This is a genomic window from Bacillus sp. EB106-07-01-XG149 (genome assembly GCF_058791555.1).
On the sequence record NZ_JBYTDP010000004.1, the window covers coordinates 374,681 to 488,146 of the forward strand.

Sequence of the window (113,466 nt, forward strand, 5' to 3'; positions counted from 1 at the left end):
CATAATTTAGTTCGAAAATTGTACGAATCAGATAAAGTGAATTCTGTTACAGGTTATACATTTGCTTTACTTGCATTTGATACGAAGAAATATGAAGTTCCAGTGAATGCAAAATGGAATCGAGTTGCTTTAGTAGATGCGCTTTTAAACGCGCAACATACAGATGGCGGCTGGACTTACGATAGTGCAAGCAGTAAAGACAGTGCTAGTAGCGTTGATGTAACAGGTATGGTTTTATCAGCATTAGCTCCTTATCAAGATCGACCAGATGTGAAGCCAGCTGTAGAAAAAGCTGTTGCTTACTTATATAACGAACAGCTAGAAAACGGTGGTTTTTCTGCTGATGGACAAGAAAATTCTAATAGTGTTGCGCAAGCAATTATTGGATTATCACTTGTGAAAGATGTAGATCAAAATCGTCTGCATAAGGCAATGCAAAATCTAATGTCATACCAACTTCCAAATGGTGAATTTAAATGGTTACCAAGTGATCAAAACGGTAGCGGAATGGCTACAGAGCAAGCATTCTTAGCTTTACTTCAGTTTAAAGACCTTGGAAAATCGATTTATGATTGGTCAAATGTATCTGTTCCTGAAATTGATAAAAAACCAAATGTGGATTCAGAGAATGTTGTAGTAGAAAAAGAAGTTAGTGAACAACCACAAGAACAAAAGCAAGTACAACAAGAAACGAGAGATGACACTCTAAAAGTTGTTGTCGATAATGAACCGGTTAAAAATAAAAAATCCGGAAACGGTAGCACGTTACCAAAAACAGGAGCATCTTCTCATAGTGCAGCTACAGAAGTAGGTATGGGTGTATTATGTATTGCTGCTGCATATGTATTATGGAGACGTAAAGCAGCTTAACAAAAATTAGGAGCAATCATTTGCTCCTAATTTTTAATATGAAAGGTGAGAGACAACATGAGTAAGATGAAGTGGTTTATTTCTTTAATGCTTTCACTTGGGCTACTTGCCGGATGTGAAGAGGCAGCTGTAAAGCCTGAGAAGAAAGTAGAACCAAAGCAAGAAGAGGTAGCAAAACAAGAAGGGAAAAAGGATGAAGCGAAACCGGAAGAAAAGCCGGTGGAAAAACAAGCTGAACAAGAGCAAAATAAGCAAGACGAACAGAAAGAGAAACAAGAACAAAAAGTAGAAGAGAAGCCGAAAGAAGAAAAGCCACAGGCACAACCAGAAGTAAAGAAAGAAGAAAAGCCACAGGAACAGCCTGCTACTAAGCAACCAGAACAGCAAAAAGCACAAGAAGAGAAACAACCGAAAGCGCAAGAAATAAAAGAAGAAGCGAAGGTTGTGAATCAGCCGAAAGAAACACCGAAGCAGGAGCAAAAAGTTGATCCGAATAAAGAGGAGAAAACGATACCGACTCCGCCAGTACCAACTCCTGAACCACCAAAACCAGATCCAGTACCAGTACCTAAACCACAAGCAAAACAAGTCACTATCTCAGTAAAAGGTGATAAAGGCTACTTATTAGGTGCGAAAAAAATGGATGTACAAGAAGGCGATACAGTGTATAAAGTATTGCAACGTACAGGTTTAGATGTGGATGCAATGGGTTCTAAAGGTGATATTTACGTAAAAGGTATTAATGATTTATATGAAAAAGATATTACAGATACTAGTGGATGGAAATATCGTGTGAACGGTGCGTTTCCAAACCATAGTGCAGGTGTAGTAACAGTTAAACCAGGAGATACAATCGAGTGGGTGTATGTATTAAAATAAGAAAGGCATTCGGTAAAGGACTATGAAAATAAGTTTTTCTTCTTTACATCCTTTTGTGAATTTTTTCTATTATATCGGGGTGATGATACTATGTATGATGTGTCTTCATCCTCTTTTTTTAATTGGAGCAATTCTATTAATCGTTATAATCAATGTGATGCAAGGGAATAGCGAAAAGATAAGAAAGATGTTACCGAGCACAATTGTTTTCTTTTTTATGGTCATTTTATTTAATTCATTATTAACGCATAGAGGCCGAACTACATTATTTTGGTTAGGGGATAGCCGTATTAAGCTTGAGGCAATTATGTTTGGAGTAGTAATGGGGTTATTATTAGTTGCGATTATGTTTACGTTTGCTTCGTATAATGATATTATTTCAAGTCATAAATTTTTATATTTGTTTTCTAGAATTTCACCGAAAGTAGCATTGTTAACGATGATTACAGTGAGGTTTGTTCCTTTGTTTATGAGGCGATTACAGAAAATAACACTCGTCCAAAAGACAAAAGGTGTACAAGTAGATGCAGGCTCAATTGTTGAACGGGTGAAAAACGGTATGCAATTGCTGCAAGTATTATTAATTTGTTCGTTAGAAGATGCGCTGCAAACAGCAGATTCTATGCAAGCCCGTGGATTTGGTGTAACGAAGCGTACGACATATATTGGGTATAGAATGGAAAGACGAGATTGGTATACGCTCAGTTATTTAAGTATTCTACTTATCATTGCTATTATATGTAGTACGTATGGCGGGGGAAAGCTAATCATTTATCCGAAAGTCGAATCTATTCTATTTCAGCAATACGATGGAGTGATGTTTGTCGTACTTACGATGTTTATTAGTTTACCAATTATAATGGAAGGAAGGGAATGGATATGGTGGCGCATGCAGAAATAAACAATTTATCATTTGTATATGCTGATGAAAACGAATATGCGTTACAGCATATTTCTCTTTCTATTCAAAAAGGAGAGTTTATTGCACTTGCCGGCGGATCAGGCTCTGGGAAGACGACTTTATTAAAACATTTTAAAAAGGAATTACTTCCAATTGGGACACGTTCAGGAGAAATTTTTTATGATGACGTTTTATTAGAGGAAGTACCTGATTTATTATCTGCACAAGAAATTGGTATGGTATTTCAAAATCCAGAAAATCAGCTCGTAATGGATACGGTAATTCAAGAATTAGCATTTTCTTTAGAAAATATCGGGTTACCATCACAGATTATTCAAAAACGAATAGCAGAGCTTATTAGCTTCTTAGGATTTCAAGATTTATTGCATCAATCTGTTCATACGTTATCTGGCGGGCAAAAGCAGCTCGTCAATTTAGCTGCGGTATTAGTTATGCAGCCGAAATTATTATTATTAGATGAACCGACGGCGCAGTTAGATCCAATTGCTGCGAAAGAGTTTTTAGGATTGTTAAAACGTATTAACGAAGAACTTGGAATTACGATCGTTTTAAGTGAACATCGTTTAGATGAAGTGATACCACTTGCAACACGCGTTATTTGTATGGATAACGGCCGCATCGTTTATGATGGCAGTCCTAAAACGGTTATAGCGAACATGTGGGAAGTTGAAAAGTTCCGTCCATTTATTCCGCAAATTCCAAGATTGTTTTTAGAATGGGACGTGGAAGATATTCCGTTTACAGTGCGAGAAGCACAAATGAAACTGAATAACTTTTCAGATATATCATATGTGAATGAGCCAATAGCACAAAGTGAAAAGCGAGAAGTCATTTTAAGCGCAGAGCATATTTCGTTCCAATATGAAAAAAATAGTCCGCTTATTTTACGATATTTAACCGTATCGATTGAAAAAGGAAAATGGGTAGCTCTCGTTGGGAAAAATGGTACAGGTAAATCTACACTGTTAACGATTTTAGCGGGAGTGCAAAAAGCGAGAAGAGGGAAAGTAAAGTGGAATGGGAAAGTGATACATAAAATTGATTCGAAAGAACGATTTAAAAGGATCGGGTATGTATCACAACATCCGTATTATCATTTTACATTTGATACAGTGTGGGAAGAAGTGTATGAACGTGCACGTGAGTTATATGGAGAACAAGGAAAAGAAATAGCAGAAGATATGCTAAAACAGTTTTGGTTACATTCGCTTAAAGAACGCCATCCGCATGATTGTAGCGGGGGAGAGCAACAACTACTTGCGTTATGTACAACGTTATTATCAAAGCCGACTTTATTGTTACTTGATGAACCGACAAAGGGATTAGATCCGTGGAAAAAAGAAAGAGTAGGAGAGCTATTTAGAAAGCTACAAAAAGAAGGTACAACAATTGTAATGGCAACGCATGATATTGAGTTTGCAGCGAAATACGTTGATCAATGCATGATGTTATTTGACGGAGCAGTTATTATGAATGATGCACCGAAGGAATTTTTTAGTGGAAACTTCTTTTATACAACATCTATCAATCGATTCATTCGAAAAGAATTGCCATATGCATTAACGTGGGAGGATGTGTACGAAGCGTGTCCAAACGATATGTTGCATTCATAATATGTATTTTTGCAGTAATAATAGGCACATTACTCTTTACTACACTTATCATGGACGGTTATTACATGTTAAGTAGTTTGTTTTTATTAGTTATTATTATGTTACCTTTCTATATCCGCTTTGAAAGAAAGGCTTTTGTTTCACGTGAAATTGTGCTCGTTGCTGTGTTAGCGGCAATTGCAGCAGTTAGCCGCGTGCCATTTTCGATATTGCCAAGTGTACAACCGACTTCATTTGTCATTATCGTTTCTGCAATTGTGTTTGGGAGTGAAACTGGTTTTATGATCGGTGCAACAGCGGCTATCGTATCTAACATCTTTTTAGGGCAAGGTCCGTGGACGCCGTGGCAAATGTTTTCCTGGGGTATGATTGGTTTTATAGCTGGATTATTACGTAATACATTTTTAATGAGAAAGCTATGGGGAAGACTTCTATACGGATTGTTTGTTGGATTTTTATTTGGTTGGATTATGAACTTCTGGGGGCTTCTCGGTTTCATACGTGAGGCAACGTGGGAAGCTGTCATTTCGTATTATATCGCAAGTTTTTATTTCGATTTGAGCCATGCGATTTCGAATGTTGTTTTCTTACTATTATTTAGTACGTCTTGGATTACGATTCTTACGAGATTCAAAAAGAAATATGGCATATTAGATAAGCATAACATGGCATAGAAAAGCATACTCATATAAGGTAGGGTCGCGACTTACATATTCGTTTGCCTCTTTCATGCTTCTTACATATTGTAAGGAGCATTTTTTATTGTCAAAAAATAGTCCAATATATATCCGTTACTATATAAAATTATTTGTATAATAGTAGGTGAGAACTATTTTCAAAAGGGAGGTGTATAGTTAATGAAGTTAGTTATTCCGAAGCAACATGGTGCATGGGCCATGCTCGTTATACCATTTCTATTAAGTGTCATACTTGGGAAACCTACTATTTATCATATTCCATTGTTTTTAGCTTGGTTCTTTATCTATTTAGCTACGTATCCATTTCTTACGTACATAAAGCAAAAACGAAAAAAAGAGTTTTTACATGCAGCAATTGTATATTTTATCATCGCTTTCGTATTTGGGATGATTTCTCTATTATATGAATGGCGCATTCTTTTATTCGTAGCAGTAATGATTCCATTATTTATAGTAAATATGTATTACGCCCGTCAAAAGAATGAAAGAGCGTTACTAAATGACATTAGTGCGATTATTGTTTTTTGTATTGGTGGTTTAGTTAGTTATTATTTTTCAATGAAACTTATAGATAAAACAGCACTATTTATTGCGCTTATTTCATTTTTATATTTTTTAGGAAGTACATTTTATGTAAAAACGATGATTCGCGAGAAAAATAACCCGAAGTATCGCCGTATATCATGGGGGTACCATATTGTATTAACAATCATTGTATTTTCAATGAATCCGTGGTGTTCTCTTATTTTTATACCGAGTGTCATTCGAGCAATTATGTTGTATGGCAAAAAAATTTCTATTATAAAAGTAGGGGTTTTAGAAATTGCTAATTCTGTATATTTTTTAATTATAACGGTAATAATTATGAAGTATGCCATTTGAAAAAACTTCCCATCTTATGATGGGAAGTTTTTTCAATCTTGTTCTAAAATATGAACGGTGTAATCACAGCGTTGAATAGCTTGTTCGATCGCATAAAGTGATTGTTCAATACGAGCGCGATTAAAATCTTTTTCAACAGTCTGTAGCGCTTCTTCTAAACAATGTTTTGCTTCTTGTAATGATTGAAAAGAATTTTGGACATATCCACGAGCATTTTCGTGCATTTCATAATCCTCCTTGCATATTCATATATGTATAGTATGAACAGTAAGGAACAAAATATAATTTGTTATATTTATTTGACAATTAAAACGAAATTACGTATAGTAGGAATTAAGTGAATATTTTCTTATCCAGAGAGGTGGAGGGACTGGCCCGATGAAACCCAGCAACCGCGATGCAGGTGCTAATTCCAGCAGAACATATTTGTTCTGGGAGATAAGACGAAGATATATACGTAACTTCTTCTTATCGGAGAGGTTTTTTTGTTGCAAAAAAACCGATTACGAAAATTTATATTAAGAAGAAAGGGGTTGCGAAGTACTGTGACACTCGAAAAATACGTAAAACTGCGTAGTACAGTTTATGAATATATGATAGAGCAAGATAAGCCAATATCATTGTTAGATATTCAAGAACATATCGTTTCGCATCATGAAGGAAAATTCACGAAAAAGATGTTACATCAATTTTATTTATCAAGACTATTAGATGAACTGAAACTGGATGGGAAAATTACATTAGCTGATGAATATCTCTATACTGAAAAAGGGGTATTTTATAAGGCAGGAAAAGGGAGCTAAGCTCTCTTTTTTTTGAAGTATGTAGAGTAAAAGACTGCTTAAGCAGCCTGATACAAGGGAATGGTGTTGAGTGTGTAGTGTCAAAGATTGAATGTGCCTGAAAGAGGCACTTCATATCGGCTGCAAATGAAAAGAGACACCTCCGCCGAATAGGTGTCAGTCGTTTTGTCATATAGACTTGCTATTTGACAGTTATTAGAATAACATGCAGGGTTTTGGAAGTCAAAAGGGAATTAAAGGAAGAGGTGTTGTTATGTACGCTTACTTACTAAATGATATAACGAAATGGATTCCTAAGTACATTATGGATAAAGGTTTTGAATATTATGAAGAAGGACATGTAGAAGATGTTGAAATACAAGAAAAGAAAATATTTGCTTTTGTTACTGGAAATGCAGGAAACTATGAAGTAATGATTGATCTTGAAAATTTTACAGAAAGTAGCTGCGAGTGTCCATATGAGAATTATTGTAAGCATATGGCGGCAGTTGTTTATGATATTCAAGGTGCTGGTGAAAGTACGCTTAAAGAGAAACTGAAAGATTTAGAAAAGGAAGAGTTACTTACATTATTAAATCGTTTATTACAAAGTTCGAAAAACGTGCAAATTGTAGAAAAGATGTTAAAGAAGGGGAAACTGTAACTTATAGAGGGAGTTGTTTTGTAGTGAACGTACTAATTGTATACGCTCATCCTAGTCCTTCCAGTTTTAACGCGGCGATATTAAAGCATGTACAAAAAGGATTACAAGAAACAGATCATTCGGTTAAGGTACTTGATTTATATAAAGAACAATTTGATCCAGTCCTTGTATTTAATGAGGAGAAGAAAAGACGTGATTTAGTAAATGAAGAAGAAACAGCCCGGTACAGAACGTTAGTGGAAGAAGCGGATACGCTTCTCTTTATATATCCGATATGGTGGTGGGGGATGCCTGCTATTTTAAAAGGGTTTATTGATCGCATTTTCGTTGCTGGTTTTGCTTATAAATATGAAGGAGCCCTGCCGAAAGGCTTATTGAAAGGGAAGAAGGCATGGGTAATTAATACGTTAGACTCGCCATTATGGTACGTCGCACTATTATATCGATCAGCCGATTGGATTATGATGAAGCGAGGTGTGTTACGTTTTTGCGGCATTCGCGATATAAAACGATCTGTTTTTCAATCTGTGAAAACGAGTAAAGTAGAGAAGCGGGAAAAGTGGTTATTACACATAGAAGAAAAGGCTCGTTCATTATGAATGAAATGGAACGTATTATAAAGTGTTGTCAGTATGATAATGAACTTTTTCGTACATATATTAATTGTTTAATCCAATTGAAGAAATGTAGTGAAATATTTCAACAAATACAGATTCAATTAAGGAATGATTATTTAATAAGAGGAATTTGTGAAAGAGAAGTGGATGAGGTAGTAAGAGGAAGTAAAGAATATGAAACGTATTTTCTTCCTAAAGCGTTACAGTGGAATTTCCTTAAGAAAAATCCACATGTAATTGAAAAAGTATGTGAAGACTTTTTTTCATTTGAGGCGTTACATCTTACGGAGATAGAGTGGGAGACCGTAATAAATTGCGTGGGAAATAAGTGATTTATTATGTAAAAAAGCTAGTATAAAACTAGCTTTTTGTTTTAAATAAATAAGAAACATAGACTAATGATAAATCCTGCATATAGTAAGTTAACGACGTAAAATCCCATAATATCACGAGCACCTAAACCAGCTATCGCTAATGCCGGTAATGCCCAGAACGGTTGAATCAAGTTCGTCCAAGCATCGCCCCACGCAATTGCCATTGCTGTTTTTGCAGCAGGTACACCAAGTTCAGCGCCAGCTGGAATCATAATTGGTGCTTGCACAGCCCATTGACCGCCACCAGATGGAACGAAAATATTAACAATGCCAGCATTTTGAGTTTTTATAAAGAAAAGGCGCTATCCTCAAAGTACCTCCTCCACTTAATCTATTCCTTCTATTAAAATTATAAATTGAAATACATTTTTTTATTAAGATAAGAAGCTGAATTAATACAATATCGTGATGAAATTTCTATATGTTGGTGAACTGGTTCCGTTAGCACTTGAATTTGAATTTTCTAGAAGGATTAGCGGTAGATTTGTATTGGCTGGTCCTGTTAGTGATTCGTTCCCTTGAGCAACTTGAACAGGGGGAGAAAACGGCTCTAAATGCGTATTGATTATCTGAAAGTTACGTCCGTTTGCGCTAACTTCGATAGACAACCATCCCTGAAGAATTGTAAATGGTTGTCCGCCAACTAGTATTGTTAATTTTGTTTTGAAATTGGTTATTCCTGTGGATTTAAAATAATAATTCCTGTAGTTAAAGAGTTAAAAAATGAAGCGAATTTAAGAAACTATTTCATTGTTGGATTAGATACAAATGGAGCCTTTACTACTGAGCAACTTGTTTCGTTTATAAAGTTAATTGGAAATGAACATAAAATGATATTTATTAATACGAGGGTACCACGTCCGTGGGAATCAATCGTTAATGAGAGGGTGAAAGTAACGGCATCTGAGTGTAACTCTAGTTGATTAGTATGCAGCAAGTGCAAAAGGATTTTATTTTCTTTTGTGGAATGTTATTTATATTTACCTTATTAAAGTTTAGAAAGGAGAATATTTATGAAACATTCTTTATTGGAGACAAATCCAGAACCAGGAAAGAAAGAATCATTGCTTACACGATGTGCAAATGTATTTTCGAGATGGTCTCAGAAATATGTCCCAGATGCCTTTGTTATTGCTGTGTTGCTAACTTTATTTACTTTCATTATAGCTTTATTGATGAATCCCTCAAATCCGTACAAAATCGTAAAATCTTGGGGGGATGGGTTTTGGACTTATTTAACGTTTACTATGCAAATGGTATTATTAATGGTTACAGGGATGACGCTAGCTTCTGTCCCTTTTATTAATAGAGGCTTGCAGTCCGTTGCAAAGTTAGCCGATACACCCCAAAAGGCTTATACGATGACATTTTTGATCAGTGCAATTGCATACTATATTAATTGGGGACTAGCCGTAGTTGTGGGAGCTATCATTGCAAAGGAAGTGGCGAAAAAGAATCCGAATGCACATTTTCCATTGCTTGTAGCAGCTGCTTATGCTCCGACAGCCTTATATAGCGCAGGTCTCTCCAGTTCTATTGGCCTGACAATTGCCACAAAGGATCATTTTCTTGTAGATATGATTGGAATTATTCCTACCTCACAAACAATCTTTAGTTATTCTACTCTAATTATTTTTTTCGCTCTATTCATCACGATGCCAATTATTATTGTCCTTATGGCTCCAAAAAGTGGGATTATTAGATATAAAGCACTCGAAACAGATACAAATTCTTTTGTAAAACCTCCGCAAAAAAACTTAACTCCTGCGGAAAAACTGGAATGGACACCGGTTTTAGGAATAGTATTAGGCGTAATCGGCACGTTGTATTGTGTTTATGAATTCATAAACGGTCATAGTTTAGATTTAAATATCATTAATTTATTTTTCTTGTCACTTGGTTTGCTCCTGCATGGTTCTCTTGGCAACTTTGCACAAGGATTCAAAGAAGCAGCGCAATCCATATCTCCAATTATCCTACAGTTTCCATTTTATGCGGGGATTATCGCTGTTTTAGGTAGTTCAGGCTTGGGAAGCTCAATCATTGAATGGATGGCATCTATTGCGTCAAAGGATACCTTTGATATATTTACATATTGGTCAGCGGGTTTGGTGAACTTATTGGCACCATCTGGCGGGGGGCAATGGGCTTTGCAAGGGCCACTGCAAGTCCCAGCAGGATTAAAGTTAGGTGTAGATCCGGCTACTATCGCTATGGCGGTAGGCTGGGGGGACGCATGGACAAATTTGATTCAGCCATTCTGGGCACTACCTCTTTTAGGAGTACTGGGATTGAAAATTAAAGATATTATGGGTTATTGTTTCATTCTTTGCATTTGGGTCGGGATTGTAACAAGTTTATTGATGTTATTTCTATATTAGTTTTCATAGGGATATACATTACTATCAAGTAATACCATTAAAATGAAAAAACACGCTATTCTTTCTGTAAAAACATGAGGAGGGATAGTGTTTTTTTATGTTTTTTAGAAAGGATGATCCATAATACATGGCTAATTCATGGTCAATATCAAATTCATTCGTAAGCTGTTCTTTATCAAGCTAACATGATAATCACCATCAACGCTATGGTTTTAAAACTATCCAAAATGGTATGGAAGAACCGGGAGTGTTGGAAGTACTACGAGAACAGTTGGGTATGATTAATAAGAGACAATAAAAAAATCCTCCTGGATGCAAGAGGATTTTTTTATAGGGAATAGTAAGGATGAGAGGAGGTGCATTACATATGGGAAAAGGTAGAAGTAATAATGCTGGTAAAAAGCAACCGAATTTCGATGATTCATCTAATTTCGCTAAACAAAGCCAACCGACAGAAAAGAAGAAGAAGTAAAAAAAGGATCTCTCTTTATCAAGAGAGATCCTTTTTTTATATATTGACGTTTCAGCACAACATATCGATTGCTCAACCAAATAGTCATTCATGCAAAGCTTAAACTCCTTCGAATGGAAGTCAATTTAATATTATTGTCCTGTTTTTTATAATGCTTCTTCACGTTTACCTTATTTAAAAAGCCAATACAAAAAAGACGCGTTTTCTAATTAAAAAGAGCTCTTAATGGAGTATTATCTTTATTTCGAGCCTTTAATAAAATTCTCCAATTTATATTTTACTCTATTAGGCTATGAAATTTAAGTGATTAAATGTAAAATTTATATAGATGATTATATAAAAAGTTAAAAACATCGGTTACGTTATTCTACAATCGGGTCAAATTATAGAGTAAAGGTTGTACTATGGCTAAAAATATTGATAAGCATGAGGAGAGGATTACATTGACTATTTATGAGCAATTTATAGAGGCTCTTAAAGAGAAAATAGGCGATACTGTAACATTTGCAGAGATAAAGGACAGATTAATAACAAAATTTAATACGAAACCGGGGAGTATTAATCCTGCTGATTATTGTTATAACCGTTATAATAAAGGGAGAGTATTTAATAAAAATCTGTTTATATATATAAATAAAAAAACTTATAGATATGTAGGTGAAAATTATCCTTATACAGGATTAGTTTTTCACAAACCTAAAGGGGCAGATTGTGAATCTATTGTAGGTGAGTGGGATAATGGTAAACTTCTTTTTTATAAGGATAAAATAGGAATCTCACAAATCAAAAAGTTATATGAGGCATACTTTGAAATGTTACGATTTGAAATGAATGTTCTTGGGTGTAAGGCGACTGAATTAAGGCATCTTATAGGTCGTCTAGGTGAATTTTTTTGTGTCCTTTACACGAATGGTGAGCTATCCAAAGTGACGAATCAGCATGGATATGATGTCATTAAAGATGGGAGAAGAATAAGTGTTAAAACAACTGCCCAAGAAAAAGGGTTTATCACGATCAATCAAAACACATTTGACCAATTTGATGACTTCTTTGTAGTTCAGTATAAAGATGATGATTTGAAAGTATTATTTTATGGGCCAAAGGAAGAACTTCCGGCGCTTAGACCATATGGGAATACTTATGAGGTTGATATAAATTCTTTAAAGAGAGTAGAAAAGACACTCTTATCATAGTGTCTTTTCTTATAGTTTTTTAGCAGAAGCAAGCAACTCCAACGATGATTAATAAAATAAACAATACAACTAATAAAGTAAAACCTTCAGTAAAATCGCAATTACCACCAAATCCCATAATAGTTCCTCCTTTAATAAGAGGGAACAACAGGGGTATGCTCATGTATTTACATTCTAAACAAAAACATATTTGGAGCCACTTTGCATTCTTATCATTAATTTTAACTTTTTGTTCAGGATTACAAGCTCTAGCATTTTGGACAATCCGTTTAGATTTCGATATTTCTTGGTGGATTCCTAATTTATATTTATTAGTTTACCCATGCTTCTTTTTTAAAAGTGTTTGGAGAGAGTGTGGATGGTATGAGAGTAACATGAAAAAAGAAAGAAAAGAGTTCATTTAATAAAAGAAAGACAAGGGCTTTAAGCACATTCGAATTCTAGATCAGTTTTTTCGCTAGCCTTACAGCAGAAGTTAAAACAGAAGCTAAACAATTTCTGAAATGAAGATAGCCGATGATTCCTATGGTAAGGAAGCATCGGCTTGTATTATGTATATTGAGTTAGTTCACGTTTCTGGAATAATTGTAATAGCGACGGTCCGAACAGGGGTCTCTTTTTCGTCGCCTTTATTTTGGGTATGGTAGTATTTATTCATTAATTCGTTAAGTTCGTTTTGAAAGCTCATAAAGTGTTCTTCATCGAGCTTTAAGTCCACAACAGAAAAAGTAGCACTATCTTCTTGATTGTTTTGTTCCTCTAATTTCTTAAGGTAACTTTGATATTGTGTCATAAGTGATAACTGATAATAAGAAATGTAGTTTAACTTTTCATCATCAGACAATCCTTTCCACTCACTTCCTTCAATTTTTGCATCTTCTTCATTGATTGCGTAATATTTTTCAGAAACAGATTTCACCTTTTTTTCTTTAATTACATGGACGATACCAGAATCAACCATAGTTTGTAGCTGTCTATATAGTGTTGCTTGTGGTACATTTTTAATGATTTTTACCATTTCTAATGGTGTTAGTCCATCTTCTTTATTTCTCATTAATACTTGGCAAATCTTCATTCTTACTGGATGCATTAAAATTTCAACTTTATTACTCACTATATATCACCTTATTCATTATTTATTCTCATTATAAATAATGAGAATAATGTTTGCAATGCATCTGCTCTTGATTTATCATTATTATTATCAATAATGATAATGAGTTTAGGAAGGAATGATAAAAATGCAACTACATTATGGATGGAATGATCTTAAAGACATGGATATTATGGCGTTTCTCCCAATCATATTGCCGGTTATTGTAGTCGGAGCACTTTTAGTTTCCATTGCGTTAATTGATTTATACCGACATAGAAATACAAGAAAAAATGTGCTTATATGGACGCTAATTATTATCTTTGTTAACGTATTGGGACCTATTCTGTACTTTGTTATAGGGAGAAAGGACGGTGAGAAATTATGAAATTAGAGATTAGAAATGTAACAAAATCATTTAAAGGAAAAATTGCTGTCAATACTTTCTCGATGGAACTGCAATCGGGGGAATGTGTAGGGTTAATCGGACCAAATGGAGCAGGGAAATCTACATTAATAAAAGTGATTTCAGATATTATTAATCCAGATGTTGGTGAAGTGTTATTGAATGGGATAAAAATATCAAAAATGAAAAGGGAAATTGGCTACTTACCGCAATACCCTAATTTTTTTCATTGGATGACAGCGCGAGAAACCCTTATGTTTATGGGGCAACTTTCAGGGATGAAAAAAGAAGCATTGTCAAAGTCGATACCAAAAATTTTGGAGAAAGTTGGATTAAGTGGAGAAGAAGGTTCAAAGGTGAGTACCTTTTCTGGGGGAATGAAACAAAGACTTGGTATTGCACAAGCATTATTACATAAGCCTTCGCTTATTGTCATGGATGAACCAGTATCTGCATTAGATCCAATAGGTAGAAGGGAAGTATTAAATCTGATTGAAGAAATAAAAAAAGATACGACCATTTTATTATCAACCCATATATTAAGTGATGCAGAAGAAATTTGTGAACGATTTGTCATGATTAAAGATGGAACAAAGATAGAAGATACAACAATTACTGAGCTTTTACACCGCAATAATGAAAATAAATTAATTATTGAAATTACAGCTAAAGATCGAGAGTGGATTGACGTTGTAAAAAATTTACCGTATGTGAAGGATGTAGAAGTGATAGGACTTAAAGTCAAAGTGAAGGTTGAGAGTATCGAAATAAATAAAATTATGTTACTGCAAAATGCACTCGAACATAAAGTGGACATTGTTAAATTTGAAATGAGCAACGATACTTTAGAAGAAATTTTCTTGAAATTGGTGGTGCAAAAATGAATAACTCAATGATATTGATAAAAAAAGAATGTGTTCAAATGTTACGTGATTTTAAGATCATTTGGCTACCAATTGTTTTTATATTTTTAGGGGCAACACAGCCAATAGTAACGCATTACTTACCATCCATTTTAGGAGCATTAGGTGGAGGGCAGGGAATTACCATCGATCCAAGTATGACATCACAAAAAGGAGGCGAAGTACTAGCGAGTACTTTGGGGTCTCAGTTTGATCAGCTCGGACTTATGATTCTAGTAATCTCTATGATGGGTGCCATTCAAACAGATAAAGCTAACGGTATGTTAGCCTTTATTTTAACAAGACCTGTTACGGTTACTTCGTATATAGCTGGGAAAATAGTATCAAATTATATAATAGTAGCGCTTAGTGTAATGATTGGATACTTTACCTCTTATCTATATACAAACTATCTTTTTACTGTTGTTCCGTTTTCGTACATGATTACTGGATTACTATTTTATTTAATTTGGGTTCTTTTTATCGTATCTTTCACAACTATGATAAGTGCTATTTTTCACAGTCAAGGTATTATTGCGCTAATTTCAATTGCTTTTCTTTTAGCTTGTAGAATAATCGTCGGTTTGATTCCAATAGTAGATCAGGTTAATCCAGCCAGTATGAGTAAACATGCAATGGAAACGTTGGTCACAGGGGAAGTGAATGCAACCGCAATGATCAATGTACTACTAACGATTATTTGGATTTTATTGACACTCTTCGTAACGTATTATTGGATTGCTAATAAAAAGTTTAATGATGAATAACTTTGATGAGGGTAGTGGCTTCAAATAAAACACCCCAACAAGAAAAAGCTTCCACTACTGTGGAAGCTTCTCTATATGATGTGCAATATCAATATACATATTTGAGTAGACTGAATGTATTTCATTACTTGGCGTAGCGTTAGAAGAGAAGTGGACAATGACCATATTTGCTTTCGGATCGATGTAAAGTGTTTGTCCGTAACTGCCTAACACTTCGAAAGCACCTTGTTCATTGTGCGGAATCCACCATTGATTATGATAAGAAATGGAAGCTCCAGGGCCAACTGCAAGTTCACCTTCTTGGACATTTTTTATATCTTCAGTAATAGAAGAAGGGAGAATTTGTTTTCCATTATATTCCCCGTTGTTTAATAGTAATTGCCCGAATCTAGCCATATCTCTAGCAGTTGCATTTAAACCAGCGCTTGCCTGTTCTATTTTTGTTTCATCTGTAACGTAATACGCGTTTTCTTCCATACCAATTTGAGACCAAATTCGTTCACTAACATTTTCCGCTAATGATTTACCTGTGATCTTTCGAATCACCCAAGCGAGCGTTTCAGCTGATCCGTTATCGTAAGAAAAATCGGAACCAGGCGGTGCAGTTTCTTCTGCTTCTCGTAACATATCATAAATTTTCATCGGACCTTCGTAGTTTTTACCTCTAGGTAAAATATTGCTCGCTAAATATAGTTGTGCATCTTGATTTTCTAACGCTGGATGTTCATATCCGTGAGTAGGGTATTCTACAGAAACTTGCATGTCCATTAATTGCTGAAGAGTGGCATTACCGAACGGTGTATTTTTTAATTCTTTTATATATGCGTCAGCTGTTTTTTCTAAGTCAATACGATTTTCTTCAGCGAGAGATTGTATAATTGCCCCGGTAAAGACCTTCGCTAATGACGCCATGCCATGAGGTTCACTCTCGTTATATCCATTGAAATATCGTTCATATACAAGTTTTCCATTGTGTACAACGACAAAAGCATCCGTTTTGTTATCGTCTAAAAGCTTTTTTAGAGGAGTCGTTCCAAATCTACGCTCTACAGCAAAATCGTCTAAGTTTTGCGATGCGGTAGAGAAGTGGGAAACGTGATCCGGGTTATGTTTTACCTCGTTAATTAAAGTGAATTCTTTCATATGTGTGTATGACCAACGCAAGTAAGGATCATCTAACCAATTTTTTTTCGTCACGTTATTTTTCGATGGGATTGTTTTATTATGTTTGAAGTATGTAAAACCGAGCCCTGTAATTACAAATATGAATGTGATTATGAGTAAGAGTAGGGGAGATTTTTTAAGTTTCATATCGGTCCCTCCTTTTTATTTCTATTATAAGTATACGCTTCTATTGAAATAAATACAAAATAAGGAAAGTAAACGGGGAAGTTTACTTTCCTTATTTATGTTAAGCGGAAACTTTTCCGTCTGTATGTTGTTTCTTGAATTTTTGTTTTCGTCCGTGTAATCCATAATAGAGAAGTAAAGTGAATGCAACGATAATAGCTGCGATGAAATACATATTATGGTAAGTTGATTTCGCTGCGACGATACCTAAAATGAAAGAACCAAAACCGAGACCACTATCAAAGAATGAGAAGTACGTAGCTGTCGCAGAACCACGTCGATGGTTTGCAGCGGCAGAGATCGCAATCGTTTGGAAACTTGGAATTAATGTTCCGTAACCTAAACCGATTAACATACCTGCGCCAAGGAACCAAAACGGAGTTTGTGCTTGACTTAAAATGAACATCCCAATTGTGAAAATAATAATAGCCGGGTAAACAAGTACATTTTCACCGAAGCGATCAAAAATCTTTCCTGTAAATGGACGAGAAATTACAACTACGAGTGCGTATACAATAAAGAAGTAACTAGCAACTTCTCCTAAACCGATTTCTTTCGCATAAATAGGAATAAAAGATAAAATACCACTATAAGAAAAGGCTAAAACAAATCCTGTCAGAGCAATCGGAATAGAGGATGGTTCAATTAAGTCCTTCCATTTCATTTTTTCTCGTTTTTGTTTCTTCACTGGTGCTTCATGCGGAATATTTACAAGTAGTCCTAATAAAAATGCAAGCAATGAAAATACGGAACAAACGATAAATAGTACAGTAAATGAAAAATGAGAAATAATTGTTAAACCTAAAAAAGGACCAATTACCATCGGCAAACTCATGAATACGCCGAAATATGCTAGTGCTTCGCCTCTTCTATGAGCTGGCGCAACATCTGTGACAATCGTACCAGTAGCAGTGGTTGCCATACCGAACCCAATACCATGTAAGAAGCGAAGGGCAAGTAATAAAAATAAACTTTGCGCACCGAAATACATAACAGTAGCAGCTAAAAATAATGAAAGTGAAATAAATAAAATTTTCTTTCTCCCTAATTCATCGAGCCATTTTCCTGTAAATGGTCTACATAAAACAGATGAAATAAGAAAAACAGTTGCAACTAAACCAATTTCCTCAGGTTTTCCTTTTAGGCCGTCTATTACATAGACAGGCAGAGTAGTCATAAGCATATAGAATGTCAAGAAGAGAAATAGACTACTAAAACAAGTTCCGAGGAAATCCTTCGTCCAAAGTTTCTCACTTTGCATCGTCATCCCTCCAATTTAATCTAAGTTTTTAATGATTTGTTGTAACACTTGAAATGCTTGATGTAAATCATCTTCGCTAATACCTTCTAGTGTCTTTTCTTCGAAAGTATCAACTTCGTCTTGCCATATCGGAATCATTTTTATCGCTGTTTCTGATAAAGAAATGAGCTTCTCACGGCGATCTTTTCCTTCAGTACGAATAATCCAGCCCATCGTTTCCATACGTGTTAACGTACGAGTCATCGTTGGTGATTCAACATTTAAATACTGACATAACTCTGTTTGCGTACAAGAACCGGTTTGATTAATGCGGAAAATAACAGCCCATTGCGCACTAAATAATCCTGTTGGAGATACGCGTTCATTAAATTTCTTCGTAAACTTGCGAGAAGTCTGGCTGACAATGTGAAAAAAATGTTGTTTTTCGTCCATGTATTTTGATCCTTTCAAATTAGTTACCTAGCTAACTATATACTTTTTTATAATAATTGTCTAGTAATAGACATGTTGAGTTATGTAATAATTTCGTATAGGTTTTATGTTGCGAACGTATATTCTACATGCTATTCTTTAAGTAAGTAAAGAATTTTCTTTCTATTAAAAAGAATGGGGGAACTTGTGATGATTAAGCCTGCAACAATGGAGTTTGTTTCACTATCGAACGGAGAAACGATTGCGTATCAGGAAGTTGGAAGGCAAAATACAGAAATTCTTGTACTCATTCACGGGAACATGACATCGTCACAACATTGGGATTTAGTTATTGAAAAGATGCAAGATCAATACCATATTTACGCTCTTGATTTAAGAGGATTTGGCCAATCAACATATAATCAATCGATAGATTCATTACAAGATTTTGCAATAGATGTAAAACTATTTGTCGATCAATTGAAGCTAGAGAAATTTTCATTAATGGGCTGGTCAATGGGTGGTGGTGTTGCGATGCAATTTACAGCGAATCATCCAACGTTTGTCGAAAAGTTAATTTTAGTAGAATCGGTGGGCATGAAGGGATATCCAATTTTTAAAAAAGATATAAACGGGCAGCCAATCGTATCAAGTTTAGTAAAGACGAAGGAAGAGGTTGCACAAGATCCTGTACAAATTGCTCCAGTGCTAGATGCGATAAAAAATATGAATAAATTATATTACCGAACAGTATGGAATCTATTAATATATACACATAATCAACCTGAACCAGATCGTTATGAAAAGTATTTAGATGATATGTTAACGCAGCATAATTTCGTAGATGTAAATTATGCGCTCATTACATTTAATATTTCGGATGAACATAACGGGGTTGTAGAGGGAAATAAGCAAATTCATCATATTAAAGCTCCGACACTCGTCATACAAGGTGACAGAGATTATGTCGTACCGCAAGTAGTTGGTGAGGAATTAGCAAAACATTTACCGAATGCAGAGTTGAAGATATTAGAAGATTGCGGACACTCGCCGTTTATAGATTGCTTAGATGTATTTATTAAGCATGTAGAGGATTGGTTAGAAGAGAAATAATCCCCGAAAGTAAAAGTCTTGCCTATACGATAACATTGTAGGTAAAAGGGGAGATTATCTCTGCATCATCCGCTCTTAATTGCGCATACACTATATAATCATCACTTATATACAAAAATAATGATAAATCCGATGTATATGCAAGTTTCAACAACAGTAGTTCCTTTACAAATTCAGCAGCCACCAATAGCTCATGTACACCACCACTTATATGGACAATCATTTTATGAAAATCCATATTTCAAGCACTTTCATTACAATGTGAAAGCGCAAGTATGGGAAGGATAAGAAGCGAAAAGATTCATTCTTTTCGCTTCTTTTTTATTGCGAATATTCGTACACGCATTTAAAGAAACAGTTTATAATGAAAAGTGGACAGCGTGAGAAGGAGAGGGAAAAGGATGTCGATGCGTTTTACGTTTTGGATTATGGTTGGAATTGTAGCAATCTCGGGTTTGTCACAAGGTATGCTCTTACCGGCCATTGCAATGATTTTTGAACAAGAAGGGGTTAGTTCAAGTATTAATGGTATTCATGCGACAGCATTATACATTGGGATATTAGTTATTTCACCGTTTCTTGAAAAACCGATGCAAAAGTTTGGAATGAAGCCAATTATCGTTATTGGTGGGTTTCTCGTTGTTATATCATTATTCTTTTTTACACAAACTTTTTCATTTTGGGTATGGTTCGTTCTTAGATTTTTAGTTGGAGTCGGAGATCATATGCTTCATGTCGGAACACAAACATGGATTACGACAACATCAGACCCGAGTAAAATAGGGAGACAAGTATCGATATACGGTGTATTCTTCGGAATTGGTTTTGCCGTTGGTCCGTATTTAGCAAGCACTGTTCAGTACGGTCTTGCAACACCATTTATTATATCCACTATACTGTGCTTAATAGGTTGGCTATTATTACTGCCAACGAAAAATGCATTCCCGGCGCAAGATGAAAGAGAAGTGAAGAGTGAATCATCATTTTCTCGTTATAAACAAGTTGTTGGATTAGGATGGATTGCGTTACTTGGTCCACTTGCATATGGCGTACTCGAAGCAATGTTAAACAGTAACTTACCAGTATACGCGCTTCGTAAAGGATGGTCTGTTTCAGAAGTATCCTTCTTATTACCAGCATTTGCAGTTGGGGGCATAATTACACAAATTCCACTCGGTATATTGAGTGACAAATACGGAAGGGATCGTATATTAACGTGGACGTTTAGCATAAGTACGGGTATTTTCCTACTGGCAGCCGTATTTGATCAATATTACTGGATCGTCTTTGCCTGTATGTTGTTAGCGGGTATGGTCATTGGATCGTGCTTCTCTTTAGGACTTGGATTTATGACAGATTTATTACCGAGACATTTACTACCAGCAGGTAATATATTATCTGGAATCGCCTTTAGTTTAGGAAGTATACTGGGACCTGTATTAGGAGGCGTATTTATAGAAAAAATACAGTATACAAGCTTTTTCATTGCGGTTATGATTATAATAGGAATTCTCGCAATGGTATATATGATCTACATGAAGAATCAATTCGCATCAAGAAAAATAGAAAGTAGGTTAGGGCATGACAAAACAACCTAATAAGAAAAAATTTGAAGTACTCGAAAACGAAACAATTACAGACTGCTTAGCACGTATGGAACAAGAAGGCTACGCACCATCACGTCGCATGGAAGAGCCAATCTTTCATGAAGTGAAGAAAAACGGCAAAACAGAAGTTGAACCGTGTGGTAGAAAGATTGTCTTTGAGGGGAAATTGAAGTAATACGTTATATAAAAAGAATTTACTTTTGGGTACAAGCAAGATAAAACATAGAGTCACATAAGAAAACGCTATTGATTCCAATATCAATAGCGTTTTTATTTTTAACAAATATATAGATCAAAATGAATTTCTGCTTGAATGGAACTAGCAAAATCAATTATATCTTTTTGTAAATACATTGCAGGTGATTCGTTATTCTCCACTTGAATCACTACCATAAAAAGAAACTGTAAACTATATTTCTTCTTGAGATGTTTTAATTGCTCTGTTTTTCCTTCAAGAGATTTTAGAATAACATGCAACTGATTATTTATATCGTATGATTCTTGATAGCCAGTGCTTAAAGTCCAATCCGTCTCTTTTCTATATAGGGTTTTGGTGGATACAAGATTCGGATTATCACGTCTTGCAACAACATCATCTTTTTTATAAGTTCTTGTAGGCTCGATACGTAGGGCATTGGTAATTGCTTCAACAGGGAATATATCACCCGATGCACTAAAATAAGCCATAACTTTGGTTTTATCCAGAATGGTTCCTCCTCTTATTAGTAAGATGTTAATCTTATTACATTATAAAAATTTATGAATGTAAATAGAATTTTTATCCCGCTATTTGTCGGCAATAAAACTTCTATCTCAAAATCGACAAATGGGAGAAAAGTAGGTGAGAGCTAACATTAAAGTTTCACCTTATTGAATTCCGGCGCCGGGACATGAATGAGAAAACTGGACGACGTATACCTATACCTTTGTAGGAAAGAACAATGATACAAAAGTAGGATGCTTAAAAATATAATTATTTGTATGATAAAAACAAAATATATTTTAAAAATCAGAATGTAGAGGAGGGAAAATATAATATGATACAAAGCATATATGAAACTCATTTACATGTAAGAAATTTAGAAAAGGCGATAGATTTCTATCAAAATAAGTTAGGTTTAGCATTAGCAAAAAGACTATCGAAAAGACGAGTTGCATTCTTTTGGGTAGGAGAAAGTAAAGAGCAAATGCTCGGGTTATGGGAAATGCATACGAATGAAGAGTTTGAGACGAAACACTTCGCCTTTCGTGTAGATTTAGAGTTTTTAAATGATTCAAAATTATGGTTAGAGAAACGTGGAATAGAGGTAGTAGGGAGTCAGGGGAAAGGAAACCAAGAGGCGATTGTCCAAAGGTGGATGCCAGCTGCAAGCGTATATTTTCTAGATTGTGATGGAAATAAATTAGAGTTTATTTCTATGTTATATGATGATCCAGATGAATTTGAATATGCAACGTATTTAAGTGAATGGAATGCGGAGCACTAAAAAAAATAAAGTTTAATCAGTAGGAGTTTTATAGCTTTGTATTATGTTAAATAGGTAGGAACAAAATAAAATCCCTCAAGAAAAGGCACGCTCTTGAAGGATTTTTTTATGCTTTATATATTTATATTGTTTGTAACTTATTAATTATATTCATGATTAGATATTTCAGCGCGTTGAATATAACCATCAGAGAAGCTGAAATAAAGATAATAGCTTCCTCGATTATATATAAAGCCTTCGCTAGTCATATCCCCTCCGATTTCATCTGGTTCACCAAACCACTCTTTTAATTCATTTGTAGTTATATCCATTTTTACCCATATATGTCTTGCGTCCGAAGGGTACATGTCAATATTATAATCGCCGTATACCGCTGTATTAGGTGCATCACATTCTGTACATGGTGCTTTTTTCAAAACATCAGGCACTCCATATTCTTTTTTTACGTCAGATAGATCTTTACCCAATGAATTTAATTTAAATGGACCAAACGTCCCATTCTCTAAAGCTGTTGTTAACATTTGTTTCATTTCTTCTTTTGTATTGATGTTGAAATTATAATCTCTGTTTTTTGCTATTGCATTATATAAAAATTGTGCATACTCCTCACGTTTCACAAGCATGTTGCCATTGTAATTACCTGCCTCATCACCGTAGGATATTCGGTTACTACGTAGCGTATTTACAAATTTATAAGCCCAATGATCTTGAGGTACATCTTTAAAGTTATTTTGTCCTTTTGATTGTAATTGAAATGCTTTTTGTAATACTACTGCCATTTCATACCGAGTTAATGCATCATCTGGACGAAAAGCACCTGTTCCATCACCTGTCATAATTCCAGCTTGTACAATAGCTTTAATATCCTTTTCAAACATATGATTTTTAATATCGTTAAACATATTGCTTTGTTCATTGTTTGCTGTTAAACCTAAATAACGAGCGATTAAAGAAGTTACCTGGCCTCTAGTAATATTATCCCCAAAACCAAATTTTCCATTTCCATATCCGTTAAAAAGTCCTGCTGCTGCTAAGTAATCAATAGCATCTTTTGACCAGTGGTCCTTTGGTACATCTGTAAATACAGTGTTCGCATTGCCAGCTACTTTATAGTTATTCGTAGTTGTTTGTGCGTTTGCTGTGCCTACCATCATTGTAGTTGTTAGTGCTGTGGTGATTAAGAATCCCACAATTTTTTTAGCTTTGCTTGTTTTCTTGCCCATTTGAGAAAGCCTCCCCAGTTTAATTTAACTTTATTAAATATACGTATTACACATATACATTTAATACAATTAAATGTATACATCGCAATTATAACATGTAAATGATGATTATTTGTCATTAATTCACTTAATGTGGATAAAATTCCAATGATCTATATAAAACTATAATTTTTCTTCAATTGAATATTCATTGCTATTTAATTGAAGAAAAATGCGAAAGCTTTTTATAAAATATGGAAATGTTAAAACCCCTTTGATAAAATAGCAATATGCAAAAATAATTATTTATAAATTCTCAATGTAATGAATATTAATGTTTAAATATACGAATTTAACTACGTAGTTATTGTGCTAAAGGGGGAGAAAGATGTTAGATGAATTGTACAATGCTTTTTTAAATGCATCGGGTTTTACAGAAAGCGCGAGGAAACGAGATCAGTATGATAAATTACATGATTATTTAAAAGATCAAGAAAGAGAATTAAAGCAATACATTCAAGAGGCTGAATCAGCGAAGAGAGATTATGAGAGTAAAAGTAATGGCTTAGAAGCAAATAAAATTCCAGCAGTGGAATTTGAACAAAAACGTCATGAAAAGGATGAAGACTTAAATACAGTACTATCCTATTTTAAAAGTGCATTAAGCGAGGTTGGATCTGCGATAAGTACAGCTTATGCAAAGTATTTGGAATATAAAGCGAAAGCAGAAGCGGAGAAAGCGTCAGCATACGCTGCAGCGACCAAGGCTTTTGAAGAAAAGAAAAAGGAATTTGAAAACTTTATTCATTAAGCATACGAAGAATGGAGGGAATCCACATGAGTGGCAAAGAGGTTGAAATTATAGGAAGTAACACAGCAAGTGCCATTTCTTACGCACAAAACATAGAGAACGGCATGAAAGATTCTTTAAATCAAGCGAAAAACTTAAAAGCATACGTTACATGTGCGAAATGGAATGGAAAAACGAGAGATGCCTTTTTAAGTTATCTTGATTTAATCATTCAATATAACTCAGAAATGGTAGAGGCATTTGAAGGACATACGAAAGCTTTGAAAGAGTTAGAGAAAAGTATTCAAACGTATGGCGATATATCGGAAGTAAGGGCGATAAAAAAATTGTGATGGAGAAATGAGGAATAAAAGAATGGGGAAAGAAATGATTTTTGCACCTGCTGAATTATATGTTCTCGCAGGTGCAGCTGGGGTTACCGATATATTTGGATTGCCAAACCGTGACGTAATTATTTTACTTGATGAAGAATGTGTGACAAAAGCAACTACGAGTTTAAAAGAAAAAGGCCTACTTACAAGTGAAAACGGAATTACCCCTGCAGCTTTTCAATTGATTGAGCTATTAAAAGAATATGAAAATTGTCATGAATACACGAGAATGAATAATGTATTAATTGGCTTTTTGAAAGAGGATAAAGACCGAGTGGCTGTATTAACGGAAATAGAGCCAAATAAAAAATACGAGATCGACTACATACCAAAGCCAGACGTATATTTTTCCTTATTAACACGCATCCCTTTCTTATTGAGAGAACCGAGGGAAATAGAAGATACATTTTTCTCAAAGAGAATGACAGAGGCAGAACAACAAACATTTGAGGAAAAAGATTTATCAAATAAAGATGTTATAGCGATAGAAACGTATACGAGGCCTCGAAGTAATAGAGGAGGAAAATGGGAATGTTTCTTATATTTCACTGAAGGAGAAGATTTCGTTCAAATTGATGTAGAACGTAATCGATATGACTGGGTGAGTCTCTATGCGGTAAATAAGAAATTGTATGACGTGTTAAAAATGCCGTATAAAAAATTAATTGACCCGAGACAATTTTCGTTAGGAGGTATTGAATAATGCAAGTATCAATGGGAGATGGTGGTTCTGGTGGTGGAGAAGAAGTATTAGTTAATTTTCAAGAACTACTTGATATAGTAATGAAATTAGAAGATATATATAAAATCCATTTAGACGTCATTGGAACGAATATTGAGAGTTTATTAAGCAGTGATTTTTATCAAAAAGGTGAAGCGATGAGAGTAATTGAAAAATATCCTGATATATTACACAAAACACTTGAATTGTCTGAACACTATTTGAGGTCGGCGAAAGTTGTAGGAAATGTATGCGTGGAAATGCTTGAAAAGGACGAACAATTACGTGAAAGATTAAGTAAGTTGTAGAAATCACCATACGGCTGGGGGATGAAAACGAAATGGATGTGAAATATAGACCTGAACCATGGCAAAACATGGGGGATGGTATGAATCGAATTACAAAAGATGCACTCATAAAATTAGGGGACGCAAATGAATCATTAAAAAAAATTGATGGAAGAATACGAGATTTAGACTCAGATGGTAGTATACATTTTAACCCAAAAGATCAATCGCGAAAAATAGGGGAATTACTTGATAGCTATTCGACATTACAAAAATATTGCGGAGAAGCAGGGCGATTGGTCTCTGAACATATAGATAAACCTTTTTTAGTAGAAATGGATAAATTCGCTCAAAAAATGAGAGATACATCTATTCTTAGTTTCGAAACAAATAACCGAATTGGCTCTACAACAACGACAGTATTACCAGATGCGCACGCGGGATACGGAAGTGTACCGCAAACAATAAAAACAAAAAAAGATAAAATAACTGTAGAAGATATTTTTAAAGATTCACCTGCATTTGATAACGTACTGAGAGGGGAATACAAAGAACTAAAAAAACAAAATCCAGATGCAAAACTAAATTATGAAGAATACAAGAAAGTAGTCCCATCCACACGAGGATTTGAATACAAATCGATAGAAGATGAACAGAAAAAACTAGAAATGGTGCGAGACATAGGAATAGGCGTAGGAATCATCATCACAACAATCCTTTGTCCACCACTCGGGGCCGCTGCCGCAGTAGTATACGGAGGTGTACAAATAAAAAGCGGTATCGACGGAGAAGACTGGGGAACACATAGGAAATTGAGCCAAGAAGAGCGGGTAGGAAACATCATTTTTGGCGGATTAGATGCAATCCCAGTTGTTGGAGCAGTAGGAAAAGGAGTAAAAGCATTCAAAGACACGAGTGAATTGGCTGATTTAGCGAAATTATTAAAATACAAAGAAGGAATGCCTGGTTTTAATCCAAATTTGGGTGGAAATGTGGTACAATCGCTTAAGGAAAATAATCTATTAAAAAATTTAAAAATACAAGGCTGGAAAACCGTAGATAAGATTAATGATGCGGACTACTTCATTAAAGGTCTAGTAGCAAAAGGTGTGGACTCCGTAACCCCATTCGCTAAAGGTGTAGAAATCATGCCAGATGGAAGTGTCGTTAGATCTGGAACGAACTATAGCGGGAAATTCCAAGAAGCCCATGATGCCTCAAAGGCGAGTATTCAGAGTAGGATCTCGAATTTGGAGAGTGGTGGGGTTAAGGGTACGGGTGAAGTTGGAAAAGGGAATTCTGATTTACTTGATAATACCGGTAGATTTAAAGATGCTGAGTTGCAATCTAAGTATGATGTATATTGTGAAAGGAAATATAAGAATAGTGAAGCGCCTAAAGAGCCACTGGAGTGGAAAGAAGCAAGTGAAAAATGGGCATCACTTAAAGAGCAGGGGCAAGAATTTTCTGATGAAAGTTTTAATCTATTTTCACAGCAGTATGAAAACGCTGAACGAGAAATAACCATTGTTACACATGAAGGGACTAAGGTAAGAGTTGACGCCATTGCATCTGATGAATATGGGAATGTTATTATACAAGAATATAAAAGTTCCGCTACTGCTCCCTATACTACAAATCAAGAAAAGGGATTCCCTGAATTGAAGAATTCTGGTGGAAAGGTCGTAGGTGAAGGAAAGGGAGATTTTTCAGGGGGATACGAAGTGCCTAGTGGAACAAGACCGCAAATTGTTCGTCCTGAAGGGACAACTTATTTTGATGAATAAATGAGGTGAGAGATAAGTGTCAATATTAGACAAAAATAAAATAGATGGAATTGGCAAGAGTATGGGTGAAAATAAGTTAGCATTAATGATTGCAGATCATTTAGAGTGGGAAAATGAACTTCAGCACTTAACATTGTTACAAGATAAAATTAATGCCTATGTATCTTTTATTGAAAGTGGGCAAATATATAGTGTTTATCCGGATGCTAAGTTAGTAGATGGCTTTATATTCGATTTAAGGTTTAAATATAAACCGACTGAAAATTGTAATAAATTATTGGAGGTTTTTAGGAAGAATACTCAAGATTTGAGGATTGAGTTTAAAATATATGAATCTTAGGTAGTTTGAATTGGAGATGTAATATGAAAGCAAATAAAGCATTTGAGCGCGTATGTAATCTAATATCTGAAAAGTATTTAGATAATGGCTGGAAATATTCTAAGTCTGGTCATTGGATGAGTAAAAAAGATAAAAATTTCATTTATAAGGTACTCTTTTATACAAGTTGGAATAATATATCTGATAAAAATGTAGTATTTTATGGTGAATGCGCAATTCTTCCTTTAAAATCTAAAGATAAAATATTTCATATTAATACACGTCAGTGCAATGTACCAAGCGGTCAGTTATATTGGAACATAGCAAATGAGGAAGAGTGGGAGCGGACAGTTAACGAATTCACTAATTGGTTAAATAGTGTATTTATGCCAATTGTAGAAAGGTGTACGAATGATTTGAACAACTTTGTAAAAGAGGTTGTTGAAAGAGGTTTTTATCCTCAAAAGGGTTATATGGTAGATATTAATTTTATATTAACGCACGGGTCGCGTGAATTGGCAGAGGAAGCTACCAAAAGATACTATGACAGTTTGGAAGAGTCAATAAAAAAAGAATTTAAAGATAACTATGAAAGTATGGTGTGTGGTAATGAAGCAGTTAGTGCATATGGTAATAATATGATGAGAAATTACACCAATTTTAGAACTATCATAGATAATAAAATAATTGTTACTTTATAGTACATCAAATGGTTTGACTTAGTAAGCGATAATTGGTAACCCAATTATCGCTTTTGGTTTTAAATAAGGGTACGGGTAATAGAGAGGCTGAAGTTCCACCTGCTTTTAGACAAACTGATTTTGCTAGTTCTTATGAGGCAAGGCTTAATCAGACACCTGCATTAGAGAATCCAAAGGTTGAATTTGAGGGAATACGGGGTGAATCTAAGTGCATACTTAAGCCACCACCAGACCGTCAATTAAAACAAATTTTAGATGAAGTTGGGATTGAGGGTATTCAATATAAAAATGCAGTTCCTGACTTTTCACCAACAGCAAAGGCACAAGTTGAAATCAACTATATGCTTGGAGGAAAAGGAACTTATGGAGGGAAAGCCAGACGAGCTAATTTTGTTCAATCAGACCAAAAATTAGCTGACCAGATTAATGGTTCACCTGAATTAGCAAGTCAATTTGGGATGGAATCTGGTAAAATCAGTGCAAGAGATATAAAAAAATATCGAGAAAAAAATAAATTAACATGGCATGAATTAAATGATGTTAAAACAATGCAACTCGTGCCAACAAAAATAAATAGTGAATTCGGACACCTTGGTGGTGTAGGGGAAATAAACGCAGGAGCTTTTAAACCTGGAGGGTTTGCTAATAAATAAAAAGAGGAGATTTTAAAATGACTATAAACGATCCAATTTTTGGTGAACTTGAGTATGAGTATGGTTGGACTAAGGATACCATTATTCGTTTTTTTGGAAAAGAATCTGAGATATCTTTGATGATAGATGGTGAAGAAGATGGAGAGTTTGATGAAGAGCAGTATATGGCATATCAAGCATTAATGCAGAATTGGGAGGATTTACAGCCAAGTTTATTGCAATCAATATTAGACTATTACAAACAAAAGCGACATGAACTAGGTTATGATATTGGATTAAATGAAAATTATCCATTAATTGAAACACCTGATCAAATACTAGAAATGATAACTTTAGATGGAATTGTTGTTCCATATGCGGATATTTTTGAAGGGCGAGATATTGGAATTACATTTAACTGTACATGGGATATAGAAAATGGATTAGGGCTTCGTCTATTAAATGAAAAAATAATTGAAGTAGGTTATCAGGATGTTGCAATTTAAAACAGGCTGTTAAAAAGTAAAGACTCATGATGGTTGTACCGTCATGGAGTACTGTGTGCAATGATAGAATAGAAAATAAAGTACGAGCTTAGGCGAGATAACATTTTAATGGGTGATGAATATAAACACATGGAATGTATATTAAACTAACGAACTCGTACAAACTCGTAAGTTTTAATATAGTATTTGTCATGATGTACAAAAGGTGTCATATTGTTACTACAAAACTTACAAATTTACGCAACTTAAAAACATATGAACTTAAAGCACTTGATTGTCAATTAAAGGCAACAAGTGCTTTTTTGCGTTTTAGCGTAGAAATTTAAAAGAGCATTATAATTTTATAAGTGGATTAAGTGTTAAATTTTTATTGTTGTTTTATAGATTGTAATGGCTATGTACAGTGTACGACGATAGTAGAGGGGAAAATAAAGGGTTGTGTTATTTTTTGAAGTCATCGTAAAGTACGTTTTAACGGATGGACGTTATGCATACGTTATCCGCAAAAAACGGGTAAACGTTACAGGGACTTTAATTGCTGTAACGGGAAGGGGCTCAATATGGGAGAGAAAGTAGTTGGTTATGTACGAGTTTCAACGGAAGGACAAGTGCGTGAAGGGTATAGCCTAACGTATCAAGTAGAAGAAATTGAACGGTACTGCATCGAAAATAAACTACAACTGCTTCACATATACGAAGATAAAGGAATCAGCGGAGCGAAAGTAGATGAAGATGGATTAACAGTTGAACGTGAAGGTCTACAAGAGCTATTGTCGGATATGGCATATCATCAAGTGAGCAAAGTTATTGTACTAAATACATCTCGGTTATGGCGCTCTGATATGGCAAAAGTGTTAATACAACGAGAGCTAAAGAAACACAAGGTAGATGTGAAAGCAATTGAACAACCAAATTATAGTATATACACGCATGACCCAAATGACTTTTTAGTAAATGGTATGTTAGAGCTATTAGATCAATATCAACGTCTTGAGATTGCATTAAAGCTAAGTAGAGGCAGAAAGAAAAAAGCAGAACAAGGTGGATATGCGGGGGGCGGTGTGATGTTTGGTTATAGAGTAAAGAAAGGACAAAAAGTGTTAGAGGTAGATGCGGAGAAAGCGATAGTTGTACGTAGACTATTTGAATTAAGACACTTTTTTAAACATTGGTCGCTAACTCAATTGGCAGAACGACTAAATAGGGAAGGGTATTGTACTGAGAAAGGAAAGCTGTTTACGAAAGTACAAGTGAAACGCATGTTAGATAGAGAGAACTTTTATCGAGGGGTGTATACATACGGGCAAATACAAACAAATGGGAAGCATCCAGCAATTATATAAAAGTCGTACTTAAAAAAATCGCTCATTTTACTATATGTACTTATGAAATTATGAAAATGGATAGGCTTGCGTACCTATGCGCATCGGAAGATGAACGCTCGAACTAAGGTTGCCGACATTTTTATATATGACTAAATCATTGGATAGAGGGATGAGTTATGCATAATAGACAAAACTATTTGTATGTAGGAGTAGATTTACATAAGGAGCATCATACGGCTGTTATTATTAATTGTTGGCAAGAGAAACTAGGAGAAATACAATTTGATAATAAACCATCTGCATTTTCGAAGTTCTTATTAGAAGTAGAGACATATGTGAGTGATGGTTTATCAGTTGTATTTGGTTTAGAAGATGTTGGTGGTTATGGAAGAGCGTTAGCGAAATATTTAGTAGATCACGAACAGGTAGTAAAAGAGGTAAACCCAGCTTTATCATTTTTAGAACGAAAAAGCCAAGTGATGATACACAAAAATGATAGTTGGGATGCGGAATGTGTGGCACGCATATTGATAAACAAATTTAATCAATTACCAGATGCAAAGCCAAACGATTTATTATGGTCAATACAACAACTGGTTTCAAGAAGGAATGCATTAGTAAAAGCACAAAGTTCATTAAAGAACCAATTACATATTCAATTAAACCACCATTATCCAAGTTATAAAAAGTTTTTCTCAGAGTTAGATGGAAAAACAGCATTAGCATTTTGGGAGCAATATCCGTCACCCTCTTGTTTAGAGGGAGCGAATATAAAGCAATTAACAGCTTTTTTATTAGATGTTAGCAACAATACATGTTCAGTAAAGAAAGCAAGCGAAATATTAAAACTTGTAAAAGAAGATGGACAAACAATGAAAGAGTATCAGGAAACGCGAGATTTTTTAGTAAGAAGTATTGTAAGGGACATTGAGTTTAAAAAGAAGGAAATGAAATACATCGAAAGAGAATTAAAACAGCTAGTAAAACTACTAGATTATCAATTAGAGACGATGCCGGGAATAGAACTTGTGACGGCATCAGCATTAATAGCTGAAATTGGGGATGTAAGACGATTTCCAAATGCCAATAAATTAGCACGATTTGCGGGGATTGCGCCGGTTTACTTTGGTTCTGGCGGAAAAGGTAAGACACATAAAAGCAAACAAGGAAACAGGGCGTTACACGCTTTATTTTATAATTTAGCAGTACAGCAAGTGCAAGTAGCAAAAGGAAGTAAGATGCCACGAAACCCAGTGTTTCATGCGTACTATCAAAAGAAGCTTAAAGAAGGTAAAACAAAAGGACAAGCACTTGTGTGTATTATGAGAAGGCTTGTAAACATTATATATGGAATGATGAAATATAAAACAGCATATGAATTGCCGATAGTGGAAGAAAAAGAAGTAGTTTAATAAGGTTTTACAGGGTTTGCTTTTTTATTGTTAGGGTTTAAGATTACAACATAGGGTACGGGTGATATTGGAACACCGCCTCGATACGGGGAAAGAAGAATCTCAAAGGAATTATATGATGAATTAAGAGATGGAACGCCTGACCCTGCTTTACCTGGTAAGTATATTACAGATAGACTTCAAGCTGATCATATCGTATCAATGAAAAATATAGCAAAGATGGAGAATTTTGATAAACTAACAAAAGAACAACAACTTAAGGTTTTAAATAATGAAGAGAATTTTCTAGGATTAAGTGAAGCAGCCAATAAATCTAAGGGGTCTAAATCTTATTCTGATTGGACAATTTATAAGAAATAAAAAATTGAAGTTGATCCTAAGTTTAGAGAAGAGATGATAAAGAAGAAAAAAGAATTAGAAATGAAATTACAAAAACAAATTGATGATTTTGTTGAAAGGAAATAAAAAAGGATATAGATAAATAAAGGAGATGACATAGCATTATGGAACAAAAACTTGGTTTTTTAAGAAAATATAAAAGAAATGCACAACTTATATCATGCCATAGGATTAATGAACTTAATTGTGAGAAAATACCAAATTCATGGTATGAATTGTTTCAAGAAGAAAACGTAGACAAGAGAGTTGAGAGTATTTTATCAATATGGAAAGAGCAAGTAGGAGTGGAATTAAGAAACACTATTTCTTATTTGTCTAGGCACCTTGAGGAAGTAGAGCTTATGGACATAAATGGTAGATATTCAATTTTATACACTATTAAAACAGATAATGGTGAAATTCTATATTATGAGGGGGGGAATCCCAAAGATGAGTTTAATAATGAAGCATTAGAAAAATCTTGGGATAAGATTCCTTCAACAATACGAAATTTTTATCGAACTGTTCATAATGGTTTCTATTTTTATGCGAGTCAATCTATGGGGTTAGTTCCTTTAGAAAATGTAACTTTTTTTGATGATGATGAATGGGGTATTATTGAGGAGTTAGAAGAGCCTTTACAAATTGATTTACAAACTACTTTTGGTTTCTTTAAAAGTGGTATGGGTGGTTATGTTGCAGTAGATTATAAGAATTCTAATAATGATAATGCGACTTTATGGTGGACGAATAAAGAGCCTAGATATAATATGAATTTTTGGGACATTGTTGATGAATGGATAGTAATTGGATTTGAAGTTTAGTTTAAAGGTTCTGTTGCAAAGTTTTTATATAAACAAAAAAATCCTAATTTAGTAGGTAGAGTTTATACAACTTTGAATAGATTCTCTAATTCATTGTACGTCGAAAAAACGAAGTACGAGCTAGGTGAGATGACATTTTACTGGGTGATGAATATAATCACATGGAAATTATATTAAACTAAGAACCCGTACAAACTCGTCAATTTTAACTTAGTAGTTGTCATGGCATGTAAAAGGTGTCGTACTGTTAATACAAAACTTACAGATCTTATAAATCTTACAAATTTATGCTACTTAAAAACATATGAACTTAAAGCACTTGATTGTCTACGAAAGGCAACAAGTGCTTTTTTATTAGATAGGCATGCTATAAATTTTTAGAAAATATTTTTTATGAATTCAGGCTAATGAAAATTACTATTATTATATAATTGAAAATATATTAGCCAAAGGTGTGGACTGACCACGAATAATAAAGTTGTTTAAAAAATCGTACAGAATTGAAATTTAATACCATCTTTTGAGTTTCTCGTATAATAAAAGGAATAATGTTTCGATATCTGTGGTTAGTTAATAAAAGGGAATGAGGTTTTGGGAGTGAAAATACCGCCACATATTACAGGTTTGAAAGCAATACATTTAAATTCCCATAATGAAAATGAAACAAAGAGAATATTTTATGATGTATTGAGGACATGTAAATTCAAAATAGTAGAATGGATACAACCACACTATCCAAAAAATTTTTTTGAAGTGATAGTGATAATAGACGATAAGGAATTTATTATTTTATTGCATGAGTTTTATCCTTTCTTAGCTTTTGCGGATAAAAATGTAGAAGGGAAACTTATTTTTAGTTTTATTGATATGCCCATATTAGAAAGTGAATTTGAAGCGTACTATCAAGTGTTGTTGAAATCTTATTTAGAAAAGCCTTTTATACCTAGGGAACACAACTTAACAGAAGAAGAATTAAAAGATGCTAAATATTGGCGACCAGAAAATATCGGTGAAGTAATTTTTAATGTTTGGGATTGAATATTAAAGGGGTGATTATTAATTATTAGCTATCCAGAAATTAAACACTTTTATTATTCACTTAAATGAAAAAGTGCAACAAATAAAACTTATTTTTAAACAACTTTAATAACCTCGTACCAAATTAACAGGCCGAAGGTTATTGCATTTCTAGACACAAAATTAAACAACTTGATTATCACTGCACATGGACTATGTATCCCTATTCGTTAAAGGTGTAGAAATACTGCCAGATGGAAGTGTCGCTAGAACTGGAACAAACTAAAGCGGGAAATTCCAAGAAGCCCATGATGCCTAAAAAACGAGTATTCAGAGTAGGATCTCGAATTTGGAGGGTGATGGGGTTAAGGGTACGGGTGATAGAGATGTTGATATTCCACCAGCCTTCAAGTAAGAGTGAATTTCCGATAAATGGAAAGGGAGGGTTTAAAATGAAAATAAATGATGCAGTTTTTGGGGAGCTTGAATATGATTATGTCTGGAGTAGAGAGACTACCATTGAGTTTTGCGGAAAAGAAGCCGATATTGCTTTGATAATAGACGGTGAAGAAGATGGTGAATTTAGTGAAAAACAGTATGCTTCGTATAATTCTTTAATACAAAATTTGGGGCATCTTCAACAAAGTATTTTGCAACCAATTTTAGATTATTACAAGCAAAAACGACATGAGCTTGGGTATGATGTTTCATATAATGAAAATTATCCTTTACTTGAAACGATTAATCAGCTTCTTGAAAGGATCAGGCTAGTGGGGATTTATGTCCCATCTGCTAGACGCTTTGAAGGCAGATATATTGGACTAACATTTGACTGTACATGGGACATGGAAAATGGGGTAGGTATTCGTCTAATAAATGAAGAAGTAGCTAGGGTAGGATACCAAGATGTTGCAATTTAAGCATTACTATTTGTTAGAAATACACATAACAGAGTATGAAAAATTAGTTTGTTTTGGAAGTGAATAGCAAAACAGTAGAGATAGGTACTAGAAATCTCTGCTGTTTTTTTATGCAAATGGAAAAATTAATTTTTAAGGTTATTCCTATCTTACATACCATTGAGGTCTTTTACTAAAGATATTGGATTTGTAAATCCATCTGGTAAGGGTACGGGTGAAAGTGGAATTCCTCCTAGGTGCGGTGAGAGAAAGATTACAGATGAAGAATATAAAGCATTAAGAAAAAAACACCGACAGCAAAAATAAGAAAACAAGTAAATAAAGGCCACAATAAAAAGATAGAAACGGAAGATCAAGCTCTTCCTGGAAAAACTTTTATAGGTTCACTAGAAGCAGATCATATTGTGTCTATAGACAGAATCACAAATATGGATGGTTTTGGTAATTTAACAGAAAAACAACAGTTAGAAGTATTAAATAACCCAGAAAACTTTACAGGATTAAGTAAATCTGCAAACACTTCAAAGCAATCTAAATCGTATGAAGAATGGACACATTATAAAAAGGGGACACCAGATGAAATAGAAGTTAGTCCTGACTTTAGGAGTAAGATGATTACAAGAGAAAAACAGCTTGAAAGAATATTGCAAAAACAAATTGATGATTTTAACAAAGAATAATATAAAATAATATTAAAAAGGATGGGGAAAAATGAGTTCTAAGTTAGATATATTAAGAGAGTATAATGAAGATATTCAATTGATTAATGCAAATGAATTTAAGAATATAAATGCATCTTTAATTCCTGATTTATGGGTGGAAGTATTTAGTGAATATAATAGAGAAAAGAGAATCAAGAAAATTTTAAGTATATGGAAAAAATATGTAGATAATAATTTATCTAATACTATTGCTTACTTATCAGAATACCTTGAGGATATTGAACTGATGATAAGTGAGGACACCTATTCAATCTTGTATACAATAAAAAATCAAGGTGGAGAAGATTTATATTATGAAGGAAGAAATCCTAAAGATAGTTTTAATAATGAGGAATTAGAATCTTCATGGAGAGAAATTCCTGAATCTATTAGGGACTTTTACGAAAATGTTCATAATGGATTTTATGATTACACAAGTGAATCGATGGGATTGATGCCATTAGAAGCTATAACTTACTTTGGGGATGAAGACTTAGAGTGGGGGATTATAGATGAATTGGAAGAACCTATAAAGATTAATTTAAAAACATCTTTTGGATTCTTTAGTAATGGTATGGGGAGCTACATAGCTATAGATTATGAAAATTGTAAGAATAACAATGCTATTTTTTGGTCAGCTAAAAGTCAGCCTAAATATAATGTTCACTTTTGGAATTTTGTAGATGAATGGATTGTTATCGGTTTTGAATAAAAGGGTTTTAAAATTTTGATACAAAGTCTATAAACTTAAAGAGATTTTTAGGTTTAGAAAACATTTCCCCCAATATGATTTAAAAGAATTATATAATGACACTTTATTACATCATCACATTGGTGGTGGAGGTCAAACTGTTGATGTACCCTCAAAGCTACATCCAGGTTTAGGGGGATTCATAATGCTGAGAAAAGCGCAGGAATTTGGGGAAATGACCAAAATATGCTGAACTATTAGAAAAGTAAGGGTGATTATTTTGGTAATGAAGGATGCTATGAGCAAATATTTTAATTTAAGAAAAGAATATTTTGATAAAGGGTTAGATTTTTTATTTAAAACGCCATATAACGAAGAAGTGGATTCATTTATATATATAGGTGAAATGGATGATGAAGAAGAAATTTCATGGAAACCTATTGAAAAAAATAATAAGAATGATTTAACGACGATTGAGGAAAAATTTGAAATTAAATTGCACACTTCAATTGATTATTATTTTAATTCTTATTGGTTTGCTGATTTAGATGGATTTGTTGATAATCATTATATTAGGTTAGAACCTGTATTACCAAATATTGAATTGGATTCCTTCGAAAGTAATTTAGAAGGGTATAAAAACAATCATAATAAGGTTGATAAGACTCCAATAGGTGTAGAAGGGAACGGTTTGATAGTTGTGTTAGATAATGTAAGTGGTAAGGTTGAATTGGAGGGTTTTGAACGAGGTTCGTTTGAAGCGCTTTCGGATAGTCTAGATGAGTTAATTTCTAATTTAAAGTTACAAAAATAATATACTAAGAACATTTATATGAAAAAATGTCTGATATGAAGTGTAGACCGAGTGTTAGATACAATTGGACTGCAGTATTTTATAGAAAGATATGATTAAGATCAAGCTAAGACCTACAAAATTTATGCTATTTAAAAAACATATGAAATTAATGCACTTGATTGTCTACGAAAGGCAACAAGTGCTTTTTTTATACATAGGCATGTTATAATTTTATTAGGAGATTATTTAGACTATATAAATAATTTAAATTCAATTAATAGAAACGATAGATAACATCATAGCAGGATTTGAAAATGTAGAAACTAACTAATCTCAACAGACAGATCTTTATGATCCTAATGAAGAAAAAATATATATGAGTACATTGTAGATTATTGCAATAGACATATATAGGATAGGAGAAAATATGGCAGTTATAGATTTGGACCAGATAGATGCAATTGGAGTAGAAGGTAAAAACCTAAAGTTGTTAATAATAGACTATCTAGACTGGGAATATGAAGACATGCATCTAGACGTACTACAAGAAAAAATTAATAATTACTTAATATATATTGAAGATAAGCAGTACTTTAAAGATTACGGAGACAACTTTGAGAAAAAAATAATTGATATACATTTCCAACATAGTGTTTCGGAAAATGGATTGAAATTTCTGGATGTAGTTTCCAGTCAGCTAAGTAATACTGACATTTTCATCGATATTCACTTACCAGAAGAATAATTCTTTATTGAGGAGTGATTTCTAATATGAAAGAGGTTATGAAAGACTATTTCGGAAGATTTATAGATAAATGGATGGAGTACAACAACTCATTACCGCAAATAGCATGGAATGAAGATGTAGATGAATTTATATATTTGGGTGAAGAAGATGAAAATGGATATATTTGTTGGAAACCAATGGAGAAGGGAGTGGAATTTTCCTTTGATGAAATTGAAAGTCAATACAACGTTCAGTTACATGATTCGGTGAAGCAGTATTTCACTTCGTATTGGTTTTTAGAATTAACAGGATGGATTTCTTCTTATAATATTAATTTGCATCCTGTTATTCCAGGGATTGAACCAGATTATTTTATTTCACTTGTCAAAGACTATGCGGAATCTAAAAATGATATTTTTAAGTATATCCCAATTGGTTATGAATCAAATGGGATGTTAATAGTGCTAGACAACAATACAGGTGAAATTTTAGTTGAGGATTTTGAATTAAATGAGTATAAACAAATTACAAACAGCTTAGAAAACCTCATTTCACAATTTAAATTTAGGTGTGAAAAATAGAAATGCATACCAATAGGCAGCAAGAAAAAGAGCATTAAGAGATAAAATTGATAAGCTATTTGAACAAGGGTTAACACTTAAAGAAGCGAATGAAAACTCAAACAGTCATACATAATTTAGATCAAGTTGCTGGGGAGATTTAGTATTTATGTTCTTAATCAAGGTATTGAATAAAGTGAAATTGGGGGTTTTGTTCATCCCCACTGATTATCATCCCTCACCAATTGGGCTTTTACGGGCAGTTGATCCCCCACTTAACTTCATTGCTTTCTTTGAAAAATATCTTCGAGCATGAATGAAGAACAACTAAAAAATACTTATTTGAATGTAAAGTTAATACATTAAAGGAGGAGTTTAAATGGAGCAATATTTAAAAGATTTTAAGTTACATAATAAAGTACCGAGTGAACTCATTGAAAAGTATAAACACGTAGTACCAAATGAAATAATAAATTTTTGGAGTAATTATGGATTTGGTACATTTATGCAAGGATATTTTAAAAGTGTAAATCCAGAGGAATTTAAAGAGATTTTGGAGGAGAGTAGTCAAAGATATAAGGATTCAATAGTATTGTTTGCTACAGGTATGGGAGACTTGGTTATTTGGTCAGATGGATATGTTAGATTACTTAATTACAGGTATGGTATAGTAAAGACCATTATGTTTACATTTAAATTTTTCTTTCAAAATATTGCTGATTTAGAATTCAGGGATGAAGATTTATCTTGGCAGCCTTATCCCAAAGCACTTAAACAATACAATGAGTTAGAGTATGATGAGTGTTTTGGTTATACACCTCTATTAGGGTTAGGTGGAGCAGAAAAAGTAGAGAACTTAAAAAAGGTCAAATTGAAGGAACATATTCTTATTATTACTGCTTTTATGGGGCCAGTAGAGGTATAAGGTTCGTTCTAATGAATTAGACTTACTATTTATTTTCTATTTTACAAGTACATATGAAATTAAAGCGCTTGGTTGTCTACTTAAGGCAACCAAGTGCTTTTTTTATTAGTGCATGCAATGCTATAAAATTATTTTATATGAATTCAAGTTAACAAAATTTGCTAATATTATATAATTGAAAATATATTAGCAAAAGAAATGGACAATACCCCATTCTTCATAAAAAATCAAGAAACATTACTTAATGGAAGTGCACGTAAATAGGGTGGAACGAACTTCGGTAGAAAGAGTAAACAATAAAGGAGATATGTAATGAAAATAAATGATGCCAATTTTGGCGAACTTGAGTTTAATAATTATGATTGGATTGGATATAAAAACATTGATTTTTTTGGGAACGAAGTTAAGGTGACGTTAATAGTTAGGGGAGAAGATGATGGTCATTTTGAGAAAGAACAATATACGGCATATAACTTTTTAATAGAAAGATGGCTACAATTACAACAAAGTATTTTAGAGTCTATATTAGATTATTATAAACAAAAAAGAGATGAACTTGGTTACGATGTTGAGCCTAACGAAAGTTATCCTTTAATAGAAACAGCTACTCAAGTTCTTGAAAAAATAACCTTAGTTGGAATTTTTATTCCGGATAATGATCTTATCGATTTTCTTGATATTGGACTTACATTTGACTGTACGTGGGATATGGAAAATGGATTAGGTCTTTGTCTTATGAAAGGTGAAGTAACAGAGGTAGGTTATCAGGATGTTGTACTTTAAATTTTGAAGCCTATTTTTATAGAGACAATAATATTGTTTAATTATTCATTCGTAATATATGAGCTGCAGCTTTAAAAGAAAAATCACCAAAAGAAGTAACAGTTAAGATTGATGTAATATACTTTGGGAATGATATGAGTCTATACAAATTTATAGTTACTTACAATATAGATGGTAAGCCAGGTAATGCAAAATTAAAAATTTTATAAAAGGAGGGAAATGTAGTATGAAAGAGTTTGAAGATAGATTTAGTGAATTGCAAGCTGATATGGTATCCATATGTATGGAATATGTTGAAGATAGAGCGGATAAAGTATATATTTACGCTTCATGTGAAGTTACCAACATAGGAGCTAGTAATATTAATACAAAATAACTAGGAGGATTCAAATGATAGAACTGAATTTTTAACTATAGGCAAAAAGTATGTATTAAATGACGATCCTATTACTAATAATGATGAGAAGAAAGTTTAATAAATAGTTTGTAGGTTTATGTATAAAAGAATGTGTGAATAGAAAGGTAGTAGAATTATGAAAGAGAAAGTATCCATATGGGTTGGAAATTTTGAGAGTAAGGATGAATTTTTGAATTATACAAATAATGAATATACAGAAGATGGAGATAGTATATCTTCTAATTTCGAAAAGGACTTTAATTTGATTTATTATGATCGTGATTTAGTTGAAAAGGAATGGGTTAGTCAATCAAAAAATAATATAAAGGATTTATTGAAAGGTTTTTCTTACGTTGATCAATTTATTCAAAGATTTAAGTATACAAACTGTGAAAAGAAATTTAACGCAGCCATTTTAATTTACAATATGGAATACAATGCTAAGCAAAGAAAGGTTAAATATAAAAGTAACGAATTAGAATTTGTTGGAATTTATCAATATAGTATACCTATTGATGATAGATGGTAAATTTAAAGTTGGCTATAATTATGAGTATCTTCCAGAGGTAAATTCGTATGAATGACAATATGGGAATATACAATTTAACCTCATACCTAAATCTAATTTCAAAAAGAAATATTTGGACATTCATGAAGGGAAGAAAGTTTGAGTACAGTGGATTGTACTAGTACTGGATTGAGCATATTAAAACTTATAGTAGATTAATACAAATTCATATTAGTTTAATAATCAATGTAAAAAGATGATGTAATACATATACTATTAGAATGAAAGCATTAGGAGAGGCAATTTATGATAATAATGAATAATTACTCCAAGGTAGGAACATATATCATGTTAGAAAGTAGCGGATATTCAATAGTCGAAAAGAACAAGGTAGAGTTGGTTAGACAAGGTGTTGGAGGATTTAGTGAAGATGGGCAGGTAGTTGGTATATATATTAAAAATAACAAATTATATTTTTCTATAATGGACTTTCATTTGAAACATCGATAGGCAATTTCATTTGTGTAAATAGGTATATTTCCAAATATGAAAGATGTTTTAGTGTAACAATAGCAGGCCGAAATATCTGCCATATAGTTTACGAGCCTTTTATTGATCCAGGAATGATCTATTATGATGCAGATCCTGAAGAGTTTGATGTGTTACTATACTTAAGTAAATTATTGAAGAACGAGGATTCTATTAAGAGATTTTTGTACGGAATGGAAATGCTAAAAGAGCAGCATAAAGAATAGTGTTTTGGGTGTGGATACAATGAACTTTAAAATGTAGTACCATTACGAGTTAATTTGAATAACGCTATAAGAAAATTATCGGCATCTTTACGGAGAAAAAAAGAAGTTGAGCTAAGGGGATTAATATGCAAAATATTCAACTAGCTAAAGAAATTCGTACAGCCATTAAGCAAAATAATGTTAAAGGTGTAGTTGAGTTAATTGGTTCAGATACTGAGCTCTTGAATATGTCGATGAGACCGTTTGGAACTTTTTTTCATGTTGCAGCCACACATGGAAAGCTTGAAATAGTCAAGCGACTTATAGAATTAGGTGCTGATATAAATAAGCGCGGTGATGTATATGGTGGTGGGGCACTTAACCAAGCGGCTTCAAAAGGACAGTTTGAAATTGTTAGGTATCTATTGACTTGTGGAGCTGAAATGGATACGAGTGAACCGGAAAGGAATCCTTTGTTTGGTGCTATTCAGGGTGGATATATAGATATTGTAAAACTTCTGATTGAAAATGGAATTGACATTCACGTTAAGTACACGGGAGAATATATGAAAAATATGAATGCGTTAGCATTTGCACATGAACAAGGGCAAATAGAAATAGCGAATTTATTGGATGCTACTAAAAGAGGGGCATATAAAGATACTGGGGAAAATGAAAAAACTGAGATTTTAGATTATATAACAGAACAATTCGGCCCCATTGAGGATACTATCAGTGAAATCATACCCGGTAGTAAGGTATCAATTGATATTCAAATTATATTGCCATCAAAAAAACATGATTTTATAACTCTTGTGACTACTGGGATGAGTGATTTTGCAATGGATGATTCGGAAGACAGTAAGGGATTTAAGTATGCTGAATTAGTATTAAAGTTGCCTGCAAATTGGCCAATAAACAAAACAGAATTGACGAACAAAGATAATTATTGGCCTTTGAAGTGGTTGAGAATGGCTGCTCACATACCTCATAAATATGATGGTTGGTTAGAGGAAGGGGTCATTCTTCCAAATGGAGAACCTCCAATGCCATTTGCTTCTAATACAGAATTATCATGTATTTTAATCGGTAGATCTAAAGAGGTAAGAAGTTTTGTAGATTCAGAAAATAGAATGATTAATTTTTATACTTTAATACCTATTTATACAGAAGAAAGAATCAAAGCTTTACAAAAAGGACATGAATATTTAATAGGAAAATTTGATGAATGTGGTGTTTCAGATGTACTTGATATTAAAAGAGAAAACATTGGATTAAAAGAACAAGACTAGAGGTATTACATTTACTTGTTATAATATGTTTGATACGTAAGAATATTATGCCAGTATCCATTGACCATGGATGCTGGTTTTTTAACAGATATAAAAAATTGTAAGATTGAGTATATGTTTTTGAATGAAATTGCTTTAAAACTGGGGTATGCTGTAAATATTACTGGTAAAATTATATCATTTAGATAACTAGATACGCGTGATAGTTGTAGCAAAGTAATAGCTGAATTTGCTAATACATATAAGAATATTGAATTGGAAGTTATTCGCAATAACGATGAAAGACTTAAACTATAAAAGAGGAGTGATATCATGGAAGACTGGGAATATAATGAAATATTTGAGGTGATTAACGAAGACTATAATGATTATTTAAAATTAAATAGGGGACATGATTATGCAATAGCAAGAACTGTTAATGAATATATAAATGTTGGAAAGGTAGAAGACTTTATTGTTGATACTGCTGTAGGTGAAATATTGTTATCCAAAAATAAGGTCTTTATTGGGTATGTCGAAGGGATAACAAAGAGATTAAGTATGTTTAAAGATTTAGATGTTACAAACGAACTGACACATGAAGAAATAGCAGACTTGACTAATAGGGTAGAGAAAGTACTAGATGGTCTTAGTAAGGTTGAGATAGATTATAACCTTTATTTCGAGTAGTTATTTGCGAAATTGAACAAGAATATTTTTAAATTATGAATTAATGATGTGCTTTTTATGGATATTTACTTTGGACAACATGAAAGATGATATGCTGAAATTCAGAGCCCATGAAGGTAGTACCATCATGGAGTACAATGTGCGATGATAGAATAGAAAACAAAGTACGAGCTTAGGCAAAATGAAATTTTACATAGTGGTGAATATAAACACATGGAATGGGCATGAAACCAATAAACCCATAAGTTTTTACGTAGTAGTTGTCAATACATATAAAAGGTGCCATAGTACTCTAAAACTTACAAAATTAATGCTATTTAAAAGAGATGAACTTTGAGTACTTGATTGTCAGCTAAAGACAACAAGTGCTTTTTATTTTAAGATTACAACATAGGGTACGGGTAATGTACCTAAAGGCTATTATCAATCAAGATGCAAATGGAAAATGGCATCGACCTGTTGGGGAATACGCCTGGGAAAGGCTCCAATACGGGGAGAGAAGTAAACGGAAAGAATGGGAAATTCAATTTCATCGAAAATCCGTACAAAACGTGATGGTGAAATAGAATTTATGGCAAGTGATAATAAATGGTATCCTCTAGATCAAGCAGATATGACTCATTTAACTGATGTAGTTTTATGGTGGAATAGTACATACAGGTAGACATTATGGAGCGAAGTCCCCAGCGGTTAGAGAATGGATGTTAGACTCCAATAATTATGTATTAGATCATGATAGTTTAAATCGATGCGCAGGTACAAAGTTAAATGAAAACTACTTGCCAACAAATAAATAATTATTGGGAGGATTTATATTGGAACTCAACGATCAAGTGTATGACCGAATTGTGAGATTATGTAACAAAGGAGATGCTTTTGTTGAAAAAGGAAAAGATGATAAAGCAATAGAGAGCTATATAGCTGCTCTGGATTTGGTTCCGTTACCGAAGACCGATTGGGAAACAAGTACATGGATTTATACAGCATTAGGAGATACTTATTTTTTAAATTGTGAGTATGAGAAAGCAAAAAGTAATTTATATAATGCACGAAACTGTCCGGATGGTATTTCAAATCCATTTATTTTACTGAGGCTTGGAGAGAGTTTATTCGAGTGTGGGGAGCTTGATAAAGCTAAGGAGTATCTGTTAAGAGCTTACATTTTAGAAGGCTATAAACTCTTTTTTAATGAGGATGATAAGTATTTTGAATTGATTAAGGATATGATTTGAGGAGGATAAATATGGCCATTTTACAATCACCTATAAAAGAAGAATTCGAAAGTCTTTTGGAAAAAAGCAATGAACAATTTAATAATGGTAACTATAATCATTCTATTGTGTTATTAGAAGAGGCATGGGATATAATACCTGACCCTAAAGGTATTTATTGTGAAGAGAGTTACCATTTAGTTAAGGATATTATCTCCACTTGTTTTATGCTAAATGATTTAAAAAAAGCAAAAGAGTGGGCAGATAAAATATTTTTAACTGGATTTGCACGTATAGATTCCGGTGATAAGGAATTTATTGCAGGAAAAGTTTCTTTTGAATTAGGTGATTTAGAAACCGCAAAAGAATTTTTTAGTATTGCCAATAAAAAATCAGAAGGTAGATGTTTTGGGAATCCGAAGAATACTAAGTATCTTAAATTATTAAAAAGTTAAATGTTTAGCTGCGTAAAAGGGCAAGATCATGCAGGACATTTGGCAGGTGATAGATTTGAAGGTTCACCTGAAATTGAAAGTTTAGTTTCGCAATTAACTGATGTGAATTTGAAGAAATATAAATAAGTTGAAAATAAATGAGCTGCAGCTTTAAAAGAAAAACCACCAAAAGAAGTAACAGTTAAGATGGATATTATATACTTTGGAAATGATAAGAATCCAGACAAATTTATAGTTACTTACACTATAAAAAAGGTAAGCCAGGTAATGCAAAATTTAAAATTTTATAAAAGGAGTGTAATGTAGTATGAAAGAGTTTGAAGATAGATTTAGTGAATTGCAAGCTGATATGATATCCATATGTATGGAATATGTTGAAGATAGAGCTGATAAAGTATATGTGTACGCTTCATGTGAAGAAGATATGATTTCTAGTAGTTTCTTTTATTTCATTAACAATAAGTATGTAGAGTGTCACAAGGTTAATGATGCATTGGAAAATGGAGAAAAAAGATATGATGTATCTCCAGAACAAATGTTTCGGGTTCTGCAAATTATAAGTGAAGATATCGAAGGAATTGAAATGTTATGCAAAGAATACGAAAAAGATATGCCAACTGAGATGAAATTAATATACGATGCTAAGAGTGGTAAGTTTAAAGCTGAATATGAGTATGATTTAATCCATACAAGTGATGATATAAAAACGGCGGATGATTTTGCTGATGAGTGGTTTGAGGAAGTGAAAAATAATAACCTTTAAAAAATCAAAATTAATAGATATATTTAAATTGAATTAATAACTCATGAAAGTTTGAGCATTCATTTGTAGAATAGCGATAATACCAAATTCCAGATAAAGTGCAATTGGTATCAACCACTTAGATGAAAATAAATTATGGGGAGATGGTATTAGATGAGTCATATAGAATGGGATAATCCAGATAAACTTGTTAGTCGGCATTATGTGCTAGAGGTAGCCCGAAAAATGGGCGTTCATTTTCCACAAGATTATATTGAATGTGTACTTGAAAATAATGGTGCAAGTGCAGAACCCGAAGCTTTTGATGTAAACGAAGTAGAGCGGGTATTTGGCTCGTTACTTTCTTATGATGAAAAACGCATAGAGAATATATTAAAGATTTATGAAAAATATAAAGGAACAATTCCTAATCAGGTTATTCTTTTTGCAATTGATCCTTCAGGAAATTTGATCTGTTTTGATTATAAAAATCATGAAGAAAATCCAATTGTCATCTATTGGGAGCATGAAGGCGCATGGGAGAAAAAAGTGTTAATAAAAAGTGAAGGGATTACAACAGAAGAAGCAGAGAAAGTTGCAAGGGAAAATGTATTTTTTGTTGCTAATACGTTCACAGAGCTCTTAAGTAAATTACATGATTAATAGAAAGTTAAAATGAAAGGGTTATTTCATAATTAATTAGAGGAATGGGGAAAAATGAATCAAAAAAACCTATTAAATTATTAAAAAACTGGTGCCTGTATTGTTTCAAAAAATATAATTAATAAAACAGGAAAATTGAAACGGATATTGAGAGGAAATTTAATAGAAGCAGCAGATGATAGTTGGAAATTATTTTCGAAAATTGATGATGTTTATATTAATAATTCTGAAAATTTAGCGTTGTGTGATTTTAATGCCGTAGCAAATATTGAACTGGCCATTCTGGGAATATACGAGCTACCAATAGGTAGTGATTTACAATTAGTTTCTGAAAATGGAAAAATAAGATTTATTAATAATTTAACTGGTGAATAATTGAAATATTTAAAAAGAATTTAAGAAGCTGATTACACTATATCTGAAACAGTGTGCCTAATTTATTACTATTAGAACATAGAAAAATTGGAAAGGAGGATTAATATGGAAAGTCCAGGAGTTGTTTCTCTTTGGTTTGGAAATTGTACTAGCAAAATGGTGTTAAGAAAGTATGTAGAAATAAAATATGATAATGAGGGGAACAGAATTCCTTCGTGTTTTATGACTGATTTTCAAATAGATTTCATTGAGTATAACCAAGACTTATTAGAATGTACATATAATGAACATGTTACATCGTCTTTGTCTGAATTACTACAGAATGCTTCGTATTCTGAATTAATTATAAGTGAACTTATAGACTTTTATGGTGAAAATTTAGAAGAACAATACAATACTGTCATTAGGTTATATGATTTTGAGTATGAAGAACTTGTTGAAGAAGCAAAACTGGATAGTAGGAACTTTAAGTATATAGGATCGGTAATTTATGAAGATTAGAAATTTAATGTAATGACCACGTATATATATTACACCGGATTAAATGTATTAAAGTATTTTTTGAAGTAAAGAAAAGCCTTTCTTTTCAAAAGACAAAAGGTGCTTTTTTACATAGGTAATTTTGGAGGTAGATAGGAATGGCTTATGTAACAGGTGAAAAAGGTATCTTTATACAAAAATTAATGGATAAGAGTAATGAAGAGTTTGATAAAGGGAATTTAGAAGAGTCTGTTTTTTTATTGGAGCGAGCATGGGGAGAGCTTCCAAATGATAAAATAACTTATGATGAAAGTTTTTTAATAATATGGGGTATTTTAGATATCTCGATTTTATTAAGTGATGTTGAACGGATGAAAAAATGGATTGATAAAATATTTGTCGCAGATCCTGAAAGAGGAGATACAGGCGAACGAGAATTTTGGGCTGGCAAGGTGGCTTATGAAGTAGGAGATTTCTCTAAAGCTAGAGGGTATTTAGAGATAGCTAATAAGAAATCTAGAGGTAGATGTTTTAGTACAGAGGATGGAGATTATTTGATTTTTTTAAAGAGTTAATGAAATAATCTCCAATCAACTAAATTGAAGGATTTTAAAATGATATCGGGAGTTTCTAAGTTAGGAAGATGAAATATTAAAGGAGGTTTCACAGATCTTATAAACAATTTATTTATACCCTCGGCATAGTAGTCCTGCAAATACATATTCGGATATAAATCACTTTATTTTTACTGTATACACAGAATCTTCATATGAGGTAAAGAAAAAATAACAATATCTATTATTAATATTCTTGGCTTAGTTTGTTAGTAAACAACCAGATACAAAAGAATACATATAAAGTATGAATAGGGATGTAGTAAAAATGACAATGATACAATTTAATTCTTATCATCAAAAAGTAGAGATAAAGAGAAATTTAGAACTTATTAACTTAGAACATAAAAAAATTAGAGAGTATGTAAATTTTGATGTGTGTTCTTTTGAGCAATTAGATGAATTTCAAGTAGGATACAGTATTGACACCGATGGAAACTCCCTTGTAACCGATGAGGAAGATACTTGGGACGCAAATTGGATTGTTATTGCATATGAAACGATGTGTGGAGATCCAATTATTATTGATTTAAGTGAGGAAAGATACCCTATTTCTTCCATCATGCACGGAATGGACAGTTGGAGTGGTGGCGATTTTCTTGCAGATTCCATGGACTCATTTATTAATTTTATGAAAGATATAGGTGATTTTCTTACTGAGAAACAAGTGTTAGAAGGTAAAAGAATGATACAAACTAAAGAATTGGAAATATTGCTAAATGAGTTTTTGGAAAGAAATAAATTTACTGATTTTGAAATATGGCACTCTTTATTAAGTCCATTATTTGATATTGCAGAAGAATATGAGCAAACAATGGAGATAAAAGTAAAAAAGATGAAGGAAGAAGGAAAGAAAATAACGGAGATTGCTCACATGCTTAATATAAAACCTAAAGAAGTGTATGAGTATATTAAAAAAGTTTAATAGAAACTCTTCACTTTTAAGAGAATAATCAAGCACGGTGAATGGAGCAATACAGGCAGAAAATGCTCGAATTTTTATAAAGCCGAAACAAAAAATCTGCTGAAGAAGAATCCATTTTGATCAATCTTTTTTTCAAAATGGATTCTTTTTATTTATTGTAAAACCTAGGATTAAGAGTTGTTTTTGATTAGACTTTAGGGTATTGGGGTTTCGAGGCAGCTCTGCATGAGCAAAGATACTTACAAAAAATCAATGAAATTCAAATGAATATCCATAAGTGAATACAGTATGGAGAATGGGACTGAAGGACGAAGGACGCGAAAGGTGGCTACTGGGATGAAGTATGGTGAAAATACTAAGTTAGTTGAGGAAGTCATCGAGTATATACAAAAAAGAAGCTTATTTGATAGGAATGATATAAAGTTACATGAATTATTACATGACATTGAAATGATTCATGATTTTGATAAAGCACAGGAATTGGCTTGGTCTCAAGATTTGGATGTTACCCAAATCGTTTGGGATGATATGAAATCGGATGAAAGTGCAAAATTATTAGAAGGAACTTATAACCCTAATATGGAATCAAAAAAAGAGATGTTATATGAAGTTTTTTCTGATAACTATAATTATTATCAGGCGTTTATTTCTATTGATCATATAAATATTCTTGAAGAAGTAGAAAGAGACCTTGAGATGTGTGCACTAAATCGTTTAGTAAATGGAAAAGTGGATAATTTTTATCCCGCATTAACGGGCAGTAAGACCGCCACCTCAAAATTCAGCGAGAGCAAAGAAGTTAGGTGGGGGATCAACTGCCCGTAAAAGCCCGATTGGTTCAACTAATAATCAGTGGGGATGAACAAAACCCCCACTGATTAAAGTTTCACTTTATGAAAAGGTATTTGAGGTGTATAAAATGGGAGGATGGCCTTGTGGATGGAAAGGTGAGTACATGAAAGGGAAAATGATGGTCTACTTACCAAATGAAAAATGAAGGCTTACATACCGACATACTTTATAAATTTAATGAAATCTATAGTGAAATGATTATAGAGAGATGGCAGGGAGTAATCGATACGTATAAATATCTTGATAGTTTAGGAGGGATTATTAAATGATTAATCTATTTAATATTTCAGATTTGATAGAAAAGTCAGCGGCGAGTGATATTGAAATTCAAGCAGTAGAAAATCGCATGAATGTTACATTACCTAATGTATATAAGGAATTATTGAGATGTACAAATGGCTTTTCAATCGGTGGTGGGTTACTTATTTATGGTACGGAGCATATTGGAGAAAGGAACGAGGTTTGGGAAGTAGATGAGTATGCGAGGGGGTATGTCACAATTGGTGATGACGGTGGCGGTAATGTATTTTTAATGGCTCAGTATGCAGAGGAAAAAGAGGTGGTAGTAATTGATTCTGGGGACATGAATCCAAACTATGCTACTGTAATTACCGCTGATTTTAAAAAATGGGTGAATAGTGGTTGTGTAAGTGAAATAGAACAGAAAACGATAAATAAGTCGTCTGATATATGTAATATAGTGTTAGTGAAAACTCCTAGTGAAGGTTTGAAAGATTTAATAAGAATAAAGAACGTATTAGGGCTTGAGATTTCCGCAATTGATTTGCTAAAGGGTTCAAAAAATCTTCCTTATATATTAGTAGAGAGATTTCCATACGGTAAGGCGAAAAAACTCATTGAAAAATTAGCAATTGATAGTACTATACTGAGTATAGAAACGACTGGAAAAAACAGTTAATATCAGAGGGTAACTTTCATACGAATAGAGAAATCGATATGAATCCAAGGGAGTAAATAGGGAGAGTTAAAAATGATTATAAATGATGTAGTTTTTGGTGAGATTGAGTATACATATGGATGGGTTAAGGACATTAACGTTGAATTTTGTGGAAAAGAAGTTGAAATAGCATTGATAGTGAAAGGTGAAGAAGACGGTAAGTTTGATGAAGGACAATATACTGCTTATAATTCATTGTTGCAAAATTGGGAACAATTGCAGCAAGTTTTTTTACAAGCGATTTTAGACTATTACAATCAAGAGCGTCAACAATTAGGATATGCTGTTGGATTTAATGAAAATTATCCGCATATCGAAACAATTGATCAATTACTTAAGAGGATCACATTAGTTGGAATTGTAGTCCCATATGGAGATATTCATGAAGAGAGAGATATTGGGATAACTTTCGATTGTACGTGGGATACAGAGAATGGACTCGGAATACGTCTACTAAATGAAAAAGTAACTGAAGTGGGGTATCAAGACGTTGCTATTTAACTTTTAATCTAAGGAGTGAAAAAGTAGTATGAAAGAATTTGAGGAAAAGTTTAGTGAATTACAAGCTGATATGATATCTATATGTATGGAATATGTTGAAGATAGAGCGGATAAAGTGTACGTTTATGCTTCGCGTGAGGAAGGAATTATTTCGGGAAGTTTCTTTTATTGCATTAACAATAAATATGTAGAATGTCATAAAGTAAATGATGCATTGGAAGATGGAGACGGAAGATATGATGTGTCTATCAAAAGACAGTCTATAGTATTGCGCATTATATGTGAAGATATTGAGAGAATTGAAGAATTATGCAAAGGGTATGAGCGTGACATGCCAACTGAGATGAAATTAATATATGATGTTCATAGTGGCAAGTTTAAAGCTCAATATAAGTATGATTTAGTATATACGAATGATGAAGTTAAAACAGCTAGCCATATTGCTGATGAGTGGTTTGAGGAAGTGAAAAATAATAACCTTTAAAAGGGGTACAGTAATAGTTATATCTTGGTTAAATAGATAATGAGTGGGAGTAGAAAATGGAGAAATCAGTATTAGAAAAAATAGAATTAATTAAGGATATTTTAGGTAATGATCCATTTTGTTTGCTTATTGGTGAAATTATAGAGGTAGAAAAAACGGATGAAAAATTAGAAGAAGGCCCTTTGAAAGATTATAATTTTATTATAAAAAAATATGAAATGTTGAACGGTGGAGTAATTACTATATATGGTCATCTAAAACGCGAAAGTATTCAATTTTATACGGAGGACATGCCAGGTGGTGCTGATAAGTGGATTTGTATAGGGAAAATTGAAAGATATCCATTGTTTATTAATAAGATGAATGGAGAAGTTTCTTGTTTGTATGGAGATTTAATTAATCAAAATTTTATTATTGAGTCATATGGTGATTTTAATAATTTCTTACAACATTATTATGTAGGAAAAAGATATTGTGAATTAGGTAATAAGTTTGTTCAATTTGGAGGAATTAGTGAAACCGTAGGAAGCAAAGAGGATGATTGGTATCAGTTATTAGAAAGTAATGGTTTATTATGATAGATTAATTGAACGTATTATGAACATAATGATGTGAAAATATGTGGAAAATTATAATAATGATGTTATAAAAAGGTGGAGAAGTCAATGGATTTTAATGAGGGAATATCAACTTTATATAAAATGCGTTTTCTAGAGAATGAAGGGGATGATATTGAAGTTTTTGAGAGTATTCTCAATGAATTAGCGAATAAAGGGACAAATGATATAATTCCTGATCTATGTATAATTTTTGAGGATGATATGGCTGTGCCATCAGCGGGTGACTACCTTATTGAAACGATTTTTTATATTGCTGAACATTCCGGGCGAGAGGAAGGGCTATACAAATTAGCTATTAGTATTCCTAAAATGTTACCTCATGCAGAATTCTGGGCGGAAAGAATTCATCGGACACTTTTACATTCAAAAGATTTAGTCGTATCGTATATGAATGTTTTAGAAAATATAAATAGTTCAACAAAGCAAATAATTAAAGGGATTCTTCTTGAGATAAAAGAGGACGACCCAGATTTATATTTAGAAAAAGGAAATTCAATCTTAGAGAAATTGTGATAAGGGGATACTATGGAAAAGATAAGTGATTTTATATGTTTCGAAAAGTCGTCACAAGAGATTGTTGAAAAGTATACAGGTAAAGTTCCTGAACAAATAATAGCTTTATGGAAACAATATGGATTTGGAAGTATGTTAAACGGATATTTAAGGTTGATAAATCCAGAAGAATACTTAGATATATTAAAGGAAAGTTATATCCGTTATGAAGAGGCTATCCCGGTTTTTACAACAGGTATGGGAGATATTCTTGTGTGGGAAAATAACTATTTATTATTACTTAAGTATCGAAAAGGTACGGTAGATGTAGCAGGTGGAAAATTTAAGTTTTTCTTTAAAAATACGAAAGATGACTATTTTTTAGAGAAAGTATTGGATTGGATGCCTTACAAACAGGCAATACACAGGTACGGAAGCCTTGAAATTGATGAATGTTTTGGTTACACACCGTTACTTCCATTAGGTGGATCAGAAAAAGTAGAAAACTTACAAAAGGTTAAACTTATCGAGCATGTTTATTTCATTACTCAATTTATAGGTCCAATAGAATAATGAACGAAGAAACTGGAGGCAAGATAAAGAGGCTTTCAGATTTATTATTTTGACAAAAGGATATTACTGTAAGGGAGTAAAGTAAATGAATGTAGAGAACGTGGAAAGTATTTATCAAAAAGTAGTTATGCAGTTAAACAGTATTATTCCAGAACCGTGGGAAAAAGTAATGGTATATTCAGAAGTTGATGAATATAGTGATTCGACGGTATTTTTCTACTATCCAAAAAATAAGCAGGAACCGATATACAGTTTAGATATTGAAGATATGGAAGGGATTGATGAAGATGAGACTGATCACCAATTAAATCTTCTTGACAGTATCTTTAGAGAGTTATGGGAAGAATTTAAAAGAAATAAGAAGGAACCATGGACTAATGTAACATTTGAGTTATACTCTACTGGTAAGTTTGATGTTGAATTTGATTATACTTTATTAGAGGAAGAAAATAATTATAATCATTATGAGAGATTACTTATATGGAAGTATAAAAAGTTAGGAGTTTCTCTTGATGAAAAGAGAGAAAGTGATGTGAAACTAATTAGAGAATATATTCATACACAAAAATGATCTTTACTAGGGTTATAGATATAAGGTGTTTGAAAATAGATATCCTATGATAGCTGTCCTATCATAGGGTAGGTGTCTCATTTTTTACTGTATCGAATATCTCATCTCATACGTTTTTATACTTATTATCTATGGTTACACACAACTCATCGTTTACTCTTGCCAACAACCTATTTTCCTCAATGATTCTCACCGAATCATCTTTCATGTATAAATTAAATCGAGCACGTAATTCCTAGTTTGTTTCAGGAAATACGCTTCATTTCATAACAAGTCATTGGCAAATCCCAATAATCAAAATTTGGAAAATTAAAATAAAATGTTAAAGTATGTAATTATTTGTTTTATAATGGAATTGTGTTTTGGTAAGAATATTTTAAATGTTTGTAATCTAAATCAAACAGGAGGTTGTAAATATGGGGAGGAAATATGTAATTAGGATTCTAGCTTTACTCTCTGTCATATCTCTTTTCTTTAACTTAATGTTACCAAAGGCTAGCGCAGAAATTGAAAAGATTCCATCATTGAAAACAACAGCAACAAACAAAGCTGATGGCGGAAAAGAGATGCATGCAAAGGAGTCTATCACGATCCAAGACAAAGTAGAGTACACTAACTTAGTTGTTGGTAAAGAGTACACTGTAAAAGGTAAACTAATGAATAAAGTTATAAATAAGCCATTATTAATTGAAGGAAAAGAAGTAACAGCTGAGACTAAGTTTACAGCAAAAGAAACGAATGGTTTTGTAACATTAGACTTTCCTTTCGTTGGTGCAGAACAACAAGGAAGAGAAGTGGTAGTGTTTGAAGAACTATATGAAAATGGTGTTTTAGTGGCAACTCATGCTGACATTAATGATGTAGGGCAAACGGTTCGATTCGTAGAACCAACAATAAAGACAACAGCAACAAACAAAGCGGATGGTGGAAAAGAGATGCATGCAAAAGATTCCATCACGATTCAAGATAAAGTGGAATACAAAGATTTAATCGTAGGGAAAGAATATGTTGTAAAAGGTAAACTAATGAACAAAGTTACGAACAAACCATTATTAATAGATGGAAAGGAAGTAACAGCTGAGACTAAGTTTACAGCAAAAGAAACGAACAGTTTTGTAACATTAGACTTTCCTTTCGTTGGTGCAGAGCAGCAAGGAAGAGAAGTGGTAGTGTTTGAAGAGGTATATCAAGACGGTGTATTAGTGGCGATTCAATCTGACATTAACGATGTGGGGCAAACGGTTCGATTTGTAGAACCAACAATCAAGACAACAGCGACAAACAAAGCAGACGGTGGAAAAGAGATGCATGCAAAAGATTCCATCACGATCCAAAATAAAGTGGAATATAAGGACTTGATCGTAGGAAAAGAATATGTTGTAAAAGGTAAATTAATGAACAAGGTTATGAACAAACCATTATTAATAGATGGAAAGGAAGTAACAGCTGAGACTAAGTTTATAGCAAAAGAAAAGAATGGTTTTGTAACACTAGACTTTCCTTTCGTTGGTGCAGAGCAGCAAGGAAGAGAAGTAGTAGTGTTTGAAGAGGTATATCAAGACGGTGTTTTAGTGGCAGTTCAATCTGACATTAACGATGTAGGGCAAACAGTTCGATTCGTAGAACCAACAATCAAAACAACAGCAACAAACAAAGCAGATGGTGGAAAAGAGATACATGCAAACGAATCTGTCACGATCCAAGATAAAGTGGAATACAAAGACTTAATCGTAGGAAAAGAATATGTAGCAAAAGGTAAACTAATGGATAAAGCAACAAAGAAACTTTTACTAGTTGACGGTAAAGAAGTAGCAGTAGAATCTAAATTTACTGCAAAAGAGAAGAATGGTTCTATCACACTTGATTTCACATTTAATGCTTCTAAACTACAAGGTAAAGAAGTAGTAGTATTTGAAGAGCTATATCAAGATGATATTTTAGTAGCAATCAATGTTGACATTGAAGATGCAGGCCATACGGTGAAGTTTAAAGAGAAAAAATTAGGAAAACCACAGCCAGAAAAGCCACAGTCAGAAAAACCGCAATCGGAGCAACCTAAAACAGGAAAAACATCAAAAGCAGGAACATTACCAGCTACAGGTGGAAATATGTACTTTACGTGGTTCTCAGTCGGAGCCGGTCTTTTGTTATTAACTCTTGGAGCAATATTATTTATGAAACGTAGAAATGCATAATTATTAAATAGTCTTTTAGACAGAAGATATGGATAGGAAATAAAGTCATAAAGAAAGGCTCTCTTTTGATTCGTTTTTTCAAAAGAGGGTCTTTTCTTAGTAACATGCTGGTTGGTAAACGAAATGTTACTAAGGAATATATGTATAGAACTAGATACAAGTAATAGTTGAGGAAAGGCCATTGTTGGAGTGGTGAAAAATAGAAATAAAATTTATGATAATTAAATAGGAGGACATAGTGAACAAGAACAGGCAGTTAATTCAACAAGTAAAAGTCGTGATACATAAGTTGGAGAAAGACTATGTGAAAGATATTAATAGTGGTATTTTACAATTAATATATAAAAGATATAAGAAAGCGTTAGAAATATTAGAGAATAACGAGGATATTAAGGGAATAACCATTGTGGGGGGCGTACGTGCATATATGGACAGTCACAATGATTATCCACATACATTATTAGAAGAATTACATAAAGCTGAAACAATCGCCAAAGAATTAACTAACAGATAGTGATAGAGGAAAAACAAGAAGTGATAAAATAAGGGAGAAGTTTTATAAAAAGCAAAATATAATTCTTGTAATGCTTGAGAATAAGGAGAGCTATTATGAATATATGGCAACTAACAAATCTATTAGGTAATGATGAAGTAACTACTTATAATGAAAGTGGACAAGAAGTATTTGATGATGGATTTAATGGTACACCTATGCTTAGTACATGGAAACCTATTCAAATGAAGACATATAAACATATGGAAAAAGCCGATTTATTAAGTTTTGAAGGAGAGTCATTTCCTACCCCACCTATTTTTACAAAAAAAGCTATACATATTTTAAATGATTTAATAGAGAATCAAGTAGAGTGTTTGCCGCTATTACATGAGACATATAGTTGTTATGCTGTAAATGTAACGAATATTTTTGAGTGTGTGGATCATAAAAAATCAGTTCCTACTAAATACGGTGGTTATGATGAGTTTATCTTTATCCCAGAAAAAGTAGAAAATCAGCATATATTTCGTAATAGTAACACGCAACATTCATTAGGAGATTTCCCTATTACATCTGTAGAAATATTTGTATCAGATGCTTTTAAAGAAAGAGTTACAAATAGTGGATTGAAAGGGTTTCGTTTTAAATTAGTATGGGAATCTGATGAGAAAAATGATGAATAAGAAATAGAAAATAATCCAATGATACGCCCAACGTCAATAGAAGATTTTAAAACACATATTCAGTAGCATTTGACTTTAATCGAGAGAATACTTGTAAATAAAATAGAATTCAGCCTTTTTTCTAGTATAAGGGGGGATAGTTTGTGGGAAAAGATGAAATTGCAAACTTATTAGACAGTATGTTAGATAAAGAATTAGAGGATTTAGATTCCCCTTCAGATAATGATTGGAGGGAACTGGAGAAAAAATTTGGATGTCAATTTCCTAAAGAATTTAAATGCTTTATTGAACTAATGTCTGAATATGTATTTCCAGGGGATATTTTAAATGTTTCTAGTGGTAAGACGAACGGAAATGATACTATTGAATTTATTTATGATTATGAAATGAAAGAAGGTTTTTGGAAAAACGAACTAATCCCTTTTTATAGTATAGGTAATGGAGATTACTTTTGTCTTCATTCAAAAGAGGGCCAGCGAACGGGAGTTTACTTTTATTTTCATGAAGAACATGGTGTAACTAAGGAAGCGGATAATTTTGAAGAATGGTTAAATCAATTACCAACCTATTTGAATTAATAACTAAAGATAGATTTGTATTCTAGAAATTAATTCTTTTATTAAACTATAAATTTTTTGAAACTCTTCAATAAACTCTACTCAAAGTATGGAGGGAAATAAATGTCATTAGAAAAAAGATATTTATTTTAAAAAGAATACGTTTTCTGGATCATGAAGATGATAGCATTGAGCTATTTGAAGAAATCTTAAATGAAATATTGCAAACGGCAGATAATAAAGTAATTATTGATTTGTGCAGTGTATTTCATGATGAAATAGATGAACCTTCGATTGTTGGTGATTTAATTGAATCGATTTTTTATATAATCGAAAAAAATGGAGTTGAAGATGGTTTAAGTAAACTGATTGAAGGGATAAGCATTGTTTTGCCACAAGCTAAATATTGTGCTAAAAGATTCTATAGAAGTCTTCTAGCTTCAGATGATTTTATTATTCCATTTATTAATGTATTGAAGAAGGCTAAAACTACAAATAAAGAAGGCGTTATTAAAATTTTGAAAGAAATAAGTGAGAAACAGCCACAACAATATTTTGAAAAAGTTGATTTGATTTGTAAAGAGGTTATTTAATACTTTAATTATAAAATAACTCGAAAGTTTGCATGTAGGATCATGAAAATCGCTTTAATATGTTTCATTAAAATATCAATCTAGATAAATTATATGGTTAATACTAGCTAGAGTGGCTTCGGAAAATATTTGAATAGCACGCCAAAAGCAATGGGCAATTTGAAACCAATCCTTGTAATGGGGCGTACTATTGAGGATTACTTTGTGTAATTCTAGCCTAAAAAAGGATTGAATATTTATTAGAAGGTGAAGTTATGTGGAGAGAGAAGATTAGTCATATATCCAAAATAAGAGAGAAACGAAATCGAAAATTCAATTTACCTATCAACGAAAAGGAGTTATCAAAATTTCGTAAATCTGTAGTAGAAAAATTTGGTGAAGATGTCCTGCCACAGCAGTACTGTGAATTTTTAAAAACAGTTAATGGAATTGAATTTAATGGATTAATAATATATGGGATTGACCAAAGTTTTTTAGATTTTAAGCCAATAAATCAGGTAGATAGTTTTTTTGATGCTAATGAAATATGGGAATCAATTAAAGAAGAAGATGAACTGATTTTTTTCGGAGATTCAGATATAGCTTGGTATTGTTATAATGTTTCCAAAAAGAAATTTGTTGAACTAGACAAGCCTTCAGGCGAGCATATGGAAACTTTTTGCGATTTTGATACTATGCTTAAATCTGCTCTCTCAGCAGCACTTAGCTAAATGTATCGTAGTCAATGTCTAACTGTTTAATCTAGATGAAAATAGTGCAGGGGGATTCTATGGAAAGTAAGGGAAAAGCGATAAAAATCTATGATTTCATTAAAAAAGGGGGTATAGAACAAGCGAAAGAGATCATTATTACTGATAAAAGTTTGCTTGATTTTGTAACGCCTTATGGAACGTGGCTACATGCTGCGGCTAGAGCTGGTGAACTGGATATGATAAAATTTCTTGTTGAATCTGGTATGGATATTAACCTTAATGAAGGTGTACCAAAGTCAGCGCCTATTGCACATGCAGCTAGTGAAGGTGAAATTGGTATTGTAGAGTACTTATTTGATAATGGTGCAATATTAGATGTTAGTGATCCAAATAGAAATCCTCTATTCTCAGCGATTTATGGTGGGCATCTTAATATTGTAAAGTATCTTGTTCAGAATGGTATTGATAGTACTGTAAAGTATACAGGGGATACTATGAAAGAGCTGGGAGCTTACGAATTTGCTATTGAAAGAGGAGAAGTAGAAATTGCTGAATATTTAAAAATGTACACTTGAGATGGAAGCCATATATTGATGTAATAGAAAAGTTGAAAACTAATGATCATATTAATTTAATTATCCAATTCATTTAAAAGGAGAAATTTATATGGACAGCAAATCTGAGATCAAGAGATTATATAGTTGTAGATTTTTAAAAAATCAATCGGAATGTGAAGAGTTTGACAGTGTATTAGAAAACTTAGCAGATTGTGATGATGAGAAGCTTATTAAAGAGTTGTGTATAGTATTTGAGGATGAAACACAAGAGGAAGAAGTTATGTTTGGTCTAGTTCATTTTATTGAAGATTTTGAAATGGGAAAATATCTAACAGAGATGCCTAAAGCTTTACCAAAAATGGTTGAGAGTGCAAAAGAGTGGGCAATGCTACTAAACATAAGAATTTTAAATAATGATTTATATAGAAGTGAGTATGCTAAAGTACTTGTAGGAATGAATCATGATATACAACTAACGATAATTAATTTACTTAATGAAATTATTGCTGATAACCCTAAAAGATTTGAGAGGACTGCCAATGAGGTTCTTAGTCAATTACAAGGAGTTCATAAAAATAAATAAGAATTGTAGAAATACTGTATTATAGATAAAACTAAGAATACCCTAGCGAAGAGCTAGGGTGTTTGTGTTATATAGTTTCACCATATGCTTCCGAATTAGGAGCAGGAGTAATCAACGAACCTTTTGTAGCGTTTCCTATAATAGAATGAAAGTGTTTAACGTTTAAATATAGGAAGAAAAACAATTAAGCTTTTATTTTGTTTAAAATGGTTACTCTATTAGTAGTGAATAATAAATAATTTTGCTTTACTGTCTTAATTAAAATACGATCAGTTGTACCATATGCTGTTCCAATTCGGATTACGCTTTTTTCTTCAACACCAGCATATGTATTATCTTCTGTTACCTCAGTGATTTCACATAATGGAATATGGATTTTAGAGAATTGCCATGAAATAATTAGTTCATCTTTTGTTTTTTCGACATGAATACCTAACATGTTACCAGAACCTTTCTATAATAAAATTTTACTCGTACTATTTTATTATACAAATTTATAAATCTTATTTCTATTTTTTTACAGAGAGTATACAATTAACAACGAGAAAATGTTCATAATTACTTTCATTCCTCTTATAACGAATTCTACAATAGAAAACAGAACATATATTTGGTATAATCGAAATATACTATATGAAACGATGTACATGAGTTTGAGATTTATGAAAAAAGGTAAGTAATACATAATAATACATACGCTATAGGATTCAGTTCATGTTATACAAATCAATCGTTAGAAAGGAAAAGAAGTATGAATCAAATTTCATTCGAAGATTTATTTGAAGAAGAAAACAAACCAGAAAAGGTGGAGGTAGCTGAGATTCCCGTACCTTTATCGCCCTTACAAAAGGATATTTTAGAATTAATTAATTCTGAAGAAATAAGTGCACTTGAGTTATGCGAACAATTAATACGAGCTGGTAAAATATCAGATGAAAGATTCACAACGAATAAGCCTAAAGCATATGGGCAAGTATGCTTACTATTAGAAGGTTTTGTTAAAGAAGAAAAGCTTATTTTTGTCAAAAGTGATGAGAAAAGAGATAGAGTATATAAATTGAAATACGAAGATTCTAACGAATAAAATGTATAAAGTATAGAAATGAAATAAGGAAGTCCTCATATTTGTGTTGAAAGAGTATTTTCACATAAGCGTGGGGATTTTTTTGAGGGAGGATGTATGAAAGATTGGGAGTATAATGAATTATTTCATGCAATTCGGGAGGCGTATGAAGAGTTATTAGATGAAGAGAGAGGGTATCGATATGCTATAGCAAAACTAGCGGATGAATTTGATAATTTAGGAAAGATTGAAGATGTTATCGTTGATACTGCCATAGGCGAAATAGCAGTCGATCATCATATAGTTTTTATTGGGCGTATTAAAGGTATAACAAAGAGGCTAAGTATGTTTAACCTTCAAGAGGCAGAAGGTGAATTAACAGTAGAGGAAATAAAAGATTTATCGATAAGAATGAACAATGTAATAGAAGAATTGAAAAATGTAAAGAGTGATTATAAATCTTCGGTTGAATAGTTCATGTTTCTGCAAAGGTAAGAGACATAGCTAAACAAGAGAATAGAAATCGCTGCATACATAAAACGTAAGATAGATGAGAGATAATAAAGGTTGGAAAAGGAATAAGACTAAAATAAAGAGATTAATAGGCATACGGTTATCAAAAATAAAAAAATTTATCTTATAGATAGTTAAATGGTTATTACTATATTACAAATAACCAACTTTTGTTTTATTTTTTATAGGAGAACAAAAGAGTAATCGTAAAGACTACTCTTGGATTTTTTTCTTTTCTTTCTTTTCGATTTCGGAAACGGAATTTTCAGGGTCTTTTATAAGTTTTCCCAGTTCTCCAGAACGTGAAAATTTATCTTCGAAGTTTTCTGTAGTACTGATACTAGCATCAAACCATAGATTTTTATCATCATTTATATATCCTTCTATAGAAGGAATTCCCATTGGACTTATTTTATGTTCTATAAATGTAATAGATTTTACATCCTGAATATTATAACGAATATACTTTTCTACACGTGCTTCTTGTGCTTTCCAAAATTTTTCCTCTTCTTCTTTATGTTTTAAGTATTCCAAAGTAAAAAATCCTCCTGCTATGAGCACCAAAGCAGATACAATCAAAATAACTACTTTCTTCATTAGAAATTCCCCTTATAAAAAACTTACCATTACATTCTTTTTAAAATGGGATAGGGAAGACAAGAGTAGTGCAGAGACTATTCTTATTTCTTTTCTTTCTCTTCCTTTTCAATTTCGGATACGGATTTTTCAGGGTCCTTTATAAGTTTTCCTAATTCCGCAGAACAATCAAATTTATCTTCGAAATTTTCTGTAGTACTAATACGAGCTACAAAATCTAATTGTTGGTTATTATTTATATACCCTTTTAGTCTAGGAATGCCCATAGGACTAGTTTCACGTTCTGTAAATGTAATAGATTTCACATCTTGAATATTATAATGAATATACTTTTCTACCCGTACTTCTTGTGCTTTCCAAAACTTTTCTTCTATTTCTTTTTGTTTTAAGTATTTCATTGTAAAATACCCTCCTGCTATAATACAAATAATGGATAAAATAATTACCAATTTTTTCTTCATAAAAGATCCCCTTATATTTCAATATAGTTAAAATATACCATGAAATGAGTTGAAACATATGAGTGAATTTAAAAAGAATGCAATTGCGACAGAGGAAGATTATTTCGATTTATCAGATGCCGTTTATGATGATCGAACTTTACATAAAGGAGCAGAAATAAAAGGACATAATAAAAGATGGGTAGTTATAGAATCAATAGATGCAGATTGTCAAAAAGTGAAAAATGGGTTACAAGCTATTGCAGTGGTGCCGAAAAATGATTATGAAGAGAATAAAACTCACTATGAAACTATAGTATTTGCATTTCGTGGAACAGAGCCTAAGCAATTAGCAGATTTCGAAACAGATATCGATCAAATTACGTTTGGAATTAAAACACATTCTAAAGTAATTACTCCAAGTAATAGTCAAACAGTAAAACCAGATTCTGCAACATCTTTTAATACCGGATTGGAATGGGTAGATAAAGTAAATGAAACATATCAGCCAACTTATGTGCATGCTACAGGGCATAGTAAAGGAGGCGCAGAAGCTGATTATGTTGCTTCGGAACGGAATTTTTATGCAACTACATGGGCTGCACCAAATCCTTATGGTTTGCTAAGTCCTGAAGCAAAAAAACGAGTAGATAGAGGGGAAATGGAAAACAAAGCTACGGATTATACACATGAGAATGACCCAATTGGTAACCATACTCAATTCGGTGCACCTCTAATTGGTAAGCAATTTACAGTGAGACAGAATGATACAAAAGAAGGTTTTTTTACACGTTTAACTATGGAAGGGCACGGCAGAGATACATTTAGAGGAGCATTTCATTCAAATGGAAGTCCCCAACTAAAATTAGAACCTGAAGATATTATAAGACAAGCACAAAAAATTCAAATGCTCAGTAATCGATTATCAGATATAGCAAAAAATATAGAAGAGTTTCAAAGAAGAGAAGCTGAAGCGGTTCGAAAGTTGAAAAGTCAATTAAAATATGAAACAGGGCCAGGTGGAAAATATCATCTATTAGAAGCATACGAAATAGATGAAGCCATCTCACGAATTGCCAAAACGAAAGAAGGTGGAAATGACTATTTCCACGATGTACACATGGCAGAAGAATTAATTCATCTTTTAAGAAAAGAACAAAAAAGTTTAAGTAGATTTGGGGACGAAATTAGTGATGCAGCAAATTCACTTAGGGATAAAGATAATCAATTAGCGGGGAATTTTCAGTTTAGATAAGGAGATAATTATATGATGGATTTTATGGGGGAAATTAAAAAGATAGAAAAGCAAATCGAAAGTGTTACAGGAGATTTAGCAGATCAGGTTGTTGAGGAGTTACAAGCTGCTAAAAAACAGATTGAAAGAGAAATGCAGCGTATGATGTTAAAAACAGAAGTAGGGTTTAAATCAATAGACATTATAAAAGAAGATACATATGCTCTTCAAAAAAACATAGGGGCATTTCATGAATTACAAACAAGTCTAAGAGATATAGCAGCAGAATTAGAGAAAAGTTTTGAAAGTAAAACTGGCAGTAAAATCAATGAAGAATTAAAAAAATATGAAAAACAAATTAACAACAACATTTTTAATGAACATGTTCACTTAGCAAACAGTTGTGGGAAAAAATAAGAGAAGAGGAAAAACTAAAGATAGTTTCTATTACTTTAATTTACTGAAAGAGATGCACTATGTAAATATGAGGTTTGGATTGAACAGAAAAGTGTGTCTGGTGATAAGTTATATGAATGAATAGATAATACAAATTGTATAGAAATATATGAGTTCGTTGAAGGTGAGAGTGAATTAAGGGGAAGGCTAGAGTAGGAAATAGATGTATTCATAGGAAGGATGCAGTTATGAATGAGAATAATAGAATAAGAGTCAGGGAAATATTAAATCGATCTCAATACAATGATGAAATAATAGATGGGCTAGATATGAGCAATGTAGACCTTACTTTTTTGATTTGTCAGAGGTGATGGCAGAGGATATTATGGCAAAACAAGTATGAGAGCATCGTTTTTTGATTGTGATTTTGAGTTTGCCGATTTCAGAAGCTGTAATTTAGAGGAAATACATATTGCAGATTGTAGATTTGGTGAAGCGGACTTCCCTAAAGTAAATATGAAATATGGTGAGAAGTAAATGAATTTTGAACATTTAAAGGCCTATAATGGATAGCATACGTTATAAACAAATATTAGAAAATACCTCTCATTGTATATAGAAATTACATAATAAAAATAGAAGTATATTACGATAAAAACTTACTTTTACAACAGCTTAACCATTAGCTAATATTGTAAAGGAGGATTGAAAATGTTAAATGATGTGTTAACGAAGGAGTATATAATACAGAATGGCCTTGAGTTTGAAGAGTGTTTAGAATATGGGGGACCTTATGGGCTAGGAATAGTAGAGTGTGCAGATGATGGTAAAGAAAAATTGTTTACTGGCTTAGCTTATGATGTTTATGAGAATGGAAATATAGAATGTTATTTCTATGTAGAAAATGTTGTTAAACAAGGAGAGTATGTGGAGTTGTATATGAATGGAAATATAAAAAGAATCAGCAATATGAATAGAAGCGCGGTTGAAGGCTACTATGTTGAATTTTTTCAAAACGGAATGAAGAAGCATGAGTCTGAATATATTGCGGGACGTGAAATGACTTTTAAAAAGTATGATGAACAAGGGAATGTTGTAAAACAAAAAATAGAACCAACTGAATTCGATATATTATATGCGGAAAAATTCAGTAGCGGTTTAAACAAGTAAGGAACACTACATTAAAAATATTGAATATTAATAAAATAACGAATTATAATTCGATTGAGAGATAGTCATAGAAAGATATATCGAAATATAGAAGTATGTTTATGGCGCGAACAAATATAAATGAAAAAAAGACTTGAGGAGATTCAGTGGGGTGGTAGGAGATGAATAAAGTAGAATGGAGATCACCAGATAAGCCTTTATTGCGAGAAAATGTAAAGAATGTGGAAAAAGAGTTGGGCATTCATTTTCCTTTAGATTATATAGAATGTGTAATGAAGAATAACGGAGCACATGTTAGCCCAGAAGTATTTGAAGTTGAGGGGAAGAGAAAAGTTTTTGGTACATTACTAACTTATGATATGGATGATGATGAAAATATTATTGAGGTATTCAATGACTACAATGACACATTACCGATTGCATTGGTGCCATTTGCATTTGACCCAGCAGGAAATTTAATTTGCTTTGATTATAAAAATCATGAAGAAGATCCAATTGTCGTCTTTTGGGAACATGAGGGAGCATGGGAAAAGGAAACATTGATGGAAAGTGAAGGGATTACGGCTGAGGAAGCAGAGGAAGTAGCGAGAGAACATGTATTTTTTGTGGCTAATCATTTTACGGAGTTTTTAAATAAGTTACATGATTAATAATATTATCCATATAAAATGGTTCGTATAAATGTAAGCAGTAATAAAAGGCGGGAGAATGATGGAATTAGAGCATTTAAAAAAAGATATTTGGTATGGAGAAATTTCTAATCATACAATTGAAACTCTTAAGTCTAGCTTAAGGGATAGTGCAACAGAGACAGAATGCTTTATTTTAATTAACGAATTGTTAAAGTTAGGTGATTTCTCCGTAAAGAGGTTACTAATTGAACTTATGAATAGTACTCGAAATGAGCTTGTTTTACATTTATGCACTAGACTATTTTGTTCAGTAGCTACTCACGATGATTTATTAGAAACGAATAATTTGAAATTCCTTTCAAGTGCTTCAGAGGATGGAGTTCATAATTTTGTAGTAAGTGCTGGTGAAACTCTTTCATATCATGTAGTACCATATCTTTTAGCGTTACTAGAAGAGTGGGAAGATACCTTTGTTGAAAAAGCTATAAGAAATGAACTTTCATGGATGCTTGGAATGGAGGACGAGTATTATGAAGTACCGTTAGAAGAGTTTAATGAAGCTTATTCTGTTTTTATCGAAAATAACGATACGCAAGAATATTATTATCGTAATAGACTATCTTTTCCTGGAGATTTGGCAAAGAAGTTAGTTTCGGAAGTTATGAGTTCTTTAAGAGATAGAACTACTTATAATGTTGTTACTATACCTTCCATTTTATCAATTTGGAGTGGAATCAAATGTCCTATTCAATACGATACGATAATAACAAATGAAAAAAATAGAGAGTTGATGTCATATATTGATGTTCTAACAAAGAAAGAATGGAAGATTGGTAAAAAGTATTTTTATGGACATGTAGTCGTATAAGAAAACGATACATGTGATGAATATAAAACATTCTATGGCACCCTGTTAAGGAGTGATTTTTACTATAACGGAAAGCTTTAATGGATGGTATGTTTTATGGAGGAAAATAAAAAAACAACTAGTAGCTCAACTAAATGTTAAAAGATATAAACACATCAAGAAGGTGAAAAAATGATACTACCAGAGAATTTTCGAGAGAAATGGGATGTTAATAAAGATGGCCCACTCATTACATTTCCTGAAAAAGAATTAATAAACAAAAACTTTTCAGCTGAAGTGAAACGATTTTTGTCTATAGGAGGCTTACCAGAAACACCGCCACTGTATTTAGAATTTACTTGATCTCAGTCTTTCGTAAGGTCTATTATAAATGTATTTCAAATGCCAGAAGAGTTTCGAAAATATTGGTATTTAGGAACAACAAGTTCTGGAGATCCAATTTGTATAATTGAAAAACAAGAAAAAATAGTATTTCTAAATAATAGTGATGCGTATAAAGAAGTGTTTATGAATTCTTCTATACATCAATTTGCAGCATGTTTATTAGTATATTCAAAAATGATTGATAAGGCAGTAGAAATAAATGGTGAGGATGCCTTTATCGATAATAATATACTAGAGTGTACAATAAGTTGGTTGAAGGAAGAATTGAAAAAAATTGATGATAAGTGTATGAAAAAGGGGTCTTTTTGGTTTATTGAAATTGAGAGCTTATATGAATAATTGGAAGTGAAAAGGGGGATATTCCGGTATTTTTATAGGTAGTAAAAAGTTATTCTAAAAGGAGTATATCGGGTGAATCATAGACGCAAGAAAAAGAAACCGAAACAAATAAGAAAAGAAGCTGTTCAGTTAAAACCGATAGTAGAAGAAGCAAAAACACTAAAGAAGAGTAGCAACAAGTTGGTTGATATTCTCCTAGGTATTCTTCTTTTCCCAATTCTTATATGGGCTGTCTTGGAAGGTTGTACAACACAATTAAGCAAAGGGAAGACTTTCCTTATTATCGTTTTCTTTCTCTTAATTGCAATAGGGTTATCTATGATAGGAAACGAATAAGGGGGAAATTCAGATGTTTAAGAAGAGGGAGAAAAAAAACATTTACGTTAGACTTGTAAACACACAAGGGGAAATTATTCGAGAGTTTGATTGTACAGAAAAAGACTTGCGAAAAGTAAAAGAAAATGGTGCTGAAATTCGTGTGGTTGGAGATAACTCATATGAGATGGTAGCAACCGATGAACAACTAGAAAAATTAGCAAGAGTCGAAGCGGAAATCGAAGCAGAAATTAAGGCATGGGAAGACGCTTTAAATGAGAGTTTGGATGAACGCGAAGAAAGAGAAGCAAGACAAAAGGAATTGAAAGAAAAGAATAAATGGAGTACAAAGAAGAAAGTGACCGTATTTGGGCTGATATTCTTTGTATTTATTGGATTACCTATTATCGAAGGGTATCAGAATAGTAAACTAGTTGAAGAAGGTACATCATTACATGCAGAAATTGTAGGTAGGCATGTAGAGAAGGAATTCATATTTACACACCCAACATTAGTAGTTGAGGTAGACGGTAAAAAGCATAATGTATGGGTAAGTGAAGAGACATATAACGGAGCAGAGTGGTTAGGTAGACTAAAAGTCATCAAAACAAAAGATGGTAAAGTGGAGAAAGACCCTAGATATGAGGGCGAAGACTTAATCACGAGTTATTAAGGGACTAGATAAGATTCCTATAGGGATAAAAGGAAATGGTTTACTAGTTGTTTTAAATAATGTAAGAGGAAAGAACGAATTCGAGGATTTCGAACGTGGATGTTTATAGAGGTTTCGAATAGTTTAAATGAGTTGATTTCTTGTTTGAGGCTATAAAAATAGTAAAGTAAAGAATGTTTATATGAATTATAGACCGGCTAGATGGGGTGGGAAAGTGGAATATAGTGGAATGGCTTCAGTTTGGTTTGGAATTTCTAAATCACTCCAAAATCTTGAGGAGTATGTCGATATAGATTACACGTTAGATGGTGATTCAGTTCATTCAAAGTTTGGGACGAGCTTTGAATTCGGTTATTATGATGAAGATAATATTGAAATTTGTTTTTATGAGAATAATAAAAGGTACGTTGAACATATTTTAAGTGATTTTTCTTATAGTGAACGAATTATTCCTAAAATAAAAAAGCTAGTAAATGGAGATAGTTTAGCGAACGATATTAACTTTGCTATTGTTCTTTATGATTTTAAATATAATGAAGCGAAAAGAGAAGATATGTTTGATGGTTTAGAGGTCACATTTATTGGTTCTATGCCGTACAGGTAGTTTGTACTATAAGCATTTCTATGAAGAGATCAAATACAAGGTAATTGAAGTAGGTTATCAGGATATTACTTTTTAATTTCAATACGTTTCAATAAACGCTTGTATATTACTTTAAAAATAAAAAAGCTGATTCACTGATGGAATTTATGATAAAGATCTATCGGGACAGTGAATATTTTGAAGATGAAAAAAAGAAAGGATAATCTCTTTTGGATACTAAAGAACATTTAAATCGATTATATGATAACCGTTTGCTAGAAAATGAAAATGAGATACAAGAGTTTAATGAGTCATGCATACGAGTGATTGAGTGTAACGATATTTCTATTATTCCAGATTTATGTTTAGTCTTTGATGATGATACTGAACAACCTGAAGTGATGTTTAGTTTGATTCATGGGATAGAGGGCTTATATGAAAATTATATAGAAGAGGGATTGAAATGTATTGCTACAGCTGCTCCGTCGATGATGAGCGGCGCTAAAGACTGGGTAGAGATTATACATTACAGAATACTTAATGATCCCCAAATAAGAACGGTGTATGGAAAAGTACTTTCGCAATTTGATTTATCCATTACAAGTAGCATTAAAGAACTATTATTGGAAATAAAAAATGAAGATCCTGATATGTTTAGTAAATCTATTAATGAAGTCATTGAGCTTATCTAATAGTCGAATAATCTCAATAAAAAAGGGTGTCAATCTTTCTCGAATTGACACCCAGATACGAATCTGTTTAACATCTTACATACTTACGTTTAAAACCAAGTCTTCCTCTATCAAGTTCTTTCTGAATACTCTCTGTAGCATGTAACAAACTGCTTTTTTTATTATCACGTTTGATTTCAACTATACCAACTTCTTTTGCAGTTTCGACTGCTTTTTCATGTAGTGGTACATATGAAATTGCCACGGTGTTTAGGAAATTATTCATAGCGGATTTTGTTCGTTCTGGAGAATGATGAATTGTATCTTTCACCATTTCAAGCATATCGGAAATTTTGCTTTCGGAAAACTCGTTGTCTTTGCGATTCCCTAAAAGCCAGCAGTAGCAACTCCAGCCGGCAGACATTTTAAGTTCGTCCCCACTTGCAATCCATGTATCAGCAACGTCTTGTGCAATATTTGACTCCGATAAAGTTACTGCTACTACATAATCAGATAGCATATAAAAATAAGCCCCATCTATCCAACGGTTAAAATCCGATTCACTCATAGCTTTTGGGTCGGCAATAATGCCTGCAAAATACATAGCATCGTAGTTGCCTGTGGCATAAAGTTCTTCAGCTAATTCTTGATTTAATTTTATTTTTTTAGCGATTGGTTTCATGGCACCTGTAGCTACGCCAAAAACTGGCTCGTGGGCGCCGTTAGATATGTATATTTTTTTCGTTCGTTCCTTACCTAGAGCCTCAAGTTCTTGCATAACTGTTTTAAAATCCATAGCTGTGCACTTCCTTCCTTCATGTAAAAGCCTTTTTAAGCCTTTCATATTTCTTATGTTAATACTAATTGTATTCAAGAGGTATGTCTACTTTCTAAAGGCATCGAAACCAGTTAGTGATTTTGAAGGATTTGATTTTGTAACTGCTACAAGCTATCTATAATGGTAAGAAGGTCACTGTAAGGTAAGGGAGAATGAAAAGTATGTATAGTTTTTCCAATAAATATTTGGTATGATGGTGAATGGGAAAAATATACAAGTTGTTAGTGGCTCATAAAAGGGGGATTGAATTGAAAAGAACGCTTGAATTCGTACTAGGTTTAATTGGTGGCATTATAGGAATTATTATTTCCATACTATTAATAGTTGTAGCGTTTAATATTATGGAAGGTTTTGATTATGAACTTTTAGCTTATTACTCTATTATTTTAACGGTTCAAATAGGGTTGCTTATTTTATCATGTTTAGTAAACAAGGTTAATAATAAAGTTTATGGAGTTTGTATGATTGTGATTCCTATAGTTATGTTATTTATGTCATTATTCTTTTTGCTTATTCCGACAATTTTACAAATTATATCTGGTTCATTTGCATTTAGAACATTAAAGTTAGAATCGAATGTAGGATAAATATAATTGTTTACGTCTGAATATTCGGTTTTTTTAATGTTTTCGTTTGCAGTTCAAATTAACATAAGGTACAAGTTGTACGCTTTAGGAGGAGAAATAAATGATTATTTGGTCTGGTTGGGGTTTTTTAGTCGCAATTATTGTAATTATTAATACTCTTTTGGGTAATGTTATCTTTGGATCTATAACAGGAGATACTACATATTTTCAAGACCATAGTTGGCCAATGGCGGTAATGTTTATTATATCAGGGGTTATGTCTTGGTATTTAGGAAAATATATTAATAAACCAGATGGGAAAGTTTATATAGATGCTGAAACTGGTGAAAAAGTTATGTTTAACAAAAAACACTCACTATTTTTTATAAAAATGGAATATTGGGGACCGATTCTAGGAGTTATTGCGATTGTAACTTTAATTACAAGATAAAAAAAGAGGATGGCTATAGTAAGAGTAATTTATTCAAGTAAAAGGAGAAATCAGTCATGAATGCAAAGAAACTACTAGGGGTAGCAGTTCCGGTCATGTTGTTATTTGGTTGTGGAGTGTCTGAGAAAACGAACACTTCTAAACAGGAGAAAACGGAAGAGTCTAAAGTAAAAGAATCGAAGTCTAATAGTAAGAAAGAAAAGGTTTCAAAGGAAGACTATCCTAATAAAGTGTATAAATTAGGGGTAGAGTTTGATAAGTTGTTTGCGGAGCATAACAATATTACAAGAGAGGTTTTTGATGGTAAGAAAAAGAAATCAGATGTAGTAGATAGTGTGAAAGAATTAAATAAAATGTTAGATAAATTCGAGTCGATAGATCCCCCTGTAGAGTATGTAAATCAACAAAAGGATTTTGAAAAAGCAATTGGTTATTTTAGAGATTCTTTTTCTTTAATAAATGAAGTATTCACCCGAAAAGAAAAAAGAGAAAAAGGCGATAAAACTGATAAAGAGTTAATCGAAAAATCCGAAAAGTTAGTGAAAGAAGGAGATATTTACTGGCTTAAGGCATTCAAAGATCTTGAAGGGGATATTAAAATCAGTGACGGTACAGTATCTGTGAAAGATTTGAAAGAGTTAGATAAGAAAGCTGGAATTAATACGGATAACGTTATGAAGAATGTGAAAGATGGTACGGAATTAATCGGTAATTGGGGATTCAAAGGAGCAGACGGTTTCATTATGTCACTCATTCTAAAAGGTGATAAGACATTTGAAACGTATGGTAAAGGTGAGTATCCAAATAAAAAGAATTATATTGAAGGAACTTGGGAATATGATAAGGAAGCTTTTACAATCTATTTACATCTCAATAAACGTTTAGTAGACGGTGTAGAAGATACAATTCAAAAAAAGAAAATAGCATATAAAGTTCAAGATTATGATGGGGAAAACTTACGATTATTTAATGAGACTTCATTCAATACAATTAAGTATGTGAAGCAAAGTTAAAGTTATGTAGGACTAGGTTTAAATGGCCTGGTCCTTAATTAAAGTGTGAGTATGTAAATAATATGTTATCTTTGGTTTTGTCTACTTAGTATCATGTTATTATTTAATAAAGTAATAAATGGAGTTTCACATTAAATATATGGGATTGGTTACAAATGATAAAGAAATTTACGAGACTAGTATTAACTGTAGTTATACCAATCGTTCTTATTACAGGTTGTGGAACTGCTGAAAAAACTAAAGTACAAGAGACGAAAGCGGTACAATCTGAGAAAAAGGATTATATGGATTACTCATATGGTAGCAAAGGTATATTAGTAAGCAGCAAAGCGAAAGAGCGTCAACAATACGAGGTTGGGTTTATAGATGACAACAAGTTAATAGGGATTGATGAAAATATTGAGGACTGTATGATTTTAGATAATAAAGATGAAGCAAGTCTCGTTTGGAAACAAATAGAGCGTGGATCTATTATTGAAGTGCAATATGGTAAGGATCGCAATGATATTGTAGGCGTACAATTAGTAGGAGACCGTGAGTCATACGAAATTAGTGATAAGTTTGATCGGAATACGATAAATGAGATTGTTGAAAACGTTAAAGGGAATTCGTAATAGATGTATTTCGATAGTATAGGATTCCTTATCATGAAATTGTGAATCAACGGCATTTTTTATATGAAAATGCCGTTGATTTGTGTTAAAAAATAAGTGCTACTCTATAGTCTTGTAGAAAAACACGTATTAAACATAAATGAATTATTATTCGTTCAGCTGTGATGATCGCCGTAATGTTATTATCCAAAATAAAAGAGCGCAAGCACTAACAGATACACCTAATATGCATACTCCATCCCAACCGTATTTTGCATACGTATTTGTTGAAAGAATTGCACCTGTTGCACTACCGATAGAATAAAAAATCATGTAACTGGCAGTGAGTCGACTTCTTGCTTCGGGACGCACTGTGAACAGCATACTTTGATTGGTGACATGTACAGCTTGCACAGCTAAATCTAATAGGATAATACCGAAAATTAGTAATAATAGAGAGTGGTTAATAGATTTAATTAGGAGCCATGAGAGTATTAATAATGATAAGGCTATGCCAGTTGTTCTTTGTCCTAATCCTTTATCAGCTAATTGCCCAGCTTTAGTAGCAGCAAATGCACCTGCCACTCCAGCAAGACCGAACGCACCAATAGCTGTATGTGAAAGATTATGTGGTGAAGCACTTAGAGGTAATACTAAAGAAGTCCATAAAATACTGAATGAAGTGAAAATAAGCAATGCTAATATTCCTCGAATGCGTAAGAGTCGTTCTTCTACAAATAATAAGAGAACAGAGTATATTAATTTTCGGTAAGATAGAGTTGTTACTTTTTTATGTTCAAGAGTAGGCAAATTTCGGTGTAACAAAAAAGTTACGAAGAGTAAAAGGATAGCAGAGGTGAGATAAACGGACCGCCATCCAGCTAAATCCGTTAATATGCCTGCAAATGTACGAGCAAGAAGAATACCTATGACAACGCCACTTGTAACGAAACCTACAATGCGTCCACGTTCTGCTGGATTAGCTAAAATTGATGCATATGCGACGAGGGTTTGCGTAACAGTTGCAAGAATTCCTACTAAGGCCATACCTATAAAAAGTACGGTGCTTGAGGAAGCGCATCCGATTATAATTAAAGCGAAAACGGATAAAAGCATGTGAGCAATAATAAGTTTCTTTTGGTTTAATAAGTCACCAAGTGGAACGAATAAAAGTAATCCAAGTGCATAACAAACTTGAGTAATAGTAATTACAATACCGATAGTTGAATGACTAATCTTAAATTCATTTGATAAAGAATCAAGTAGTGGATGAGCGAAATATATGTTTGCCACAGCCATTCCGCAAGCTATTGCGAATAATAGAGTCATATAACGAGACATTGTTGCATGAACAGGTGAATGTACCTGAGTGTGAGTATGTTTTCGAATAGTCATCATTTTTTCTTTACTATTCATAAAATCAGCTCCTTTTTGGATTATCGAAAATAACGTACCGAACGGTATGTTATTTGTAAGTAAAATATAATCTTGAAGAAATATATATGTCAAGTTTATTTTGAGTTAATTATGATTTTTTGACATGTCGTTTATAATCTAATACGATATATAATATACCGATTGGTACATAAATGATGGTGCATAGTCTTAATAACTAGATGTAGAAAGGAGATGGTTTTAAATGGCACGACTACGTGAATTTGATGAAGAAAAAGCTTTAGATGCTGCTATGCAACTTTTTTGGGAGAAGGGATACGCAGCTACTTCATTAAGTGAGTTAACTGCTAAAATGGAAATACAAAAGCCGAGTTTATATTCAGCCTTTGGTGATAAAGAGGGATTATTTGAAGCGGCATTAAGGAGATACACAAATTTACATGCGGCTAATATACGAACAAAACTTCAAAACGAACAATCTGTAAAAGGAGCAATTCGGACGTTTTTTGAAAATATGGTGGAGGAGGAATATAAAAAAGAGTTCAGTAAAGGTTGTTTTTGTATTAACACAATGGTTGAACTTGCTCCTCATAATGAAAAATTTGAAGTACTGACTAGAGAGCATCAAATGTATCTTGCAGTTATTTTTCAAGAATTAATTACGAAAGGAATTCGATCAGGAGAACTGCAAAATGATTTGAACGCTAAAGCATTAGCGCAAACATTAGTCACGTCCTTAATTGGATTAACAGTGTTAATGAAATCACGTCCAGAACGTTCCGTTATAGATAATTCGATATCGATAATAGTATCGTTAGTAAAATAATAATTGTAGAAGTATGTTTCAATTATATGGTTTTTGGATTAGATACTAAGAAAGTCGATTCCTTATTAACATAAGAAATCGACTTGTTATAATTATTTATTTTGTAAGTTGTCTTTCCAAAAATTATAGCTATTATCAATAACTTCTTTTAATTTGAAATAGTTTTCCCAAGTATCTTGCACATGGTAGAGAGTTTCGCCTTCATTTATAAAAATATTACTGTAATCATTTATATATTTCCAGTCCTCGTCGTGGTTAAAGTAGTACATTGCGAATTGGTTGCCCTCATCATTTAACATGTCATCTGCTAAAACGCCATCCCAGTTCATATAAATTTCTGTGCCAGTCATTTGTCTAAGTTTAAACTGGTTAATTTCGTCTTGAGACTCTTCTTCAAATTCTTGACTACATAAATGATGTTCAATTATCCATCCTAAAAACATACCAGTATGTACAAAAGCTTGATCGATTGATAAGTCCTCAGGGAAATTACCTTCATAATGGTACTTCGCTTTATCATAAACAATCGTATGTAACAATTAGGTCATCCCCTTTAATGTAGTATCTAATTAAATTCGTACTGTTTGTTTTAATATTTTAACTATGTTTTCAAGCCATTCTAGCAGTGTTATTTCTAGCTCTTCAAAGTATATCCCATCTGCTGAATATCGTATGTACTCTCGTTTTTCTTCATCATTTTTTGGTCTTCTTCATTTCAGCTATCAATATGAGAAATCTTTTCCAAATAAAACTCCCTTCAATATAAAAGGTTACATCTATATTATCGCAAGAATGTAAAAATGTTAATATTTTCAAGGAGAAAAAGTACAAAGAAACAAGATTTATTTGATAGGTATGAAAAATCATAAAGATCCTTCTTGTTGAAGAAAATCAGTAAAAGGTATCCTAATCTATTTTTGAGAAGTAGTAGTGTGTATGAGGGGAAGTGTTTTTGACGGCATTTGCAATTGGTTATAAAATAATGTCTGTTAAGGAATTTTATAGAAACTATCATTCACCTGCTGGGGATAAAATGAAAGCATGTAAAAGGATGAATATACATAGGTGATGAAAAAATTTTTGTTAAAAGTACATAGTAGATTCATAGTCTTTCACTAATGAGAATATAAAGGGAGGTTGAGATACTACACGAACAGTGTAGGTATCGATTACAGCAATGAATACAATCATGAAAAAAAGAGTAATTGCACTATCAACAAGTTTAGTAATGTTAGGGAGCGCTCCTTTAGCAATATCAGCAGAAGAGAGTAAAAACCCTCAAACTGATCAACTTCGTATCGCACAAGGGGAACGTGGAACGAGCGGGTTAAGTTATTCTAATTTCAATCTAGAAACTCCAGATCACATGCAAATTAATGAAGCGGAAGTATCAGAGAATGAGAAAATTCTCTTAGAAGAATATAAACATAAACATGATGAAACAGAAGAGCTACATAAAATGAAAGAAGCGAAAACAGGTCAAGTAGCGGATGAAGAAGCGATTTCAAATATTGAAAAGGCATTTGAACATGTAGACGGTCGAAATGATGGTTCTACTCGTGAAATGAAGCCGGTTGAAAAGCCAAGAGCTATTCAATATAGTGCATCGATGACTACAAAGAAATATGGAACACTTGCAGGTGTACCATTTGTAGAGTGGATTGTTCCAGCAGGAAATCCTGATATTCGGCCGGCTAATCCGATGAAAGCACGTTATATTACAATTCATGAGACTGCAAATACAGCACGTGGTGCGAATGCTGAAAATCATGCGAAATATTTGTATAAACAAGCAACGGAAGGTACGTTCCGAACAGCTTCGTGGCATTTTACTGTGGACGATAAACAAATCTATCAGCACTTACCAACAAATGAAAATGGTTGGCATGCAGGAGATGGTGATGGTTCAGGAAACAGAGAGTCTATCGGTATTGAAATTTCAGTTAACCAAGATGGAGATTATAATAAAGCGTTAGAGAATGCGAAGCGACTTGCAGGATACTTAATGAATAAAGAAGGAATTAGCACGGATCACATTTATAGGCATCAACAATGGAGCGGAAAAAACTGTCCTGATATTTTAATTTCTCGTGGGAATTGGAATGGCTTCGTACAAGGTATTCAATGGTATGCAAATGTTAACGCACAAATTGACTCGCCTTTACAAGAAAGAAACGAGCTATTTGATTCAAATGAATATAATCCAGCTGAACCTAACATGGAGCTTGTAGTGAATGGTGACGGTATAAACGTACGTAGTGGTGCGGACCTTGAGCATCATATTGTTCGTAAAGCTTCAAAAGGTGACCGTTACAAAGTGTTAGCAGTTAAAAACGGTTGGTATAAAGTGGGAAATGGAGAGTGGATTTTCTATAATCCAAGTTGGATTAAGATTAACTACAATGTACCAAAAGAAGAAGTACAAAAGCCAAAAGATGATATTACAGGTGGATGGTTTGAGGGACATATTCGTAAACTACACAGTCTAGGTATTATGCACGGAGAAGGAAATGGTGTATTTGCGCCTTATCGTAATGTAACGAGAGCTGAGTTTGCTGCATTAATTTCAAATGCTCTTCAATTACCAGAAGGAAATAAGTCATTTGTAGACATTAACAAAGCGCATCCGTCACTTCATAATGGTATTAAGCGAAGTGCAAGTGCAGGAATTATTAGCGGTCGTGGCGGAGGAATTTTTGACCCGAATGCACCAATTACTCGTGAAGAAGCATCGGTTATGATTGACAAGGCATTACAGTATAAAGGTGTTACAGGTAATTTAGTCGCATTACCATTTACAGATCAACATTTGATCGCATACAAACAGCCTGTTCAGCGATTATACAGCTTACAGGTAGTTACTGGTGTTGGAGATAACAAGTTTAATCCTAAAGGTACAACAACTCGTGGTGAGGCAGCTGCCTTTTTAGTGAAGATGTTAGACTCTATGCAGAAATAAATGAATGGTATGTAAAAGTTTGTACTGATGCAAGAAAAAGTAATAAGGATGTTAAAGGAGCTATCCAAAATGAAAATTTGGAACAGCTCCTTATTATTTTAGCCCCTATGAAGCCCCTTCCAAGCCCCTTATAAGCACCTACCAAGTAATAAATCACTAAGAAAAAACAAAACAAAAACAACTACAAGAACAAAAGGCGCGAAAAAATAAAACCGGCGTTGTAGTAGTTAAAAAAATTTGGAATTCAAATGCAAAAACAAAGCGCTCATTCCTATATGTATATTGAAGGGTTGAATTCTGTCTTTTTATGAATAAAAGGAGGAGGGAAACATATGGCGGTGTACCGTAATGTGCAGGTGAACTTTTGGCAAGATGAATTCATATTAGATTTAACGCCAGAGGAGCGTTATTTTTACATATATTTGTTAACTGGTACGAAAACGAAGCAATGTGGAATTTACGTATTACCGAAGCGTGTGGCAGAACTGGAAACAGGCTACAGTATGGAAACTGTTGAGAAGCTGTTAAATAGATTTGTTGAATACGGAAAGATTTTATACGATGCGGAAACGAAAGAGTTATACATACTAAATTGGCTACACTACAACCCTATTTTAAATACGAATGTAGAAAAGTGTGTGTTAAGGGAATTAAAGACTGTGAAAAATAAAGAGTTCATACATATGTTTTTACGTACATGTCTTGAAGAAGAATGGAAGATTCCATTGTTATTGCAGCATTTTGGTATGCCGGCAGAAGAGGATAATAGTAGTTTACAAGAAGTTGCTGAGGAGGAAGAGATAGAAGAGGATACTTCGCATGGTGAAGTTTATAAGTTTTACGAACAACATATAAGTAGTCTATCTCCCTATATCGTGAAGGAATTGAAAGAGTGGATACAAAAAGTTTCAGGAGAGACAGTAATAGAGGCGCTTAAAATTGCATTTGAATATAATAAGCGAACGCTCGCTTATGTGAAGGGAATTTTGAGGAATTGGTGTGAAAAAGGGAGAGTAGATTTCTTTGAAGGAAAGGAAGGCGTACATAAGGGAGATGTATGTAGTTTGTATGATCCATAGTCTGGGTTTTTCTACTTTTCTAAAAGGTTCTTCCTTAAATAGAAGCGAATAGTTTGAGAAAGGAGGGGTTATATGGAAGTTGTTATAAAGAAGAAGCGAACTAGAGGGAAGAGAATTTTTATTTGGTCTAGTAGTATCATCCTTTTGTTAGTTATTTGTACAGCGACTTTTTTGAACATATATACGCTTAGTTCTGTGCCAAAGATAGATGGGACGATAAAGCTAGAGGATTTACAACATGCTGTTCAGGTAAAGCGGGATAGTAAAGGGGTACCGCATATTAATGCGGAAAATGCACATGATTTATATTTTTCGCAAGGGTATGTACAAGCGCAAGATCGTTTGTTTCAAATGGATTTAAGTAGAAGGCAAGCTTCTGGGATGTTGAGTGAAGTTGTAGGGGAAGCAGCTGTTGATCGAGATAAATTGTTTCGAACACTCGGTTTACGACGAGCAGCCGAAGCGTCTGTTAGTCAATATGATGGGGAATCGAAATATGCCCTGCAGTCATTTGCTGATGGGGTGAACGCTTTTATACGCGAGGCGAAAGAGGAAAAGAAATTGCCGGTTGAGTTTACTATATTAGGTTATGAGCCTACTGAATGGTCCATTATTGATACGTTAACGATTGGAAAGTATATGGCGTTTGACTTAGGCGGACATTGGCACGGACAAGCATTTCGATATTGGGCACTGAAAAATTTACCGAAAGAGCAAGCAAATGAGCTATTTCCTACATATCCGAAAGATGCACCTAGATTGCTAGCTGAACTGAAAAATACAAATGTGGACGTAGCACAAAGTTTTGCAAAAACGATTATTCCGCCAGAGTTTAATGGTAGCAATAACTGGGTCATAAGCGGTGAGAAGAGTGCGTCTGGTAAGCCAATTTTAGCGGATGATCCTCATTTATCTCTTGCAACGCCTTCTATTTGGTATCAATCGAAACTTGAAATGAAAGATTTACATGTGAGTGGTGTTATTTTCGCTGGAGTACCGGGTGTTATATTAGGTCACAATGACAAAATAGCATGGGGCGTTACGAATACAGGTCCTGATGTACAAGATTTATATATTGAGAAGCGAAATCCTAATAATGAAAATGAATTTTTGTATAAGGATAAGTGGGAAAAAGCTACAGTTGTTGATGAATCTATTAAAGTAAAAGGCGGGAAAACAATTCCGTATAATGTGACGGTTACGAGGCATGGTCCAGTCATTTCAGAGTTTGCGGATAAAGGAAAAGCGAAAACGAAAACAGTATTCGCTTTGAAATGGACTGCTTTGGAGCCTTCTGCTGAATTAAAAGCTGTATTAAATATGAATAAAGCGAAAGATTGGAATGAGTTTGAAACGGCACTTCAAGATTTTCATACACCAACTCAAAACTTTGTATTTGCATCAAATGACGGCACAATTGCGTATAAAGCGAATGGAAATATACCAGTGCGTAAAAAAGGTGACGGGAGTTTGCCGGTGCCAGGGTGGACAGATGAATATGAATGGGAAGGGTATATCCCATATGATCAACTTCCAAAAGTAATAAATCCAAAACAAGGGTTTATTTCAACTGCAAATAATAAAATTGTGGATGATAATTATCCGTACCATATTAGTAATACGTGGGCGCAGCCATATAGACAAATGCGTATTCAAGAATTTTTACAAGAGAAAGAAAAGTATACGGTGAAAGATTTAGAAGAGTTACAGATGGATCAAAAAAATTTATACGGGAAAGAATTTGCCCCTATATTGTTAAAAGAGTTAAATAAAGCATCTTTAAATGAAGTAGAGAAAGAAGGCGTAAAACAATTAACAAAGTGGAATTTTAACGATAGTAAAGATGAAGCAGCACCATTAATATTCCATTTGTTAATGAAAGAGATTTCGAATACGTTATTTTCAAAAGAAATACCGAAAGATGTGATGGAGTTATTTGAAGGGAAGTCACAAGTTGTTGATGAATTGATTCGAAAAGAAGTAGCGGGAGAAAACGGCGTTTGGTTTACGAAGTACGGAGGCTTCACGAAAGTTGTGCATACATCGTACGAAAATGTAATGAAGAAATTGCAGAAGGAATATGGCCCTGATGTTGCGGAGTGGAAGTGGGGCGATTACCATCAACTGGCGTTCACACATCCAATTTCAAAATCATCTAGTATGCTAGCGCTACTTGCATTTAATCGTGAAAAACCAATTCCAATCGGCGGAAGCCAAGTTACCGTTCAAGCAGCGAGTTACGGAAATAACGGTATTGTCAATCACGGAGCTTCTTGGCGATTCGTGATTGATACGAAAGATATGTCAAACGGTTATCATATCGTAGGACCAGGACAATCGGGACATTTTAGAAGCGATTGGTACCATGATCAAATAGATGATTGGGTAAATGGAACGTATCATACGACTACATTGAATACGGATGGAATAGAAGGGAAAGTGTTAACTTTACAACCGAAATAATGTTCGAAGAGGCTCTTACTATAGGTAAGGGTCTCTTTTTTGTTGTGTGACAAAATTTGACAAAAAATTCTGTAGAACTTTGTTATAATTTTTTTTGGAATATTTTGTTTAAGGTTTTACAGCAATAGAGATACATGTATTCTAAATTAAAGGGTTTTATAGGGGGATAAATACAAGAATGAACGACATGGAGAAATATCGAGAGAAAATTAAAGTGATTTCTTTTGATAGAGAAAAAAATCAAATGGTTGAAGTGGAAGAGAGTAAAATAACTTTTGATGATGTTGGTGGAATGGAAGATATTAAAAAGAAAATAAATATGGACTTTATTATGCCGATTAACAATCCAGAGTATTTTCAAGCTTTCGGTAAGAAAGTAGGAGGCAGTTTATTATTTTATGGGCCGCCTGGATGTGGAAAGACATTTTTAGCGCGAGCAGTTGCAGGTGAGATAAACGCTAATTTTATTCATTTAGAGTTGCAAGCAATACTATCAATGTGGTCAGGAGAAGCAGAGAAAAATTTACATGAAGTGTTCGAAGAGGCAAGAAAAACAAAGCCTTGTATTTTATTTATAGATGAGTTAGACGCATATGGCGGGAATAGACAGAAGATGGGTGCTCATCATCAAAGAACGTTAGTTAATCAATTGCTAGTGGAGATGGACGGAAGCAATTCTTTTAATGAAGGGGTTTATATAATTGGGGCAACAAATACACCATGGTATATTGATCCGGCGTTACGACGACCAGGCCGTTTTAATTCACTTGTTTTTGTGGCACCACCAAATAACGAGGAAAGATTGACAATACTAGAGTTGAAAACAAAGGATAAACCGAGAATGGAATTGCAGTTAGATTTTGTTTCGAAGTATGCAGAGCATTTTTCAGGGGCAGATTTAACATATTTAGTGGAAGACGCTATTAATGAAGCTATTCAGCGTTCATTTGAAACGGGACAGTTACAACCCTTATCCAATGAAGATTTATTAAAAGCAATGAAAAAAAGGCAACCGACAACTTTAGACTGGTTCTCAACCGCAAAAAATTATGCAACGTTTAGTGATGTAAATAAAGATTTTGACAAAGTATTAGAGTATATGGAAGAACACCAATTGAAATAAATGATATTAGATTGGAGGGAAAGGAATAGATGGAAGAGCAACTTAGGAGAATCTCGCACTTATTGAAGCTTGGTGATGTTGAGCTTGCAAAAGAAGAAGCGGAGTGGATGATTAAAGAAGATCCAGAAGATGCTACTGGTTATATTTGTTTAAGTCATGTGTACTACTTTGGATTTCGACAAATTGATGAAGCAAGTAAATATTTAGAAGAGGCACTAAAAATAGATCACTTAGATGAAAATGTTTTGTTAACAGCGTTAGATATTTTTTATGCGCAAGAAAATTTTGAGAGATTAAAAGAGATAGCAGAAATAGGGATAAAAAATTATCCGGAAGAAGGCGTATATTACTTTTATGTGGGTGAGGCAAAAGTACATATAGAATCGCTTAATAAAGGTATTACATACTATAACAAAGCGATAGAGTTAGAACCTGAAAATGATATGTATGTAGGAAGATATGCTTTTATTCTTTTAAGTTATTATCCGAAACGAATAGAAGAGGGTATAAAGGCGGAAAAACGTGCGTTAGAGCTGAATCCAGAAAATGTAACAAATCTAGTCTCTTTTGCAAATGTTGCAAAAGAAAAAGGTAATTTTAAAAAAGCAAGAATGCTAGCTGAAACTGCAATACGATTAGAGCCGAATCATGAAGGTGCCTACAAAATTTATAGAGATACAATCGGAACGAAAAATAAGTATTGTGCTTTTATGGCAAGTTTTACGTATACATTTTGGAATTCATTTTCTAAGTTTTGTAAAATATTTTCGTTTACAAGTAAGAAGAGTCTTAAATTATATTATATTTTAGTTGTTTTAAGCCTTTTAGGATGGATAATCCTCCCTGTATATTTAACAGGTTGGTATGCTGGTTCCGTGTATATAGTTATTTTTATGATGTATATCATTTCATCTATTATAAAAGGACGGATTCATAAAGAAGTAGGATTAGGAACACGCTTTGATGCTGAATACAATGTGAAAAAAAATAAAATCATTCGAAATCGTGAAATTTCCAATATGGAAAGTACAGTTAAAAAAGGAGAAGCTACTACTATTCCAGCTGCGAAACTATCAAAAGAAGAACTGGAAGCACAGCTAGAGGGCTTTTGGAGTAAAGGAACTGTGTATGAGGGGCAGCAAGAGGTTGCTGCAGCAGTGAAAGAACCAGCTTTATCATCAGCTGAACATAAAAAGATTCAATCATATTCAGATATTGAATCACCAAAATATAATAAATGGTATATTTGTTTAATTGTCGTTTTATCGATCTCCTTTATATTTAAAGCTGGGAAATTGTATAACTTAAATAATACAAATGCGGTGAATACGACGCCACAAATGAGTCAAGAAACGAAGGATATTATTGTAGAGCAACAAGATAAAGCGCTCAAAGATAAAAAAGAATCGTTCGATAAGTTAGAAGTAGTAACTGTATTATACGTATTAAGAAAAGGTGATTGGAATGGAAGTACAATTGAGGGAGCTATAGAGAAAAGTTATGTACCGGTAATGTTAGAAAAAGTAGGACAACCAGCCGGGGAGAAGTTAAAAAAAGCAACTCCTATGAAAATATATAAAGAGGATACAAGAACGTATGTATTACTTCAAAATGGAGATAGCTCTTTTATAATTGAAATAACAGCAAGAAAGTTAACTCATATTTACGGTGAGAGCTGGAATAATGGGCAAGAAGAGATGCAAAAATATGAAGAGCTACTTGGGAAAATAGAGTCACAAGGCGTTGAAGCAGGGGGGATTTAGCATGAGTATTAAAGTAGTAAGGGCAACGGGAATGATGGGAGGAGCAGCAAGAGTGGCTGTAAAGGTAGATAATGAAGTAGTAATGAAACTTGAAAATAATGAAGAATATACGCTTCCTTTTGAGGGAGATGAAGTAAATATAAAAGTAAAACAATTCTTTTTTGGGAGTAAAGAAAAGAAAGTAAAGGATGGCGATATAGTAGAAATTAAGATAAATAGTATCGCCATTTTATTAATGATTGTGTCAATAATGGCTGTTGTATTTGGTTCTTCAATCGGTATAAATATAGTTGTTTTTGGTGTTATTGGAGCGTTAGTTACGTTAGTATATGGATTGAACAATTGGTTTAGTTTAGAAGTGAAATAAGTATTGTATCTGTTTTTATATTAATTCATTTAATTGACTATACACGAAGTGTAATTATTTCTAATATGGAATGGGGAGATCATTATGAAGAAAATAATTGTAGCATCTAGTTTGGCGTTAATAGTAGGTTTGACAACGGGGTGTAGTAGTGAGAAAACGAATGTTACGAAACCAGTCGCTGTACAAAAAGAAAATGAATTGGTAGCGAAAGATATTTTTAAAAAAGCAGGTGATAATTTTAAACAAGAGGATTTTCTCACTTTAACGTCTCTTATGTCAATGAAGGGGAACAGTCAATCAGAAGAGATTAAAATGAACATTCAAATGGAGCCGAAACGAAAGAATTCTAGAGCAGAAATGAAAATAAGTGGAACAGATATTGTAACGTACGAAGTAGATGGAAAAGTCGTTGCTCAAGTGAAAGACCCTGGTACAGGAGAGTTAATTACGATACCTAATGATCAATTTAATGTAAATGACGTAATGGTAAGTAAAAATTTACTTAATGAGTTAGATTTACCGGAAGTTTTGGCTAAGAAAATGAAAGCAAAGAAGGAGGGAGATACATATAAGCTTACACTTGACTTAAAGGGGAAAGAAGCAGTAGATACATTACAGAAAATTAATGGAGATATGAACAAATTAATGGAAGGGTTTAATATGGATGCGTTAACTGTTGAATATATAATAACGAAAGATTATAAATTTGAAGAGATGCGCACAGCTATAAAACTGAGTGAACGTAATACAGATAAAAAATCTAGTGCGGATAAAGAAAAATTGGATACAGTTGTGAGCATAAAAATTGATTCATATGAAAAATTTGATTCAATTAAGTTACCAGAAGGAAGTCAATAAATTCAATCATATAAGGGAAAAAAAGGAGCGGAAATACGCTCCTTTTTTATTTACCTTACTATTTTTAGGAGGTTAGTATGAATAAGGGTTGAATAAAGGATGAATAGCATTTTTATGGATGAAAATTCCCCCCCTTTTTTTTATGGAATATATGTGAAACATTGTATAGAATAAGCAAGAATGCCAAAAATTATAGGAGGAAAGTTGTGAAGAAAAATAAGAGTTTAGTAAGTTTTTTAGGGGTGTTTATTATGTTGTTTTCTTTTTGTTTTCAAGGAAATGTACAGGCAGATGTGAATACTGTTCAATCAGGAAAGATAAAGTCAGGAAACGTAACGGTATGGGAAGTTGGAAATGTGGCGAAAGTGTTAGCGGATGTAGAGCGCTTAAATTTAAATACAGTAAATGTACCGATTCAGGTAGATATTCCGAACGTGACTTCTACGAACATGGTAATTAATCAAGAGCAAAAGCAACAGGCGATTATTTTAATTCAAGAATTATTAAAGCGTAATATTCAAGTTATTGTGGAACCGTTCCCATATATTCAGCAAGGAAATGTTGGGGAAACGGAATGGAATCCGAGTAATATTAATGATTTCTTCTGGAATTGGAAAACGGTTATTCTACAAGATATCTTTCATTCGATTACAAGTAAATACAATGTGTACGGGCTCAAGATTGCTTCTAATTTCGTTAATATGGAATATGCAGAAGGATATTGGAGCGATACGATTGATTTCGTCCGCCAGCAGTATAAAGGAAATATTTTGTATCAAATGAATTGGTGGTTAACAGCAAGCTTTGATCCATCTTATGAAGCGAAGTTTATAGAAAAAATAAATCGTCCATATTTAAAAAAGGTGGATATTGTTAGTATTGATAGTTGGTTTGAAGTTTCGGGAAAAAGAAATCCATCATACGAAGAAGTGAAGCAAAGTTTATTTGCCACAACAGTATATAATCGTGGACAAAATGTTGTGCAGCAATTGGAACAATTACATAAAGCAACAGGAAAGCCCGTTTATTTTGGTGGATTTAACGTTCCGGCGCGTGAGCTTGGATTACAAAATCCGTGGAATCCAGATGTTTCTAATGTGTTTTCAAAGGACGTACAATTAAACGGATGGCGCGCTTACCGAGAAGTATTAGAAACGAAACCGTATTTTAAAGGTTTTTCCATTTGGTTTATTGGCTCTCATAATAGTACGCATGCGTATCAAATACATAGTAAAGAAGCAGAGGCAGTTATTAACGGCTGGTACCGAAAATAATTTTTATTAAATAGGTAAGTTTTGAATTTTACCACATATATTTCTAGTGAAAGGCCTTTCACCATCTTATCACCTAGGGGGCAATCAGAATGAAATTTTTGTCTTACCTTACAGTAATTTTGGTGATTCTTGGCGGTTTGAATTGGTTATTTGTAGCGTTAGATTACAATGTAGTTGAGAAATGGTTTGGTTCTATGCCGGCGCTTGTGGACACTATTTATTGGCTCTTTGGTCTTTCTGCTATTTATCAAATTTTTGATCGGTTCTTCACGGACAATTAGCAATTATACTTTATTACTAGAGTGTTAAGTACGATTATGTACTTAACACTTTTTTGTATGTTTATAAAAAATAGTTTGCACATGCAAGCGATTCCATTGCGTCTTACGCCGTAATAATAGAAAACAAATTGACCACGTATTATATTTCAGGTTATAATTCAGAAAGTTTAAAAATTAATAAAAATAAGAAATAGGGAGGTTATTAGGGTGATGGAGAGAGTATATAATTTTTCAGCTGGACCATCAATACTCCCTTTGCCAGTTTTAGAGAAAGTGCAAAAGGAGCTTGTAAATTATAACGGGACAGGCATGTCTATTATGGAAATGAGTCATCGATCTTCTTATTTTCAAAGTATTATAGATGAAGCGAGTAGCCTGATTCGTGAATTAATGAACATTCCTGATGAGTATGAAGTACTGTTTTTACAAGGCGGTGCGTCATTACAATTCTCTATAATACCGTTAAACTTAATGAATACGTATAAAAAAGCAGGGTACGTATTGACTGGCTCATGGTCTAAAAAGGCGATGCAAGAAGCTGAAAAAATAGGGGAAGTACAAGTGCTTGCTTCTTCTGAAAAAGAGAAGTTTACTACAATTCCTAAATTGGATGGTTTACCAAATGATGAAAAACTAGATTATGTACATATTACAACGAACAATACAATTGAGGGTACGAAATATGTGGACATTCCACATTTAGATAAAGTACCGCTCGTTGCGGATATGTCCTCAAATATTTTATCAGAACAATATGATGTTACGAAGTTTGGTCTTATATATGCGGGAGCGCAAAAGAATTTAGGGCCAGCGGGCTTAACGATTGCTATTATAAAAAGAGATTTAATTGGGGGAGCAGATCGCTCTTGTCCTACGATGTTAAACTATGAAACTTACAGCAAAAATAACTCCTTATATAATACACCGCCATCCTTTAGTATTTACGTAACGAAACTTGTACTAGAATGGTTGAAAGAGCAAGGCGGGGTATCTGCGATTGAAGAACAGAATAGAATGAAATCTTCACTTCTTTACAATTTCTTAGATGAATCAAAATTGTTTACTTCACCAGTTGATTCTACGTATCGATCACTTATGAACATTCCGTTTACAACACCGTCAGAAGAGCTGAACAATGAGTTTTTACAAAAAACGAAAGAACGCGGCCTTGTTACGTTAAAAGGACATCGCTCAGTCGGTGGTATGCGTGCAAGTATTTACAATGCGATGCCAGTACACGGTGTACAGCAATTAGTAAATTATATGAAGGAATTTGAGCTTGAGAATAGATAGGGAGATGGGGATATGTTTCGTGTTCAAACGTTAAATCAAATTGCAGAAAAGGGTTTGCAAGTTCTTGACGGAGAGCGTTATGAAATAGGGGATAGAATGGACCACCCAGATGGTATTTTACTTCGCAGCTATTCTTTACACCAAGAAGAATTTTCAAAAGACTTAAAGGCGATTGCAAGAGCTGGTGCTGGTGTAAATAATATTCCTGTCGAGCGATGTACAGAAAAAGGGATTGTAGTATTTAATACACCAGGAGCTAATGCCAATGCAGTAAAGGAACTTATTATCGCCAGCCTTATTATGTCTTCACGTAACATTATTAACGGTGTAAGCTGGACGAAAAATTTAGAGGGTGAAGAAGTACCGCAGCTTGTTGAATCAGGAAAAAAACAATTCGTTGGATCAGAAATTGCAGGAAAACGTCTAGGTGTAATTGGCCTTGGCGCAATCGGTGCTTTAGTTGCGAACGATGCGTTAGCTTTAGGAATGGACGTTGTCGGATACGATCCTTACATTTCAGTTGAAACTGCATGGCGTCTTTCTACACATGTGCAAAGAGCATTTAGTTTAGATGAAATTTTCGCAACATGTGATTATATTACACTTCATATTCCTCTTACGAATCAAACGAAGGGAATTATTGGTGAACACGCTGTAGAGAAGATGAAAAAAGGTATGCGTTTATTCAATTTCTCTAGAGGAGAACTTGTAGATGAAAATGTTCTTCAAAAAGCGTTAGAAGAAGATGTTATTACGCATTACGTAACAGACTTCCCGAATGAAAATGTGATAAAGATGAAAAATGTAACAGCGACGCCTCACCTTGGTGCATCTACGTCTGAATCAGAAGAAAACTGTGCATTCATGGCAGCGCGCCAATTACGTGAATATTTAGAGACAGGAAATATTCGTAATTCAGTAAACTATCCAAACGTCGAACTCCCTTATATCGGAAAGAAACGTATTACAATCATGCATCAAAACGTTCCGAACATGGTAGGACAAATTACAGGATGTTTAGCAGAACATCATATTAATATTGCGGATATGATTAATCGTAGTAAACATTCTTGGGCGTATACAATGATTGATATTGATAACGGAATTGATGATATAATAAAAGAGAACATTGTGGAAAATATAAGCAAAATTACAGGTGTTGTAGCCGTTCGAATGATTGTGTAAAGGAGAGAGGAAAACTTGGCAAAAATCCGACCGTTTCGGGCCATTCGTCCAGTAGAAGAAAAAGCAGCGGAAGTTGCAGCTTTACCGTATGACGTATTAAATAGTAAAGAGGCAAGAGAGGTTGTAAAAGGGAATCCGTATTCTTTCTTACACGTTGATAAAGCAGAAATTGATTTAGACCCGGCACTTTCACCGTACGATGATCGTGTATATGAAAAAGCGGGTGAAAATTTAAATCGATTTATACGAGAAGAAGTATTCATACAAGATGAAGAGCCAGCACTGTACATTTATGAACTGACGATGCAAGGAAGAACGCAGTCAGGTCTTGTCGTTTGTACATCTATTGATGAGTATGAAGATGATACAATAAAAAAACATGAAAGAACGCGTCACGAAAAAGAATTAGATCGTATACGCCACGTAGATGTGTGTGATGCAAATACGGGGCCTATCTTTTTAACGTATCGTACAAAAGAAGATGTGAAACGTATCATTGCAAGCTGGAAAGAAGAGCATGTGCCAATCTATACATTTACGGCAGAAGATGACGTGGAGCATGTTGCCTGGAAAATAGTTGATGAGGATGTAATTGCTACTTTAGTAAACGCATTTGAAGATATTTCTAATCTTTATATTGCAGATGGACATCACCGCTCTGCATCAGCTGCAAAAGTAGGGATCATGCGAAGAGAACAATATCCGAATTACACAGGAGAAGAGGAGTTTAATTTCTTCTTATCTGTTTTATTCCCTCACGATGAATTATCCATTTGGGACTATAACCGAGTTGTAAAAGACTTAAATGGCTTATCAGAAGAACAGTTTTTAAAGCAAATTGCACAATACTTTTATGTAGAAGAAGTAGCTGTTTCTCCGTATAAACCAAATGAGCCGAAAACATTTGGTATGTACGTAAACGAGAAGTGGTATAAGCTTACAGTGAAAGAGGAAACGTTTGATGCGAATGATCTCGTTAAAGGTTTAGATGTATCTATTCTGCAAGATCATTTATTAAGCCAAGTACTTGAAATACATGATCCGCGATCTGATTCACGCATTGACTTTGTCGGAGGAATCCGCGGAGTAGAAGAACTAGAACGCCTTGTAAATAGCGGTGAATATAAAGCAGCGTTTTCATTATATCCGACATCAATGGAAGCTTTATTAGCAATCGCAGACGCCGGAGAAGTTATGCCGCCAAAATCAACGTGGTTTGAACCGAAACTTCGCAGTGGGTTGTTTGTTCATTCATTAAAATAAACTTCTTTAGAGTGAAAAACCGAAATGATTTTTAGTTTCGGTTTTTCTTATTTTAAAAGGGTTTTTGAGGAGGGGTATAGATGAAATTGCAAGTAGGCGAAAAAATCACCTTTGAACGAATGTTTACGAAAGAGGATGTTGTTTTATTTACGGAAGTATCGAAAGATGAAGGTGTTCATCATGTTACACCAGATGAGCAGGGGAGATTTGTTGTACAAGGGCTGTTAACATCAACGTTGCCTACAAAAATTGGCGGTGACTATAACGTACTAGCTCGCAAGATGGATTTTGAATTTTTACGTCCTGTGTTTAGCGGTGATACGATTCGCTGTGACGTAACCATTGAACAATTTGAGCCCGATGAAAAAAACCGCACAAAAATTATTGCGATGTTTACATGTAGGAATCAACTTGAAAAAGAAGTTATGAAGGGGAGTTTTTCGGGGATTATTCTTTAATTGATAGGAAAAGTAATGAGTAAGTGGGGCCCTCAGGCTTAGAGTTTTAATTCCCCCCATAACGAAAAATTTATGTATTATACTCTTTTCTTAACTATTAGAAAATAGTTGGATAAGCTCGTCAATAAAAAGGACATTTCTAGTATTGCAAGAAATGTCCTCTCCACTATATTATAGGGTATTTTGTTAAAATTCAAACTTTAAAATTAGTTTACTGGTTTGACCTGTAAACTGATAATTATAGGAACCTCGCAGATTTTCTAAGTTACCGGTAGCTTTAATAATTGTTCCTGGGGAATCTAAATTTCCTTTATCAAATATTCCTTGCTCTATAGCTGTAAATGTTCCTTGTTGCCCCTTGTAAATTCCTTCAAAGTGTAAAAATCCAGAAATTTTAGCAGTAGCCAAGTGACCATCATTTATATTTGAGTCTAAATAATATAATAAGTATTCAACAAAAGCTTTTCCTTTTAATTCACCATCAATATCATATTCAACATGAGCAATATTAATAGGGAAATCTTTTCTAGTATCATCAATTAGTTTTTCATCCCATTTACTTACTGTAAATGTTACTTCCATACACGTAATCTCCCTCCAATTAGATACTTATTTAAAGTTTTCCTTTATTCCACGCCACTCTCTAAAATAGAGAAAGACCCATTTTCACAATCAATTTCTGCCATCGCACCGTAAGGTAAAATAAACTTCGGCTCGGTATGGCCAAAATTTAAATTATAAAGAATCGGTAAATCTTCTAAATGATGTTCTTTCATTACTTGCAGTATTTCGTGTTTATATTCTTCATAATACATTTCGTCTTTCGGTTTACCGAAGATGATACCTTTTGCTTTTTGCAGAATGCCTTGCGCTGCATAATTTCGTAACCAATACTTTATATAACTTGGTTCTGGATGATCTTCAGAAGTTTCAAAGAAGAGAATGCTATCCTCCCAATGTTTTTTCTCAGGCCAAATCTCCGTTCCTTTTGCAAATTCTAATACTTCTATACATCCACCAATTAAACGCCCTTGTACAGTGGTAGAGCCTTGAAGTAGTTCATATCCATTGTTTTGTTGCATCGTACGACTTGTATCTTTATTTACCTCTATCCATTCTAAATGCTCACTCGTCCATTCATGAGCTGGTTGAATCTCGCCAATCGTTTCATTGGAAAAGAGAGTTCGATTTACCATTTCAACTGTATATCGATCCATCTCTACATTTTCGGCAAAGTCGGTCAAAATTGCTGGACCGTATAAAGAGGAAAGACCTGCTTTATGGCAAAATAAATGTGAAATAGTAACGTCAGAGTATCCCATAAAAATTTTCGGGTTTTCTCGTATTACATTAAAATCTATATAAGGAAGTAAGCGAATGCTATCTTCACCGCCAATATTCGCAATAATTGCTTTCACGCGCGTATCCTTAAAAGCTGTCATTAAATCTTCCGCACGAGCCTGTGGATTGTTATAAATGAATTCGCTACCTTTTAAACTATTTGGCATTGGGATAACCGTAAGACCGAAAACTTCTTCTAATCTTTTTACTCCTTGTTCATATCGCCATCTTATTTCAGAATCACCTGCGCCTCCCCATGAAGGACTTACTGTTGCTACGATATCTCCTGCTTGTAACCTCTTTGGTTTTATTAACATGTTAACACCGCTCCTATATAATGTAATGGACTACGATTATACAAACTGTATCATTGAAAAAAACATGATGCATGACATTAGTTTCTTCATCATCAATCCGTTTACCTGCTGATATGCAAGAATTTAGCAGTAGTGTTGAATATAGGAATAATCGATTTATATTTAAAAATCACAGTATGCATCATTGCATGAGAAAGATGGTTGCTATTTTTCACTAATTGTAACTATATTGGTTGCAGGTTGGTCGTAACCAATCAAAAAATATAATCATCATGAATGGAGAGGTTACAGCTTTTCCTGAATAAGAAAGCTATCGCCTTTAGGCACTTGGGATGAAAGTGAGATTGGATACGGAGTGTCACTAAAAATCGCAACGTTCGTAGTACTTTAAGTGTCTGAGGTATAGGTAGTTTCTTCGGTTTTTTTTGTTGGGATTTTTAGGGGAGTATTCTTTAATTCTTAGATAGAGAGGTAAAATAAAAATACACCTAATTATTAGGTGTATTTTTTAGACTTGAAAACCACATAACATCGAATAGTTTTCTTGTAAACATATAGGAACGTAATCTAAATTGTTTTTAATTTTGTTAACTTACCAACCTGTACCATGCTCAGAATTAGCAGGAGCGCCGCCAGTATTGCCATGAGATTCAACTTTTGGAGCAGGGAAATGTGCATGCCCTTCTTGTTTAGGAGCCCCACCAGTGTCACCGATGTTTAATGCAGGAGCGCCGCCAGTATGGCCCTCAGAAAAAGAAGGAGCTGGTGGAGACGGGAAGTGAGTATGTCCAGCTTGATTTGTGAAACCTGCGTTTAAGCCAAATGCAGCAATACCCGTAAATGCAATACCTAAAGCGATTTTACCAATTGTTTTTTTCATTTCTTTAACCCTCTTTCATTTGATTTTTTTGCTATTGTACTATTAAAGAAGTATAAACTTGCTTTTTCATGTTGTTGTTTGTTATAAAACGCAAGAGCTAGTTTTTCAAGATACTCAGAAACATAGATATATAAAGATTCTTTATTGAAGTATTCAATTCCTTCTAAAACAATCGGTTCAATTTTGTCTAATTCAGTTTGATTCGTGAAAGCTTCTAATATAGCAAAGTGATGTTTGTGCTCTTCATTACCAAGTTCAGAAATAAGTTGTTTCCCTATTTTAATGTAGTGGTTTGCTTTGTCGATAAGTCCTAATTTTTCATGTTCTTGTGCAAGTAAGAATATAGCTTTGTAGTGAGATGGGATTTTTTCAACAACTTGTGTCAAGTGACGAATCGCTTCTTCAGAAAGATTCTGGCTAGCATATAGATGACCTAGATTACCGCGCACATACAGTTGTAATGATTCTTCATTTAATTTTTGGAGAATATCTAACGCTTTGTTATAGCTTTCCTCAGCTTGTTCAAAATGTCCTACGTCTACATAAGAAGCACCAAGTACACTTAAACAGGATGAAATATTTCTTTCACATCCGTGTTGCGTTTCAAAAAATTCTAATGCTTTAGAAGCATTTACAATCGCAAAACTTGGTTGTTGTTGGTGACAATGATAAGCAGCGTATCGGTAATAGAAATCAGCTTGTTCAATTTGACTGTGTCCGGATAAAAGTGCTTGTGCTTTTAAGAAATATTCTTCTGCTTCTTGATAATGATTAATTGCTGCAAAATGAATCGCTTTATAATAATGGTATAGATAAGATAAATGTTTATCTTCTGGTTTTTCTTGGTCTTCTATGAATTGAAAACTATCTTTCGTGATTGATAGTCCATCTGTCAGAGCTGTATGTCGGAACTGGAGTAATGCGTAATATAAGTGATAAAGTGGAATTGTTTCTGTTTCTTTCAAAAGCATTTCTTCATGTCCTTTTTTAGCTTCTTGAAACTGAATTTGTGCTTCCTTAACGTTTTGCGTTAAGATTGCATGGTACCAAGCTTCTAAATGTTTTGTTGTATATGTATGTCCCTTTAATGAAATGTTCATATTAGCCCCCTTGTATATTTTTCTATATAATTGTAACTATAATGGTAACACAATAAAAAGTAATTATATGGAATTTTTTCTTGGTAAATAATATTCTGAATTTTTAAACTTGTCAATCTATTTTTTTTTATAGTGTTGTCCATGTTTTTTGGGGGAAAGGGATCACAATTGACTATAGAATCTTAATAAAATGATGTCACATGCACAGTACTAAAATAAAAGTTGAGAAAGTATGCATGAGGTCTGAATAGGATGAAAAGATAAACCCCCTAGTTATATAGCTAGGGGGGGTGTGTTAAATAGTTTCACCGTGAGCTTCTAGTTTTGGAGCAGGGAAATGTTCGTGCCCCTCAAGTTTCGGAGTAGGAGTATCGCCAATATTGAAAGCAGGAGCCCAAGTATCCGCATGTGAATCTAATTTCGAGCTTAAATCAGCATGTGTCTCTTGTTTCGGAGCCCAAGTATCCCCTTTATTATATGATGAAATAGGAGGTCTTCCATGATCATAAGCAGGAGCCCATGAATCTCCATGTGAATCTAATTTAGGAGTAGGAAGATCCCCATGTCCCTCTAATTTCGGGGCAGGAAGATCAGCATGGCTCTCTTGTTTCGGAGCAGGGAAATCCCCATGTCCCTCTAATTTTGGAGCAGGGAAATCCCCATGTCCCTCTAATTTTGGGGCAGGGAAATCAGCATGGCTCTCTTGTTTCGGAGCAGGAGTATCCCCATGTGCAGCCTTTACAACGCCGCCATCCCCAATATTTACACCAAAAAGACCAAAGCTGAATACCGATAAACCTACAACAGCTGTACTAATTTTTCTTTTCAATCTATATCTCTCCTTTTGCTATGGTTTTCCATTTTGTCTAAACGTGGTAGATAAAATGAAATGAATCGTAAAAAATTACCAATTATATTACGATATACGAATAATTCTGTGTAATATTTTGTAAAACCTCCTTGAAATTTGAATTTTATGAAAATAAAATTCGACATGGTTCATTTTTCAATTCGTTGAATAGATTTTGATTGAGTTTTTATAAAGCTATTCGCTAACTTTAGGACCGAAAGCGGCTCTTAATTTCTTTATACCGTGCCCATAAGGTTATTTTAGCTTTGAATTAAATTAACTATTATAATTCGAGAATTTAGTCCTCTTGCTGCATATTTAAAAGTTACAGTATGCAACATTGCATAAGAAAGATAGTTGCTATTTTGTACAACCTGTAACTATAATAGTTACAGGTTGGTCGTATCCAATCAAAAAATATAATCATCATGAATGGAGAGGTTACATATGGGTATGAAAAAATTAATTTTAGCAGGTGCTTTAGGGATCGCAGCATTATCAGGAACGAATTTACCAGGATTAGAACTGTCAAAAGCGAGTGCCGCTTCTATGGAATCGAATTTCTCGACGTTAGAAGGACGAGTAATAGAAGTAGATAAAGGTGTAATTGTTGTAAAATCTAAGCAATATGAGGAGCCTGTTAGTATATACATGGATTCCTTTTCAAATGTGAAAGTAGGAGATGAAGTAAAAGTTACTGGATCTATGATGCGTAATTTCACGGAATATATGATTGCAAATTCAGTTGAAAATACGTCACATAAATTAGGTATGCACATGAAAGAAGAGGGTTCTCCTGATTATGTGATTGGGGAAGTATCAAAAGTAGGAACGAGGGAAGAGGAAGGAGAAGGTTCTACTAAATATGTCGTAGTTGAGTATCCATCACTAAACGGGAAGAAAGTTATTATTGATGTTTTCTTAACGAAGGGACAAGTATTTCATACAGGTGAGAAAGTAAAAATTGATATGAAGTATGTAGGATGGGGCGGAAGTTCTATTAACTGGAACACAACGGACAACATTGAAAAAGTTCATGAGGTAAAGAGCGACGTTGAAAATAATGATGATGTTTGGATTTGGTCTTAATTAGAATTCTGTAAATAACAAATGTATCATGCAGTACCCATCGAATCATCATATGTATGATAATTCGATGGGTACTTTTTTGTTTTATGTTTTTTTGAGAATAACGGATTTTCGATTAGAATATGATGTTAATACTGGAGCGAAGGTGAAAAAAACAATATGAAAAGAGGTGTTTAAGGGTGGAGCGAGATGAGGTTTATTTACGAGCTAAAAAAAGGGTAGAGAATTTACAAGCGTTTTATATTCATTTAACGGTCTATATACTAGTGAACTTAATGCTTTTTATTATAAATATAAGCTCTGATTCAAGTAAATTATGGTTTGTATATCCACTTGCAGGTTGGGGGATCGGTATCGTTATACACGGTTTGACAACTTTTCCAGTTGGGATATTCGGAAAAGAGTGGGAAGAACGAAAGATTAAAGAATATATGGAGAAAGATAAGTAAATTTATTTCTGGAATGTATGAATATAAATCTCTGGGATCAAATGTTTGATGCGAAGTCTATTCTATAGCTTCGCCTATTTGTTTTGTATTCGAAATTTGTGCGAGTGAGTGTTCATATTCATTTTTTAGCATCAACTGCATGTGAAATCAAAACTTTACTTGTAGTACATAATAAATACAGTTGTTTTACTTTTTAAATTACATGTGGATATAGGATAAAGTTGTTTTATCATCCTATATTAAAATAAAAATAAACCACTGTTCGATTTGAATATTCCACGATATAATGGTGAGAGTTTATGACAGAATAAATATTTACATAAGAAGTGAGGTACTGTATGAAAAAAAGAACGACAGACATTATTTTTATTATTATTGGTGCATTTCTATTTGCGTTAGGTGTCAATTTGTTTGTTATCCCGAACGAGTTTGGTGAGGGTGGAGTAACTGGTATCACGATTATTACGTATTATTTATTTGAATGGTCACCAGGCTTAGTTAACTTAATTTTAAATGCGATTTTGTTAATAGCTGGTTATAAATTTTTGAATAAGATTACAACAATTTATACGATTATCGCTGTAGTTACGAATTCGCTATTCCTTCATTTGACAGAAGGTTGGACGATTGCTTCGGATGAAATGCTTGTAAATGCCATTTTCGGAGGAATATTTATTGGGTGCGGGATTGGTCTTATTATTCGCGTTGGCGGAACAACAGCAGGTACTACCATTTTAGCAAGGATGACGCATAAATATTTAGGATGGAGCATTAGCTATGGTTTACTGTTCTTCGATTTAATTGTTGCGTTTTCATCTTATTTCATCATTGGTGCAGAAAAACTGATGATAACAATTATTATGCTATATGTAGCAACGAAAGTGATGGAGTTTGTAATTGAAGGTTTAAATCCGAAGAAAGCCATTACGATTATTTCTGATAACCCGAATGAAATTGCCGGGAAGGTAACTACCTTAATGGGCAGAGGGGTTACGGTGTACTCAGGTCATGGCTATTACACGAAAACTCCGAAGGAAATTCTTTATGTTGTTATTAATAAGCAAGAAGTAGTCAAGCTAAAACGGATTGTTCAAACTACAGATCCGGCTGCGTTCATTGCTATACACGATGTTCGTGACGTATTTGGAGAAGGATTCGTTGATATTTCTAAAGCATAGAAATTACTTTTCATTAAAATAATCTTAATACTAAAACGTAAGAATCTATTTTGAATAATCTTTTTTCAAAATAGATTCTTTTTATTTATCTTAAAATGTTGGTTTGTTTTTCTTTTTCTTGCAAAAAATCTAATTGTTTCTTAAGGTAAGGATGTAGAAGGATGAACAAGAGAGGGTTTAATGAAGATGATACATATTTTATTAGCTGATGATGATAAGCATATTAGAGAGTTGTTACATTACCATTTACAAAAAGAGGGGTTTAAAGTTTTTGAAGCGGAAGATGGAAAGGTAGCGCAAGGCGTATTAGAGAAAGAAAATATTCATCTTGCGATAGTAGACATTATGATGCCGTTTGTTGATGGTTATACGTTATGTGAAGAAATCCGGAAGTATCATGATATACCGGTTATTTTATTAACTGCGAAAGATCAGTTAGTTGATAAAGAAAAAGGATTCATTTCTGGTACGGACGATTATATTGTAAAACCATTTGAGCCAGCTGAGGTCATTTTCCGTATGAAAGCATTACTGCGTCGTTATCAAATGCTGAGTGCTGATATTATTACGTTGCACGGTACGACAATTGATCGAAAAGGGTTTGAAGTGAAGTGTAACGGTCAAACGATTCTGCTTCCATTAAAAGAATTTGAGTTGTTATCGCAACTGGCTAGTTATCCTGGAAGGACATTTTCAAGAGAAGAATTAATTGAATTAGTATGGGGAATGGATTTTGAAGGAGATGAACGAACAGTTGACGTTCATGTGAAACGACTGAGAGATCGCTTCTCAAAACGAACGGATGATTTTCAAATTACGACAGTACGCGGACTCGGTTATAAGTTGGAGTTGAAATAAAATGAAATCATTATACTCTAGATTTGTTTTTATGACGGTTGGGATCATGCTACTTAGCAGTATTATCGGTTTTTTATTAACAAATGTGTACTATCAAGTGAAGTTAAAACCGTATAACAGTGAAAAGATTTTAATGTATGCGGAAGAAGTAAAATCGTTATATGAAAAGCAAAGTGAAGAAAATAAGTATGATTATTTACAATCAATTGCGAAGTTAGGATATGAAATTTATATTGTCGATGATCAAAAGAATGGAAAGCGTATTGGCAATGCGTTTCGTAAGACCTCTATTAGCGATGATACTGTTCATAAAGTGTTGCAAGGGGAAACGTTTAACGGCGTTTCTACATATCCAACACGCCTCTTTATTACGGGGTTTTTCGATAATGAATTAATTAATAGTGTCGGTGTGCCGGTAAAACACGGTGATAAACAGTACGCTTTATTCATTCGTCCTGACATTCAGCAACAATTTGGTGAGATGCGAATTTTTCTAGCGGTATTACTAGGGTTTATCGTTTTATTAAGTATTATTTTTATTGCGATTGCAGCAGGTTATATCGTTCGTCCCATTCGTACATTTACGAAAGCGACGCAAAAGATTGCAAGTGGTGAATATGATATCGAATTAGATGGAAATCGAAAAGATGAAATTGGTACATTAGCAACTAATTTTCAAAAGATGACGAAAAGCATTAAAGAATTAGATGAGATGAGACAAGAATTTGTTTCTAACGTTTCTCACGAATTCCAATCGCCGCTTTCTTCTATTCAAGGGTTCTCAAAAACGTTACAGTCAGAAGAGATGAGTGGGGAAGAAAGAAACCATTACTTGCAAATTATTGAGGGCGAAAGTAAGCGAATGTCTAGTTTATGTAAACAGTTACTTACGCTCGCTTCTTTAGATAAAGAAGAAAAAGTATTACAAATAAAAGAATTCAATCTACAAAAGCAAATTAAAGACGTCATTTTTATGCTCGAATGGAAATGGCGTGAAAAAGATATTGCCGTTGAATTTGATGTGCCGGATATTACAATACAAGGCGATGAAAACTTACTTCATCAAGTATGGAGTAACATCTTTACGAATAGTATTAAGTTTTCAAACGACGGCGGAACGATTGAATTTGTTGTAGAAGAATTAGAATCAAGTGTGATGATCTATATATCAGACAACGGAATTGGTATGGAAAAAGAAGAAATGGATCGTATATTTGATCGTTTTTACAAAGTAGATACAGCAAGAGCAAGAAACGTAGAAGGTAGCGGTTTAGGATTATCGATTGTACAGAAGATTGTAGAACTGCATAACGGAAACGTTTCAGTGTATAGTACGAAAGGGGAAGGGACTACTGTTCAGGTGGAGCTTCCGAAATAGATGAAAGAGGCTGCTACGGAAGGGCCTCTTCTTTTTTGGTTTCTAGTATACGTGTAAAGTGAAAAAATGTGAGTCATTTTCATTACATAATCGGACGAGTTTGTGGAGTGAGCTCAGGAGGAAGTTTATTTAAACATGTAGAATCTCTACAGAGTTATAAGGATTGTATTAAAACTTGAACCGTGTAGGGAGGAAATTACTTTGAAACGAATTGACTTGTTATTAAACGTACTAGATTCAACATTCGATAAAGAGAGTTGGTATGCACCGTTTAAACATGCTATAGAAGGACTTACAGCCGAACAGGCTACGTGGAAACCATCTGGTGAGGCAACGAATACCATTTGGGAGAGCGTTAATCATCTCATTTATTACAAAGAGAGGCTTGCTGCAAACTTAGAAGGCCGTGAATGGAAACACAATCTGGACGGTAATGACACCTTTTATCTTACTGAGCAATCCAATGATGATGAGGAATGGAAGAAAGTTGTTGAACGTTCTGAAAATGCTCAGCGTAATTTAAGACATGTATTGAGTGCAATTTCTGAAAAAGAGCTTGAACAAAATTCACTTGAGGGGAAATTACTAGATATCATGCTTCATGATGCTTATCATACAGGCCAAATTATTCAATTAAGGAAAATGCAGGGGTCTTGGCCATCAAATCGTTAATTGAACGTTTTAGTTGGTGCTATTGTTATATTTTTAGTGAAGTATTTTACATCCAAAATTAAATAACTACATTTTAACCCCGTCCCAAATCTAGAACGGGGTTATGTTTGTTCCTGCTATAAAGCTGTACCTTTCCCGCGCTCTTCCCTAAAATGAACTCCAAAAGTATCCGCTGTAATTTCATCAGCTTTCGGCAATGCTCGTAATTTCGGATGAAGCAGCCATACGAGAGAAATAAATAAAATACCGATGCTAGCGAGCGCAAAAATGAATTGGCTACTAAATACATTTGCGGTGTATCCGCCAATTAAAGAACCGAACGGCATAGCAATTGTGCCCATACTTCGCATGACTGAGTTAATGCGTCCAAGATATTGATTTGGAATTGCAATTTGACTAATTGTCGCAAATAATATGTTGGTCGCACCGATTGGTATCCAAGCTAGGGCGAATAAGAGAATAGATAGCCATTGAAACGGTACAATCGTAGAGAGAAACCAAAAGATAGAGCCAGTCGCAAAGCTAATAATGGAGACACGGCCAACATTACGTTTGCCAATCCATGAACTGAATAATGCACCGATGAGACTACCTGCTGATATAGCAGCTAAGAAGAAGCCATATGATTTCACGCCTCCTAAAGAATCAGCGTAAGAAGGGAGTATCGCCATTGTCATACCGATTGAAAAATTAGCGACAACTGAACCGATTAAGAAGGCGCCCATTAATGAACGGAAGACGATCGAAAAGCCTTCTTTTAAATCAGAGAAATATTGTTTAGTTGAAAGTGATGTATTTGTTTCTGCTTGCTTTGGCATTTTCAATGAAAAGAATAATAGGGCAGTAATCGCGAATGTTAAGGAATCGACTACATATAAAGTAATGGCACCAAGTAGTGCTACTAATATTCCAGAAAGAGTCGTACAAATTAAGTCAATGCCTTGATACGCAAATGAAAAGAGAGAGTTTCCTTTTAATAATTGTGTTTTATGCAGTAGAAGTGGTAAAGCTTTCGATTGTGCGGGATAGGCGAATTGTTCGATAAAGGCTACGATGGGCATGATGATAAGTAGTAGTTGAACAGTTAATAGGTCGAAGTAGTGTGTAATAGGAATGATTAATATAAGGATACATTGCAGAACTTGTGTGATGAAGAGGGTGTTTTTGATTGACCATCTATCAACGAATGGACCGGTAAGAAATTGAAGTGTAGAAGGTAATAACGTAAGAAAACCAGCTAATCCAGAATAAAAAGGATTACCACTCAGCTTGTATACGAGCCACATCGCGGCTACATAATACAAACTATCTCCTATGTTTGTGAAAATTCTCCCTAAAAATAATAAGAGGAAATTCCGGTTTTTTAATATGTCCACTTTATCTACTCCTTTATAATAAATTTATTCGGTAAAATAAATTTGACCGTTTATGTAAAAAAAATCGTATTACGATTTTTCTTCTTTTTTCACAAAGCGCTGCATTGCTCGTTCGTCGATTTGTAGTGCAGTAGTAGAAATGTAATAAGATTTACTATTTGGACCTTTATCCGCATCTTTTGCGATATCATTTAATTCAGCCATTAATTCATGAAACTTTTTCACCCACACTTGAAATTGTTCTGGCGTGGCATCAAACTCCCAACAAGATGAAACGTAATTCCACTCAGCTGGGTCTTCACTTACTTTTCGTAATGTAAAAGCTTCTTCTGGTGCAGCGAGAATGTGGTTTTTCGTTCTTTCTGTCATTTGTAAAAAGATTTGGCGACCTGATTCGCTCAACATTTCTAAATGAGGTAATAGGTCTGCGGCAGGGGTGAAGCCTCTAGCGACAGATTGATAAAACTTTTGAATGATGCCATTCTTTTCTTCTGTATAAACAATTTCTATAAAACCATTCTTTTCTAATTCTTTTAAATGATAATGAATTTTCGCCCTTGGAATGCCGAATTTCTCAGATAGTAGTTGCCCTGTATAAGGACGTTCGCATAGTCGCATCATCATTTCGACACGTAGTGGATCGCTTATTGCTTTTAGTTGGCTATAAGTAGTGAGTGTTAACATGGGCTTCAAGATGATCAACTCCTTAAATGAAATTACTCGGTCAAGATTATTTGACTGAATTGTATCAAGGATTCTAATTATTTTCAATACTTTCTGAAAATTAAATTTTCTCCTCTGTAATCTTCTGTTCATATTCCGTTCATATTTCTTTTTTATGATAAGTGCATAGAAAGTAAGAGGAAGGAGCGAGCGAAATGTTTTTAGCTCTGCGTGAATTAAAACAATCAAAATTAAGATATGGATTAATCGGACTTATTATGGTGTTATTATCATTTTTAGTTCTTGTTATTTCAGGATTAGCAAATGGATTATCATATGATAATGCTTCATCGATTCAAAATATGGAGGCAAATAAGTTCGTCTTAGCAGATGATGCGGAAAATAAATTACTTCGTTCACAAATTAAGCAAGATGATGTAAATAACGTAGTAAATCAAGTAGGCGAGAAAGAGGCCGTTCCGTTCCGTGTGAAAGTTTCAACGTATGAAAAGAAAGACAGTTCGAAAAAAGTGGATGTTGCTATTTTCTCAAGTGAACGCGATTCATTTTTAGAACCGAAAATTGTAAAAGGTGAGAAATTAGGTACAGCAAATAATGAAATGGTTGCTGATGAATCTATTAAAGAAAAAGGAATCGATATCGGGGACACAATTATTGATCCTGTTTCAAAGAAAGAATTTACAATCGTTGGATTTACGAAAGATCAAATGTTTAGCCATACACCAGTCGTTTATGTAAATGAAGACGTATGGGGAGCTATTTCACAACCAAACCAAAAAGATTATAGTGCGATTGCGCTGAATACAGATAAAGAAATTAAAAATGCACATGTTATCGACAAAAAAGAAGTACTACAAAGTATTCCCGGATTTAAAGAGGAGCAAGGAACATTAACGATGATAATTGCATTCTTACTTGTTATCGCTGCGTTACTAATCGGTGTATTCTTCTACGTCATTACATTGCAAAAAACACAGCAATTAGGCGTATTAAAAGCAATCGGTACGAAGAATTCTTATTTAGCAAATAGTTTAGTCGTGCAGGCTTTATTCTTATCAGTCGTTGCGATGGTAATCAGTATTGTTCTTGTGCAAGGATTAGAACAAATTTTACCAGCAGGTATGCCGTTCTTATTAACAACACCGATGATTGCACAATATGGAGCAATCTTTATCGTAATTAGTATTTTAGGAACACTTATTTCGTTATACCAAGTATTAAAAGTTGATGCATTAGAAGCAATTGGAGGCGGGATGTAATGACTTCATTATTGAAATTAGATAAAGTAAGTAAAGTGTACGGAGAAGGGAATACGGAAGTAACAGCCCTTCATCCGATGTCGCTTGATGTGAAAGCTGGAGAGTTTATTGGAATCGTTGGTCCTTCTGGATCAGGGAAAAGTACATTATTATCAATCGCGGGTGCTTTATTATCACCGTCAAAAGGGGATATTTACATTCGTGAGCAAAATATTACGAAGTTATCGGAAAAGGAAATGACAGACATTCGCTTGAAAAAAATCGGCTTCATTTTCCAGTTCGCAAATCTTGTTCCATATTTAAATGTTAAAGAACAATTGCTTTACATTGCAAAGCTTAAAAAAGAAAACAAACAAGACTCAGAAAAGCGTGCGGATCATTTATTAGCGGCATTTGGATTAGGAGAAAGAAAAAGTCATTATCCAAATCAACTATCTGGCGGGGAAAAACAAAGGGTAGCAATCGCTCGCGCGTTCATGAACAACCCAGATTTAATATTAGCGGATGAACCAACTGCAAGCTTAGACTCAAAACGCGCACGTGAAGTTGTAGAAATGATGAAACGTGAAGTGAAAGAAAGTCAAAAAGCAGCAATTATGATTACGCATGATGAAAGAATGCTTGATGTATGTGATCGTATATTGACGCTTAGAGATGGGAAGTTAATATAAAGAAAAAGGACAATCGCACATAAATGTGCGATTGTCCTTTTTATAAAATATAGTTATAAGGGCCTTATTTTGAGAATAACGCTTTAATTTTATTTCGTGTTACTAATAAAACGCCGCCTAATACAGATAACATACCTAAAGCCATATTATTTGATTGCTCACTACCAGCGTTAGGAAGTTCTCTAGTGTTATTGTTTGTGTTTGTAGTACCAGTCTTTGTTTCAGTTTGTTTCGATTGAGATACTTCATTAATTTTGTTATCTACATTTTGCTTCGTTGTATGTACCTCAGCTAATTTGTCATCAATTTTTTTCTCAGTATGTTTAAAGTCGTTAATTTTAATATCTAAGTCTTGTTTTTTCTTTGTTAAATCGTCTGAAACAGTTTGTTTCGCTTGTTTCATTTCGTTAATTTTATTTAGTAAATCTTGTCTAGTTTCTTGTAATTCAGCTAGTTTGTTTTTTACATCTTGTTTAGCTAGTTCTAAGTTAGCGGAAAGACTATCTAAATTACCTTTAATTTTCTTAAGTTCCTCTAACGTGTTCCCAGTATTCGGCTTATTTTCTTTTAGTTCAGCAAGTTTGTCCTCAGCAGTTTGTTTTGCTTTCTTTAACTCAGCTAATTTTTCATCTACCTGTTTTTTAACTTCCTTAAGTTCATTAACCTTTTGATCGATATTTTCTTTATGTTGTTTAATTTCATTCACTTTTTCATCGACAGTTTGTTTATGTTCTTTAATCTCATTAACCTTATTATCGATATTTTGCTTATGTTCTTTCACTTCAGCAACTTTATCTTCTACTTGTTTTTTATGCTCTTTAATTTCAGCGATTTTATCTTCGGCGATTTGCTTGTCTTGCTGAAGTTTTGCATCTAACTCTTGTTTACGTTGTTTCATTTCGTTAATTTTTTCATCAGCAACTTGTTTACGCTCATGTAGTTCATTAACCTTCGTATCAACATTTTCCTTAACTTGGTTAAGTTCATTCAACTTTTGATCCACGTTTTCTTTGTGTTGCTGCAATTTCGCATCTAACTCTTGTCTATGTTGCTTAATTTCAGCTAATCGATCTCCCGTACTTTGCTGAGGAGTAGCATCAGTTACTTCTGCATGAGCAGAGTTTGCGCCAGCAATCATTGCTAAAGCTAGTGTAGACGCAGCAATTGTTTGTTTTGTTTTCATATTTTTGTACCTCTTTTCTTTCATATGCATGAGCTGTTTTGTGTAAAATTGAGCATATAGAAGTAGATTATCTTATCATTATATACCATGTTAAGTGGTTAGAGGAAGGATTTGCATAATAATCTATGATTATGTAATTTTTAAATTCTTTTATTTTGGAGTAGGGGGCAAATCTTTAGCTAGATGAATAATTTCTTCTATAGTAGAGTTTACATCCTTACTATTACGAATGACAAACAAATAATTAGCCTCGTTTTCTATCGGATCCACCACATCTTCATGTTGCGATTCAGCCTGTTGTCGATCGAGTACTTCTTTAAAACTAGAATAACCACCTCTAAAAATATTGGTACTTCGCGTGCTTCGAGCTATTCTTTCGTAAAGTACTTCATCAGGAATGTCAAAATGAACGAGTATGCGTACATATTTATTTTGTGGAAATAATTCGTTTAGTAAATATAATCTTCCGTTTTTACTGCGATTGGAGTTGCAAATAATAAGGTGTAGATTTGTATATTCTTGCGCATAATCAACAATGAATTTCGAAAGACCGTGCTTAAATGTATTAGTGCCTTCATCCGGCTGTAATTTTTCGTAATGTGTGTTGATAAATTCAGCTTGGTTATCTTGATCCATAACGAAAGAGTTGGGTAACTCTTTTTCTAGTTCTTTAGCAAATGTAGTTTTTCCGCTGTGTGTTTTTCCTACGGTAATAATGACTAATCGTTTCATATTGGCCTCCATATGTATTGTTATAATTTGGAATATTCTGTGTGAATCGACAATTTTCCTGCCAGAGAATATACAAATTGTTGGTTTGATAGCAGGATAGAAACTTGACAAAAAAACTTATTTATGCTATAATTTACCAACTTAAAAATAAAGTGTATAATAGGGTTCTCCTGGCCAGGGGAACCCTATTTTTGTTGTAAAAATGAAGGAGTGTATGTGCGTGAAAAAAGGTGAAGCGAGTGTAACGTCGCTAGTATCAGCTTTTGGAAGAGCGTATCATAGTGAATTTGATCATCCTAAAATCTTTGATGATTATGTAGCTAAAGATTTTATTTCACAAAAAGAACGTAACGATATTGAAACGAATATGGTTCAAGGAATACAGTTTTTTAATACAGACATTGCAGAGAAGTTTCAAGACAATCCACAAGAAATATTAAAATGGATTACACAAGTTCAATTATCACCAACACCTTTGGTACGCGCGGCATATTGTGAAAGAGTATTACTACATGAGATTACATTAGGAGCAAAACAATACGTCATACTCGGTGCGGGCTTAGACACGTTCAGTTTCAGACATCGAGAATTAGAGAATGAAATAGAAATATTTGAAGTGGATCATCCTTCTACGCAAAGGTTTAAGAAGGAGAGAATAAAAGAAGCAGAACTTGAAATTCCAAACAACCTTCATTTTATTTCGATGGATTTCACGAAAGGATTTTCCAGTGAACAGTTACGGAATGAAGGATTTGAAAATAAAAAGACTTTCTTTAGCCTATTAGGTGTTACGTACTATTTAACGAAAGAGGAGCTTTCTAGTTTAATAGAATACTTATTCGAGATGGTTCCAGAGGGGAGCTCTATCGTATTCGATTATCCGGATGAAAACTTATTTACAGAAAAGGGACTGTCCAATCGAGTGGAAAATATGGTAAAAATGGCTGCAGTAGGCGAAGAACCGATGAAATCGTGTTTTTCTTATACCGAAATGGAAGCACTATTAGAGAAGGCAGGCTTACTCATTTATGAGCATTTATCGCCAAAAGACATAAATAAATTATATTTTGAAGGACGAAATGATTATTTAGAAGCTTTTGAGACGGTGCATTATGTGCATGCGGTGAAGAAGTAGGAATTAGTAGGCATGGGGAGAAATCTCTTTGTCTTTTTTTGTGGAAAAAGGAGATGGGGAGTATTAATTGGAAGGGAAATTCGATAATTTACAGAATATGCAATATGAATGTAAAAGTTTAAGTAGCGATGTTAAAGGAGAACGTAATGTACACAATTGGACAGGTTGCAAAATTTTTAGATGTATCTAGAGATACTTTGAAGTTTTATGAGGAAAAAGGTTTGGTCAAGCCGAAGCAAAATATTGAGAATGGGTATAGAAAATATAATCATTTTGATATATATGATATAACAACGGTCAATTTCTATAGGGAAATGGATATCGAAATAAAAAAAATTCAGGAATTAAGAAAAAGTAAGAGTATAGAGGGAATAAAATCATTGTTAGAAGAGAAAGAACAAGAAGTTTTAGAGGAGATAGAATATAAAAAACTTCTTTTAAAAAATCTTCAAATTGTAAAAGAAGATTGCGAAAAAACAACGCAATTCTTAGGGGAATACGTAGTAAAAGAAATGAAGCCGTTAGAAGTAAACGGAGAAATAGAGCATTTTACTGCGTATGATGAATATGAATCTTTGAAAAAGAATACGGATAGTTTAAAAAAAGCAGTTACTTTAACATCTTTACGAAGAGTTATAAATTTCAACGAAGAAGGTATTATAGAAGATAAATTTATAATTGTAAGAAAGATAGAGGACTTTGATAAAGAATTAGAAGGGGAAATTCTATCGCATCCAAAATGTATTTATACAGTTATTGAAGATGGAAGATGGGCAACTGGTGGGAAAAGTATTGATCATAATGTGGAATCCAGTTTAAGAAAAGCAGCAATAGAACAAGGACATGAACTTTTGGGGCTAGTGTATATAAATATATTACTTACCACATATGAAGAGGGACTTGAGCGTATATTTTTAGAAATTTATGCGCCTGTAAAATAATGCTGACATGTATTGACCTGTGAGTAACCCCCAGGTTTAAGCTGAGAGTATCTGTAAATATAAATACTATTATGTTTACGAAATACTTAGTTTGAAATGGGGATTGCGCATGAATAGGGAAAAGAAACTAAAAAAACCAGTAGCGAGTTTTATTGTACTAACCAATATCATTTTTCTGCCACTTTTTTTGCTTGTAGGAGCTATAAGTATGCTAGGATTCCCAGCATGGGTTTTTGATGTAATGTTTTGTATATCGTCTTGGTCCTCAACTTTTGCTTTTGCCGTGTTATTTAAAAAAATCTATCCAGGGCAGAGCTTTATACAGTTTGTAAAAGACAAGTTCAAGAATAAACTTAAAGTTTCTATAATTCTTATTGTGAGTATGATTCAAACTTTCATATTTTTAATGATTTTGTTTGTCGTGTCTAAAAATAGTGAAGTAGATTCTATTTTTACTGTCACTTCATGGGGAATGCTAATCTATTTCTTTGCTAAAAACTTTCTTGCGGGGCCATTGGGAGAAGAACTAGGATGGAGAGGCTTTGCACAAATTGAGCTTCAAAAGAGGCATTCACCACTAAAAGCTTCGCTAATTATAGGATTTTGGTGGGGGATGTGGCATCTACCTATTTGGTTTACTACAGGATTTGTAGGCATGGACCTAATTAAATATATTCTATTTTTTATGATCTCTATCATATCTATGAAAATCGTTATGACTGCATTTTATAATTTAAATCAGAATTTAATTATCCCAATCATCATCCATCAATTTTTTAATTTCTTTATTGGTATTATAAAAGGAAACTTAATCGATCTAATTATGTATAACGCGATTTTTTATTTAGTAGTTGCAGTTTTTCTGATTGTTATAAATCCAAAGAGAGTTCTGTATGGAGCGGAAGATATAAATAGCAGGAATGGAAAGTATTATAGGGCATAGTGATGCATTTATGAAAGACAAGGAAAGCAAATTTAGTGATGGTAGATATGTTTGTTTTGTGCAGTATTACTTAAAGCTCCGCCAATTTAATTATATAAATTATTTTTTTATGGAAACAAAAAGGGAAAAGAAGATGTTGAAATGAGTTGTATGTACACTCCATATGTGTATATTTGCTGCTCAATAAACTACCATCTCACGTAAGTTTATACCACATTTTCACTTTTATTTACAAAAAATACTATTAAATATTTTCGGATAATTGTTATAATATAATTAAATTGATATAAAAGTTTTTTTCTAGAGTATGTATTTGAAGAATTCTCATGCAAAAAGAGCAAGTTCTCAAGTAGAGAGCTTGCTCTTTTTTGAAGAGAAATATGATTAGAAGTACATAAGGGGATAGCAGAATGTTATAAAAAGACTTTCTGTATGTATCCACAACAATGTTTAGATGTAAAGGATTTTTAAATTTATAAAAAGATTAAGAGGCGATAGAGAATGAAAAGATATATTAGTATAAAAGGAATTGGAACATATCTTCCGAAAAGAAAGGTAGAATCTTTTGAAATAGATCGCATGCTACATGTGCCAGAAGGCTGGACATTAAAAAAAGCTGGGGTAAAAACAAGATATTTTGTTGATGGAGAAACGTCTTCTTATATGGGTGCAGAAGCTGCAAAAAAAGCTGTAGAAGATGCGAAGTTAACTTGGGATGATATCGATTGTATTATTTGCGGAAGCGGAACGATTCAACAGGCGATCCCTTCTACTGCATCACTTATTCAAGAACAGCTCGGGCTACAGCATTCTGGTATTCCATGTTTTGATATCAATTCAACATGTTTAAGTTTCATAACAGCACTTGATACAATTTCGTACGCAATGGAAT

At 33.5% G+C, this 113,466-nt stretch carries 135 protein-coding genes, 11 pseudogenes and 1 riboswitch (2 of these 147 only partly in view); of the genes and pseudogenes, 121 read left to right on the forward strand and 25 right to left on the reverse strand.

From position 1 onward, the window contains the following. The 6 genes from AC3WTA_RS18930 to AC3WTA_RS18955 form a co-directional block, all read left to right on the forward strand. Positions 1-870: the 3' portion of a DUF4430 domain-containing protein gene (locus AC3WTA_RS18930; protein ID WP_492332965.1), read on the forward strand. The gene continues 858 nt to the left of window position 1, outside the view; the window shows 870 of its 1,728 coding nt (coding positions 859-1,728); its start codon lies off the left edge, out of view; the stop codon is at positions 868-870. A 57-nt stretch (positions 871-927) separates the two neighbouring features. Next, positions 928-1,749: a DUF4430 domain-containing protein gene (locus tag AC3WTA_RS18935; protein ID WP_000041448.1), complete on the forward strand. Its 822-nt coding sequence runs from the start codon at positions 928-930 to the stop codon at positions 1,747-1,749. A 22-nt stretch (positions 1,750-1,771) separates the two neighbouring features. After that, positions 1,772-2,650, forward strand: coding sequence for an energy-coupling factor transporter transmembrane component T (locus tag AC3WTA_RS18940; protein ID WP_002096436.1), 879 nt, complete (start codon positions 1,772-1,774; stop codon positions 2,648-2,650). Continuing rightward, positions 2,623-4,284: an ABC transporter ATP-binding protein gene (locus AC3WTA_RS18945; RefSeq protein ID WP_002096438.1), complete on the forward strand. Its 1,662-nt coding sequence runs from the start codon at positions 2,623-2,625 to the stop codon at positions 4,282-4,284. Before AC3WTA_RS18940 ends, AC3WTA_RS18945 begins: the two co-directional genes overlap by 28 nt. After that, positions 4,257-4,958 carry an ECF transporter S component gene (locus AC3WTA_RS18950; RefSeq protein WP_000044892.1) on the forward strand — a complete coding sequence of 234 codons (702 nt, stop codon included), beginning with the start codon at positions 4,257-4,259 and terminating at the stop codon, positions 4,956-4,958. The genes AC3WTA_RS18945 and AC3WTA_RS18950 overlap by 28 nt, the downstream gene beginning before the upstream one ends. Positions 4,959-5,141: 183 nt before the next feature. Continuing rightward, positions 5,142-5,864: a YwiC-like family protein gene (locus tag AC3WTA_RS18955; protein WP_000779973.1), complete on the forward strand. Its 723-nt coding sequence runs from the start codon at positions 5,142-5,144 to the stop codon at positions 5,862-5,864. A gap of 32 nt (positions 5,865-5,896) precedes the next feature. Here AC3WTA_RS18955 and AC3WTA_RS18960 read toward each other — a convergent pair whose 3' ends face one another. Beyond that, positions 5,897-6,088 carry a hypothetical protein gene (locus AC3WTA_RS18960; protein ID WP_000545003.1) on the reverse strand — a complete coding sequence of 64 codons (192 nt, stop codon included), beginning with the start codon at positions 6,086-6,088 and terminating at the stop codon, positions 5,897-5,899. Positions 6,089-6,210: 122 nt separating this feature from the next. Continuing rightward, a riboswitch (SAM riboswitch) is annotated at positions 6,211-6,309 on the forward strand. Between the two features lie 40 nt (positions 6,310-6,349). Here AC3WTA_RS18960 and AC3WTA_RS18965 point away from each other — a divergent pair. The 4 genes from AC3WTA_RS18965 (at position 6,350) to AC3WTA_RS18980 (ending at position 8,259) form a co-directional block, all read left to right on the forward strand. Further along, positions 6,350-6,667, forward strand: coding sequence for a hypothetical protein (locus tag AC3WTA_RS18965; RefSeq protein ID WP_002096439.1), 318 nt, complete (start codon positions 6,350-6,352; stop codon positions 6,665-6,667). Positions 6,668-6,920: 253 nt separating this feature from the next. Beyond that, complete coding sequence (locus AC3WTA_RS18970; protein ID WP_000271538.1) at positions 6,921-7,310, forward strand: SWIM zinc finger family protein; 390 nt, start codon at positions 6,921-6,923, stop codon at positions 7,308-7,310. 23 nt (positions 7,311-7,333) lie between these two features. Then, positions 7,334-7,909: an NAD(P)H-dependent oxidoreductase gene (locus AC3WTA_RS18975; protein ID WP_001101661.1), complete on the forward strand. Its 576-nt coding sequence runs from the start codon at positions 7,334-7,336 to the stop codon at positions 7,907-7,909. Further along, the gene (locus AC3WTA_RS18980) at positions 7,906-8,259 is read left to right on the forward strand and encodes a group-specific protein (RefSeq protein ID WP_492332966.1); all 354 of its coding nucleotides are present in this window, start codon (positions 7,906-7,908) and stop codon (positions 8,257-8,259) included. The genes AC3WTA_RS18975 and AC3WTA_RS18980 overlap by 4 nt, the downstream gene beginning before the upstream one ends. 41 nt (positions 8,260-8,300) lie before the next feature. Here the strand turns inward: AC3WTA_RS18980 and AC3WTA_RS18985 are convergent. Continuing rightward, positions 8,301-8,579, reverse strand: a pseudogene (locus AC3WTA_RS18985) (TIGR00366 family protein); the annotation flags it as partial. A gap of 420 nt (positions 8,580-8,999) precedes the next feature. Here AC3WTA_RS18985 and AC3WTA_RS18990 point away from each other — a divergent pair. From AC3WTA_RS18990 to AC3WTA_RS19000, 3 genes and pseudogenes are all read left to right on the forward strand, one after another. After that, positions 9,000-9,209, forward strand: a pseudogene (locus AC3WTA_RS18990) (SGNH/GDSL hydrolase family protein); the annotation flags it as partial. A gap of 105 nt (positions 9,210-9,314) precedes the next feature. Continuing rightward, the gene (locus tag AC3WTA_RS18995; RefSeq protein ID WP_000682881.1) at positions 9,315-10,682 is read left to right on the forward strand and encodes a short-chain fatty acid transporter; all 1,368 of its coding nucleotides are present in this window, start codon (positions 9,315-9,317) and stop codon (positions 10,680-10,682) included. 915 nt (positions 10,683-11,597) lie between these two features. Further along, the gene (locus tag AC3WTA_RS19000) at positions 11,598-12,347 is read left to right on the forward strand and encodes a DUF7225 domain-containing protein (protein ID WP_000158214.1); all 750 of its coding nucleotides are present in this window, start codon (positions 11,598-11,600) and stop codon (positions 12,345-12,347) included. 19 nt (positions 12,348-12,366) lie between these two features. Here the strand turns inward: AC3WTA_RS19000 and AC3WTA_RS19005 are convergent, their stop codons facing one another. Then, a complete protein-coding gene (locus tag AC3WTA_RS19005) occupies positions 12,367-12,465 on the reverse strand; it encodes a YjcZ family sporulation protein (RefSeq protein ID WP_088107074.1) in 99 nt (32 codons plus the stop codon). Between the two features lie 43 nt (positions 12,466-12,508). Between AC3WTA_RS19005 and AC3WTA_RS19010 the strand changes: the two are divergent. Continuing rightward, a pseudogene (locus AC3WTA_RS19010) lies at positions 12,509-12,751 on the forward strand (DUF5360 family protein); the annotation flags it as partial. A gap of 164 nt (positions 12,752-12,915) precedes the next feature. Here AC3WTA_RS19010 and AC3WTA_RS19015 read toward each other — a convergent pair. Continuing rightward, a complete protein-coding gene (locus AC3WTA_RS19015; RefSeq protein WP_000066848.1) occupies positions 12,916-13,461 on the reverse strand; it encodes a transcriptional regulator in 546 nt (181 codons plus the stop codon). A gap of 127 nt (positions 13,462-13,588) precedes the next feature. Between AC3WTA_RS19015 and AC3WTA_RS19020 the strand changes: the two genes are divergently transcribed. Genes AC3WTA_RS19020 through AC3WTA_RS19030 form a run of 3 tightly spaced genes read left to right on the forward strand, consistent with a single transcriptional unit; the run spans position 13,589 to position 15,515 of the window. Further along, positions 13,589-13,828 carry a PLD nuclease N-terminal domain-containing protein gene (locus tag AC3WTA_RS19020; protein ID WP_001175973.1) on the forward strand — a complete coding sequence of 80 codons (240 nt, stop codon included), beginning with the start codon at positions 13,589-13,591 and terminating at the stop codon, positions 13,826-13,828. Continuing rightward, the gene (locus tag AC3WTA_RS19025; RefSeq protein ID WP_000764129.1) at positions 13,825-14,730 is read left to right on the forward strand and encodes an ABC transporter ATP-binding protein; all 906 of its coding nucleotides are present in this window, start codon (positions 13,825-13,827) and stop codon (positions 14,728-14,730) included. The genes AC3WTA_RS19020 and AC3WTA_RS19025 overlap by 4 nt, the downstream gene beginning before the upstream one ends. Beyond that, complete coding sequence (locus tag AC3WTA_RS19030) at positions 14,727-15,515, forward strand: ABC transporter permease (RefSeq protein ID WP_001065824.1); 789 nt, start codon at positions 14,727-14,729, stop codon at positions 15,513-15,515. The genes AC3WTA_RS19025 and AC3WTA_RS19030 overlap by 4 nt, the downstream gene beginning before the upstream one ends. A 54-nt stretch (positions 15,516-15,569) precedes the next feature. On the opposite strand, the gene AC3WTA_RS19035 is transcribed toward AC3WTA_RS19030, so the two are convergent. The 3 genes from AC3WTA_RS19035 to AC3WTA_RS19045 all read right to left on the reverse strand — a co-directional run bounded on the left by AC3WTA_RS19035 (position 15,570) and on the right by AC3WTA_RS19045 (position 18,558). Further along, positions 15,570-16,826, reverse strand: a complete 1,257-nt coding sequence (locus AC3WTA_RS19035; protein ID WP_000768698.1) for a serine hydrolase domain-containing protein — start codon at positions 16,824-16,826, stop codon at positions 15,570-15,572. A gap of 100 nt (positions 16,827-16,926) precedes the next feature. Then, positions 16,927-18,126, reverse strand: a complete 1,200-nt coding sequence (locus tag AC3WTA_RS19040; RefSeq protein ID WP_001190339.1) for an MFS transporter — start codon at positions 18,124-18,126, stop codon at positions 16,927-16,929. Between the two features lie 15 nt (positions 18,127-18,141). After that, on the reverse strand, positions 18,142-18,558 hold the full coding sequence (locus AC3WTA_RS19045; protein WP_000343674.1) for a MarR family winged helix-turn-helix transcriptional regulator: 417 nt from the start codon (positions 18,556-18,558) through the stop codon (positions 18,142-18,144). 174 nt (positions 18,559-18,732) lie between these two features. On the opposite strand from AC3WTA_RS19045, the gene phaZ reads away from it, so the two are divergent. After that, positions 18,733-19,650 carry an intracellular short-chain-length polyhydroxyalkanoate depolymerase gene (phaZ, locus tag AC3WTA_RS19050; RefSeq protein WP_116480657.1) on the forward strand — a complete coding sequence of 306 codons (918 nt, stop codon included), beginning with the start codon at positions 18,733-18,735 and terminating at the stop codon, positions 19,648-19,650. A gap of 22 nt (positions 19,651-19,672) precedes the next feature. Here phaZ and AC3WTA_RS19055 read toward each other — a convergent pair whose 3' ends face one another. Beyond that, a complete protein-coding gene (locus AC3WTA_RS19055) occupies positions 19,673-19,873 on the reverse strand; it encodes a hypothetical protein (RefSeq protein ID WP_002096443.1) in 201 nt (66 codons plus the stop codon). 178 nt (positions 19,874-20,051) lie between these two features. On the opposite strand from AC3WTA_RS19055, the gene AC3WTA_RS19060 reads away from it, so the two are divergent. Both AC3WTA_RS19060 and AC3WTA_RS19065 read left to right on the forward strand, forming a co-directional pair. Continuing rightward, positions 20,052-21,248, forward strand: a complete 1,197-nt coding sequence (locus AC3WTA_RS19060; protein ID WP_000062793.1) for an MFS transporter — start codon at positions 20,052-20,054, stop codon at positions 21,246-21,248. Beyond that, positions 21,232-21,432, forward strand: coding sequence for an NETI motif-containing protein (locus AC3WTA_RS19065; protein ID WP_000166305.1), 201 nt, complete (start codon positions 21,232-21,234; stop codon positions 21,430-21,432). The genes AC3WTA_RS19060 and AC3WTA_RS19065 overlap by 17 nt, the downstream gene beginning before the upstream one ends. A 101-nt stretch (positions 21,433-21,533) precedes the next feature. Here AC3WTA_RS19065 and AC3WTA_RS19070 read toward each other — a convergent pair whose 3' ends face one another. Then, positions 21,534-21,944: a DUF4279 domain-containing protein gene (locus AC3WTA_RS19070; protein WP_000323202.1), complete on the reverse strand. Its 411-nt coding sequence runs from the start codon at positions 21,942-21,944 to the stop codon at positions 21,534-21,536. A 350-nt stretch (positions 21,945-22,294) separates the two neighbouring features. On the opposite strand from AC3WTA_RS19070, the gene AC3WTA_RS19075 reads away from it, so the two are divergent. Further along, positions 22,295-22,744: a VOC family protein gene (locus tag AC3WTA_RS19075; RefSeq protein ID WP_000616178.1), complete on the forward strand. Its 450-nt coding sequence runs from the start codon at positions 22,295-22,297 to the stop codon at positions 22,742-22,744. A 140-nt stretch (positions 22,745-22,884) separates the two neighbouring features. Here the strand turns inward: AC3WTA_RS19075 and AC3WTA_RS19080 are convergent, their stop codons facing one another. After that, on the reverse strand, positions 22,885-23,967 hold the full coding sequence (locus AC3WTA_RS19080) for an S-layer homology domain-containing protein (RefSeq protein ID WP_000516907.1): 1,083 nt from the start codon (positions 23,965-23,967) through the stop codon (positions 22,885-22,887). Between the two features lie 367 nt (positions 23,968-24,334). Between AC3WTA_RS19080 and AC3WTA_RS19085 the strand changes: the two genes are divergently transcribed. The 56 genes and pseudogenes from AC3WTA_RS19085 (at position 24,335) to AC3WTA_RS19360 (ending at position 61,612) form a co-directional block, all read left to right on the forward strand. Continuing rightward, positions 24,335-24,757 (forward strand): hypothetical protein, encoded by a 423-nt coding sequence (locus AC3WTA_RS19085; protein WP_000883451.1) that lies wholly within the window; start codon positions 24,335-24,337, stop codon positions 24,755-24,757. Positions 24,758-24,783: 26 nt separating this feature from the next. Beyond that, the gene (locus AC3WTA_RS19090) at positions 24,784-25,089 is read left to right on the forward strand and encodes a WXG100 family type VII secretion target (protein ID WP_000014540.1); all 306 of its coding nucleotides are present in this window, start codon (positions 24,784-24,786) and stop codon (positions 25,087-25,089) included. 22 nt (positions 25,090-25,111) lie between these two features. Next, positions 25,112-25,831 carry a DUF5081 family protein gene (locus AC3WTA_RS19095; RefSeq protein WP_000514115.1) on the forward strand — a complete coding sequence of 240 codons (720 nt, stop codon included), beginning with the start codon at positions 25,112-25,114 and terminating at the stop codon, positions 25,829-25,831. Beyond that, positions 25,831-26,157, forward strand: a complete 327-nt coding sequence (locus tag AC3WTA_RS19100; RefSeq protein ID WP_001198191.1) for a hypothetical protein — start codon at positions 25,831-25,833, stop codon at positions 26,155-26,157. The genes AC3WTA_RS19095 and AC3WTA_RS19100 overlap by 1 nt, the downstream gene beginning before the upstream one ends. Before the next feature lie 32 nt (positions 26,158-26,189). After that, the gene (locus AC3WTA_RS19105; protein ID WP_000382712.1) at positions 26,190-27,923 is read left to right on the forward strand and encodes a hypothetical protein; all 1,734 of its coding nucleotides are present in this window, start codon (positions 26,190-26,192) and stop codon (positions 27,921-27,923) included. 16 nt (positions 27,924-27,939) lie between these two features. Further along, positions 27,940-28,263, forward strand: a complete 324-nt coding sequence (locus AC3WTA_RS19110; protein WP_000025259.1) for a DUF6572 domain-containing protein — start codon at positions 27,940-27,942, stop codon at positions 28,261-28,263. Positions 28,264-28,286: 23 nt separating this feature from the next. After that, complete coding sequence (locus tag AC3WTA_RS19115; RefSeq protein ID WP_000646590.1) at positions 28,287-28,943, forward strand: hypothetical protein; 657 nt, start codon at positions 28,287-28,289, stop codon at positions 28,941-28,943. Between the two features lie 32 nt (positions 28,944-28,975). After that, positions 28,976-29,596: an HNH endonuclease gene (locus AC3WTA_RS19120; RefSeq protein ID WP_050552140.1), complete on the forward strand. Its 621-nt coding sequence runs from the start codon at positions 28,976-28,978 to the stop codon at positions 29,594-29,596. Between the two features lie 17 nt (positions 29,597-29,613). Further along, positions 29,614-30,081 (forward strand): DUF6985 domain-containing protein, encoded by a 468-nt coding sequence (locus tag AC3WTA_RS19125; protein ID WP_000154329.1) that lies wholly within the window; start codon positions 29,614-29,616, stop codon positions 30,079-30,081. A 560-nt stretch (positions 30,082-30,641) separates the two neighbouring features. Beyond that, positions 30,642-31,424, forward strand: coding sequence for a recombinase family protein (locus tag AC3WTA_RS19130; RefSeq protein ID WP_000504229.1), 783 nt, complete (start codon positions 30,642-30,644; stop codon positions 31,422-31,424). A gap of 158 nt (positions 31,425-31,582) precedes the next feature. Further along, positions 31,583-32,818, forward strand: coding sequence for an IS110 family RNA-guided transposase (locus tag AC3WTA_RS19135; RefSeq protein WP_000551889.1), 1,236 nt, complete (start codon positions 31,583-31,585; stop codon positions 32,816-32,818). Between the two features lie 201 nt (positions 32,819-33,019). Then, positions 33,020-33,303: pseudogene (locus AC3WTA_RS19140) on the forward strand (hypothetical protein). 18 nt (positions 33,304-33,321) lie between these two features. After that, complete coding sequence (locus AC3WTA_RS19145; protein WP_097860362.1) at positions 33,322-34,020, forward strand: SMI1/KNR4 family protein; 699 nt, start codon at positions 33,322-33,324, stop codon at positions 34,018-34,020. Between the two features lie 597 nt (positions 34,021-34,617). Beyond that, positions 34,618-35,058, forward strand: coding sequence for a hypothetical protein (locus AC3WTA_RS19150; protein ID WP_002096449.1), 441 nt, complete (start codon positions 34,618-34,620; stop codon positions 35,056-35,058). A 187-nt stretch (positions 35,059-35,245) separates the two neighbouring features. Further along, positions 35,246-35,434, forward strand: a pseudogene (locus AC3WTA_RS19155) (HNH endonuclease); the annotation flags it as partial. Positions 35,435-35,489: 55 nt separating this feature from the next. Next, positions 35,490-35,957, forward strand: coding sequence for a DUF6985 domain-containing protein (locus AC3WTA_RS19160; protein WP_002096450.1), 468 nt, complete (start codon positions 35,490-35,492; stop codon positions 35,955-35,957). A gap of 410 nt (positions 35,958-36,367) precedes the next feature. Further along, positions 36,368-36,637, forward strand: coding sequence for a hypothetical protein (locus AC3WTA_RS19165; RefSeq protein ID WP_078183098.1), 270 nt, complete (start codon positions 36,368-36,370; stop codon positions 36,635-36,637). 31 nt (positions 36,638-36,668) lie between these two features. Beyond that, the gene (locus AC3WTA_RS19170) at positions 36,669-37,370 is read left to right on the forward strand and encodes a hypothetical protein (RefSeq protein ID WP_000095662.1); all 702 of its coding nucleotides are present in this window, start codon (positions 36,669-36,671) and stop codon (positions 37,368-37,370) included. Positions 37,371-37,413: 43 nt separating this feature from the next. Further along, complete coding sequence (locus tag AC3WTA_RS19175) at positions 37,414-37,602, forward strand: hypothetical protein (protein WP_225989072.1); 189 nt, start codon at positions 37,414-37,416, stop codon at positions 37,600-37,602. 45 nt (positions 37,603-37,647) lie between these two features. Next, positions 37,648-38,163, forward strand: coding sequence for a SecY-interacting protein Syd (locus AC3WTA_RS19180; RefSeq protein WP_002096453.1), 516 nt, complete (start codon positions 37,648-37,650; stop codon positions 38,161-38,163). Between the two features lie 409 nt (positions 38,164-38,572). Next, positions 38,573-38,890, forward strand: coding sequence for a DUF6572 domain-containing protein (locus tag AC3WTA_RS19185; RefSeq protein ID WP_000268266.1), 318 nt, complete (start codon positions 38,573-38,575; stop codon positions 38,888-38,890). Positions 38,891-38,916: 26 nt separating this feature from the next. Next, positions 38,917-39,453: a SecY-interacting protein Syd gene (locus tag AC3WTA_RS19190; protein WP_000665917.1), complete on the forward strand. Its 537-nt coding sequence runs from the start codon at positions 38,917-38,919 to the stop codon at positions 39,451-39,453. Positions 39,454-39,811: 358 nt separating this feature from the next. Then, positions 39,812-40,357 (forward strand): T6SS immunity protein Tdi1 domain-containing protein, encoded by a 546-nt coding sequence (locus AC3WTA_RS19195; protein ID WP_070168960.1) that lies wholly within the window; start codon positions 39,812-39,814, stop codon positions 40,355-40,357. Positions 40,358-40,669: 312 nt separating this feature from the next. Further along, entirely contained in the window at positions 40,670-41,140 is a 471-nt protein-coding gene (locus AC3WTA_RS19200; protein ID WP_000700047.1) for a DUF6985 domain-containing protein, read from the forward strand. A 226-nt stretch (positions 41,141-41,366) separates the two neighbouring features. Further along, complete coding sequence (locus AC3WTA_RS19205; RefSeq protein WP_002096454.1) at positions 41,367-41,516, forward strand: hypothetical protein; 150 nt, start codon at positions 41,367-41,369, stop codon at positions 41,514-41,516. A gap of 157 nt (positions 41,517-41,673) precedes the next feature. After that, a complete protein-coding gene (locus tag AC3WTA_RS19210) occupies positions 41,674-42,066 on the forward strand; it encodes an immunity 22 family protein (RefSeq protein ID WP_000660887.1) in 393 nt (130 codons plus the stop codon). Positions 42,067-42,351: 285 nt separating this feature from the next. Then, positions 42,352-42,800 (forward strand): annotated as a pseudogene (locus tag AC3WTA_RS19215) (hypothetical protein). Between the two features lie 125 nt (positions 42,801-42,925). Continuing rightward, the gene (locus AC3WTA_RS19220) at positions 42,926-44,071 is read left to right on the forward strand and encodes a suppressor of fused domain protein (protein ID WP_070168957.1); all 1,146 of its coding nucleotides are present in this window, start codon (positions 42,926-42,928) and stop codon (positions 44,069-44,071) included. A gap of 312 nt (positions 44,072-44,383) precedes the next feature. Continuing rightward, positions 44,384-44,740, forward strand: a complete 357-nt coding sequence (locus tag AC3WTA_RS19225) for an Imm3 family immunity protein (RefSeq protein ID WP_000390490.1) — start codon at positions 44,384-44,386, stop codon at positions 44,738-44,740. A 514-nt stretch (positions 44,741-45,254) separates the two neighbouring features. Beyond that, positions 45,255-45,404, forward strand: a complete 150-nt coding sequence (locus tag AC3WTA_RS19230) for a hypothetical protein (RefSeq protein WP_240515198.1) — start codon at positions 45,255-45,257, stop codon at positions 45,402-45,404. A 151-nt stretch (positions 45,405-45,555) separates the two neighbouring features. Further along, positions 45,556-45,972 (forward strand): tetratricopeptide repeat protein, encoded by a 417-nt coding sequence (locus AC3WTA_RS19235; protein ID WP_000422370.1) that lies wholly within the window; start codon positions 45,556-45,558, stop codon positions 45,970-45,972. Between the two features lie 11 nt (positions 45,973-45,983). Continuing rightward, positions 45,984-46,406, forward strand: coding sequence for a hypothetical protein (locus AC3WTA_RS19240; protein WP_000996346.1), 423 nt, complete (start codon positions 45,984-45,986; stop codon positions 46,404-46,406). After that, complete coding sequence (locus tag AC3WTA_RS19245; RefSeq protein ID WP_240515199.1) at positions 46,407-46,532, forward strand: DNA/RNA non-specific endonuclease; 126 nt, start codon at positions 46,407-46,409, stop codon at positions 46,530-46,532. It begins immediately after the preceding gene. A gap of 181 nt (positions 46,533-46,713) precedes the next feature. Next, positions 46,714-47,169: an immunity protein YezG family protein gene (locus tag AC3WTA_RS19250; RefSeq protein WP_000657434.1), complete on the forward strand. Its 456-nt coding sequence runs from the start codon at positions 46,714-46,716 to the stop codon at positions 47,167-47,169. Between the two features lie 153 nt (positions 47,170-47,322). Beyond that, on the forward strand, positions 47,323-47,811 hold the full coding sequence (locus tag AC3WTA_RS19255) for an SMI1/KNR4 family protein (RefSeq protein WP_000018127.1): 489 nt from the start codon (positions 47,323-47,325) through the stop codon (positions 47,809-47,811). A gap of 147 nt (positions 47,812-47,958) precedes the next feature. Continuing rightward, entirely contained in the window at positions 47,959-48,186 is a 228-nt protein-coding gene (locus tag AC3WTA_RS19260; protein WP_492332967.1) for an immunity protein Imm33 domain-containing protein, read from the forward strand. A 105-nt stretch (positions 48,187-48,291) separates the two neighbouring features. Then, positions 48,292-48,687: an immunity 22 family protein gene (locus AC3WTA_RS19265; protein ID WP_000445625.1), complete on the forward strand. Its 396-nt coding sequence runs from the start codon at positions 48,292-48,294 to the stop codon at positions 48,685-48,687. A 137-nt stretch (positions 48,688-48,824) separates the two neighbouring features. Beyond that, entirely contained in the window at positions 48,825-49,241 is a 417-nt protein-coding gene (locus tag AC3WTA_RS19270) for a hypothetical protein (protein ID WP_000332225.1), read from the forward strand. 307 nt (positions 49,242-49,548) lie between these two features. Beyond that, positions 49,549-50,205 (forward strand): SMI1/KNR4 family protein, encoded by a 657-nt coding sequence (locus AC3WTA_RS19275; RefSeq protein ID WP_000177836.1) that lies wholly within the window; start codon positions 49,549-49,551, stop codon positions 50,203-50,205. Positions 50,206-50,541: 336 nt separating this feature from the next. Next, positions 50,542-51,030: a hypothetical protein gene (locus tag AC3WTA_RS19280; RefSeq protein WP_002096458.1), complete on the forward strand. Its 489-nt coding sequence runs from the start codon at positions 50,542-50,544 to the stop codon at positions 51,028-51,030. A 61-nt stretch (positions 51,031-51,091) separates the two neighbouring features. Continuing rightward, positions 51,092-51,202 (forward strand): annotated as a pseudogene (locus tag AC3WTA_RS19285) (cytoplasmic protein); the annotation flags it as partial. Between the two features lie 120 nt (positions 51,203-51,322). Further along, entirely contained in the window at positions 51,323-51,976 is a 654-nt protein-coding gene (locus AC3WTA_RS19290; RefSeq protein ID WP_000609059.1) for an SMI1/KNR4 family protein, read from the forward strand. Positions 51,977-52,048: 72 nt separating this feature from the next. Beyond that, entirely contained in the window at positions 52,049-52,516 is a 468-nt protein-coding gene (locus AC3WTA_RS19295; RefSeq protein ID WP_000586127.1) for a DUF2004 domain-containing protein, read from the forward strand. Between the two features lie 28 nt (positions 52,517-52,544). Beyond that, on the forward strand, positions 52,545-53,000 hold the full coding sequence (locus AC3WTA_RS19300) for a DUF600 domain-containing protein (RefSeq protein WP_492332968.1): 456 nt from the start codon (positions 52,545-52,547) through the stop codon (positions 52,998-53,000). A gap of 56 nt (positions 53,001-53,056) precedes the next feature. Further along, positions 53,057-53,578 (forward strand): hypothetical protein, encoded by a 522-nt coding sequence (locus tag AC3WTA_RS19305; RefSeq protein WP_000415781.1) that lies wholly within the window; start codon positions 53,057-53,059, stop codon positions 53,576-53,578. Between the two features lie 87 nt (positions 53,579-53,665). Continuing rightward, complete coding sequence (locus AC3WTA_RS19310) at positions 53,666-54,133, forward strand: Imm30 family immunity protein (protein ID WP_000347046.1); 468 nt, start codon at positions 53,666-53,668, stop codon at positions 54,131-54,133. Positions 54,134-54,145: 12 nt separating this feature from the next. Beyond that, the gene (locus tag AC3WTA_RS19315; protein WP_000411576.1) at positions 54,146-54,685 is read left to right on the forward strand and encodes a T6SS immunity protein Tdi1 domain-containing protein; all 540 of its coding nucleotides are present in this window, start codon (positions 54,146-54,148) and stop codon (positions 54,683-54,685) included. A gap of 85 nt (positions 54,686-54,770) precedes the next feature. Beyond that, the gene (locus tag AC3WTA_RS19320; protein ID WP_001100263.1) at positions 54,771-55,256 is read left to right on the forward strand and encodes an immunity protein YezG family protein; all 486 of its coding nucleotides are present in this window, start codon (positions 54,771-54,773) and stop codon (positions 55,254-55,256) included. Between the two features lie 518 nt (positions 55,257-55,774). Beyond that, a pseudogene (locus tag AC3WTA_RS19325) lies at positions 55,775-57,451 on the forward strand (VaFE repeat-containing surface-anchored protein); the annotation flags it as partial. Between the two features lie 238 nt (positions 57,452-57,689). Then, positions 57,690-57,965 carry a hypothetical protein gene (locus AC3WTA_RS19330; protein WP_001039210.1) on the forward strand — a complete coding sequence of 92 codons (276 nt, stop codon included), beginning with the start codon at positions 57,690-57,692 and terminating at the stop codon, positions 57,963-57,965. 95 nt (positions 57,966-58,060) lie between these two features. Beyond that, on the forward strand, positions 58,061-58,630 hold the full coding sequence (locus AC3WTA_RS19335; RefSeq protein ID WP_001028688.1) for an imm11 family protein: 570 nt from the start codon (positions 58,061-58,063) through the stop codon (positions 58,628-58,630). 143 nt (positions 58,631-58,773) lie between these two features. Next, on the forward strand, positions 58,774-59,208 hold the full coding sequence (locus AC3WTA_RS19340) for an SMI1/KNR4 family protein (protein WP_000513841.1): 435 nt from the start codon (positions 58,774-58,776) through the stop codon (positions 59,206-59,208). Between the two features lie 146 nt (positions 59,209-59,354). Further along, positions 59,355-59,780: an Imm30 family immunity protein gene (locus tag AC3WTA_RS19345; RefSeq protein ID WP_050552142.1), complete on the forward strand. Its 426-nt coding sequence runs from the start codon at positions 59,355-59,357 to the stop codon at positions 59,778-59,780. 254 nt (positions 59,781-60,034) lie between these two features. After that, the gene (locus AC3WTA_RS19350; RefSeq protein WP_000267971.1) at positions 60,035-60,490 is read left to right on the forward strand and encodes a YrhA family protein; all 456 of its coding nucleotides are present in this window, start codon (positions 60,035-60,037) and stop codon (positions 60,488-60,490) included. A 59-nt stretch (positions 60,491-60,549) separates the two neighbouring features. After that, a complete protein-coding gene (locus AC3WTA_RS19355; protein ID WP_000444064.1) occupies positions 60,550-61,047 on the forward strand; it encodes an ankyrin repeat domain-containing protein in 498 nt (165 codons plus the stop codon). Between the two features lie 91 nt (positions 61,048-61,138). After that, entirely contained in the window at positions 61,139-61,612 is a 474-nt protein-coding gene (locus AC3WTA_RS19360; RefSeq protein ID WP_000377534.1) for an Imm30 family immunity protein, read from the forward strand. A 184-nt stretch (positions 61,613-61,796) separates the two neighbouring features. On the opposite strand, the gene AC3WTA_RS19365 is transcribed toward AC3WTA_RS19360, so the two are convergent. After that, the gene (locus tag AC3WTA_RS19365) at positions 61,797-62,051 is read right to left on the reverse strand and encodes a SunI/YnzG family protein (protein ID WP_000900623.1); all 255 of its coding nucleotides are present in this window, start codon (positions 62,049-62,051) and stop codon (positions 61,797-61,799) included. Between the two features lie 312 nt (positions 62,052-62,363). On the opposite strand from AC3WTA_RS19365, the gene AC3WTA_RS19370 reads away from it, so the two are divergent. Together AC3WTA_RS19370 and AC3WTA_RS19375 are read left to right on the forward strand one after the other, a co-directional pair. Beyond that, positions 62,364-62,696, forward strand: a complete 333-nt coding sequence (locus AC3WTA_RS19370; RefSeq protein WP_001071918.1) for a DUF3895 domain-containing protein — start codon at positions 62,364-62,366, stop codon at positions 62,694-62,696. Between the two features lie 96 nt (positions 62,697-62,792). Next, complete coding sequence (locus tag AC3WTA_RS19375) at positions 62,793-63,149, forward strand: Imm3 family immunity protein (RefSeq protein ID WP_000656081.1); 357 nt, start codon at positions 62,793-62,795, stop codon at positions 63,147-63,149. Between the two features lie 252 nt (positions 63,150-63,401). On the opposite strand, the gene AC3WTA_RS19380 is transcribed toward AC3WTA_RS19375, so the two are convergent. Together AC3WTA_RS19380 and AC3WTA_RS19385 are read right to left on the reverse strand one after the other, a co-directional pair. Continuing rightward, positions 63,402-63,785: a DUF1433 domain-containing protein gene (locus AC3WTA_RS19380; RefSeq protein ID WP_000758188.1), complete on the reverse strand. Its 384-nt coding sequence runs from the start codon at positions 63,783-63,785 to the stop codon at positions 63,402-63,404. Between the two features lie 83 nt (positions 63,786-63,868). Beyond that, positions 63,869-64,246 carry a DUF1433 domain-containing protein gene (locus AC3WTA_RS19385; RefSeq protein ID WP_000728340.1) on the reverse strand — a complete coding sequence of 126 codons (378 nt, stop codon included), beginning with the start codon at positions 64,244-64,246 and terminating at the stop codon, positions 63,869-63,871. 58 nt (positions 64,247-64,304) lie between these two features. Between AC3WTA_RS19385 and AC3WTA_RS19390 the strand changes: the two genes are divergently transcribed. The 12 genes and pseudogenes from AC3WTA_RS19390 to AC3WTA_RS19445 all read left to right on the forward strand — a co-directional run bounded on the left by AC3WTA_RS19390 (position 64,305) and on the right by AC3WTA_RS19445 (position 71,511). Then, a complete protein-coding gene (locus AC3WTA_RS19390; RefSeq protein WP_098653481.1) occupies positions 64,305-65,480 on the forward strand; it encodes a coiled-coil domain-containing protein in 1,176 nt (391 codons plus the stop codon). A 12-nt stretch (positions 65,481-65,492) separates the two neighbouring features. Continuing rightward, positions 65,493-65,876 carry a hypothetical protein gene (locus tag AC3WTA_RS19395; RefSeq protein ID WP_000968638.1) on the forward strand — a complete coding sequence of 128 codons (384 nt, stop codon included), beginning with the start codon at positions 65,493-65,495 and terminating at the stop codon, positions 65,874-65,876. A gap of 227 nt (positions 65,877-66,103) precedes the next feature. Beyond that, positions 66,104-66,386, forward strand: a pseudogene (locus AC3WTA_RS19400) (pentapeptide repeat-containing protein); the annotation flags it as partial. A gap of 180 nt (positions 66,387-66,566) precedes the next feature. Further along, entirely contained in the window at positions 66,567-67,025 is a 459-nt protein-coding gene (locus tag AC3WTA_RS19405) for a toxin-antitoxin system YwqK family antitoxin (RefSeq protein WP_098653482.1), read from the forward strand. 161 nt (positions 67,026-67,186) lie between these two features. Then, positions 67,187-67,675 carry an SMI1/KNR4 family protein gene (locus AC3WTA_RS19410; RefSeq protein WP_001044974.1) on the forward strand — a complete coding sequence of 163 codons (489 nt, stop codon included), beginning with the start codon at positions 67,187-67,189 and terminating at the stop codon, positions 67,673-67,675. 61 nt (positions 67,676-67,736) lie between these two features. Then, a complete protein-coding gene (gene imm47 / locus AC3WTA_RS19415) occupies positions 67,737-68,525 on the forward strand; it encodes an Imm47 family immunity protein (RefSeq protein WP_000418150.1) in 789 nt (262 codons plus the stop codon). 171 nt (positions 68,526-68,696) lie between these two features. Next, a pseudogene (locus AC3WTA_RS19420) lies at positions 68,697-69,248 on the forward strand (SUKH-4 family immunity protein). 72 nt (positions 69,249-69,320) lie between these two features. Beyond that, on the forward strand, positions 69,321-69,584 hold the full coding sequence (locus AC3WTA_RS19425) for a hypothetical protein (protein WP_001016549.1): 264 nt from the start codon (positions 69,321-69,323) through the stop codon (positions 69,582-69,584). Between the two features lie 13 nt (positions 69,585-69,597). Continuing rightward, positions 69,598-70,236: a hypothetical protein gene (locus tag AC3WTA_RS19430; protein WP_000474007.1), complete on the forward strand. Its 639-nt coding sequence runs from the start codon at positions 69,598-69,600 to the stop codon at positions 70,234-70,236. Positions 70,237-70,240: 4 nt separating this feature from the next. Next, positions 70,241-70,389, forward strand: a pseudogene (locus tag AC3WTA_RS19435) (SecY-interacting protein Syd); the annotation flags it as partial. Positions 70,390-70,417: 28 nt separating this feature from the next. Next, complete coding sequence (locus tag AC3WTA_RS19440; RefSeq protein ID WP_002203540.1) at positions 70,418-70,840, forward strand: immunity 22 family protein; 423 nt, start codon at positions 70,418-70,420, stop codon at positions 70,838-70,840. 209 nt (positions 70,841-71,049) lie between these two features. Next, the gene (locus AC3WTA_RS19445) at positions 71,050-71,511 is read left to right on the forward strand and encodes an Imm30 family immunity protein (RefSeq protein WP_000379842.1); all 462 of its coding nucleotides are present in this window, start codon (positions 71,050-71,052) and stop codon (positions 71,509-71,511) included. A gap of 67 nt (positions 71,512-71,578) precedes the next feature. Here AC3WTA_RS19445 and AC3WTA_RS19450 read toward each other — a convergent pair whose 3' ends face one another. After that, entirely contained in the window at positions 71,579-72,286 is a 708-nt protein-coding gene (locus AC3WTA_RS19450) for a DNA alkylation repair protein (RefSeq protein WP_000346322.1), read from the reverse strand. Between the two features lie 290 nt (positions 72,287-72,576). Here AC3WTA_RS19450 and AC3WTA_RS19455 point away from each other — a divergent pair, with 290 nt between their 5' ends. From AC3WTA_RS19455 to AC3WTA_RS19470, 4 genes are all read left to right on the forward strand, one after another. Continuing rightward, positions 72,577-72,915 (forward strand): DUF4064 domain-containing protein, encoded by a 339-nt coding sequence (locus AC3WTA_RS19455; protein ID WP_000831562.1) that lies wholly within the window; start codon positions 72,577-72,579, stop codon positions 72,913-72,915. 100 nt (positions 72,916-73,015) lie between these two features. Beyond that, positions 73,016-73,345 (forward strand): hypothetical protein, encoded by a 330-nt coding sequence (locus AC3WTA_RS19460; protein WP_000587860.1) that lies wholly within the window; start codon positions 73,016-73,018, stop codon positions 73,343-73,345. Between the two features lie 56 nt (positions 73,346-73,401). Continuing rightward, a complete protein-coding gene (locus tag AC3WTA_RS19465) occupies positions 73,402-74,358 on the forward strand; it encodes a DUF3994 domain-containing protein (protein WP_492332969.1) in 957 nt (318 codons plus the stop codon). A 155-nt stretch (positions 74,359-74,513) separates the two neighbouring features. Next, on the forward strand, positions 74,514-74,972 hold the full coding sequence (locus tag AC3WTA_RS19470; RefSeq protein WP_000591643.1) for a hypothetical protein: 459 nt from the start codon (positions 74,514-74,516) through the stop codon (positions 74,970-74,972). A gap of 147 nt (positions 74,973-75,119) precedes the next feature. Here AC3WTA_RS19470 and AC3WTA_RS19475 read toward each other — a convergent pair whose 3' ends face one another. Beyond that, the gene (locus AC3WTA_RS19475; RefSeq protein ID WP_001085012.1) at positions 75,120-76,367 is read right to left on the reverse strand and encodes an MFS transporter; all 1,248 of its coding nucleotides are present in this window, start codon (positions 76,365-76,367) and stop codon (positions 75,120-75,122) included. Between the two features lie 223 nt (positions 76,368-76,590). On the opposite strand from AC3WTA_RS19475, the gene AC3WTA_RS19480 reads away from it, so the two are divergent. Next, on the forward strand, positions 76,591-77,172 hold the full coding sequence (locus tag AC3WTA_RS19480) for a TetR/AcrR family transcriptional regulator (RefSeq protein WP_000113334.1): 582 nt from the start codon (positions 76,591-76,593) through the stop codon (positions 77,170-77,172). A gap of 92 nt (positions 77,173-77,264) precedes the next feature. Here AC3WTA_RS19480 and AC3WTA_RS19485 read toward each other — a convergent pair whose 3' ends face one another. Then, a complete protein-coding gene (locus tag AC3WTA_RS19485; protein ID WP_000903314.1) occupies positions 77,265-77,711 on the reverse strand; it encodes a DUF7832 domain-containing protein in 447 nt (148 codons plus the stop codon). 638 nt (positions 77,712-78,349) lie between these two features. On the opposite strand from AC3WTA_RS19485, the gene AC3WTA_RS19490 reads away from it, so the two are divergent. The 13 genes from AC3WTA_RS19490 (at position 78,350) to AC3WTA_RS19550 (ending at position 93,538) form a co-directional block, all read left to right on the forward strand. Further along, positions 78,350-80,131, forward strand: coding sequence for an S-layer homology domain-containing protein (locus AC3WTA_RS19490; protein ID WP_001092339.1), 1,782 nt, complete (start codon positions 78,350-78,352; stop codon positions 80,129-80,131). A 332-nt stretch (positions 80,132-80,463) separates the two neighbouring features. Next, positions 80,464-81,210 carry a DnaD domain-containing protein gene (locus tag AC3WTA_RS19495; protein WP_000312120.1) on the forward strand — a complete coding sequence of 249 codons (747 nt, stop codon included), beginning with the start codon at positions 80,464-80,466 and terminating at the stop codon, positions 81,208-81,210. 72 nt (positions 81,211-81,282) lie between these two features. After that, positions 81,283-83,673 carry a penicillin acylase family protein gene (locus tag AC3WTA_RS19500; protein ID WP_000454353.1) on the forward strand — a complete coding sequence of 797 codons (2,391 nt, stop codon included), beginning with the start codon at positions 81,283-81,285 and terminating at the stop codon, positions 83,671-83,673. Positions 83,674-83,851: 178 nt separating this feature from the next. Beyond that, positions 83,852-84,796 carry an ATP-binding protein gene (locus AC3WTA_RS19505; RefSeq protein ID WP_000999215.1) on the forward strand — a complete coding sequence of 315 codons (945 nt, stop codon included), beginning with the start codon at positions 83,852-83,854 and terminating at the stop codon, positions 84,794-84,796. 29 nt (positions 84,797-84,825) lie between these two features. After that, entirely contained in the window at positions 84,826-86,559 is a 1,734-nt protein-coding gene (locus AC3WTA_RS19510; RefSeq protein ID WP_000392509.1) for a tetratricopeptide repeat protein, read from the forward strand. Between the two features lies 1 nt (position 86,560). Continuing rightward, complete coding sequence (locus tag AC3WTA_RS19515) at positions 86,561-86,926, forward strand: hypothetical protein (protein WP_000025042.1); 366 nt, start codon at positions 86,561-86,563, stop codon at positions 86,924-86,926. Between the two features lie 84 nt (positions 86,927-87,010). Beyond that, entirely contained in the window at positions 87,011-87,784 is a 774-nt protein-coding gene (locus AC3WTA_RS19520) for a DUF6612 family protein (RefSeq protein WP_000720956.1), read from the forward strand. Between the two features lie 206 nt (positions 87,785-87,990). Next, positions 87,991-89,058: a glycoside hydrolase family 113 gene (locus tag AC3WTA_RS19525; protein ID WP_000739797.1), complete on the forward strand. Its 1,068-nt coding sequence runs from the start codon at positions 87,991-87,993 to the stop codon at positions 89,056-89,058. A gap of 89 nt (positions 89,059-89,147) precedes the next feature. Continuing rightward, positions 89,148-89,339 carry a DUF378 domain-containing protein gene (locus AC3WTA_RS19530; protein ID WP_000670800.1) on the forward strand — a complete coding sequence of 64 codons (192 nt, stop codon included), beginning with the start codon at positions 89,148-89,150 and terminating at the stop codon, positions 89,337-89,339. A gap of 210 nt (positions 89,340-89,549) precedes the next feature. Next, a complete protein-coding gene (serC, locus tag AC3WTA_RS19535; protein WP_000442934.1) occupies positions 89,550-90,632 on the forward strand; it encodes a 3-phosphoserine/phosphohydroxythreonine transaminase in 1,083 nt (360 codons plus the stop codon). A gap of 12 nt (positions 90,633-90,644) precedes the next feature. Next, positions 90,645-91,817 (forward strand): 3-phosphoglycerate dehydrogenase family protein, encoded by a 1,173-nt coding sequence (locus AC3WTA_RS19540; protein ID WP_000490234.1) that lies wholly within the window; start codon positions 90,645-90,647, stop codon positions 91,815-91,817. 15 nt (positions 91,818-91,832) lie between these two features. Then, on the forward strand, positions 91,833-93,080 hold the full coding sequence (locus tag AC3WTA_RS19545) for a DUF1015 domain-containing protein (protein WP_001063042.1): 1,248 nt from the start codon (positions 91,833-91,835) through the stop codon (positions 93,078-93,080). An 80-nt stretch (positions 93,081-93,160) separates the two neighbouring features. Further along, positions 93,161-93,538, forward strand: a complete 378-nt coding sequence (locus AC3WTA_RS19550; protein WP_000776356.1) for a hotdog family protein — start codon at positions 93,161-93,163, stop codon at positions 93,536-93,538. A gap of 186 nt (positions 93,539-93,724) precedes the next feature. On the opposite strand, the gene AC3WTA_RS19555 is transcribed toward AC3WTA_RS19550, so the two are convergent. The 5 genes from AC3WTA_RS19555 to AC3WTA_RS19575 form a co-directional block, all read right to left on the reverse strand. Next, positions 93,725-94,120: a DUF3224 domain-containing protein gene (locus tag AC3WTA_RS19555; RefSeq protein WP_000454081.1), complete on the reverse strand. Its 396-nt coding sequence runs from the start codon at positions 94,118-94,120 to the stop codon at positions 93,725-93,727. 44 nt (positions 94,121-94,164) lie between these two features. Next, entirely contained in the window at positions 94,165-95,196 is a 1,032-nt protein-coding gene (locus tag AC3WTA_RS19560) for a S66 family peptidase (RefSeq protein ID WP_000905860.1), read from the reverse strand. A gap of 592 nt (positions 95,197-95,788) precedes the next feature. Continuing rightward, on the reverse strand, positions 95,789-96,076 hold the full coding sequence (locus tag AC3WTA_RS19565) for a hypothetical protein (protein ID WP_000750944.1): 288 nt from the start codon (positions 96,074-96,076) through the stop codon (positions 95,789-95,791). Then, a complete protein-coding gene (locus AC3WTA_RS19570; RefSeq protein WP_001027124.1) occupies positions 96,073-97,176 on the reverse strand; it encodes a tetratricopeptide repeat protein in 1,104 nt (367 codons plus the stop codon). The genes AC3WTA_RS19565 and AC3WTA_RS19570 overlap by 4 nt, the downstream gene beginning before the upstream one ends. A gap of 295 nt (positions 97,177-97,471) precedes the next feature. Continuing rightward, complete coding sequence (locus AC3WTA_RS19575; protein WP_000823362.1) at positions 97,472-98,005, reverse strand: hypothetical protein; 534 nt, start codon at positions 98,003-98,005, stop codon at positions 97,472-97,474. A 468-nt stretch (positions 98,006-98,473) separates the two neighbouring features. On the opposite strand from AC3WTA_RS19575, the gene AC3WTA_RS19580 reads away from it, so the two are divergent. From AC3WTA_RS19580 to AC3WTA_RS19605, 6 genes are all read left to right on the forward strand, one after another. Then, positions 98,474-99,115 carry a F0F1 ATP synthase subunit alpha gene (locus AC3WTA_RS19580; RefSeq protein WP_000525513.1) on the forward strand — a complete coding sequence of 214 codons (642 nt, stop codon included), beginning with the start codon at positions 98,474-98,476 and terminating at the stop codon, positions 99,113-99,115. A gap of 179 nt (positions 99,116-99,294) precedes the next feature. Beyond that, complete coding sequence (locus AC3WTA_RS19585; RefSeq protein ID WP_000438999.1) at positions 99,295-99,564, forward strand: 2TM domain-containing protein; 270 nt, start codon at positions 99,295-99,297, stop codon at positions 99,562-99,564. A gap of 338 nt (positions 99,565-99,902) precedes the next feature. Beyond that, positions 99,903-100,742 carry a YitT family protein gene (locus tag AC3WTA_RS19590; RefSeq protein WP_000747488.1) on the forward strand — a complete coding sequence of 280 codons (840 nt, stop codon included), beginning with the start codon at positions 99,903-99,905 and terminating at the stop codon, positions 100,740-100,742. 180 nt (positions 100,743-100,922) lie between these two features. Then, the gene (locus AC3WTA_RS19595; RefSeq protein ID WP_000781971.1) at positions 100,923-101,600 is read left to right on the forward strand and encodes a response regulator transcription factor; all 678 of its coding nucleotides are present in this window, start codon (positions 100,923-100,925) and stop codon (positions 101,598-101,600) included. Between the two features lies 1 nt (position 101,601). Beyond that, positions 101,602-102,978 (forward strand): sensor histidine kinase, encoded by a 1,377-nt coding sequence (locus AC3WTA_RS19600; protein ID WP_000839529.1) that lies wholly within the window; start codon positions 101,602-101,604, stop codon positions 102,976-102,978. A gap of 201 nt (positions 102,979-103,179) precedes the next feature. Further along, positions 103,180-103,650: a DinB family protein gene (locus tag AC3WTA_RS19605; RefSeq protein ID WP_000821004.1), complete on the forward strand. Its 471-nt coding sequence runs from the start codon at positions 103,180-103,182 to the stop codon at positions 103,648-103,650. Positions 103,651-103,766: 116 nt separating this feature from the next. On the opposite strand, the gene AC3WTA_RS19610 is transcribed toward AC3WTA_RS19605, so the two are convergent. Both AC3WTA_RS19610 and AC3WTA_RS19615 read right to left on the reverse strand, forming a co-directional pair. After that, positions 103,767-105,026: an MFS transporter gene (locus AC3WTA_RS19610; RefSeq protein ID WP_492332970.1), complete on the reverse strand. Its 1,260-nt coding sequence runs from the start codon at positions 105,024-105,026 to the stop codon at positions 103,767-103,769. A gap of 69 nt (positions 105,027-105,095) precedes the next feature. Beyond that, positions 105,096-105,719, reverse strand: a complete 624-nt coding sequence (locus AC3WTA_RS19615) for an ArsR/SmtB family transcription factor (RefSeq protein ID WP_000803872.1) — start codon at positions 105,717-105,719, stop codon at positions 105,096-105,098. A 185-nt stretch (positions 105,720-105,904) separates the two neighbouring features. On the opposite strand from AC3WTA_RS19615, the gene AC3WTA_RS19620 reads away from it, so the two are divergent. Both AC3WTA_RS19620 and AC3WTA_RS19625 read left to right on the forward strand, forming a co-directional pair. After that, entirely contained in the window at positions 105,905-106,969 is a 1,065-nt protein-coding gene (locus AC3WTA_RS19620; protein WP_000477784.1) for an ABC transporter permease, read from the forward strand. Further along, complete coding sequence (locus tag AC3WTA_RS19625) at positions 106,969-107,640, forward strand: ABC transporter ATP-binding protein (protein WP_000202602.1); 672 nt, start codon at positions 106,969-106,971, stop codon at positions 107,638-107,640. Before AC3WTA_RS19620 ends, AC3WTA_RS19625 begins: the two co-directional genes overlap by 1 nt. 64 nt (positions 107,641-107,704) lie before the next feature. Here the strand turns inward: AC3WTA_RS19625 and AC3WTA_RS19630 are convergent, their stop codons facing one another. Both AC3WTA_RS19630 and AC3WTA_RS19635 read right to left on the reverse strand, forming a co-directional pair. After that, positions 107,705-108,823, reverse strand: coding sequence for an LPXTG cell wall anchor domain-containing protein (locus AC3WTA_RS19630; RefSeq protein ID WP_000851025.1), 1,119 nt, complete (start codon positions 108,821-108,823; stop codon positions 107,705-107,707). A gap of 150 nt (positions 108,824-108,973) precedes the next feature. Next, a complete protein-coding gene (locus tag AC3WTA_RS19635; RefSeq protein WP_170956730.1) occupies positions 108,974-109,567 on the reverse strand; it encodes an ATP-binding protein in 594 nt (197 codons plus the stop codon). Between the two features lie 202 nt (positions 109,568-109,769). Between AC3WTA_RS19635 and AC3WTA_RS19640 the strand changes: the two genes are divergently transcribed. The 4 genes from AC3WTA_RS19640 to AC3WTA_RS19655 form a co-directional block, all read left to right on the forward strand. After that, entirely contained in the window at positions 109,770-110,690 is a 921-nt protein-coding gene (locus tag AC3WTA_RS19640) for a class I SAM-dependent methyltransferase (RefSeq protein WP_492332971.1), read from the forward strand. 146 nt (positions 110,691-110,836) lie between these two features. Continuing rightward, complete coding sequence (locus AC3WTA_RS19645) at positions 110,837-111,631, forward strand: MerR family transcriptional regulator (RefSeq protein WP_000288012.1); 795 nt, start codon at positions 110,837-110,839, stop codon at positions 111,629-111,631. Positions 111,632-111,740: 109 nt separating this feature from the next. Further along, positions 111,741-112,574, forward strand: a complete 834-nt coding sequence (locus AC3WTA_RS19650; protein ID WP_001078406.1) for a CPBP family intramembrane glutamic endopeptidase — start codon at positions 111,741-111,743, stop codon at positions 112,572-112,574. 501 nt (positions 112,575-113,075) lie between these two features. Then, a protein-coding gene (locus AC3WTA_RS19655) for a beta-ketoacyl-ACP synthase III (protein WP_000833207.1) crosses the window boundary here: on the forward strand, positions 113,076-113,466 show its beginning. Its footprint extends 599 nt past the window's final position; the window shows 391 of its 990 coding nt (coding positions 1-391); its start codon is at positions 113,076-113,078; the stop codon falls past the right edge of the window.

Excerpts from the sequence above, each read along its gene's own strand:
- AC3WTA_RS19090 (WP_000014540.1), top strand. The coding sequence starts at position 24,784 with ATGAGTGGCAAAGAGGTTGAAATTATAGGAAGTAACACAGCAAGTGCC.
- AC3WTA_RS19380 (WP_000758188.1), bottom strand. The coding sequence starts at position 63,785 with ATGAAGAAAGTAGTTATTTTGATTGTATCTGCTTTGGTGCTCATAGCA.
- AC3WTA_RS19595 (WP_000781971.1), top strand. The coding sequence starts at position 100,923 with ATGAAGATGATACATATTTTATTAGCTGATGATGATAAGCATATTAGA.
- AC3WTA_RS19060 (WP_000062793.1), top strand. The coding sequence starts at position 20,052 with ATGTCGATGCGTTTTACGTTTTGGATTATGGTTGGAATTGTAGCAATC.
- AC3WTA_RS19280 (WP_002096458.1), top strand. The coding sequence starts at position 50,542 with ATGAAGTATGGTGAAAATACTAAGTTAGTTGAGGAAGTCATCGAGTAT.
- AC3WTA_RS19510 (WP_000392509.1), top strand. The coding sequence starts at position 84,826 with ATGGAAGAGCAACTTAGGAGAATCTCGCACTTATTGAAGCTTGGTGAT.
- AC3WTA_RS19500 (WP_000454353.1), top strand. The coding sequence starts at position 81,283 with ATGGAAGTTGTTATAAAGAAGAAGCGAACTAGAGGGAAGAGAATTTTT.
- AC3WTA_RS19005 (WP_088107074.1), bottom strand. The coding sequence starts at position 12,465 with ATGGGATTTGGTGGTAATTGCGATTTTACTGAAGGTTTTACTTTATTA.
- AC3WTA_RS19275 (WP_000177836.1), top strand. The coding sequence starts at position 49,549 with ATGACAATGATACAATTTAATTCTTATCATCAAAAAGTAGAGATAAAG.
- AC3WTA_RS19170 (WP_000095662.1), top strand. The coding sequence starts at position 36,669 with ATGAGTTCTAAGTTAGATATATTAAGAGAGTATAATGAAGATATTCAA.
- AC3WTA_RS19250 (WP_000657434.1), top strand. The coding sequence starts at position 46,714 with ATGAAAGAGTTTGAAGATAGATTTAGTGAATTGCAAGCTGATATGATA.
- AC3WTA_RS19370 (WP_001071918.1), top strand. The coding sequence starts at position 62,364 with ATGAATCAAATTTCATTCGAAGATTTATTTGAAGAAGAAAACAAACCA.
- AC3WTA_RS18970 (WP_000271538.1), top strand. The coding sequence starts at position 6,921 with ATGTACGCTTACTTACTAAATGATATAACGAAATGGATTCCTAAGTAC.
- AC3WTA_RS19635 (WP_170956730.1), bottom strand. The coding sequence starts at position 109,567 with ATGGAGGCCAATATGAAACGATTAGTCATTATTACCGTAGGAAAAACA.
- AC3WTA_RS19190 (WP_000665917.1), top strand. The coding sequence starts at position 38,917 with ATGAAAGAGGTTATGAAAGACTATTTCGGAAGATTTATAGATAAATGG.
- AC3WTA_RS19295 (WP_000586127.1), top strand. The coding sequence starts at position 52,049 with ATGATTATAAATGATGTAGTTTTTGGTGAGATTGAGTATACATATGGA.
- AC3WTA_RS19195 (WP_070168960.1), top strand. The coding sequence starts at position 39,812 with ATGGAGCAATATTTAAAAGATTTTAAGTTACATAATAAAGTACCGAGT.
- AC3WTA_RS19270 (WP_000332225.1), top strand. The coding sequence starts at position 48,825 with ATGGCTTATGTAACAGGTGAAAAAGGTATCTTTATACAAAAATTAATG.
- AC3WTA_RS19365 (WP_000900623.1), bottom strand. The coding sequence starts at position 62,051 with ATGTTAGGTATTCATGTCGAAAAAACAAAAGATGAACTAATTATTTCA.
- AC3WTA_RS19355 (WP_000444064.1), top strand. The coding sequence starts at position 60,550 with ATGGAAAGTAAGGGAAAAGCGATAAAAATCTATGATTTCATTAAAAAA.
- serC (WP_000442934.1), top strand. The coding sequence starts at position 89,550 with ATGGAGAGAGTATATAATTTTTCAGCTGGACCATCAATACTCCCTTTG.
- AC3WTA_RS19115 (WP_000646590.1), top strand. The coding sequence starts at position 28,287 with ATGAAAGCAAATAAAGCATTTGAGCGCGTATGTAATCTAATATCTGAA.
- AC3WTA_RS19505 (WP_000999215.1), top strand. The coding sequence starts at position 83,852 with ATGAACGACATGGAGAAATATCGAGAGAAAATTAAAGTGATTTCTTTT.
- AC3WTA_RS19240 (WP_000996346.1), top strand. The coding sequence starts at position 45,984 with ATGGCCATTTTACAATCACCTATAAAAGAAGAATTCGAAAGTCTTTTG.
- imm47 (WP_000418150.1), top strand. The coding sequence starts at position 67,737 with ATGGAATTAGAGCATTTAAAAAAAGATATTTGGTATGGAGAAATTTCT.
- AC3WTA_RS19040 (WP_001190339.1), bottom strand. The coding sequence starts at position 18,126 with ATGCAAAGTGAGAAACTTTGGACGAAGGATTTCCTCGGAACTTGTTTT.
- AC3WTA_RS18995 (WP_000682881.1), top strand. The coding sequence starts at position 9,315 with ATGAAACATTCTTTATTGGAGACAAATCCAGAACCAGGAAAGAAAGAA.
- AC3WTA_RS19625 (WP_000202602.1), top strand. The coding sequence starts at position 106,969 with ATGACTTCATTATTGAAATTAGATAAAGTAAGTAAAGTGTACGGAGAA.
- AC3WTA_RS19515 (WP_000025042.1), top strand. The coding sequence starts at position 86,561 with ATGAGTATTAAAGTAGTAAGGGCAACGGGAATGATGGGAGGAGCAGCA.
- AC3WTA_RS19305 (WP_000415781.1), top strand. The coding sequence starts at position 53,057 with ATGGAGAAATCAGTATTAGAAAAAATAGAATTAATTAAGGATATTTTA.
- AC3WTA_RS19135 (WP_000551889.1), top strand. The coding sequence starts at position 31,583 with ATGCATAATAGACAAAACTATTTGTATGTAGGAGTAGATTTACATAAG.
- AC3WTA_RS19020 (WP_001175973.1), top strand. The coding sequence starts at position 13,589 with ATGCAACTACATTATGGATGGAATGATCTTAAAGACATGGATATTATG.
- AC3WTA_RS19095 (WP_000514115.1), top strand. The coding sequence starts at position 25,112 with ATGGGGAAAGAAATGATTTTTGCACCTGCTGAATTATATGTTCTCGCA.
- AC3WTA_RS19430 (WP_000474007.1), top strand. The coding sequence starts at position 69,598 with ATGTTTAAGAAGAGGGAGAAAAAAAACATTTACGTTAGACTTGTAAAC.
- AC3WTA_RS19075 (WP_000616178.1), top strand. The coding sequence starts at position 22,295 with ATGATACAAAGCATATATGAAACTCATTTACATGTAAGAAATTTAGAA.
- AC3WTA_RS19350 (WP_000267971.1), top strand. The coding sequence starts at position 60,035 with ATGTGGAGAGAGAAGATTAGTCATATATCCAAAATAAGAGAGAAACGA.
- AC3WTA_RS19320 (WP_001100263.1), top strand. The coding sequence starts at position 54,771 with ATGAATGTAGAGAACGTGGAAAGTATTTATCAAAAAGTAGTTATGCAG.
- AC3WTA_RS19470 (WP_000591643.1), top strand. The coding sequence starts at position 74,514 with ATGATAAAGAAATTTACGAGACTAGTATTAACTGTAGTTATACCAATC.
- AC3WTA_RS19180 (WP_002096453.1), top strand. The coding sequence starts at position 37,648 with ATGAGCAAATATTTTAATTTAAGAAAAGAATATTTTGATAAAGGGTTA.
- AC3WTA_RS19570 (WP_001027124.1), bottom strand. The coding sequence starts at position 97,176 with ATGAACATTTCATTAAAGGGACATACATATACAACAAAACATTTAGAA.
- AC3WTA_RS19580 (WP_000525513.1), top strand. The coding sequence starts at position 98,474 with ATGGGTATGAAAAAATTAATTTTAGCAGGTGCTTTAGGGATCGCAGCA.
- AC3WTA_RS19205 (WP_002096454.1), top strand. The coding sequence starts at position 41,367 with ATGAAAGAGTTTGAAGATAGATTTAGTGAATTGCAAGCTGATATGGTA.
- AC3WTA_RS18945 (WP_002096438.1), top strand. The coding sequence starts at position 2,623 with ATGGATATGGTGGCGCATGCAGAAATAAACAATTTATCATTTGTATAT.
- AC3WTA_RS19460 (WP_000587860.1), top strand. The coding sequence starts at position 73,016 with ATGATTATTTGGTCTGGTTGGGGTTTTTTAGTCGCAATTATTGTAATT.
- AC3WTA_RS19265 (WP_000445625.1), top strand. The coding sequence starts at position 48,292 with ATGGAAAGTCCAGGAGTTGTTTCTCTTTGGTTTGGAAATTGTACTAGC.
- AC3WTA_RS19080 (WP_000516907.1), bottom strand. The coding sequence starts at position 23,967 with ATGGGCAAGAAAACAAGCAAAGCTAAAAAAATTGTGGGATTCTTAATC.
- AC3WTA_RS19600 (WP_000839529.1), top strand. The coding sequence starts at position 101,602 with ATGAAATCATTATACTCTAGATTTGTTTTTATGACGGTTGGGATCATG.
- AC3WTA_RS19025 (WP_000764129.1), top strand. The coding sequence starts at position 13,825 with ATGAAATTAGAGATTAGAAATGTAACAAAATCATTTAAAGGAAAAATT.
- AC3WTA_RS19640 (WP_492332971.1), top strand. The coding sequence starts at position 109,770 with ATGTGCGTGAAAAAAGGTGAAGCGAGTGTAACGTCGCTAGTATCAGCT.
- AC3WTA_RS19520 (WP_000720956.1), top strand. The coding sequence starts at position 87,011 with ATGAAGAAAATAATTGTAGCATCTAGTTTGGCGTTAATAGTAGGTTTG.
- AC3WTA_RS19645 (WP_000288012.1), top strand. The coding sequence starts at position 110,837 with ATGTACACAATTGGACAGGTTGCAAAATTTTTAGATGTATCTAGAGAT.
- AC3WTA_RS19085 (WP_000883451.1), top strand. The coding sequence starts at position 24,335 with ATGTTAGATGAATTGTACAATGCTTTTTTAAATGCATCGGGTTTTACA.
- AC3WTA_RS19360 (WP_000377534.1), top strand. The coding sequence starts at position 61,139 with ATGGACAGCAAATCTGAGATCAAGAGATTATATAGTTGTAGATTTTTA.
- AC3WTA_RS19245 (WP_240515199.1), top strand. The coding sequence starts at position 46,407 with ATGTTTAGCTGCGTAAAAGGGCAAGATCATGCAGGACATTTGGCAGGT.
- AC3WTA_RS19450 (WP_000346322.1), bottom strand. The coding sequence starts at position 72,286 with ATGGATTTTAAAACAGTTATGCAAGAACTTGAGGCTCTAGGTAAGGAA.
- AC3WTA_RS19495 (WP_000312120.1), top strand. The coding sequence starts at position 80,464 with ATGGCGGTGTACCGTAATGTGCAGGTGAACTTTTGGCAAGATGAATTC.
- AC3WTA_RS19145 (WP_097860362.1), top strand. The coding sequence starts at position 33,322 with ATGGAACAAAAACTTGGTTTTTTAAGAAAATATAAAAGAAATGCACAA.
- AC3WTA_RS19125 (WP_000154329.1), top strand. The coding sequence starts at position 29,614 with ATGACTATAAACGATCCAATTTTTGGTGAACTTGAGTATGAGTATGGT.
- AC3WTA_RS19385 (WP_000728340.1), bottom strand. The coding sequence starts at position 64,246 with ATGAAGAAAAAATTGGTAATTATTTTATCCATTATTTGTATTATAGCA.
- AC3WTA_RS19220 (WP_070168957.1), top strand. The coding sequence starts at position 42,926 with ATGCAAAATATTCAACTAGCTAAAGAAATTCGTACAGCCATTAAGCAA.
- AC3WTA_RS19540 (WP_000490234.1), top strand. The coding sequence starts at position 90,645 with ATGTTTCGTGTTCAAACGTTAAATCAAATTGCAGAAAAGGGTTTGCAA.
- AC3WTA_RS19055 (WP_002096443.1), bottom strand. The coding sequence starts at position 19,873 with ATGATTGTCCATATAAGTGGTGGTGTACATGAGCTATTGGTGGCTGCT.
- AC3WTA_RS18935 (WP_000041448.1), top strand. The coding sequence starts at position 928 with ATGAGTAAGATGAAGTGGTTTATTTCTTTAATGCTTTCACTTGGGCTA.
- AC3WTA_RS19315 (WP_000411576.1), top strand. The coding sequence starts at position 54,146 with ATGGAAAAGATAAGTGATTTTATATGTTTCGAAAAGTCGTCACAAGAG.
- AC3WTA_RS19650 (WP_001078406.1), top strand. The coding sequence starts at position 111,741 with ATGAATAGGGAAAAGAAACTAAAAAAACCAGTAGCGAGTTTTATTGTA.
- AC3WTA_RS19375 (WP_000656081.1), top strand. The coding sequence starts at position 62,793 with ATGAAAGATTGGGAGTATAATGAATTATTTCATGCAATTCGGGAGGCG.
- AC3WTA_RS19390 (WP_098653481.1), top strand. The coding sequence starts at position 64,305 with ATGAGTGAATTTAAAAAGAATGCAATTGCGACAGAGGAAGATTATTTC.
- AC3WTA_RS18940 (WP_002096436.1), top strand. The coding sequence starts at position 1,772 with ATGAAAATAAGTTTTTCTTCTTTACATCCTTTTGTGAATTTTTTCTAT.
- AC3WTA_RS18980 (WP_492332966.1), top strand. The coding sequence starts at position 7,906 with ATGAATGAAATGGAACGTATTATAAAGTGTTGTCAGTATGATAATGAA.
- AC3WTA_RS19620 (WP_000477784.1), top strand. The coding sequence starts at position 105,905 with ATGTTTTTAGCTCTGCGTGAATTAAAACAATCAAAATTAAGATATGGA.
- AC3WTA_RS19560 (WP_000905860.1), bottom strand. The coding sequence starts at position 95,196 with ATGTTAATAAAACCAAAGAGGTTACAAGCAGGAGATATCGTAGCAACA.
- AC3WTA_RS19290 (WP_000609059.1), top strand. The coding sequence starts at position 51,323 with ATGATTAATCTATTTAATATTTCAGATTTGATAGAAAAGTCAGCGGCG.
- AC3WTA_RS19480 (WP_000113334.1), top strand. The coding sequence starts at position 76,591 with ATGGCACGACTACGTGAATTTGATGAAGAAAAAGCTTTAGATGCTGCT.
- AC3WTA_RS19130 (WP_000504229.1), top strand. The coding sequence starts at position 30,642 with ATGGGAGAGAAAGTAGTTGGTTATGTACGAGTTTCAACGGAAGGACAA.
- AC3WTA_RS19225 (WP_000390490.1), top strand. The coding sequence starts at position 44,384 with ATGGAAGACTGGGAATATAATGAAATATTTGAGGTGATTAACGAAGAC.
- AC3WTA_RS19630 (WP_000851025.1), bottom strand. The coding sequence starts at position 108,823 with ATGAAAACAAAACAAACAATTGCTGCGTCTACACTAGCTTTAGCAATG.
- AC3WTA_RS19465 (WP_492332969.1), top strand. The coding sequence starts at position 73,402 with ATGAATGCAAAGAAACTACTAGGGGTAGCAGTTCCGGTCATGTTGTTA.
- AC3WTA_RS19230 (WP_240515198.1), top strand. The coding sequence starts at position 45,255 with ATGGGAAATTCAATTTCATCGAAAATCCGTACAAAACGTGATGGTGAA.
- AC3WTA_RS19185 (WP_000268266.1), top strand. The coding sequence starts at position 38,573 with ATGGCAGTTATAGATTTGGACCAGATAGATGCAATTGGAGTAGAAGGT.
- AC3WTA_RS19065 (WP_000166305.1), top strand. The coding sequence starts at position 21,232 with ATGACAAAACAACCTAATAAGAAAAAATTTGAAGTACTCGAAAACGAA.
- AC3WTA_RS19045 (WP_000343674.1), bottom strand. The coding sequence starts at position 18,558 with ATGGACGAAAAACAACATTTTTTTCACATTGTCAGCCAGACTTCTCGC.
- AC3WTA_RS19310 (WP_000347046.1), top strand. The coding sequence starts at position 53,666 with ATGGATTTTAATGAGGGAATATCAACTTTATATAAAATGCGTTTTCTA.
- AC3WTA_RS18955 (WP_000779973.1), top strand. The coding sequence starts at position 5,142 with ATGAAGTTAGTTATTCCGAAGCAACATGGTGCATGGGCCATGCTCGTT.
- AC3WTA_RS19405 (WP_098653482.1), top strand. The coding sequence starts at position 66,567 with ATGTTAAATGATGTGTTAACGAAGGAGTATATAATACAGAATGGCCTT.
- AC3WTA_RS19255 (WP_000018127.1), top strand. The coding sequence starts at position 47,323 with ATGAGTCATATAGAATGGGATAATCCAGATAAACTTGTTAGTCGGCAT.
- AC3WTA_RS19530 (WP_000670800.1), top strand. The coding sequence starts at position 89,148 with ATGAAATTTTTGTCTTACCTTACAGTAATTTTGGTGATTCTTGGCGGT.
- AC3WTA_RS19035 (WP_000768698.1), bottom strand. The coding sequence starts at position 16,826 with ATGAAACTTAAAAAATCTCCCCTACTCTTACTCATAATCACATTCATA.
- AC3WTA_RS19440 (WP_002203540.1), top strand. The coding sequence starts at position 70,418 with ATGAATTATAGACCGGCTAGATGGGGTGGGAAAGTGGAATATAGTGGA.
- AC3WTA_RS19070 (WP_000323202.1), bottom strand. The coding sequence starts at position 21,944 with ATGGCTTATTTTAGTGCATCGGGTGATATATTCCCTGTTGAAGCAATT.
- AC3WTA_RS19300 (WP_492332968.1), top strand. The coding sequence starts at position 52,545 with ATGAAAGAATTTGAGGAAAAGTTTAGTGAATTACAAGCTGATATGATA.
- AC3WTA_RS19395 (WP_000968638.1), top strand. The coding sequence starts at position 65,493 with ATGATGGATTTTATGGGGGAAATTAAAAAGATAGAAAAGCAAATCGAA.
- AC3WTA_RS19410 (WP_001044974.1), top strand. The coding sequence starts at position 67,187 with ATGAATAAAGTAGAATGGAGATCACCAGATAAGCCTTTATTGCGAGAA.
- phaZ (WP_116480657.1), top strand. The coding sequence starts at position 18,733 with ATGGGGGAACTTGTGATGATTAAGCCTGCAACAATGGAGTTTGTTTCA.
- AC3WTA_RS19565 (WP_000750944.1), bottom strand. The coding sequence starts at position 96,076 with ATGAAAAAAACAATTGGTAAAATCGCTTTAGGTATTGCATTTACGGGT.
- AC3WTA_RS19210 (WP_000660887.1), top strand. The coding sequence starts at position 41,674 with ATGAAAGAGAAAGTATCCATATGGGTTGGAAATTTTGAGAGTAAGGAT.
- AC3WTA_RS19550 (WP_000776356.1), top strand. The coding sequence starts at position 93,161 with ATGAAATTGCAAGTAGGCGAAAAAATCACCTTTGAACGAATGTTTACG.
- AC3WTA_RS19590 (WP_000747488.1), top strand. The coding sequence starts at position 99,903 with ATGAAAAAAAGAACGACAGACATTATTTTTATTATTATTGGTGCATTT.
- AC3WTA_RS19490 (WP_001092339.1), top strand. The coding sequence starts at position 78,350 with ATGAATACAATCATGAAAAAAAGAGTAATTGCACTATCAACAAGTTTA.
- AC3WTA_RS19030 (WP_001065824.1), top strand. The coding sequence starts at position 14,727 with ATGAATAACTCAATGATATTGATAAAAAAAGAATGTGTTCAAATGTTA.
- AC3WTA_RS18960 (WP_000545003.1), bottom strand. The coding sequence starts at position 6,088 with ATGCACGAAAATGCTCGTGGATATGTCCAAAATTCTTTTCAATCATTA.
- AC3WTA_RS19100 (WP_001198191.1), top strand. The coding sequence starts at position 25,831 with ATGCAAGTATCAATGGGAGATGGTGGTTCTGGTGGTGGAGAAGAAGTA.
- AC3WTA_RS19555 (WP_000454081.1), bottom strand. The coding sequence starts at position 94,120 with ATGGAAGTAACATTTACAGTAAGTAAATGGGATGAAAAACTAATTGAT.
- AC3WTA_RS19200 (WP_000700047.1), top strand. The coding sequence starts at position 40,670 with ATGAAAATAAATGATGCCAATTTTGGCGAACTTGAGTTTAATAATTAT.
- AC3WTA_RS19475 (WP_001085012.1), bottom strand. The coding sequence starts at position 76,367 with ATGAATAGTAAAGAAAAAATGATGACTATTCGAAAACATACTCACACT.
- AC3WTA_RS19105 (WP_000382712.1), top strand. The coding sequence starts at position 26,190 with ATGGATGTGAAATATAGACCTGAACCATGGCAAAACATGGGGGATGGT.
- AC3WTA_RS19335 (WP_001028688.1), top strand. The coding sequence starts at position 58,061 with ATGAATATATGGCAACTAACAAATCTATTAGGTAATGATGAAGTAACT.
- AC3WTA_RS19160 (WP_002096450.1), top strand. The coding sequence starts at position 35,490 with ATGAAAATAAATGATGCAGTTTTTGGGGAGCTTGAATATGATTATGTC.